The 115,343-nt window shown below is 29.9% G+C and carries 111 protein-coding genes (2 of these 111 only partly in view); 50 read left to right on the top strand and 61 right to left on the bottom strand.

All coding sequences use genetic code 11. The annotated features are described in order from the left end of the window. A protein-coding gene (locus tag ABNT14_RS07135) for an Eco57I restriction-modification methylase domain-containing protein (RefSeq protein ID WP_159459562.1) crosses the window boundary here: on the top strand, positions 1-1,346 show its 3' portion. 370 nt of this gene lie to the left of the window's left edge; the window shows 1,346 of its 1,716 coding nt (coding positions 371-1,716); the start codon falls outside the window, past its left edge; its stop codon occupies positions 1,344-1,346. On the opposite strand, the gene ABNT14_RS07130 is transcribed toward ABNT14_RS07135, so the two are convergent. The 3 genes from ABNT14_RS07130 to ABNT14_RS07120 form a co-directional block, all read right to left on the bottom strand. Continuing rightward, positions 1,330-2,064: a hypothetical protein gene (locus ABNT14_RS07130; RefSeq protein WP_101903689.1), complete on the bottom strand. Its 735-nt coding sequence runs from the start codon at positions 2,062-2,064 to the stop codon at positions 1,330-1,332. The genes ABNT14_RS07135 and ABNT14_RS07130 overlap by 17 nt on opposite strands. Then, positions 2,065-2,280 carry a helix-turn-helix domain-containing protein gene (locus ABNT14_RS07125; RefSeq protein WP_101903688.1) on the bottom strand — a complete coding sequence of 72 codons (216 nt, stop codon included), beginning with the start codon at positions 2,278-2,280 and terminating at the stop codon, positions 2,065-2,067. It abuts the gene before it with no gap. A 314-nt stretch (positions 2,281-2,594) separates the two neighbouring features. Then, entirely contained in the window at positions 2,595-3,725 is a 1,131-nt protein-coding gene (locus ABNT14_RS07120) for a hypothetical protein (RefSeq protein WP_101903687.1), read from the bottom strand. Between the two features lie 248 nt (positions 3,726-3,973). On the opposite strand from ABNT14_RS07120, the gene ABNT14_RS07115 reads away from it, so the two are divergent. Then, positions 3,974-5,272: an AAA family ATPase gene (locus tag ABNT14_RS07115; RefSeq protein WP_101903686.1), complete on the top strand. Its 1,299-nt coding sequence runs from the start codon at positions 3,974-3,976 to the stop codon at positions 5,270-5,272. Continuing rightward, positions 5,262-5,759, top strand: coding sequence for a hypothetical protein (locus ABNT14_RS07110; protein WP_159459561.1), 498 nt, complete (start codon positions 5,262-5,264; stop codon positions 5,757-5,759). Before ABNT14_RS07115 ends, ABNT14_RS07110 begins: the two co-directional genes overlap by 11 nt. Before the next feature lie 926 nt (positions 5,760-6,685). On the opposite strand, the gene ABNT14_RS07105 is transcribed toward ABNT14_RS07110, so the two are convergent. From ABNT14_RS07105 to xerA, 14 genes are all read right to left on the bottom strand, one after another. Further along, positions 6,686-7,537 carry a toll/interleukin-1 receptor domain-containing protein gene (locus ABNT14_RS07105; protein ID WP_101903684.1) on the bottom strand — a complete coding sequence of 284 codons (852 nt, stop codon included), beginning with the start codon at positions 7,535-7,537 and terminating at the stop codon, positions 6,686-6,688. A 910-nt stretch (positions 7,538-8,447) separates the two neighbouring features. Continuing rightward, positions 8,448-8,594, bottom strand: coding sequence for a hypothetical protein (locus ABNT14_RS07100; RefSeq protein WP_348719364.1), 147 nt, complete (start codon positions 8,592-8,594; stop codon positions 8,448-8,450). Positions 8,595-8,823: 229 nt separating this feature from the next. Next, entirely contained in the window at positions 8,824-9,600 is a 777-nt protein-coding gene (locus tag ABNT14_RS07095) for a M48 family metallopeptidase (RefSeq protein ID WP_200809377.1), read from the bottom strand. Between the two features lie 795 nt (positions 9,601-10,395). Beyond that, entirely contained in the window at positions 10,396-10,767 is a 372-nt protein-coding gene (locus ABNT14_RS07090) for a hypothetical protein (protein ID WP_101902723.1), read from the bottom strand. Next, positions 10,757-11,122: a DUF6864 domain-containing function gene (locus ABNT14_RS07085; RefSeq protein WP_101902724.1), complete on the bottom strand. Its 366-nt coding sequence runs from the start codon at positions 11,120-11,122 to the stop codon at positions 10,757-10,759. Before ABNT14_RS07085 ends, ABNT14_RS07090 begins: the two co-directional genes overlap by 11 nt. Before the next feature lie 230 nt (positions 11,123-11,352). Continuing rightward, positions 11,353-11,499, bottom strand: coding sequence for a hypothetical protein (locus tag ABNT14_RS07080; RefSeq protein ID WP_180947639.1), 147 nt, complete (start codon positions 11,497-11,499; stop codon positions 11,353-11,355). Positions 11,500-11,728: 229 nt separating this feature from the next. Beyond that, the gene (locus tag ABNT14_RS07075) at positions 11,729-12,514 is read right to left on the bottom strand and encodes a toll/interleukin-1 receptor domain-containing protein (protein WP_101902806.1); all 786 of its coding nucleotides are present in this window, start codon (positions 12,512-12,514) and stop codon (positions 11,729-11,731) included. Between the two features lie 166 nt (positions 12,515-12,680). Beyond that, entirely contained in the window at positions 12,681-13,199 is a 519-nt protein-coding gene (locus tag ABNT14_RS07070; protein ID WP_101902805.1) for a hypothetical protein, read from the bottom strand. A gap of 164 nt (positions 13,200-13,363) precedes the next feature. Next, positions 13,364-14,488: a leucine-rich repeat domain-containing protein gene (locus ABNT14_RS07065; RefSeq protein WP_101902804.1), complete on the bottom strand. Its 1,125-nt coding sequence runs from the start codon at positions 14,486-14,488 to the stop codon at positions 13,364-13,366. A gap of 2,021 nt (positions 14,489-16,509) precedes the next feature. Beyond that, positions 16,510-17,538: an alpha/beta fold hydrolase gene (locus ABNT14_RS07060; protein WP_101902726.1), complete on the bottom strand. Its 1,029-nt coding sequence runs from the start codon at positions 17,536-17,538 to the stop codon at positions 16,510-16,512. Between the two features lie 892 nt (positions 17,539-18,430). Continuing rightward, positions 18,431-18,865 carry a hypothetical protein gene (locus ABNT14_RS07055; protein ID WP_101902727.1) on the bottom strand — a complete coding sequence of 145 codons (435 nt, stop codon included), beginning with the start codon at positions 18,863-18,865 and terminating at the stop codon, positions 18,431-18,433. Between the two features lie 669 nt (positions 18,866-19,534). Beyond that, the gene (locus ABNT14_RS07050; RefSeq protein ID WP_348719363.1) at positions 19,535-19,681 is read right to left on the bottom strand and encodes a hypothetical protein; all 147 of its coding nucleotides are present in this window, start codon (positions 19,679-19,681) and stop codon (positions 19,535-19,537) included. A gap of 297 nt (positions 19,682-19,978) precedes the next feature. After that, complete coding sequence (locus ABNT14_RS07045) at positions 19,979-20,125, bottom strand: hypothetical protein (protein WP_348719362.1); 147 nt, start codon at positions 20,123-20,125, stop codon at positions 19,979-19,981. A gap of 690 nt (positions 20,126-20,815) precedes the next feature. Next, complete coding sequence (gene xerA / locus ABNT14_RS07040; protein WP_101901320.1) at positions 20,816-21,889, bottom strand: site-specific tyrosine recombinase/integron integrase; 1,074 nt, start codon at positions 21,887-21,889, stop codon at positions 20,816-20,818. A gap of 139 nt (positions 21,890-22,028) precedes the next feature. On the opposite strand from xerA, the gene ABNT14_RS07035 reads away from it, so the two are divergent. From ABNT14_RS07035 to ABNT14_RS06975, 14 genes are all read left to right on the top strand, one after another. Beyond that, entirely contained in the window at positions 22,029-22,394 is a 366-nt protein-coding gene (locus ABNT14_RS07035) for a hypothetical protein (RefSeq protein WP_101901323.1), read from the top strand. Positions 22,395-22,436: 42 nt separating this feature from the next. After that, entirely contained in the window at positions 22,437-23,537 is a 1,101-nt protein-coding gene (locus ABNT14_RS07030; RefSeq protein WP_101901324.1) for an esterase-like activity of phytase family protein, read from the top strand. Positions 23,538-23,557: 20 nt separating this feature from the next. Beyond that, positions 23,558-24,088, top strand: coding sequence for a DUF6913 domain-containing protein (locus ABNT14_RS07025; protein ID WP_101901326.1), 531 nt, complete (start codon positions 23,558-23,560; stop codon positions 24,086-24,088). Continuing rightward, entirely contained in the window at positions 24,088-24,963 is an 876-nt protein-coding gene (gene dapA, locus ABNT14_RS07020) for a 4-hydroxy-tetrahydrodipicolinate synthase (RefSeq protein ID WP_101901328.1), read from the top strand. The genes ABNT14_RS07025 and dapA overlap by 1 nt, the downstream gene beginning before the upstream one ends. A gap of 117 nt (positions 24,964-25,080) precedes the next feature. Beyond that, positions 25,081-25,599: a ferritin gene (locus ABNT14_RS07015; protein WP_101901329.1), complete on the top strand. Its 519-nt coding sequence runs from the start codon at positions 25,081-25,083 to the stop codon at positions 25,597-25,599. 124 nt (positions 25,600-25,723) lie between these two features. Further along, positions 25,724-26,545 (top strand): outer membrane protein assembly factor BamD, encoded by an 822-nt coding sequence (locus tag ABNT14_RS07010; protein ID WP_101901331.1) that lies wholly within the window; start codon positions 25,724-25,726, stop codon positions 26,543-26,545. 3 nt (positions 26,546-26,548) lie between these two features. Then, complete coding sequence (locus ABNT14_RS07005) at positions 26,549-26,869, top strand: DNA-directed RNA polymerase subunit omega (protein WP_101901333.1); 321 nt, start codon at positions 26,549-26,551, stop codon at positions 26,867-26,869. 2 nt (positions 26,870-26,871) lie between these two features. Next, positions 26,872-28,077, top strand: a complete 1,206-nt coding sequence (gene coaBC, locus ABNT14_RS07000; RefSeq protein ID WP_101901335.1) for a bifunctional phosphopantothenoylcysteine decarboxylase/phosphopantothenate--cysteine ligase CoaBC — start codon at positions 26,872-26,874, stop codon at positions 28,075-28,077. Between the two features lie 93 nt (positions 28,078-28,170). Next, on the top strand, positions 28,171-29,061 hold the full coding sequence (locus tag ABNT14_RS06995; RefSeq protein ID WP_101901338.1) for a DUF4835 family protein: 891 nt from the start codon (positions 28,171-28,173) through the stop codon (positions 29,059-29,061). A gap of 44 nt (positions 29,062-29,105) precedes the next feature. Beyond that, entirely contained in the window at positions 29,106-29,561 is a 456-nt protein-coding gene (locus tag ABNT14_RS12380; RefSeq protein WP_101901340.1) for a CPBP family glutamic-type intramembrane protease, read from the top strand. Positions 29,562-29,643: 82 nt separating this feature from the next. Further along, entirely contained in the window at positions 29,644-31,296 is a 1,653-nt protein-coding gene (gene recN, locus ABNT14_RS06990; protein ID WP_101901342.1) for a DNA repair protein RecN, read from the top strand. Between the two features lie 70 nt (positions 31,297-31,366). Further along, positions 31,367-32,179 carry an enoyl-ACP reductase FabI gene (locus tag ABNT14_RS06985; RefSeq protein ID WP_101901344.1) on the top strand — a complete coding sequence of 271 codons (813 nt, stop codon included), beginning with the start codon at positions 31,367-31,369 and terminating at the stop codon, positions 32,177-32,179. A 69-nt stretch (positions 32,180-32,248) separates the two neighbouring features. Beyond that, positions 32,249-33,037, top strand: coding sequence for a DUF3050 domain-containing protein (locus ABNT14_RS06980; RefSeq protein ID WP_101901347.1), 789 nt, complete (start codon positions 32,249-32,251; stop codon positions 33,035-33,037). A gap of 23 nt (positions 33,038-33,060) precedes the next feature. Continuing rightward, positions 33,061-34,020, top strand: a complete 960-nt coding sequence (locus tag ABNT14_RS06975) for a glycosyltransferase (protein ID WP_101901349.1) — start codon at positions 33,061-33,063, stop codon at positions 34,018-34,020. An 87-nt stretch (positions 34,021-34,107) separates the two neighbouring features. Here ABNT14_RS06975 and ABNT14_RS06970 read toward each other — a convergent pair whose 3' ends face one another. The 6 genes from ABNT14_RS06970 to ABNT14_RS06945 all read right to left on the bottom strand — a co-directional run bounded on the left by ABNT14_RS06970 (position 34,108) and on the right by ABNT14_RS06945 (position 37,833). Then, positions 34,108-34,422, bottom strand: coding sequence for a hypothetical protein (locus ABNT14_RS06970; RefSeq protein WP_101901351.1), 315 nt, complete (start codon positions 34,420-34,422; stop codon positions 34,108-34,110). 33 nt (positions 34,423-34,455) lie between these two features. Next, positions 34,456-34,809: an arsenate reductase (glutaredoxin) gene (arsC, locus tag ABNT14_RS06965; protein WP_101901353.1), complete on the bottom strand. Its 354-nt coding sequence runs from the start codon at positions 34,807-34,809 to the stop codon at positions 34,456-34,458. A gap of 16 nt (positions 34,810-34,825) precedes the next feature. Further along, positions 34,826-35,920, bottom strand: a complete 1,095-nt coding sequence (gene prfB, locus ABNT14_RS06960; protein WP_101901354.1) for a peptide chain release factor 2 — start codon at positions 35,918-35,920, stop codon at positions 34,826-34,828. 282 nt (positions 35,921-36,202) lie between these two features. Next, positions 36,203-36,688, bottom strand: a complete 486-nt coding sequence (locus ABNT14_RS06955; protein WP_101901356.1) for a hypothetical protein — start codon at positions 36,686-36,688, stop codon at positions 36,203-36,205. Beyond that, positions 36,685-37,335 carry a hypothetical protein gene (locus ABNT14_RS06950; protein ID WP_101901357.1) on the bottom strand — a complete coding sequence of 217 codons (651 nt, stop codon included), beginning with the start codon at positions 37,333-37,335 and terminating at the stop codon, positions 36,685-36,687. Before ABNT14_RS06950 ends, ABNT14_RS06955 begins: the two co-directional genes overlap by 4 nt. A 3-nt stretch (positions 37,336-37,338) precedes the next feature. Further along, the gene (locus ABNT14_RS06945) at positions 37,339-37,833 is read right to left on the bottom strand and encodes an RNA polymerase sigma factor (RefSeq protein ID WP_101901359.1); all 495 of its coding nucleotides are present in this window, start codon (positions 37,831-37,833) and stop codon (positions 37,339-37,341) included. A 242-nt stretch (positions 37,834-38,075) separates the two neighbouring features. Here ABNT14_RS06945 and ABNT14_RS06940 point away from each other — a divergent pair, with 242 nt between their 5' ends. Together ABNT14_RS06940 and ABNT14_RS06935 are read left to right on the top strand one after the other, a co-directional pair. After that, positions 38,076-39,092: a sensor histidine kinase gene (locus ABNT14_RS06940; protein ID WP_101901361.1), complete on the top strand. Its 1,017-nt coding sequence runs from the start codon at positions 38,076-38,078 to the stop codon at positions 39,090-39,092. Between the two features lie 9 nt (positions 39,093-39,101). Beyond that, positions 39,102-39,857: a LytR/AlgR family response regulator transcription factor gene (locus ABNT14_RS06935; protein WP_101901363.1), complete on the top strand. Its 756-nt coding sequence runs from the start codon at positions 39,102-39,104 to the stop codon at positions 39,855-39,857. Between the two features lie 16 nt (positions 39,858-39,873). Here the strand turns inward: ABNT14_RS06935 and ABNT14_RS06930 are convergent, their stop codons facing one another. The 10 genes from ABNT14_RS06930 to aroB all read right to left on the bottom strand — a co-directional run bounded on the left by ABNT14_RS06930 (position 39,874) and on the right by aroB (position 48,198). Beyond that, on the bottom strand, positions 39,874-40,917 hold the full coding sequence (locus ABNT14_RS06930; RefSeq protein ID WP_101907637.1) for a hypothetical protein: 1,044 nt from the start codon (positions 40,915-40,917) through the stop codon (positions 39,874-39,876). Beyond that, complete coding sequence (locus ABNT14_RS06925; protein ID WP_101901367.1) at positions 40,895-41,284, bottom strand: hypothetical protein; 390 nt, start codon at positions 41,282-41,284, stop codon at positions 40,895-40,897. Before ABNT14_RS06925 ends, ABNT14_RS06930 begins: the two co-directional genes overlap by 23 nt. Positions 41,285-41,287: 3 nt before the next feature. After that, complete coding sequence (locus tag ABNT14_RS06920; protein ID WP_058885259.1) at positions 41,288-41,920, bottom strand: hypothetical protein; 633 nt, start codon at positions 41,918-41,920, stop codon at positions 41,288-41,290. 114 nt (positions 41,921-42,034) lie between these two features. Then, positions 42,035-42,349: a DUF4298 domain-containing protein gene (locus ABNT14_RS06915; protein ID WP_101901369.1), complete on the bottom strand. Its 315-nt coding sequence runs from the start codon at positions 42,347-42,349 to the stop codon at positions 42,035-42,037. A gap of 68 nt (positions 42,350-42,417) precedes the next feature. Then, positions 42,418-43,185: a copper resistance protein NlpE gene (locus ABNT14_RS06910; RefSeq protein ID WP_101901371.1), complete on the bottom strand. Its 768-nt coding sequence runs from the start codon at positions 43,183-43,185 to the stop codon at positions 42,418-42,420. 86 nt (positions 43,186-43,271) lie between these two features. Next, positions 43,272-44,270 (bottom strand): formimidoylglutamase, encoded by a 999-nt coding sequence (locus ABNT14_RS06905; protein WP_101901373.1) that lies wholly within the window; start codon positions 44,268-44,270, stop codon positions 43,272-43,274. Continuing rightward, positions 44,263-45,000, bottom strand: coding sequence for a hypothetical protein (locus ABNT14_RS06900; RefSeq protein WP_101901375.1), 738 nt, complete (start codon positions 44,998-45,000; stop codon positions 44,263-44,265). The genes ABNT14_RS06905 and ABNT14_RS06900 overlap by 8 nt, the downstream gene beginning before the upstream one ends. A gap of 96 nt (positions 45,001-45,096) precedes the next feature. Then, entirely contained in the window at positions 45,097-45,651 is a 555-nt protein-coding gene (locus tag ABNT14_RS06895) for a hypothetical protein (protein ID WP_101901377.1), read from the bottom strand. Positions 45,652-45,758: 107 nt separating this feature from the next. Beyond that, positions 45,759-47,009: an imidazolonepropionase gene (gene hutI, locus ABNT14_RS06890; RefSeq protein WP_101901379.1), complete on the bottom strand. Its 1,251-nt coding sequence runs from the start codon at positions 47,007-47,009 to the stop codon at positions 45,759-45,761. 130 nt (positions 47,010-47,139) lie between these two features. Continuing rightward, positions 47,140-48,198, bottom strand: a complete 1,059-nt coding sequence (gene aroB, locus ABNT14_RS06885) for a 3-dehydroquinate synthase (RefSeq protein WP_101901381.1) — start codon at positions 48,196-48,198, stop codon at positions 47,140-47,142. Positions 48,199-48,300: 102 nt separating this feature from the next. On the opposite strand from aroB, the gene ABNT14_RS06880 reads away from it, so the two are divergent. The 3 genes from ABNT14_RS06880 (at position 48,301) to typA (ending at position 51,612) form a co-directional block, all read left to right on the top strand. Next, positions 48,301-49,464 carry a proline dehydrogenase family protein gene (locus ABNT14_RS06880; RefSeq protein ID WP_101901383.1) on the top strand — a complete coding sequence of 388 codons (1,164 nt, stop codon included), beginning with the start codon at positions 48,301-48,303 and terminating at the stop codon, positions 49,462-49,464. A 3-nt stretch (positions 49,465-49,467) separates the two neighbouring features. Continuing rightward, complete coding sequence (locus ABNT14_RS06875; RefSeq protein WP_101901384.1) at positions 49,468-49,767, top strand: LETM1 domain-containing protein; 300 nt, start codon at positions 49,468-49,470, stop codon at positions 49,765-49,767. 72 nt (positions 49,768-49,839) lie between these two features. Then, positions 49,840-51,612 carry a translational GTPase TypA gene (gene typA / locus ABNT14_RS06870; RefSeq protein ID WP_101901386.1) on the top strand — a complete coding sequence of 591 codons (1,773 nt, stop codon included), beginning with the start codon at positions 49,840-49,842 and terminating at the stop codon, positions 51,610-51,612. A gap of 82 nt (positions 51,613-51,694) precedes the next feature. On the opposite strand, the gene ABNT14_RS06865 is transcribed toward typA, so the two are convergent. Further along, the gene (locus tag ABNT14_RS06865; RefSeq protein ID WP_101901388.1) at positions 51,695-52,906 is read right to left on the bottom strand and encodes an AbiH family protein; all 1,212 of its coding nucleotides are present in this window, start codon (positions 52,904-52,906) and stop codon (positions 51,695-51,697) included. A 282-nt stretch (positions 52,907-53,188) separates the two neighbouring features. Here ABNT14_RS06865 and hisG point away from each other — a divergent pair, with 282 nt between their 5' ends. The 10 genes from hisG to ABNT14_RS06815 all read left to right on the top strand — a co-directional run bounded on the left by hisG (position 53,189) and on the right by ABNT14_RS06815 (position 62,536). Then, the gene (hisG, locus tag ABNT14_RS06860) at positions 53,189-54,046 is read left to right on the top strand and encodes an ATP phosphoribosyltransferase (protein ID WP_214983523.1); all 858 of its coding nucleotides are present in this window, start codon (positions 53,189-53,191) and stop codon (positions 54,044-54,046) included. 23 nt (positions 54,047-54,069) lie between these two features. Then, positions 54,070-55,359 carry a histidinol dehydrogenase gene (gene hisD, locus ABNT14_RS06855; protein WP_101901390.1) on the top strand — a complete coding sequence of 430 codons (1,290 nt, stop codon included), beginning with the start codon at positions 54,070-54,072 and terminating at the stop codon, positions 55,357-55,359. After that, positions 55,352-56,380 (top strand): histidinol-phosphate transaminase, encoded by a 1,029-nt coding sequence (gene hisC / locus ABNT14_RS06850; protein WP_200809360.1) that lies wholly within the window; start codon positions 55,352-55,354, stop codon positions 56,378-56,380. The genes hisD and hisC overlap by 8 nt, the downstream gene beginning before the upstream one ends. 36 nt (positions 56,381-56,416) lie before the next feature. Continuing rightward, positions 56,417-57,550, top strand: a complete 1,134-nt coding sequence (hisB, locus tag ABNT14_RS06845; protein WP_101901394.1) for a bifunctional histidinol-phosphatase/imidazoleglycerol-phosphate dehydratase HisB — start codon at positions 56,417-56,419, stop codon at positions 57,548-57,550. Between the two features lie 14 nt (positions 57,551-57,564). Beyond that, positions 57,565-58,146 (top strand): imidazole glycerol phosphate synthase subunit HisH, encoded by a 582-nt coding sequence (gene hisH, locus ABNT14_RS06840; protein WP_101901396.1) that lies wholly within the window; start codon positions 57,565-57,567, stop codon positions 58,144-58,146. A 24-nt stretch (positions 58,147-58,170) separates the two neighbouring features. Beyond that, positions 58,171-58,884, top strand: a complete 714-nt coding sequence (hisA, locus tag ABNT14_RS06835) for a 1-(5-phosphoribosyl)-5-[(5-phosphoribosylamino)methylideneamino]imidazole-4-carboxamide isomerase (RefSeq protein WP_101901398.1) — start codon at positions 58,171-58,173, stop codon at positions 58,882-58,884. Continuing rightward, positions 58,878-59,630, top strand: coding sequence for an imidazole glycerol phosphate synthase subunit HisF (gene hisF / locus ABNT14_RS06830; RefSeq protein WP_101901400.1), 753 nt, complete (start codon positions 58,878-58,880; stop codon positions 59,628-59,630). The genes hisA and hisF overlap by 7 nt, the downstream gene beginning before the upstream one ends. Continuing rightward, positions 59,627-60,211, top strand: coding sequence for a bifunctional phosphoribosyl-AMP cyclohydrolase/phosphoribosyl-ATP diphosphatase HisIE (hisIE, locus tag ABNT14_RS06825; RefSeq protein ID WP_101901401.1), 585 nt, complete (start codon positions 59,627-59,629; stop codon positions 60,209-60,211). Before hisF ends, hisIE begins: the two co-directional genes overlap by 4 nt. Before the next feature lie 23 nt (positions 60,212-60,234). Beyond that, positions 60,235-61,386: a class I SAM-dependent methyltransferase gene (locus ABNT14_RS06820; protein ID WP_101901403.1), complete on the top strand. Its 1,152-nt coding sequence runs from the start codon at positions 60,235-60,237 to the stop codon at positions 61,384-61,386. Between the two features lie 232 nt (positions 61,387-61,618). Then, the gene (locus tag ABNT14_RS06815; protein WP_101901405.1) at positions 61,619-62,536 is read left to right on the top strand and encodes an EamA family transporter; all 918 of its coding nucleotides are present in this window, start codon (positions 61,619-61,621) and stop codon (positions 62,534-62,536) included. Positions 62,537-62,694: 158 nt separating this feature from the next. Here the strand turns inward: ABNT14_RS06815 and ABNT14_RS06810 are convergent, their stop codons facing one another. Genes ABNT14_RS06810 through ABNT14_RS06770 form a run of 9 tightly spaced genes read right to left on the bottom strand, consistent with a single transcriptional unit; the run spans position 62,695 to position 71,623 of the window. Then, the gene (locus ABNT14_RS06810) at positions 62,695-63,531 is read right to left on the bottom strand and encodes a DUF1853 family protein (protein WP_101901407.1); all 837 of its coding nucleotides are present in this window, start codon (positions 63,529-63,531) and stop codon (positions 62,695-62,697) included. 14 nt (positions 63,532-63,545) lie between these two features. After that, positions 63,546-64,448 (bottom strand): tRNA (adenosine(37)-N6)-dimethylallyltransferase MiaA, encoded by a 903-nt coding sequence (gene miaA / locus ABNT14_RS06805; protein WP_101901409.1) that lies wholly within the window; start codon positions 64,446-64,448, stop codon positions 63,546-63,548. Between the two features lie 15 nt (positions 64,449-64,463). Further along, positions 64,464-65,282 (bottom strand): ion transporter, encoded by an 819-nt coding sequence (locus ABNT14_RS06800; RefSeq protein ID WP_101901411.1) that lies wholly within the window; start codon positions 65,280-65,282, stop codon positions 64,464-64,466. Between the two features lie 25 nt (positions 65,283-65,307). Beyond that, positions 65,308-66,405, bottom strand: a complete 1,098-nt coding sequence (locus ABNT14_RS06795) for an exonuclease domain-containing protein (RefSeq protein WP_101901412.1) — start codon at positions 66,403-66,405, stop codon at positions 65,308-65,310. A gap of 30 nt (positions 66,406-66,435) precedes the next feature. Further along, positions 66,436-67,101, bottom strand: coding sequence for a YggS family pyridoxal phosphate-dependent enzyme (locus ABNT14_RS06790; RefSeq protein WP_101901414.1), 666 nt, complete (start codon positions 67,099-67,101; stop codon positions 66,436-66,438). A 58-nt stretch (positions 67,102-67,159) separates the two neighbouring features. Continuing rightward, the gene (locus tag ABNT14_RS06785; protein WP_101901416.1) at positions 67,160-68,398 is read right to left on the bottom strand and encodes a DUF1015 domain-containing protein; all 1,239 of its coding nucleotides are present in this window, start codon (positions 68,396-68,398) and stop codon (positions 67,160-67,162) included. A 13-nt stretch (positions 68,399-68,411) separates the two neighbouring features. Further along, complete coding sequence (locus ABNT14_RS06780; RefSeq protein ID WP_101901417.1) at positions 68,412-69,368, bottom strand: NAD(P)-dependent oxidoreductase; 957 nt, start codon at positions 69,366-69,368, stop codon at positions 68,412-68,414. Positions 69,369-69,428: 60 nt separating this feature from the next. Further along, positions 69,429-70,505 carry a 3-phosphoserine/phosphohydroxythreonine transaminase gene (serC, locus tag ABNT14_RS06775; RefSeq protein ID WP_101901419.1) on the bottom strand — a complete coding sequence of 359 codons (1,077 nt, stop codon included), beginning with the start codon at positions 70,503-70,505 and terminating at the stop codon, positions 69,429-69,431. Positions 70,506-70,561: 56 nt separating this feature from the next. After that, complete coding sequence (locus ABNT14_RS06770; RefSeq protein ID WP_101901421.1) at positions 70,562-71,623, bottom strand: acyl-CoA reductase; 1,062 nt, start codon at positions 71,621-71,623, stop codon at positions 70,562-70,564. A gap of 71 nt (positions 71,624-71,694) precedes the next feature. On the opposite strand from ABNT14_RS06770, the gene ABNT14_RS06765 reads away from it, so the two are divergent. Next, positions 71,695-72,045 carry a 4Fe-4S binding protein gene (locus tag ABNT14_RS06765; protein ID WP_101901423.1) on the top strand — a complete coding sequence of 117 codons (351 nt, stop codon included), beginning with the start codon at positions 71,695-71,697 and terminating at the stop codon, positions 72,043-72,045. Positions 72,046-72,557: 512 nt separating this feature from the next. On the opposite strand, the gene ABNT14_RS06760 is transcribed toward ABNT14_RS06765, so the two are convergent. After that, a complete protein-coding gene (locus ABNT14_RS06760) occupies positions 72,558-75,413 on the bottom strand; it encodes a TonB-dependent receptor (protein WP_101901425.1) in 2,856 nt (951 codons plus the stop codon). A 384-nt stretch (positions 75,414-75,797) separates the two neighbouring features. Further along, positions 75,798-76,664 (bottom strand): alpha/beta hydrolase, encoded by an 867-nt coding sequence (locus ABNT14_RS06755; RefSeq protein ID WP_101901427.1) that lies wholly within the window; start codon positions 76,662-76,664, stop codon positions 75,798-75,800. A 122-nt stretch (positions 76,665-76,786) separates the two neighbouring features. On the opposite strand from ABNT14_RS06755, the gene ABNT14_RS06750 reads away from it, so the two are divergent. Continuing rightward, entirely contained in the window at positions 76,787-77,596 is an 810-nt protein-coding gene (locus tag ABNT14_RS06750; protein WP_101901429.1) for a M48 family metallopeptidase, read from the top strand. Between the two features lie 66 nt (positions 77,597-77,662). After that, positions 77,663-78,958 (top strand): MFS transporter, encoded by a 1,296-nt coding sequence (locus tag ABNT14_RS06745; protein ID WP_101901431.1) that lies wholly within the window; start codon positions 77,663-77,665, stop codon positions 78,956-78,958. Positions 78,959-78,960: 2 nt separating this feature from the next. Here the strand turns inward: ABNT14_RS06745 and ABNT14_RS06740 are convergent, their stop codons facing one another. From ABNT14_RS06740 to ABNT14_RS06705, 8 genes are all read right to left on the bottom strand, one after another. Further along, a complete protein-coding gene (locus ABNT14_RS06740; RefSeq protein WP_101901432.1) occupies positions 78,961-80,616 on the bottom strand; it encodes an RluA family pseudouridine synthase in 1,656 nt (551 codons plus the stop codon). Between the two features lie 103 nt (positions 80,617-80,719). Beyond that, the gene (locus tag ABNT14_RS06735) at positions 80,720-82,492 is read right to left on the bottom strand and encodes an AMP-dependent synthetase/ligase (RefSeq protein WP_101901434.1); all 1,773 of its coding nucleotides are present in this window, start codon (positions 82,490-82,492) and stop codon (positions 80,720-80,722) included. Positions 82,493-83,023: 531 nt separating this feature from the next. Then, complete coding sequence (gene thrC / locus ABNT14_RS06730) at positions 83,024-84,322, bottom strand: threonine synthase (protein WP_101901436.1); 1,299 nt, start codon at positions 84,320-84,322, stop codon at positions 83,024-83,026. A gap of 68 nt (positions 84,323-84,390) precedes the next feature. Next, positions 84,391-85,323: a homoserine kinase gene (locus ABNT14_RS06725; protein WP_101901438.1), complete on the bottom strand. Its 933-nt coding sequence runs from the start codon at positions 85,321-85,323 to the stop codon at positions 84,391-84,393. A gap of 39 nt (positions 85,324-85,362) precedes the next feature. Then, the gene (gene thrA, locus ABNT14_RS06720) at positions 85,363-87,804 is read right to left on the bottom strand and encodes a bifunctional aspartate kinase/homoserine dehydrogenase I (RefSeq protein ID WP_101901440.1); all 2,442 of its coding nucleotides are present in this window, start codon (positions 87,802-87,804) and stop codon (positions 85,363-85,365) included. Positions 87,805-87,909: 105 nt separating this feature from the next. Beyond that, complete coding sequence (locus ABNT14_RS06715; protein ID WP_159459514.1) at positions 87,910-88,050, bottom strand: hypothetical protein; 141 nt, start codon at positions 88,048-88,050, stop codon at positions 87,910-87,912. 33 nt (positions 88,051-88,083) lie between these two features. Continuing rightward, complete coding sequence (locus tag ABNT14_RS06710; RefSeq protein WP_101901442.1) at positions 88,084-88,464, bottom strand: YchJ family protein; 381 nt, start codon at positions 88,462-88,464, stop codon at positions 88,084-88,086. Between the two features lie 6 nt (positions 88,465-88,470). Continuing rightward, positions 88,471-88,830, bottom strand: a complete 360-nt coding sequence (locus tag ABNT14_RS06705; RefSeq protein WP_101901444.1) for a hypothetical protein — start codon at positions 88,828-88,830, stop codon at positions 88,471-88,473. A gap of 266 nt (positions 88,831-89,096) precedes the next feature. On the opposite strand from ABNT14_RS06705, the gene ABNT14_RS06700 reads away from it, so the two are divergent. The 4 genes from ABNT14_RS06700 to ABNT14_RS06685 all read left to right on the top strand — a co-directional run bounded on the left by ABNT14_RS06700 (position 89,097) and on the right by ABNT14_RS06685 (position 95,136). Then, positions 89,097-91,949: a TonB-dependent receptor gene (locus tag ABNT14_RS06700; RefSeq protein WP_101901446.1), complete on the top strand. Its 2,853-nt coding sequence runs from the start codon at positions 89,097-89,099 to the stop codon at positions 91,947-91,949. A 66-nt stretch (positions 91,950-92,015) separates the two neighbouring features. Next, entirely contained in the window at positions 92,016-93,278 is a 1,263-nt protein-coding gene (locus ABNT14_RS06695; RefSeq protein WP_234984963.1) for a DUF5690 family protein, read from the top strand. Next, positions 93,268-94,425: a TIGR03364 family FAD-dependent oxidoreductase gene (locus ABNT14_RS06690; RefSeq protein ID WP_101901448.1), complete on the top strand. Its 1,158-nt coding sequence runs from the start codon at positions 93,268-93,270 to the stop codon at positions 94,423-94,425. The genes ABNT14_RS06695 and ABNT14_RS06690 overlap by 11 nt, the downstream gene beginning before the upstream one ends. A gap of 18 nt (positions 94,426-94,443) precedes the next feature. Then, positions 94,444-95,136, top strand: a complete 693-nt coding sequence (locus ABNT14_RS06685) for a phosphonatase-like hydrolase (protein ID WP_431607940.1) — start codon at positions 94,444-94,446, stop codon at positions 95,134-95,136. On the opposite strand, the gene ABNT14_RS06680 is transcribed toward ABNT14_RS06685, so the two are convergent. The 7 genes from ABNT14_RS06680 to ABNT14_RS06650 all read right to left on the bottom strand — a co-directional run bounded on the left by ABNT14_RS06680 (position 95,133) and on the right by ABNT14_RS06650 (position 102,331). Further along, on the bottom strand, positions 95,133-95,708 hold the full coding sequence (locus ABNT14_RS06680) for a helix-turn-helix domain-containing protein (RefSeq protein WP_101901450.1): 576 nt from the start codon (positions 95,706-95,708) through the stop codon (positions 95,133-95,135). The genes ABNT14_RS06685 and ABNT14_RS06680 overlap by 4 nt on opposite strands. 81 nt (positions 95,709-95,789) lie before the next feature. Next, positions 95,790-97,019: a sulfate reduction electron transfer complex DsrMKJOP subunit DsrP gene (dsrP, locus tag ABNT14_RS06675; protein ID WP_101901452.1), complete on the bottom strand. Its 1,230-nt coding sequence runs from the start codon at positions 97,017-97,019 to the stop codon at positions 95,790-95,792. A gap of 202 nt (positions 97,020-97,221) precedes the next feature. Continuing rightward, positions 97,222-98,376 carry a 4Fe-4S dicluster domain-containing protein gene (locus ABNT14_RS06670; protein ID WP_101901454.1) on the bottom strand — a complete coding sequence of 385 codons (1,155 nt, stop codon included), beginning with the start codon at positions 98,374-98,376 and terminating at the stop codon, positions 97,222-97,224. A gap of 68 nt (positions 98,377-98,444) precedes the next feature. Continuing rightward, positions 98,445-99,074 carry a cytochrome c3 family protein gene (locus ABNT14_RS06665; protein ID WP_145993545.1) on the bottom strand — a complete coding sequence of 210 codons (630 nt, stop codon included), beginning with the start codon at positions 99,072-99,074 and terminating at the stop codon, positions 98,445-98,447. Between the two features lie 6 nt (positions 99,075-99,080). Beyond that, a complete protein-coding gene (locus tag ABNT14_RS06660) occupies positions 99,081-99,758 on the bottom strand; it encodes a nitrate reductase cytochrome c-type subunit (RefSeq protein WP_234984964.1) in 678 nt (225 codons plus the stop codon). 3 nt (positions 99,759-99,761) lie between these two features. Continuing rightward, positions 99,762-102,086, bottom strand: coding sequence for a molybdopterin-dependent oxidoreductase (locus ABNT14_RS06655; protein WP_101901458.1), 2,325 nt, complete (start codon positions 102,084-102,086; stop codon positions 99,762-99,764). An 8-nt stretch (positions 102,087-102,094) separates the two neighbouring features. Then, positions 102,095-102,331: a hypothetical protein gene (locus ABNT14_RS06650; protein ID WP_101901460.1), complete on the bottom strand. Its 237-nt coding sequence runs from the start codon at positions 102,329-102,331 to the stop codon at positions 102,095-102,097. Between the two features lie 397 nt (positions 102,332-102,728). Between ABNT14_RS06650 and ABNT14_RS06645 the strand changes: the two genes are divergently transcribed. From ABNT14_RS06645 to nadB, 11 genes are all read left to right on the top strand, one after another. Further along, on the top strand, positions 102,729-103,301 hold the full coding sequence (locus tag ABNT14_RS06645) for a fasciclin domain-containing protein (protein WP_101901462.1): 573 nt from the start codon (positions 102,729-102,731) through the stop codon (positions 103,299-103,301). A gap of 32 nt (positions 103,302-103,333) precedes the next feature. Beyond that, the gene (locus ABNT14_RS06640) at positions 103,334-103,822 is read left to right on the top strand and encodes a c-type cytochrome (RefSeq protein ID WP_101901464.1); all 489 of its coding nucleotides are present in this window, start codon (positions 103,334-103,336) and stop codon (positions 103,820-103,822) included. Positions 103,823-103,838: 16 nt separating this feature from the next. After that, complete coding sequence (nosZ, locus tag ABNT14_RS06635) at positions 103,839-105,800, top strand: Sec-dependent nitrous-oxide reductase (RefSeq protein WP_101901466.1); 1,962 nt, start codon at positions 103,839-103,841, stop codon at positions 105,798-105,800. An 83-nt stretch (positions 105,801-105,883) separates the two neighbouring features. Next, positions 105,884-106,498 (top strand): hypothetical protein, encoded by a 615-nt coding sequence (locus tag ABNT14_RS06630; protein WP_101901468.1) that lies wholly within the window; start codon positions 105,884-105,886, stop codon positions 106,496-106,498. Positions 106,499-106,515: 17 nt separating this feature from the next. Continuing rightward, positions 106,516-106,953, top strand: a complete 438-nt coding sequence (locus ABNT14_RS06625) for a nitrous oxide reductase accessory protein NosL (RefSeq protein ID WP_101901470.1) — start codon at positions 106,516-106,518, stop codon at positions 106,951-106,953. An 80-nt stretch (positions 106,954-107,033) separates the two neighbouring features. Then, positions 107,034-108,269, top strand: a complete 1,236-nt coding sequence (locus ABNT14_RS06620; RefSeq protein WP_101901472.1) for a nitrous oxide reductase family maturation protein NosD — start codon at positions 107,034-107,036, stop codon at positions 108,267-108,269. Next, positions 108,266-108,973 (top strand): ABC transporter ATP-binding protein, encoded by a 708-nt coding sequence (locus ABNT14_RS06615; protein WP_101901474.1) that lies wholly within the window; start codon positions 108,266-108,268, stop codon positions 108,971-108,973. The genes ABNT14_RS06620 and ABNT14_RS06615 overlap by 4 nt, the downstream gene beginning before the upstream one ends. Further along, a complete protein-coding gene (locus ABNT14_RS06610) occupies positions 108,966-109,748 on the top strand; it encodes an ABC transporter permease (RefSeq protein WP_101901476.1) in 783 nt (260 codons plus the stop codon). Before ABNT14_RS06615 ends, ABNT14_RS06610 begins: the two co-directional genes overlap by 8 nt. Positions 109,749-109,860: 112 nt before the next feature. Then, on the top strand, positions 109,861-111,657 hold the full coding sequence (locus ABNT14_RS06605; protein ID WP_101901478.1) for a hypothetical protein: 1,797 nt from the start codon (positions 109,861-109,863) through the stop codon (positions 111,655-111,657). A 114-nt stretch (positions 111,658-111,771) separates the two neighbouring features. After that, positions 111,772-112,698, top strand: a complete 927-nt coding sequence (gene nadA, locus ABNT14_RS06600) for a quinolinate synthase NadA (RefSeq protein WP_101901480.1) — start codon at positions 111,772-111,774, stop codon at positions 112,696-112,698. Then, entirely contained in the window at positions 112,699-114,324 is a 1,626-nt protein-coding gene (gene nadB, locus ABNT14_RS06595) for an L-aspartate oxidase (protein WP_101901482.1), read from the top strand. Positions 114,325-114,450: 126 nt separating this feature from the next. Here nadB and ABNT14_RS06590 read toward each other — a convergent pair whose 3' ends face one another. Next, a protein-coding gene (locus ABNT14_RS06590) for a hypothetical protein (protein WP_101901484.1) crosses the window boundary here: on the bottom strand, positions 114,451-115,343 show its 3' portion. Its footprint extends 361 nt past the window's final position; the window shows 893 of its 1,254 coding nt (coding positions 362-1,254); its start codon lies beyond the right edge, outside the window; the stop codon is at positions 114,451-114,453.

Here is a 115,343-nt window from a genome sequence, read left to right as displayed (position 1 = left end):
CTGGCAGTTATAAAAGCTTCGTTTTCGACTTTACTCAACGAATTAAGCCTAAAAAAAGTAATTCGCTTTTTGATTCTCTTTTAGATATTCCTCTTGCAAAGTTTTTAGATAATATGGATTATGTAATTGGAAATCCGCCTTATGTTTCTCTTTATGGCAGAAGAGATAGAAAGAAAGATGAAGCTCAACGTATTTATTACTTGAATAGATATTCTCAATTTCCTGACTCCTTAAAGAACGGTAAGATTAATTATGTAATGTTGTTCATAGAGCAATCTATAGATTTTTTAAAAGAAGGTGGGAAGCTTAGTTTTATAATAGATTTATCTTTTTTCGAGACAGCATATGAACATACAAGAAAATATTTATTAGATAAAACTCGAATTTTGAGTATAGAGTATAATATTAAAGATTTTGAAGTTGCAAGCGGTCAGGTAATACTTGAATTGCAGAAAACAAAAGTTGAAAATAATTTAGTAAAAATAATTGATGCAGAAAACAATGTAAGCATAGAAGTTGAACAAGCATTATGGTATAAGCCGAAAGACCAATTTAAGTTTAGATTTAATACTTGTTCCTTAAGTTCTGCTATTATAGATAAAATAGAATCTAAGGATTGTCCAACGCTTAAGAGCTTGTACCCAAAAAAGAATCTTAGAACTTGTGTAATGCTTTTGAATATGGAAAACCTTTTTGTTTTTGAAGATAAAAAGCTTGATGACGAAGTTAAAGCCTATCCATATTATCAAGGCTCAAAAGGGCTAAAAGGTAAATATCAAAAAATGGAAAACACTAAATATTTCCATTATGATAAAAAATTACAAGACAAAGTTAATGATGAATTAAAGGCTGAATTAATAGCAAAAGGAATTAAAAATAAAAAGCGTCTTGGTTTAGGGGAAACAATTATTTATGATAATCCTAAAATTTATATTCGACAGTCTGCTAAAGAAATTATAGCATCATATGATGAAAATCCAAGTTCAGCAAACAATAGTTTATATGTTTTCTCTCTTAGAGATTCAAAAAAAGAAAGCATTATCTTTTTGAAGTTTTTATGTGGTTTATTAAATTCTGATATTATAACTTTTTACTCACAACAATTAAATATAATTAGATTCTCAAAAGGTAAACAACCACAAATTAAGACCTCAGATTTGTATAAGATACCTGTTCCTACTGACATTTCTTTACAAAAGAGAGTTGCTGATTTAGTAGATAAGATTTACTCCAATGACGGAGAAGATGAAACCATTAAAAATGAAATTAATTTGGTTTTTAATGATTATTTTAATCTTACAAATGATGAATTAAAAGTTATAGAAGAATCTATTTTAGATTATTAATAGCATCTTCTTGAGCTTTATTATTTGCAGACAAATCACTTAACTTTATTTCCATTGTCTTTGTCTTTTTAAATAACCCTGCTTTAAGATTTTCTAACTCTTGGGTTGACTTCTTGAGTTTTCTCTCGTTAGATTCAACTTTTTTAGTTAGTAGCAATTGTAAAAATTCTTCTCTTGTTCGGTATTCAGGTTCAGCCGAGCCATTAACCTGCATTTGATTTGCTGGTGTAATTCTAAATGTTGAGCTTATATCCTTTAAAAAGTATGGTTTTACATATTTACCATCAACTTGAACAAACTCCAATCCATTGCCAGAACCTTGGTAAAAGACATAAATAAAGACAAGATAAAAGTTGTTGTTTAGAATATGTGCAATAATTTTGTCTGGTGTTCCACTATCAGGATTTGTATCGTCATTTTCAACATTTACAGCTTTGAAGTCAATCCAGACATCTTGTTTAAATCCTTGAATAGTGTAGTCCGTTCTTGCGTCCCAAGGGTTTTTAGTTTTTCCTGATGGTGATGCTTCTGAATTTGAAAAATGAGCGTGATTTTGTGTTTTAGCTACAAAATTATCTTCAAAAAATTTACTTATTGCGTCTCCAACTCTTTCTCCTTTTTTTACTGCAATGTCCAGTTTAGGTGTTTCAGTAATTATTTCGTTTACTACAGTTTCTAATTCTGCTATTAAATCTTCTTCGTATTTTTTAATTTCCATTTAGCTAAATAAGTCAGTTATGTTTACATCTAAAGCATTAGCAATCTTTTCTATGTTGACAAGAGTAATATTTTTTTCTGCTCTTTCAATCATACCAATATAAGTTCTATGTAAATCAGCTTTATGTGCTAATTCCTCTTGTGAAAGTTCTTTTTCCTTTCGGATTTCTCGAACTCTTTCTCCAAATTTTATCAGTATTTTTTGTTTTGAATCCATTGCTAACTAAAGTATGCAAAGCTAACTTTAGTAGTCATCTTAAACAACAGACTATAGTTAGCATTCAGGTTCAGCGTTGGGAAATTTTAGCTATTTTGGTTTTTAGAGCGTTGGAATTGTGTGTTGGAAAAAACTGAAAGTGCTAAATATGCGGCTGGTTCAGTATGAAACACAACGGTCTGGTGTATGATTTCGTTGCGTGTTTAAGCATTAAAGTTAGCAAATAAATCACAGATAGAAAGTCTGCGAGGACTTTCGTAAGTAGGCTATAACCAGCAATGAATTATACACGGTGTTGTGCGTTCGGTTTTTTTTCAATAGTCAATTAATTTTTCGTTAATGAATGAATTAAAATCTTTTCTATTAATATCAAAAATGTTTTCAATTGTTGAGATTAATTCTTCATTAGATTTTCCACTGTTTAATAACTGATGAAGTACATTTTTTTTATCAGCTAATGCGCAGAGTAATGCTCCTGCTGAATATCTTATAGAAGAAACTTTACCTATTATTGTGTATTTCTTTTCGTCATCAAACAGATGTTCAAATAAGTCGATTTTGGTAATTGCTAAATAATCTTTTAAAATTCCGATATGTTCTAAATAATCCAATTCCTTTGAACCTCCAAGGTAAGTTGCCAAACCTTCGTTAATAGTTGAGTTAATATTCTTAAAATATTTATGATTATAAAGATGTACTAATTCGTGAGGATAATATTCTGAATTATTACCTGAAAAAATTAATCTGTGACTCGAAAAAGCTTCTCCACCTTTTTGATTATTTAAAAACATTGAATCTTCATAGTCAAACCCTCTTAATTTCATATAATCATAAACAGAGTTACAACTGATGTAAGTGTATTTAATTTTGTTAAAATCAAATTTAGAAATCAATTTGTTTTCAAATTCAATTTGTTTTTTTATTTCGATTTGGTTCAGTTCTTCATCTGATGGATAGATATATTTAATATTCTCAATTGTTTTTGTGTTCCATTGTTTTAGGTTTTCTGTAATCACATTTGCAAATTTGAAACTCCCATCTTTTTCTCTACAAGCATAAAAATTATAAATAGAATTGAGCGAATTGAAACCTTCTGGTGAACCCATTACCGCTATTTTAACTAAATATTTATTTTTTTCTTTTTCTTGAATCGACATAATAGTAGGAATATATGTTGGATAATAATCTGCGATTGCAAACCATAAGTCATCATAGGCATATTTAAATATCAAAGTATCGGATTCTCTCCAATATTGACTGTACTCATTTAACTTACTTGAATTAATACACTTTTCAAATGTTTTTATTATTGTGTCATTTTCTTTATGAAATTCAGAAAAAGTCTGTAATGCGTAATCTACTGCAAATTTTTTTTGTGGTTCAATTTTCTTTTTTTGAGTACAGTTCGTAAGTAATATGATGGTAAATAAGAAAAAATATTTCATTAAATGTCTAAAAGTTAGTTGGTATGGCAAACTGACGCACAACGTGTTTGTATATGCTTTGTAGCGTTTCTAAAGCACTAAAATAGTAAATAAAAACGAAATTAAAGGTAAGCGAGGATTTTCGCAAGTAAGCACTTAAAAGCTATAAAGTATATACGGTGTTGGCAAATGTTTTTTCCTTTTTAAATGAGTTGTATTCCTTTATATAATTCATATCTTTGTTTAAAATTATAATAAGATAGTTAATAATGAAAGAATCAAAAATCAGATTTAATACTAAGGATTTTAGAGCTATTAATTCTGCAGAAATGATTATTAATGGTATAACTGTTGTCGCGGGAGAAAATGGCTGTGGAAAAAGTACTCTTTCTAAACTTTTATATTATTCATATAAAACAATTTCAAATTATGATAATTTAGTAGCTAAAAAACTTTTTTCAGAACTTCAAAACGTTTTTACTTTTTTAAAGATTCTAAAATTTGAATTATTCGACAAAAAATATAAAAATATTGATAAAGAATCTTTGGAAAAAAGATTAAAAGTGATTGAAGATACTTTTTTAGAAAATGAAGTGAATGAAGAATTAAAAGATATGATTATTCTTTTAATTAATGACTTTTCAAATATTATAGATAGAAAAAGTTCTCCTCACTTAGCACATATTGTAAAAGATATTGTAAAAAACAAAGGGGTTAAAGAAAATCCAGATCAAGATTTATTTGATACTATTTCAGTATATGTTGAATCTTTATTTAAAGAATCTTTTGGCTTGATAGAATCTAGAGCTATTTCTCTTTTTAAAAATGAATTAAAAAATGTTTTTCATGATGCTGATTTGCCAAGTGAATTTAGCCTTTATGAATATGGTAATCATTTAGTTTCAATAGATAGAAATAGTATATCTATTCCTTATGCTATTGACAATGTTATTTATATTGATTCCCCAATGATGATTGGAGTTAATTCTGATGAAAATAAATATTGGAAAGACTTAAACAACCTATTATTAACTAATAAATCAGATTCAATTTCAAACTGTTCTAATATAATAAAAAATGAGATTTTAAAAGGAGATGTAGCTTTAGAGGATAATAAAAATTCTTTGAATAAGTTTTCATTTAAAAGAGATGATGGTTCAGTGTTTAATTTACTTGATTGCGCAACAGGAATAAAGTCGTTTAGTATTTTACAGCTATTATTAAAAAATGGTTCTATTTCAGATAAAACTCTTCTAATAATTGATGAGCCAGAATCACATTTACACCCACAATGGATAATAGAGTATGCTAGAATGATAGTGCTTTTGCATAAAGAGGTAGGAGTAAAATTCTTTATAGCAAGTCATAATCCAGATATGGTTAGCGCAATAAGATTAATATCTGAAAAAGAAGATGTTTTAAATAATGTAGATTATTATTTAGCTGTAAAAAGCATGAGTTATACATATGATTATAAATACCTAAATATAGATATAGACCCTATATTTGAATCTTTTAATATTGCTATTGAAAGAATAGGTCAATATGGAGGAGGAGATGAGTTTTAAGCATAATCAATCAAATACTATTAATTGTTCAATAGCCACAACTTACCCTGAATCTATAAAACTTATTGATGATTTATTGGATAATGAAGGAGCCGATCTTTCTGGTTCCCATTTTGATAGATGCGAACTGAATGTTATTGATGGTGATGAACTTGAAAAAAGTGTTGCAAAAGAGCAAATTAGAAACAATAATTGTTCTGTGGATATTATATTTGTTGATTCAAATATGTTATTTCAATTAATAGAATTAAAATTTAATTCAACTTCATGTTCAACTCTCGACAATCAGAATATAAAAGATAAAATTTTAGGGACAAAATCTATATTATCTACAACTGGATTGGGAGTAAACTCAATTTATTATGTAGTATTTAGTGATGGAGCTGTAAATGTTGGAATGAATGCTCTCTATAGAAATTCTCCAATGCTAAGCAGACGAATTTTTAAAGGTGTAACTTTATCTCAATTTTACGATGAGTTTTTTTAATGTTTGCCAACGTTTTGTATATGAAAAGTGCTGTTTTGTGTGCGAGGATTTTCCGCAGGAAAATCAGATGTAGCAAAACGGCACTGACTTTTGTGTTACGACCAAATTAAGCATTTTTTATATACGTTGTTGTAAGTAGTTTGTTTTTTTTCAGTTTGTGATTTATAATTCTAATTTTCTGTAAATTCTGCAATTTCAATTCTGTATTTTCTCAATTCTACAAACGTTATAAATTCAAATTTCACGTAATAATTCGGTCAATTTTATTTTCATATTTAGAGTAAATTCAAGTATTTATAGATTCTAAATTTTATTCATAATATTTTTATAGCGATATTTTTAAATTCTGTATTTACTTAAAAATCAGGTTCTAATTGCGATATTTTTGCGAATTACTTACAACGTTTTGTATATGAAAAGTGCTGTTTTGTGTGCGAGGATTTTCCGCAGGAAAATCAGATGTAGCAAAACGGCACTGACTTTTGTGTTACGACCAAATTAAGCATTTTTTATATACGTTGTTGTAAGTAGTTTGTTTTTTTTCAGTTTGTGATTTATAATTCTAATTTTCTGTAAATTCTGCAATTTCAATTCTGTATTTTCTCAATTCTACAAACGTTATAAATTCAAATTTCACGTAATAATTCGGTCAATTTTATTTTCATATTTAGAGTAAATTCAAGTATTTATAGATTCTAAATTTTATTCATAATATTTTTATAGCGATATTTTTAAATTCTGTATTTACTTAAAAATCAGGTTCTAATTGCGATATTTTTGCGAATTACTTACAACGTGTTTGTGTATGATTTCGTTGCGTGTTTAAGCACTAAAGTTAGCAAATAAATCACAGATAGAAAGTCCGCGAGGACTTTCGTAAGTAAGCTATAACTAGCAATGAATTATACACGTTGTTGTAAGTAGTTTTACTTTATATTTTTTTCTAATCTATTAATAATTCTATCCCGTTTCCTTTCCCAAGTTGTAAATTCCAATTTGTTTTGAATTTCAAATAGTTTTTCTACTTGGTCCTTAAACTGATTTAGAGCCAACGAGTCATTTACTTTAAAGCCTTGTGTTAATGGAATTACTCCTTGAATATCACTAAAATCAAATGGTGGAATTAAAATAGGAATATGAATATTCGTTTTAATCCAAGTAGCTCCCATTTCGCAAAGACAGATAGGGCTTTCATAAAAGTTCTTTGATAACACAAATAGAACTAGCACATTTGTATCTAGTTCTGTCTTAATCCTATCTAAGAAATTTTCACCATAATCGATTCCATAACCTTCAAAAGATGAACAAAAAATTTGTGTACTGTTTAAACCCAATGACTCAAGTATTTCAATTAATTCTTCAACTACATTTGTATCTTGAGATGAGTGACTAATGAATACTTTTTTAATTGATTGATCATTTCCATTACTATCTTCACTTGGTGAATTTTCTTCTGGATCTTGTAATTCTTCGTTAAATTCTTCTATGTAATTCTCAATTGATTTTAGCATTGTAGAGAAGCTACGATTATAAGCATTCTTATGGCTAGAAGAATAGTCATTTCCACCAAACATTAAACCTCTATATTCAAAATTTAAACCTCTAAGTTGTTTAACTTCTACAGATTCATCGCCAAAAATCCTAACTAGAGTTCGTTCGGTAAGATTCTTCCAACTTTTAAAATCTGGATTACCAGAAGATTGAGTAGTAATCCCTGCACCTTTTGATAAAAGTTTATTTAATAAATCAATTTTTCTTTTTGTTGTTAAATTTGACATTCGTGATTTTTATAAATTACTTACAACGACTCGTGTATAAGTAGTAAGGATTTGATTTGTAATAAATTTCATTTAAGCACTTAACCAAATTTGCAATTTTATTGTTATTTTCTTTTAACCATAAAATTTCAACTTTGGTGGATTTCGTAAATAATTACAAAATTTTCAACTTAGCAATTCCCCTTATTACTTATACATACTGTTAGCTTTTCGTTAATTTTTCCTTTTTTACAATTAAAATACTGATATAAAATCTCACATTTTTCAGCGTTTTTATTCGGCGTTTAACTTGTCTAAATTTTCATTCCTAATTGCATAAACAGGCTAAAATTCTGCCGTTTCCACTTCAGAATTATAGACAAATTCTTGCGTAATATTTGTCAGAATATGTTGCTTTACGATTCCGTTTCTGATTGCGTAAATCTGCTAGAAATTCCGCCGTTTTCATTTCATAATTATAGACAAATTCTTGCGTAATATTTTTCAAAATCTGCTGCTTTACGATTCCGTTTCTATTGGATAAACAGGTTAAAATTCCGCCGTTTTTATTTCATAATTACAGACAGATTCTTGCGTAATTATTTGTCAGAATCTGCTGCTTTACGATTCCTTTTCTAATTGCGTAATATTTATCAGAATCCTACTTTGCGAAAACGCTTTATTTTCCCAATTTCACGCATTTTTTTTGTTAATGAAAGCTAACGCCATGTGTATGTGGCGTATTTTTCCGCCAGGAAAATATGCGCTCATACACTTTGTTAACGTGCGTTTTTTTCTTTTTTAATTAAAATACCGTTATAAAATCACATATTTTTCAGCGTTTTTATTCGGCGTTTAACTTGTCTAAATTTTCATATAAACTTACGCTAAAAAATCTAAAATTGGGAATATTCAGAACATTTTTTCATTTTTATTTTCGATTGCGTAAACGAGCTAAAAAGTCCGCCATTTTCATTTCGGAATTATAAGCAAATTCTTGCGTGATATTTTTCAAAATCTGCTGTTTTACAATTCCGTTTTGATTGCGCAAATAAGCTAGGAAATCCGCTGTTTTCATTACAAACAGATTCACGTAATCTTTGTCAGAATTTTACTTTTCGAAAATGTTTAATTACGTTAATATTTCGTGTAATTTGGCTTAATGCAGGTTAACGTTTAGAGTATGGTTAGTTGCGTGTTTAAGCAACTAATTCACTAAATTCACTGAGCTTTGAGGAGATTACCAGAACTTCGTAAATATAGACCAAACTAGCAATTAACTATACTCTTTGTTGTGTCTTCGTTTTTTATTTATTTAGGTATAATTTATTGAACTTTCTTATTTCAATTACCCTTTTTGTCATTCTTGGATGAGTAGAATATATTTTATGTATAAATCCCATAAAATCAGGTATTTCTTTTTCTTGTAATATAAACGCTTCTATATTTGTGTCATTCGCTAAACTTTCACTTCCTAGCGCTAATGCTACAAGTGCATTTTCACTTGCTGATAAATCTTCTGTTAAAGTGAATCCTATTCTGTCTGCTGTAAATTCACATGCTCTACTGTAAGCTGATCCAAGAAAGGGAACGAAATTCGCAGGTTTTATTAGTAGTCCTTTCAAGAAGCTTGTGTGTCCTGCTGCATGATGTCCTAATTCGTGACCTATTATCATTGATAATTCTTTTATCTTACCTCTTTTAAGACTTAAATCAACTAAATCTGACATTAGTATCACATATTTAGCAGATAGAAACTTTACAGCAAAGGCATTTACTAATCCACTTCCATTGTATATAAATACTTCTGGTATATTTGTAAGATTAAGTTTGTTGGATTGTTCTATAATTATATCATAAATTTCAGGAAATTGAGAAGGAGATACCTTAACACTGTCTCCATGTATAACCGCTTTAAAGTATAACCCGCTAATCCATAATCCAAAAGCAATAAAAGCTCCCCATATTAATATTGTACCCATTGAAGCAAATAGTAAAATTAGCCATAAAATAATTCCTAAAATTTTCATGATTAATAAATAGGTTTTTTCTTTTTCGTGTATTAGTGTTTTGATTTTAATCATTTTTTTTATTGGTTTAGTTATTTGTTAAATGAGACACAACGGTTTGTATATGAAAAGTGCTGTTTTGTGTGCGAGGATTTTCCGCAGGAAAATCAGATGTAGCAAAACGGCACTGACTTTTGTTTTAAGACTAAACTAAGCATTTTTTATATACGTTGTTACAAGTAGTTGTTTTTTTTTCAGTTTGTAATTTGTATTTCTGATTTAATTTTCCATTTCTTAATTCAACATTTGAGTAATTTCGACAAGTTTTCAATTCTGTATTTTGCTTAATTCTACAAACGTTATAAATTCAGATTTTACATAATAATTCGGTCAATTTTATTTTCAGATTTTGCGTAAATTTTACAATTTCAATTCTGTATTTTGCTTAATTCTACAAACGTTATAAATTCAGATTTTACATAATAATTCGGTCAATTTTATTTTCAGATTTTGCATAAATTTTGCAATTTCTATTCTGTATTTTTCTCAATTCTACAAGCGTTATAAATTCAGATTTCACGTAATAATTCGGTCAATTTTATTTTCATATTTAGAGTAAATTGAAGTATTTATAGATTCTAAATTTTATTCGTAATATTTTTCTAGCGATATTTTTAAATTTCTGTATTTACTTAGAAATCAGGTTCTAGTTGCGTAATTTTTGCCAATTACTTGTAACGTTTTATATATGGTTTGTTGCATTTTTGAAGCACTAAATTAAGTAAATAAAAACGGAATAGAAAATCCCCTAAGGATTTTCGTAGGTAGGCGAGCACTAGCAATAAATTATATATGGTGTTGTAAGTAGTTTTATTCGGATTTATTTTTTATTTCATTTATCAGAAAATCTATGGATGAACTTTTAGAACATTTAATAGCATTATAACTAGAAATTATTGTCCAAAAAAAAGTTACAATCAAAGAAATTACAAAAATAGCTTTCCATACTTCTTTCTCTAAACCAACAAATGATTTGAAGGTAGAGGTCAATATAACGATGAGTATTGTTATAAACAATGATAAAGGTGTTAACCAAGCTTTTACTTTGTTAAGTTTATTTAAATGTTTTAATAAGATATTTTCAAGTTTATCTTCTGTAATTTCAATTAGGTCAGATTTAGTATTAGTTCTTACCTGATTGACAAATTTATTCTGAGGGTTAAATCCGCTATTATTCGACATAACTGCCCTCCTTTCCTACATAAAACGAATAGTGGATAGTGTTACTCAAATCTTTAATCGTATGTACTCTGTAATTTAGATATAATTTTCGATTATCAAGATATCCTATTTCTAAAAGTTCAGTATTTCCAGAACCAAGCGTTCCATCAATATTGACCAAAGTAAGCCTAATTGATTTTTCTTCTGGGAAATCAAATTCAATTGGTGATTTGTCAATGCTTTTATCAGTTTTAAAGGTAAAAATAATTTTTAAATTAGCATGAGTTTCTGGAAACTGAAATTCAATATCTTCGTTGATAATTCCAATTACAGTACCAGAAAAAATTATTTCATATTCTCCCGATTTTATTTTCATAGTTTTTATTTAATTACTTACAACGCCATGTGTATGTGGCGTATTTTTCCGCCAGGAAAATATGCGCTCATACACTTTGTTAACGTGCGTTTTTTCTTTTTTAATTAAAATACCGTTATAAAATCACATATTTTTCAGCATTTTTATTCGGTGTTTAACTTGTCTAAATTTTCATATAAACTTACGCTAAAAAATCTAACATCGGGAATATTCCGAACATTTTTTCATTTTTATTTTCTATTGCGTAAACGAGCTAAAAAGTCCGCCATTTTCATTTCGGAATTATAGACAAATTCTTGCGTAATATTTTTTAAAATCTGCTGTTTTACGATTCCGTTTCTATTGCGTAAACGAGCTAGAAAGTCCGCTGTTTTCATTACAAACAGATTCACGTAATCTTTGTCAGGATTTTACTTTTCGAAAACGCTTAATTCCGTTAATATTCCGTGTAATTTGGCTTAATGCAGGTTAACGTTTTTGTATATTATTTGTTGCGTATTTCGAGCAACTAATTTAGTTAATAAAAACGGAATAGAAAATCCCTTAAGGATTTTCGTAAGTAGGCTAGCACTAGCAATAAATTATATACGGTGTTAGCACCAGTTTTTATTTTAAATTTATCATAAATTGTGGTTGTCCATTATTCACTCCAAATATAATTTGTGATGGTATTTCATCACAAAATAGAAAATAACTTATAGTTGGAGTAGCTTCATTTCCAGCATACATAGACCACCACTTTTTATCTTTACTTTCTCCTTCTCCACACATATTAAGAATTCCACCTATTGGAATATTTCCTTTTGGACCACAAAGAATACTTGGGTTTAATTTATTTTTTTCGCTTAATGGAACTGCACAAATAAATGGAATCCAAGTTCCTGCTCTTGGTCTTAATTCTATTACATTTCTACCATTTTTAGTTTTTTTAATTTCTAAAGTATATGGTTCTAATGTTGGTCTTTGAATGTTTGGAGCTCTATCTTCTAAAGCTGATTTTATACGTTCAATCCAATCATGATCTTTTAAGCTTACATATAATCTAGTTCTTATTGCTGAAGGAATTAATTCTTTGTCAACTGTAGAAGGGAAAATTCCTATTAGCGGAAATGTTTGTCCTCTAGAATTTAATGCTCTATCAAGTGCGTATGCTACTTCTTCCTTACAAGGTTCACTTCCTAAACTATTTTGAGTTGCAATTATTGCCCAAACATCACATTCAGAAGGATTTGAAATAAACTGATCTATTTGCTCCCAAAGTCTTTGCCCCGTTTTAATATTCCATCTGTCAAGTTTTACATTTATTCCAGTTTTTTCAAGTTCTTGAGCAATGAATTCAATGTCACCATTTTTATTATCTTCCCAAGAATATGTAATCCAAAGTGTTTTCATATATCGATTTTTTTCTAAATTGGTGCTAACGGGTTTGTACAAGATTTAGTTGCGTGTTTAAGCTATAAATTTAGTAAATAATTACTGACCAAGAAAGTCCGTGAGGACTTTCGTAAGTAAGCTCTAACCAAGCAATTAATTTTGTACGGTGTTGTGGTTAGTGTTTTTATTTTTCAGTCCACAGTTTTTCTCTCCAAGAAGATGTTCTTTCCAATAAGTCGTTCAATTCCCATTTATTAGTCAATAAATCTAATCCTTTAAAAATTGGAGAATCTACAATATCGACCTCTTTATCATATCTAAAATCTAAATCGTTTAGGATATTTTGCGTTCCTTTATGAAGTTTTCCATTATCTTCTCTATGCTTAAAATAATTAGCCAATCCAATTATTAATTCAATATCAGTTCTCAAATGCTGATCAATTTGCTCTCCTAATTTATATTTTACAATTTTCTTTTCAGAATTATCAAATCTATCATAAATACTGCTATTGATGTAATTTTGAAGTGCTACAAAAGCTAATCCGTATATTGGTTCTGATTCTTCTAAAAACCAAAGTCCATCGTACCACTCAATTTTTTCAAGTTTATCTCTCAATTGAAGAATAGAATTCTCAATTCCATCAATCAAAATCTGATAACTTTCAATTCTAGAATCGTGTCGTTTCCAATCTGTTTTATTCATTTCTTTTTCGTTTCGGACATTAACCACAACGTTTTTGTATATGGTTTGTTGCGTGTTTCAAGCAACTAATTTAGTAAATAATTACCGACCAAGAAAGTCCGCGAGGAATTTCGTAAGTAGGCAAGAACTAGCAATAAATTATATACGGTGTTGTAAAGAGTTTTTTAGTATAATATCTCACAGTTTTTTAATTTCTTTTTTAATTTAAAAATATCCTTTTTTGATATTTTATTTCCTTTTAAATTAAGATGTATTAAGTGTTTTAATTTATATATTTGTTTAGGTATTTTAGTCAAATAATTATTAGATAAATTAATTTTTTCAATTTTTAGAGGAAAAAATGTAGTCTCAGGAAGGTTTAAAATGAAATTATTAGACACATCTATTTCTTTTAAAGAAGTGAATTCACCTAGATTTTTAGGTAAATAAAATATTTTATTCTTAGGTAAATAGATCACTTCTAAAGTTTTCATAGAAGATAAATATTCTGGTATTTGATTTATTTCGTGATTAGAAAATCTAATTTCTTTTAATTTATCAAAGTATTGTATACATTCTGGTAAGTTATACATTGCTCCTTGCAAAAAATCAGCACCCCATATTCTATTTAATTTTAAGATCTCTATTTCGCTATTATCACAGTCAAAATCTTTATGAGACCAATTGATATTTCTTGTAACCTTAATTAGGTTCGAATTTTTAATTTCTTCTTTCTGAGAAGGAGTAAGTTTAATCTTTTTTAATTCTGGGTTTTTATAAAGGAGGTAATCTAACTTTGCTATAGAGATACTTCTTTTTCTCTTAATATATTTTATAGTCTCTCCATCAGGAGTTGTTGTAAAAGAAAGAGATATAATATCAAGTTCCATATCCATTCCTTCCCAAGATTTAGGATAGTCAAGTACAGTTCTCTCATCAAGCTTTTCGTCATAACTATCTAAGTAGATTGAATATTTTTCAGGTTTAAATTGATGTGTTCCTATCAAATCTACAATTCCAACCCTTTCCAAACTTCCATCTTTTTCCAGGTTATCATCAGGTAAAGTTCCTAAAATTCTATATGTTATCTGAGTTACAATAAAATCAGAATTAGGTTGTAATAAATAATCTAGAACCTTATCATCATCACCAGTAGCTATAAGAGGTTTAATCTCAACAATTTTATCGAAAATTTTCTGTAAATTATTGTTATAGGCTGTATTGTATAAAGCTTCTCTGTATTGTTCTTCAATGGTTTGTCCAAAAGAAAAAGATGTTATAAAAAATAAAAAAAAATATTTAATGTTCATTTGAGTTTTCGTTTTTGTTAATTCTTTACAACGGTTTGTATATGAAAAGTGCTGTTTTGTGTGCGAGGATTTTCCGCAGGAAAATCAGATGTAGCAAAACGGCACTGACTTTTGTATTATGACTAAATTAAGCATTTTTTATATACTTTGTTAGCTTTTCGTTATTTTTTTTACAATTAAAATACCGATATAAAATCACATATTTTCAGCGTTTTTATTCGGCGTTTAACTTGTCTAAATTTTCATTTCTGATTGCATAAACAGGCTAAAGTCTGCCGTTTCCATTTCATAATTACAAACATATTTTTCCGTAATATTTGTCAGAATCCTACAGTTTTTCATTTCCGATTACATAAACAGGCTAAAGTCTGCCGTTTTCATTTCAGAATTACAGACAGATTCTTGCGTAATATTTATCAGGATTCTACTTTTTTAAACCGCTTTATTTTTCCAATTTTGCGTAATTTTTTGTTAATGAAAGCTAACGGTTTATATATGGTTTGTTGCGTTTTTCGAGCAACTAATTTAGTAAATAAAAACGAAATAGAAAATCCCCTAAGGATTTTCGTAGGTAGGCGAGCACTAGCAATAAATTATATATTTTGTTAGCTTTTCGTTTATTTTTCCTTTTTTACAATTAAAATACCGATATAAAACTACATATTTTTCAGCATTTTTATTCGGCGTTTAACTTGTCTAAATTTTCATTTCTGATTGCATAAACAGGCTAAAGTCTGCCGTTTCCATTTCATAATTACAGACAAATTCTTGCGTAATATTTGTCAGAATCCCACAGTTTTTCATTTCCGATTGCATAAACAGGATAAAATTCCACCGTTTCTATTTCATAATTGCGGACAGATTCTTACGTAATATTTTTCAAAATCTTCTGCGTTAAAATTCCATTTCTAATTGCGTAATATTTATCAGGATTCTACTTTAGGAAAACGCTTTATTTTTCCAATTTCACGCATTTTTTTTGTTAATGAAAGCTAACGCCATGTGTATGTGGCGTATTTTTCCGCTAGGAAAATATGCGCTCATACACTTTGTTAACGTGCGTTTTTTTCTTTTTTAATTAAAATACCGTTATAAAATCACATATTTTTCAGCATTTTTATTCGGCGTTTAACTTGTCTAAATTTTCATATAAACTTACGCTAAAAAATCTAAAATCGGCAATATTTCGAACATTTTTTTATTTTCTATTGCGTAAACGAGCTAAAAAGTCCGCCATTTTCATTTCAGAATTATAAGCAAAATCTTACGTAATATTTTTCAAAATCTGCTGTTTTACGATTCCGTTTCTATTGCGTAAACGAGCTAGAAAGTCGGCTATTTTCATTACAAATATATTCACGTAATCTTTGTCAGGATTTTACTTTTCGAAAACGCTTAATTCCGTTAATATTCCGTGTAATTTGGCTTAATGCAGGTTAACGCCATGTGTATGTGGCGTATTTTTCCGCCAGGAAAATATGCGCTCATACACTTTGTTAACGTGCGTTTTTTTCTTTTTTAATTAAAATACCGTTATAAAATCACATATTTTTCAGCGTTTTTATTCGGCGTTTAACTTGTCTAAATTTTCATATAAACTTACGCTAAAAAATCTAACATCGGGAATATTCCGAACATTTTTTCATTTTTATTTTCGATTGCGTAAACGAGCTAAAAAGTCCGCCATTTTCATTTCGGAATTATAAGCAAAATCTTACGTAATATTTTTTAAAATCTGCTGTTTTACGATTCCGTTTCTATTGCGCAAACGAGCTAGAAAGTCCGCTATTTTCATTACAAACAGATTCACGTAATCTTTGTCAGGATTTTACTTTTCGAAAACGCTTAATTCCGTTAATATTCCGTGTAATTTGGCTTAATGCAGGTTAACGGTTGGTATATGAAGCGTTGGGCATTTATAAGCACTTTGTTTCGGTTTATCTCTATCTTTATTTACAAGTACTAACTTTGGTTTAATCGCCTATTGCCCAATGATTTATATACATTGTTGTATAACGTTTTTATTTATTATCCTTTTCAATTTTTTCAGCCATTAAAAGTATTTCTTTATTAATTATTTCAGCATTTTCTTTTTTTGTAATTATAGTACCGTGACTTCCTTCAATAATAAATTGTTTCCCGTTCGTAGATAGTTCTTTTAATTCTTTTTGCATTTCAAACCATAATTGAATTTGTTTGTCGGGATCAATACCTTGATTTCTATATTTTTCTTTCTGAGATTCTCGATATTGTTCAGTAGCGGTAAAAACCAAAACAGGTAATGAATCCAAATCACTTGCTTGACCTGCCCGCTTAAGAATATCATCATTGATACTATTTTCTTTTAGATTCCTACGATAAACTTTACCTGAAGAACTTACTAGATTAAAATTACGGATATGACATTCTTGAGGTAAACCATCATTTCTAGGCTTTGGACTTACAATTTTATTGTATATTCCTCTTAAGCCTAAATCTGAAATTACTGCAATAACTTTCAAAAAGTTAATTTGACTATTTGGAATCAATTCTTTTTGTTCCAATCGTTTCCATTGTTCTGGATGACTCGAATCAAGGAACACCATTCCTATTACTTCATTCGGATACAAATCTCTGAATATTCGAGTGTAGACTCCGCCCATAGAGTGACCCGCTAAAATATAAGGTGGTTTTTCTCCATTTTTTTCAAGTAATTCGTGTAATTGATGGGCATAAAATTCTGGTGTAATACTGTCTTTACTTGGTTCGCTAAACCATTTTCCTTCTCTATCATAGCGTACAACTCTCATATTTTTCTTTAATCCTTCCGCTATCCAATGAAGCATATCTGTATGACCATTTGCACCTGATTCGAGAATAATGGTTGGTAAATTATTTATTTTACCTTCTGCTCTTATATGAAGTTCAGTGCCATTGACATCAACTAATTTACCAGGTGGAACTGGTTTTGAATTAAACAATCGGTAGCCTAAACCCAATAATATAAGTAGTAATAAAATACCACCAATAAATTTCCCAATCCACTTAATAATTTTTAGGATTACTTTCATATTTTTATTTTTTTTAATGTTATACAACGACTCGTGTATAAGTAGTAAGGATTTGATTTGTAATAAATTTCATTTAAGCACTTAACCAAATTTGCAATTTTATTGTTATTTTCTTCAACCATAAAATTTCAACTTTGGTGGATTTCGTAAATAATCACAAAATTTTCAACTTAGCAATTTCCCTTATTACTTATACATACTGTTAACTTTTCGTTTATTTTTCCTTTTTTACAATTAAAATACCGATATAAAATCACATATTTTTCAGCGTTTTTATTCGGCGTTTAACTTGTCTAAATTTTCATATAAACTTACGTGAAAAAAATCTAAAATCGAGAATATTCCGAACAGTTTTTTTCATTTCCATTCCTAATTGCGCAAACAGGCTAAAATTCCGCCGTTTTCATTTCGGAATCACAAACAAATTCATGCGTAATATTTGTCAAAATCTGCTGCTTTACGATTCCGTTTCTATTGGATAAATAGGTTAAAATTCCGCCATTTTCATTTCAGAATTACAGACAAATTCTTGCGTAATATTTGTCAGAATCCCACAGTTTTCCATTTCCGATAACGCAAACGAGCTAGAAATTCCGCCGTTTTAATTTCAGAATTACAGACAGATTATTACATAATATTTGTCAAAATCTACAGCTTTACGATTCCGTTTCTACTTGCGTAATATTTATCAGGATTCTACTTTAAGATAACGCTTTATTTTGCCAATTTCACGTATTTTTTTTAAATGAAAGTTAACGGTTGGTATAACCGTCAGTTACGGGTTAAATTAGCGATTATTTTCGGTTTAGCACTGACCTTAGCAATTTCGATTGGATTCGGACGTAGTCGAATCCGCCGTAATTGCGGTTATACATTGTTGTGCTTAGTTTTTTTAAGGAGCTACATTTAAAGACATCAATGTAATCTTTTTCAATTTAGTTTGATTTTCATCTGCATATTCAAAGTGATACGAAATCTCTCTATCAAACCTATCAAAACCTCCGCTTACTCCAATTATTGAATTTGACATTGGACCTCCTTTTTTATTAGGGTTTCCAAAACGTTTTCTAATTTCAGTTTTACCCATATTAATGTTATAGTCTGCAAATGAGAATTCTCCACTTTCATTTGGGTATATAAAAATTGTATGTATAATTTTATTTTTTGTCAAAATCATTTCAAATGATTCGTCTTCTGCATTTATATAAAACTCCTTCTCAAAACCTTCTTCAAGTTCAAGTTCAAAGTCATTATTTTCTATTTTGTATGATTTGAAGTCAGATTTTATTTTTTCAAAATCTTTTCCGATTAATTTTTCAAATTCCATATTTTGTAATTAAGCACAACGCCATGTGTATGTGGCGTATTTTTCCGCCAGGAAAATATGCGCTCATACACTTTGTTAACGTGCGTTTTTTCTTTTTTAATTAAAATACCGTTATAAAATCACATATTTTTCAGCGTTTTTATTCGGCGTTTAACTTGTCTAAATTTTGATATAAACTTACGTGAAAAAATCTAAAATCGGCAATATTCCGAACATTTTTTTATTTTCTATTGCGTAAACGAGCTAAAAAGTCCGCCATTTTCATTTCGGAATTATAGACAAATTCTTACGTGATATTTGTCAAAATCTACTGTTTTACGATTCCGTTTCGATTGCGTAAACGAGCTAGAAAGTCCGCTATTTTCATTACAAACAGATTCACGTAATCTTTGTCAGGATTTTACTTTTCGAAAACGCTTAATTACGTTAATATTCCGTGTAATTTGGCTTAATGCAGGTTAACGCCATGTGTATGTGGCGTATTTTTCCGCTAGGAAAATATGCGCTCATACACTTTGTTAACGTGCGTTTTTTCTTTTTTAATTAAAATACCGTTATAAAATCACATATTTTTCAGCGTTTTTATTGGGCGTTTAACTTGTCTAAATTTTGATATAAACTTACGTGAAAAAATCTAAAATCGGGAATATTCAGAACATTTATTCATTTTTATTTTCGATTGCGCAAACGAGCTAAAAAGTCCGCCATTTTCATTTCGGAATTATAGACAAATTCTTGCGTGATATTTTTCAAAATCTGCTGTTTTACAATTCCGTTTTGATTGCGCAAATAAGCTAGGAAATCCGCTGTTTTCATTACAAACAGATTCACGTAATCTTTGTCAGAATTTTACTTTTCGAAAATGTTTAATTACGTTAATATTTCGTGTAATTTGGCTTAATGCAGGTTAACGCCATGTGTATGTGGCGTATTTTTCCGCCAGGAAAATATGCGCTCATACACTTTGTTAACGTGCGTTTTTTTCTTTTTTAATTAAAATACCGTTATAAAATCACATATTTTTCAGCGTTTTTATTGGGCGTTTAACTTGTCTAAATTTTGATATAAACTTACGTGAAAAAATCTAAAATCGGCAATATTCCGAACATTTTTTTATTTTCTATTGCGTAAACGAGCTAAAAAGTCCGCCATTTTCATTTCAAAATTATAGACAAATTTTTGCGTAATATTTGTCAAAATCTGCTGTTTTACGATTCCGTTTCTATTGCGCAAACAAGCTAGAAAGTCCGCTGTTTTCATTACAAACAGATTCATGTAATCTTTGTCAGAATTTTACTTTTCGAAAATGTTTAATTACGTTAATATTTCGTGTAATTTGGCTTAATGCAGGTTAACGGTTTTATATATGGTTTGTTGCGTGTTTCAAGTTCTAAATATATTAAATAAAAACGGAATAGAAAATCCCCTAAGGATTTTCGTAAGTAGATAAGTACTAGCAATAAATTATATATGTTGTTGTAATTAGTGATTTTCTAACTAAATTTCTCATTTCTTAATTTTCAATTTTTCCGTTTTATTTCTCTTTCTTTTTTTACGTTTCTACTTAAAACTCCGCCTTAATTAATTCACGCTTTATTTTCAGCGTTAATTTCTGCCTTTTTTTTACGTTTCCGCTTAAAACTCCGCTTTAATTAATTTCAGCTTTAAATTCTTTCTTTTTTCACGTTTCTGCTTCAAACTCCACTTTAATTAATTTCCACAGATTTATTCACGCTTTACTTTTCAGAGTTTAATTCTGTTTTTTTCTCTTTTTTAGGATTTACTTTCTAAAAATAGAGTAGCAGTCATTTTCAATTTTTCCAGCGTAATATTATTCAATATTAATTTCTAGAAAAGATAAATCACTAATTAGGAATTTCAGGCTGAAATTCCGCCATTAATTACAACAACCAAATATACGTACTATTACATATATATATCATATATTTTTTATAAATCTAGGGGATTTTTAATTGATTTAAAATTATGAGAGGCAACATGAGTGTAAATTTCTGTTGTTTTACTAGAGCGATGCCCTAATAAATTTTGGATATAGCGTAAATTAGTACCACCTTCTAAAAGGTGAGTCGCAAAAGAATGTCTTAACATATGCGGTGTTACTCTCTTTAGAATACCAGCTTTTTTTGTAGCTCTTTTAACAATTACAGCGACACTTTCAGGTGAATATTTTTGCCCTTTCTTGCCTTCAAACAAATACGTTTTAGGTTGCCACTCCTTATAATATACCCTTAATTCTCTAAGAACGGTTGTAGAAAGTAAGGAATACCTATCTTTATTTCCCTTAGCATTGTTAACATGTATTAGCATTCTTTTGCTGTCTATATCCGTTATCTTTAAATTAAGAATTTCACTTCTACGCAATCCTGCGGAATATAAAAGGCTAACAATACACCGATGTTTTATATTATTTGTGTGATCTATAATAGCTAAAATTTCTTCTTTCGATATTATTTTAGGAAGCCTATGTTCTTTTCTGGGTCTATCTACACTGTAAAATCGATTAGGCATACCCAACACTGTTTCATAGTAAAATTTAATAGCGTTTATAGATTGATTTACATAACTATTCGATTTATTCTGATGCGCTAATACTTGAAGATACTGCTGTATATCTTTTTCAGATAGATCATTTATTGGTTGTTGATAAAAATGATTTATAAATTTCTCAAACAATGAAATATAGATTTTACAAGTGTTTAAAGAGTATCTTTTAAGCTCTAATTTTAAGAAGTAACTCTCAGGAGCATACTTAAGAGTTTCTTTTTTAACCCTATTTCTAAACCCATTTATATTGGGTAAGCTATTGTCTTTTATAGGTTTTTCTTTGAAAAAAGCGTTGCCATGTATCCAGATAACACCTTTAAATTTTTGAAAAATAGCATTAATGTTTTTCTTAGAATACTTTAAATAAACCATATTAAACTCCGCACTCCATTTAGGCTCAGGAAGTTCTTTTATTAATGCATGAATAACCTTGTTTGGGCTAAATTGTAGCCCAATCATCTTGCAGTTATTGATATGTAAATGCTTTAAGGTAATATGTTCTGAGGTTTTCTTCACGCGATAAAATTCAAAAAAAACACTGAATAAAAAAAATATAAACATATATTTATACGTTTATTAAACGGTTAATTATATACTTATGGAAAAGAGATGTCTTCACTGTAAAAATAAACTAGAAGGAAGAAGCGATAAAAAATACTGTTCTTCTTATTGTCGATCTTCTTATCATTATGAAAATAATAAAGAACAAGAAGATAGTTTGTTTTTTGTAATAGATAAAAAACTCAAAAATAACAGAAAAATATTAAAAGAATTTAACAAAGCAGGATACGCTAGTGTCAGAAAAGAAAAATTGTTAGCAAAAGATTTCGACCCAAATTATTTTACAAATTATTGGAAAAATAGCAAAGGGCAGGTTTATTTATTTTGTTACGAATATGGTTTTTTAGCTCAAAAAGAAAAGTACATACTAGTACATTGGCAAAGCTATATGAAAACCAAGTAAATTTATTGAAAACACTTCTTAATTAAATAGTATTTTTGTTACATGAAAATAAAATTTATTTATATCGCAGTATTTTTAGTTTTATCAGGCTGTAAAACGAAAAAAATAAACTTAAAACAACCAACATTAAAATTTTTAAATGAATTTATAGTCAAAGATTCTTTAAATTTTAATAATACTATTATTGGAGGAATTTCAGGGATTGATTTTAGCAATAATCAATATTATATGGTAGTTGATGATGCTAAAAACCCACGGATTTTAATTGGCGATGTTGTTATTAAAAAAGACAGTATCAAAAATATGATTTTTCAAAAAGTAATTTCATTACAACCCGAAAGTGAGTTTTATCAAAATAATGTGTTAGACTTAGAATCGGTTTTTTTTAGCGATAACAAACTAAATTTAGTCAGCGAAGGAAGCATTCGTAAAGGTAAAAACCCAACGATTTTTACAATTGATACTGCTGGTAATTTTAAAGAAAAAATAAAAATTCCTGATTATTTCAAAGCAAATTCTCAAGCAAAACCAAAACACAATGCCACTTTTGAAAGTTCATCAAAAAGTTTCGATAAAAAAGGTTTTTGGGGCGCAATGGAAGCCCCACTACAAGCCGATGGCGATGAGCCAACATTCCATAAAACACAATCGCCAATACGTATTACGTATTTCGATACTCAAACCAAAACAGCGACCAAACAATTTTCTTATCAGCTAGAAAAAATTGACAAACCAGCAAAAGGAAGCGTTAATTTAAATGGTGTTACTGCTATTTTAGAATACAAAAAAAATCAATTCTTTGTGGTAGAAAGAATTTATCAAAGTGGCTACGGGGCTTATGGAAATACCATCCGAGTTTTTAAAGCAACAGTAAATGAAAACACTACAAATACTTTAGGGATTTCATCTTTAAAAAAAGAAAAATATATCCCTCTAAAAAAAGAATTATTATTCGATTTTAAATCAATTCAGCCTAAATTAACTGATTCAATTATCGATAATATTGAAGGAATTACTTTCGGACCTAAATTATCGAACGGAAACAACTCGCTGATTTTTGTTTCTGATGATAATTTTCAAGTATATGGAAAGCAATTAACACAGTTTTTATTGTTTGAAATTGAAACAGAAAAAGTACATTAATAGTCGTAATTATTTAAAAGATGATAGCCAAACTTAAAAAAAAATCAATTCAGAAATTTTATAATAAAACGATTGTAAAAAAACAAGCCGAAAATCAACAAAAACAAGTTGGAAAACAGCAGTGTAAAATTAAAAAAATTGCGATTTTATTAGATAATGAATCTTTAGAAAAAATCGTAATTGCTAATTTAACAAATCATTTTCCTTTTAAAAAAAACGATATTACCGTGTTAATTTATCGGTCTTTTGATAAAAAACAAGAAGCTTTACCAACATTTTTTACCGATAAAGAAATCGGATTTAAAGCAGGTTTAAAATCAGACAATTTAAAAAATTTCGTTAAAAACGAGTATGATTTGCTTATTAATTATGTAAAAACACCAAATTTATATGTGAATACAATAACTTTGTTATCGCAAGCAAGATTAAAAGTTAGTTTTGCAGGTGTTGATGATAGATTGTATGATATTGTTATATCTGACGAAGGATTAAATGAAACAGTTTTAAATCAAGAAATAAAAAAATATTTAATAATACTAAAAAAAATATAATGCAAAAATTTGTTGGTACAGGAGTGGCTTTGGTAACGCCTTTTAGCGAAGACTTAAGTGTCGATTTTCAGGCGCTTAAAAAATTAGTAAATTACAATATCGATAACGGTACAAATTATTTAGTTATTAACGGAACAACTGCAGAAAGTGCTACTATAACAACACAAGAAAAAGCTGAAATTATAAAAGTAATTGCTACCGAAAATAACGGACGCTTACCTTTAGTTTTAGGACTTGGAGGGAACAATACACAGGTGGTTATTGATGAATTAAAATCTGCCGATTTATCAAATATTGATGGAATATTGTCGGTAGCACCGTATTATTCAAAACCAACACAGGAAGGTTTTTATCAGCATTTTAAAGCCATTGCTTCAGCTACTAAAAAACCAGTTATTTTATACAATGTTCCTGGTAGAACGGCTAAAAATATGGAGCCTGCTACGATTTTACGATTAGCAAACGATTTTGAAAATATTGTAGGAGTCAAAGAAGCTGGAAATAATCAGCAGCAATATTTAGCCTTATTAAAAGATAAACCAAAAGACTTTTTAATTATTTCTGGTGATGATGATTTAGCTTTAGGTGTTGTTTTAGCAGGTGGAGCGGGAGTAATATCAGTAATAGGGCAAGGGTTTCCCAAAAAGTTTTCAAAAATGATTCAGCTAGGATTGGCAGGTAAAAATAAAAAAGCCTATAAAATTCATTATCAATTAATGGATGTTGTAGATTATATTTTTGAAGAAAATAATCCCGCAGGAATTAAGGCGGTATTATTAAAAAAAGGCATCTGCTTAGATGAGGTTCGTTTGCCGTTAGTAAAAGCATCCGAAGAGTTACAAACAAAAATTTCAGATTTTACAGACTGTTTATAAAATAGTGATTTTTAAAAAATAAAATAATAGGCTACAGTTTTTTAAATTGTAGTCTTTTTTGCATCTTTGTATAAATACTTTGTTATTTATAATCAATATAATTAAAATAGAAAAAATATGTTATCAAAAGTAATAGAAAGTGCGTTAAATAAACAAATAAAAATTGAAGCAGAATCTTCACAGGTATATTTATCGATGGCGTGTTGGGCCGAAAATCAAGGTTTTGAGGGGGTGGCGCAATTTATGTACGCACACTCTGACGAAGAGCGCATGCACATGTTAAAATTAGTAAAGTTTGTAAACGAAAGAGGAGGACATGCAAAAGTATCGGAATTAGTAGCACCACCAAGTGAATTTGGCTCGTTTAAAGAAATGTTTCAAACCTTGTTTGACCATGAAGTAATGGTTTCGGCATCAATTAATGATTTGGTACATATTACTTTACAAGAAAGAGATTATGCAACTCATAACTTTTTACAATGGTATGTCTCTGAACAAATAGAAGAAGAAGCATTGGCAAGAAATATTTTAGATAAAATTAATTTAATTGGCGATGATAAAGGAGGTTTATATTTATTTGATAATGATGTAAAGCAAATAGTAGCGCAAGGTGCAGCAGCTGCTAATCCAGTATAATAAGATTAACAAACATTTATATATTCAAAACCTTTTTTATAGCATTTTTATAGTTTATTGCAATACTCTATTAGAGAAATAAAAATCGTTTTAATAATCCATAATTAATCACTAATTTTGCCAAATGCAAAAAATTAAAAATTTAGCGTGTTTAGTTGTAATACTATTGGTTTTGTCTTCATGCGGAGAGTATAACAATGTGTTAAACAAAGGAAGTATTCAGGAACAATACAAAATGGCTGTAAAAATGTACGAAGTGCAAAAATACAGCAAAGCATTGCGTTTATTTGAAAAAGTAACCCCTTCGTATAGAGGTAAACCTCAAATGGAACGTATTCAGTATATGGTTTCTCAGTCTAATTTTAATGAAAAAAATTATAGTTTAGCGGGCTATTATTTTAATCGATTCACTAAAAATTATCCGAAAAGTTCAAAAAAAGAAGAAGCAGCTTTTTTATCAGCATTAAGTTACTATAAAGCAGCACCCAGTTTTAGTTTAGATCCTACAGATACAAACAAAGCATTAGCTTCTTTTCAGGCATTTATTGATGCTTATCCTAATTCTAATAAATTAGATGAAGCAAATAAATATTATACAGATTTACGTAGTAGGTTAGAGAAAAAAGCATTTGAAATAGCAAAAACATATTATAATACAGCAGGGTATGATTCTAGAAATTATCGTGCAGCAATTACTGCTTTTGATAATTTATTATCAGATTATTTAGGTACAAAATATAAAGAAGAAGCATTATATTTTAGACTAAAAGCAGCACACGATTTTGCCATGAAAAGTACACAGCGTAGAAAAGCAGTTAGAATAAAAGCCGCTATAAACGCATACGATAAATTAAATAGAAATTTTCCTGAATCTAAATTTATAAAAGATTCAAATGCAATGTTAGCCGCATTAAATAAAGAACAAGAACAATTAGTTAAAAGTTAAAAGATGGATTATAAAGAAACGAAAGCACCCTTAAGTACTATTACTTATAATAAAGAAGCTATCGAAGCTCCAACAGAGAATATCTATGAAGCTATTTCAGTTATAGCAAAAAGAGCTAATCAAATTAATGCTGATTTAAAGAAAGAATTAGTTGATAAATTAGATGAATTTGCTACTTATAATGACAGTTTAGAAGAAGTATTTGAAAATAAAGAACAAATTGAAGTTTCTAAATTTTACGAACGTTTGCCTAAACCTCACGCTATTGCAGTAGATGAGTGGTTAAATGGTGATGTATATTTTAGAACTCCAGACGCTGAATAATTATGTCTGTATTAAATGGTAAAAAAGTATTAGTAGGTATTACCGCAGGTATTGCCGCATACAAAACAGCCAATTTAGTTCGATTATTTATAAAATCAGGCGCAGAAGTTATCGTAGTGATGACTCCTGCGTCTAAAGATTTTATAACCCCGCTTACACTTTCTACACTTTCTAAAAACCCTGTTTATTCAACTTTTTATGATAAAGAAGATGAAAATGAGGTATGGAATAATCACGTTGATTTAGGACTTTGGGCAGATTTAATGATTATTGCTCCAGCAACTGCAAATACCTTGTCGAAAATGACAAATGGTACTTGCGATAACTTGTTGTTAGCGATTTATTTATCAGCAAAATGTCCGATATATTTTGCGCCAGCCATGGATTTGGATATGTATATTCATCCATCGACTAAAAATAGTTTAGATGCGTTACAAGGTTTTGGTAATATTTTAATTCCTGCTACCTCTGGTGAGCTAGCAAGCGGATTAGTTGGCGAAGGTCGTATGGCAGAACCTAAAGATATCGTTTCTTTTATTGAAAAAGATATTGCTTCTAAATTACCACTAAAAGGGAAAAAACTACTGATTACCGCAGGACCAACATACGAAGCAATTGACCCTGTTCGTTTTATAGGAAATCATTCTTCAGGTAAAATGGGCTTTGAAATAGCTAAAACAGCCGCTAATTTAGGCGCTGAGGTTTATTTAATTTCAGGACCATCACACCAAAGAGTAAATCATTCTTTTATTCATAGAATTGATGTGAAATCAGCCCAAGAAATGTACGATGCCTGTCATCAGTATTTTGCGGAGGTTGATGTGGCTATTTTATCTGCCGCCGTGGCTGATTATAAACCAAAAAATGTAGCTACTCAAAAAATAAAGAAAAAAGATTCCGCTTTAGTAATTGAATTAGCACCTACCAAAGATATTTTAAAATCGTTAGGAGAAATTAAAACAAACCAGTTATTAGTTGGTTTTGCTTTAGAAACCAATAACGAAGTTGAAAATGCAAAAGCTAAAATTATCAAAAAGAATTTAGATTTTATAGTGTTAAATTCTTTACAAGATAAAGGCGCAGGTTTTGCTACAGACACCAATAAAATAACGATTATTGATGCTGATTTTAAGCAAACCGTGTTTGATTTGAAATCAAAAAAAGCAGTGTCAGCAGATATAATGAGCGAAGTTCTTAAAAGAATTTAATAAAATTGTTACAACGCGTATTTTTTTAAAATAATTTTTATTACTTTGAATGCTAAACCATATTCAAACGAACAATAATTAAAACGATAATAGATGCGTAAGTTTTTCTTTTTAATTTTTATTTTATCATCGATTTTTAGCTTGCAATCGCAAGAGTTAAATGCTTTGGTAACTATAAATACCGATAAAATTCAAAGTAGTAATAAGCAAGTTTATCAAACACTTCAAAAATCAGTAACGGCGTTTATTAACGAAACCCAATGGACTACTAAAACTTTTAAGCAACAAGAGCGTATTAATTGTGCATTTACCATTATTATCAGCGAACAAAATTCGAATAATTTTACTGCAAGCCTTCAGGTTCAAGCTACACGACCTGTGTATAATTCAAGTTATGCAACGCCTATTTTAAATATTAACGACACGAGTTTTAATTTTAAATATAGTGAGTTTGCACCCTTAATTTTTAACCCAAACACCTACGATTCTAACTTGGTATCGACCATTGCATTTTATGTTTATACTATTTTAGGAATTGATGCCGATACTTTTGCTTTAAAAGGAGGTACGGATTATTTGAAAACAGCAGAAAATATAATGTTACAAGCACAGTCTAGTGGAGAAAGTGCTTGGCAAAATAAAATAGGAAAACAAAACAGGTTTGCGTTGATTGATGGTTTTTTATCCTCAAAATTTAGCCCTTTACGCAGTATTTATTATGAGTATCACAGAAATGGTTTTGATAATTTTGCAGACAATAAAGAATTAGCAAAACAAACGATTCAAAAAAATGTAATTTCTTTAGAAAAATTACATAATATTTCTATTGGAAATTATATGATTCGTGTTTTTTTAGATGCAAAGGCAGATGAAATTTCAAATGTTTTTTCGGATGGAAAACCTGCTGAAAATACACAGAAAATGCTTAGTGTTTTAAATAAAATAGCGCCTACTTATAAAGATAAATGGAAAACTATTAAATAAGGTTTGTAATCTTTATTAGTTAGCAAACATTGAATCCAACTATTATGAATAGATTTTTTAAAGACCTAACAATTCCTAAATCTATTTTAATGACCTTTATTTTATATGGAATTCTATTATTTCTGATTTTTATTAATGTTAAATTATTGAACTTTGATTTTAATACAACATCTTTTATAAGCCAACTTCTAATCCTAGTAATAATAATTATATTATTTAACAATTACTTTTTTCAACTTAAAGACTTAGAGTGTAGTTTTTTGAAAATAATCCAATTTACGATGTTAGGCGTTACAATTGGAACAATTTATTATATATATCAATTTATTTTGAGTAATAAAATATCTCAACAATATGAGATAACGATTAGTTTATTAATTGAAAGTATTTTCCTTGGAGTTATTTATGAAGAATTATTTTTCAGAGGAATTATTCTAAAAGGACTTTTGAAGAAACATAGACCATACGTTGCTATTATTACTTCATCTCTTCCGATGTAAAAAGACTAGGAATATATCTGTTCTTTTTTAAGTAATTTAATTCATTAAAAACTCGTACTTTTATTTTTTTAAAGAATCGATTTTGCTTAGACATTTATCCATACATAATTACGCGTTAATCAATCAATTATCGATTGATTTTACAAAAGGTTTATCAATAATAACTGGGGAAACAGGGGCAGGAAAATCCATATTACTAGGCGCTTTAGGTTTGGTAATGGGAAACCGTGCCGATTTATCTTCCTTAAAAAACACCGATAAAAAATGTATTATTGAAGCCAAATTTGCTGTTGAAGGCTATTCTTTACAACATCTATTTGATGAATTTGATCTTGATTATGAGCCCGAAACTATTATCCGTAGAGAAATTTTACCTTCTGGAAAATCAAGGGCTTTTGTAAACGATACGCCTGTAAATTTATCAATTTTAACAGCGTTAAAAATAAAATTACTCGACATTCACTCGCAACATCAAACGGCTGAATTGTCGGATACTAGCTTTCAATTTTCGATTATTGATGCCTTGGCAAAAAATAAAACCAAGGTTACATCCTACAAAACAGGGATGAAAAAATACACTTCTTTAGTTAAAGAATTAAAAATTTTAAAAGAAGAAACTCTAAAATCAAAAGAACAATATGCTTATAATTCACACTTATTCAATGAATTTGAACAAGCGGAATTAGTTATAGGCGAGCAAGAAATTTTAGAAGAAAAATTACATACCTTAAATAATGTAGAGGAAATAAAATTGCATTTATCGGAAGCCTTAGCTGTTTCATCGAATGAAGAAATTGGCGTGCAAAATTTATTGTATTCCTTAGAAAATAGCTTGCAAAAAATAAGTGAATACGCTAAAAATTACCAAGAAATTACGAATAGAGTTACGAGTTTAAAATTAGAATTTGACGATGTTGTTGCCGAATTAGAAAATGCGAACGAAGAGGTTGCTTTTAACCCAAATGAAGTTGAAGAATTAAACGACCGTTTGCAATTAATTTACAATCTTCAAAAGAAACATTCTGTGAATTCTATTGCTGAATTGTTGGTTATTTTTGAATCATTATCAGAAAAAGTAGCGCAGGTAGATGATGCGGACGCTTTGATTGCCGCTAAAAATTTAGAAATAACAGCAGTAACAAATAAATTAGATGAATTTGCTGTTTTAATTACAGCATCTAGAAATAAGGCGATTCCTAAATTACAGAAAGAATTAGAATATTTATTAACGGAATTAGGAATGCCAAATGCACGTTTTTCAATGGAATTAATTCCGTCGGATAGCTATTTTTATAATGGAAAAGATGTATTGTCGTTTCTGTTTTCAGCAAATAAAGGTGGGAATTTTGGCGAGCTTAAAAAAGTGGCTTCTGGTGGAGAATTATCACGAATTATGTTATCGGTAAAGAAAATTTTATCAGAAAATATACAGCTTCCAACCATTATTTTTGATGAAATAGATACAGGAGTTTCAGGGGAAGTTTCTAATAAAATTGCCAAAATAATGCAGGATATGGGTACAGGAATGCAGGTAATTACCATTACGCATTTACCTCAAATTGCGGCAAAAGGAGTACAGCATTACAAGGTGTATAAAGGCGAAGAGAATGGCGTAACAACCTCTAATTTAAAATTACTTTCCGAACAAGAACGCATTATTGAAATTGCAGAAATGTTAAGCGGAAAAGAGGTATCTGAAAGTGCGTTAATTCATGCAAAAGAATTGTTGAATTAAAATAAATTCAGCATGACGGTAATTAGAGTTTTCAATAAAATAGAGAAGTTAAAAAATAGAAAAGTATAAAATGTACAATTTATTAAAAGGAAAAAAAGGAATTATTTTTGGGGCTTTAGATGAAAATTCTATCGCCTGGAAAGTTGCCGAACGTGCCTGTGAAGAAGGCGCTGAATTTGTATTAACCAATGCACCTGCGGCAATGCGTTTAGGAAATATTGATGAATTGGCTAAAAAAACAGGGGCTGTAATTATTCCTGCCGATGCAACGTCAATGGACGATTTAACGGCTTTAGTTGAAAAATCAATGGAAATTTTAGGCGGTAAAATTGATTTCGTTTTACATTCAATCGGGATGTCGGTAAATGTGCGTAAAAAGCGTCATTATACCGATCCTAATTATGATTTTACAGCAAAAGGAGCCGATGTTTCTGCGGTTTCTTTTCATAAGGTTTTAAATGTTTTGTATCATAAAAAAGCGATGAATGAGTGGGGGAGTATCGTAGCGCTTAGTTATATGGCAGCACAACGAGTTTTTCCTGATTATAACGATATGGCTGATAATAAAGCCTATTTAGAATCGATTGCTCGTAGTTTTGGCTACTTTTTTGGGAAAGATCATAAAGTGCGTGTAAATACGATTTCGCAATCGCCAACGCCAACTAGAGCAGGAAAAGGGGTAAAAGGTTTCGATGGATTTATTTCATATTCCGATAAAATGTCGCCACTAGGAAATGCGACTGCTTTAGAATGTGCCGATTACACCATTTCGTTGTTTTCAGATTTAACAAAAAAAGTAACCTTACAAAATTTATTTCACGACGGCGGATTTTCAAATATGGGCGTTAGCACGGCGGTAATGGATAAATTTACAGAAGCATAACTTTAACAAGCATACAAAATATATTAAAATGCAAATCGTTAGATTTGCATTTTTTATTTATACATTATTATGAACAATAATTTACAGCTAGCCCAAATAGAAGCAAACTTAGCTCCTTTAAGAAAACAGTTAAAAGAACACGGGTTATATGATTCTTTAAAAAATATTACAGATGTTAAAACTTTTATGGAATCGCATGTCTTTGCTGTTTGGGATTTTATGTCGTTATTAAAAGCCTTACAACAAAAATTAACCTGTACCACTTTGCCTTGGCTTCCTGTGGCAAACCATAATACAGCGCGGTTTATCAACGAAATAGTTTTAGGTGAAGAAACCGATGTAAATGAATTAGGAGTTTCTAAAAGTCATTTTGAAATGTATATTGATGCCATGAATCAGGCAGGGGCAAATACCGCTCAAATCACTAATTTTATTGATGCTATTCTAGGGGGAACAACAATAGAAGAAGCCTTAAATAAGGTAGTTATTTTACCAGAAGTAAAAGATTTTGTATTGTTTTCTTTTGAAGTTATTGCTACCGAAAAACCACATATTATTGCCGCTAGTTTTACCTTTGGTAGAGAGGATGTAATACCTGATATGTTTTTAGAAATTGTTAAAAATACCGAAGAAAAAGAAAGTACAACATACAGTAAATTAACCTATTATTTAAACAGACATATTGAGTTAGATGGCGATGAGCACGGTCCTTTATCATTACAAATGATAGAAGAATTATGTGGTAACGATGCTCAAAAATGGGAAGAAGTATTGCTATATGCTAAAAAATCATTAGAAAAACGTATTAATCTGTGGAGTGGGATTACAAAACAAATTAATCCAGATTTTTTAGCTTAAAAGTCTGTAAAATTTAAAAAAGGATGTTAAAATTTTCAATAATAGTTCCTGTTTATAATCGTCCGAAAGAAATTGAGGAATTACTAGAAAGCCTTACAAAGCAAGATTTTCAAGAGAATTTAAAAGATGCTTTCGAAGTTATTATTATTGAAGATGGCTCTGAAAAATCATCCGAAGAAATTGTAAAGAGCTACAAAAACCGCTTGAATATCCGTTATTTTTATAAGGAAAATAGCGGAGCAGGAGCAAGCCGAAATTTTGGGATGCAACGTGCTAGTGGTACTTATTTTATCATTTTAGATAGCGATGTAATTTTGCCAACACAATATTTATCCGAAGTAAAAAAAGGCTTAAAACAACAATATACCGATGCTTTTGGAGGTGCCGATGCTGCTCATAGTAGTTTTACCGATTTACAAAAAGCTATTAATTATTCGATGACATCGGTTTTAACAACGGGTGGAATTAGAGGTAAGAAAAAAGGAATTGGAAAGTTTCAGCCACGGAGTTTTAATTTAGGAATATCAAAAAAAGCCTTTATAAAAACTGCTGGATTTTCGAGAATGAAGGCTGGTGAAGATATTGATTTAACCTTTCGTTTGTGGGAAAATGATTTTGAAACTCAACTGATTGAAAAAGCATTTGTGTATCATAAACGCCGAAGTACAATTAAGCAATTTTTTAAACAAACGTTTGCCTTTGGAACTGCCCGCCCCATTTTGAATGCAAAATATCCTGAATCAGCGAAATTAACCTATTGGTTTCCTAGTGTATTTATAATCGGTTTTTTGGTGAGTTTATTGTTGTTATCCTTCGGATATTGGCAATTTTTTATATTATACCTGTGTTATTTTACGGCAATTTTTATAGATGCTTACAGGCAAAATAAGAGTGTTAATATTGCTGCTAAAAGTAAATTAACAACCTTGGTGCAATTTACAGGTTATGGATTAGGGTTTTTAAAATCAATCTTTAAAATATAAATTTTCAGTAAAATATAAGACCTCACAGGTTTTTAAAAGCTGTGAGGCCTGTTTGTTTATTTGTGATAAAATTGAATAAGTTTGAGGCTAAAAATCGCTTTCTTCAATAATATATTCCATTAAAGAGTTGTAATACTCTTCAATATAAACGACATCTTTAAAGTTTTTATCGCTATTAAAATAATAACTTTTATCGTCTTTTGTAGTAACAAACCAGAAGTTTTTGCCTTCGTATTCAACGCCTTTATTGAATGAAACTTCTACGGCAATTTTTTCTATTGCAATTTTTTTTGCTGAGGTAATTTTTGCTTCGGTAAATTCAATATATGAATTGTTATTTTGAGAATTTGATGTTAGTATTGTTGCGAATACTAAAAAGGTAAATAATACTATTTTTTTCATTATTAGGAGGTGGTTTATTTATCTGTTTTTTTGTTAAATAATATTTAAAATATTTTCTACCGGACGACCAATAACAGCCTTATTTGCGTTAATAACAATCGGGCGCTCAATAAGTTTAGGATAATCAAGCATTGCTTTTATAATTTGAGAGTCAGACAATTCGTTGTTTTTAAATTGTTCTTTAAATTCATCTTTCCATATTTTTTCATTCTTACGAACCAAATCGATAGGAGCGATGTTTAAAAGGCTAATAATTTGGGTTAATTGTTTTTCAGAAGGGATATTTTCTAAATATTTTACAACTTCGAATTCTTTCTCTGAATTTTCTAAAATTTCAAGCCCTTGTCGAGATTTTGAGCAACGTGGATTGTGGTATATTTGTATCATTTTAATAGCTTTTTTATTAATTCTCTTTTTGTCCGTTTAGCATTAAATACGATTTTAAAAATGGATTGATATTTCCGTCCATAACCGCCGAAACATTACCTGTTTCATGTCCTGTACGTACATCTTTTATTAATTTATAAGGGTGCATTACATAATTTCGAATTTGACTTCCCCATTCGGTTTTTAATTTTCCTGCCTCAATGTTTTCTCTAGTAGCACGTCTTTTTTGCAGTTCAATTTCATACAATTGCGACTTTAACATTTTTAAAGCTGTCGCCCTATTATCGTGCTGCGAACGAGAATTTGAACACTGAATTTGAATACCACTTGGCTTGTGTGTTAATTGCACTTTTGTTTCTACCTTATTTACATTTTGCCCACCAGCACCGCTAGATCGTGCGGTAACAATTTCAATATCGGCAGGGTTTATATCAATTTCAATGCTATCATCTGCCACAGGGTACACATATACCGAGCCAAAAGTGGTGTGACGTTTTGCGTTGCTATCAAAAGGAGAAATACGTACCAAACGATGCACGCCATTTTCGCCTTTTAACCATCCGAAGGCATAATCGCCCTCAAATTCCATAGTAACCGTTTTTATTCCCGCGGTATCACCTGCCTGATAATTGAGTGTTTTCATGTTAAAACCTTGCTTTTCGGCCCACATAGTGTACATTCTTAGTAGCATTTCTACCCAATCGCAACTTTCAGTACCGCCAGCACCTGCAGTAATTTGAATAGTGGCGCTTAAATTATCACCTTCATCAGAAAGCATGTTTTTAAACTCAATATCTTCTAAAAAAGCAATTGTTTTGTCAAACTGTGCTATCACTTCTTCTTGGTCAACAGCACCTTCTTTATAAAAATCGTACAATACGGCAAGGTCTTCATTAAGCGAAATAACGGTATGATAATCAAGTACCCACTTCTTTTTAACACGCAATGTTTTTAGCAGTATTTCCGCTTGCTTCGGATGATTCCAAAAGTCAGGATCTACTGTTTTTTCTTCTTCATTACTTATTTCAATCAGTTTCTTTTCAATCTCTAAATACCCTTTTAACTTGCCTATTCGTTCTGTAATATTTTTAAGCTGTTCTTGTGTAACCATTTTGCAAAAATACATTTTAAAATGATAGATAAAAATGTAAACATATTTAAAACTGTAGTTTTAGAAACTAAGGTAATTTTTTGGAGCTATTTCCCGCTTTCCGCACTCGCTCTTTTTTGAAAAAAATCAAAAAAGGAGCTCAAACAATTGCTTCAATCGGGGCTAGGGCATTCGTTAAACAAGAAAAATCGAGAATCTTACAGGTTTCAAAAGTGAAAACAGTAAACTTCTCGATTCTTGCGAATAGCAATATAAATAGGTTGTAAAAAAATGTTTGAGTGTTTAGAAAAAGACTCTTATAAAAGGAGAAATTGCATTAGCGTAAATGCTTTTGTCTTTTTTGTATAATACATCATATTGAACGCCGAAAGTTACTTTTCCTCGTATATAGGCAGCTCCTAAATTTAAAGAAGGGTAGCTGTAATTATCTTTAATGCTATTTGTAGTTTTATTAATATAAGATTGTAACAATTCAGTAGAAAATTCGATGCTAGGTATTGGTCTGAACATAGAAACAAGCCCCGCAGAATAAATATTAGCACTAGTATCTTTACTTTTATTATATAAATACCCAGCAGTAGCTCCGAATGAAAATTCGTCAGTAAAATCATAAATAGCACTTGGTGAAATAGATAAGCTTGTTGTATTTGCGCCTAGGCTAAAACCAAAAGTACCACCAAAACGAACATTGTTAAAAAAATTATCTTCTTGCGAAAAGCTATTTATTGAAAATAAACAAAGCGAAAAAATAAGTATTAATTTATTCATAATATTTTTTTTTCATCAAACTTAGTCAATTCTTTGTAATTTTTAAGTAATTTTTTTAATAAAATACCATAAAGTAATTGATAAAATAACCAGAATAATCCTAAAAATAATGATAGGAATAGTATTTGAGTAATCAGCATGCTTGTAAACAGGCTTGATTCATCTATAATTGCATTGTTTGTTTCTAGTATTTTTTTTAAGTGATTTAAGTCGCTAAAAATAAAAACATTAACAATAATAGCCAAAATAATAAAAGTTAATAGGTTGTAGTAAACATAGAATTTAACTGTTTTTCGAACTTTAAATATTTTTTGAAGCAGTTCTTTTGTGCCATCGGTTACAGAAATAGCGGTGTAATTTTTATAAAAAATATATAAAAAACCAATAATTACAATATAATGAATATAATAAGAAATTTCAATAAATGAGGTTAAATTAAAAGAGTCGTAAATTTTGAGATACTTACTTTTAGCGGTAAATAAGTTTAACAATATCCAAAATAAAAATTCTAATATTCCAATAATAAAAATCCATTTTACAATAGACGATGATTTTGCATGTGCCATTTTATAAATAGCCGCCTTAGAAACTTGATTTGTTTGTTCAGGCTGATTATTCCATGCTGTTTTATATTTATCTAAATCCATAGGTTATGGGTTTAATACTTTTTTTAATTTATCTTTTGCTCTATTCATTTTAACCCGAGCGTTTACTTGGCTAATCCCTAAGGTTACAGCAATTTCTTTGTAGGGTTTATCTTCTAGGTACAAAAATATAAGCGCTTTATCAATATCATTTAATGTGCGAATAGCTTTGTATAATTCTTTTAATTGTAATTCTTGCGTATCGTCATAGTCCTCTGCTTTTATTTTAAAAGTGTAGTCGGTAATATCGTGTGTTTTTACAGTTCTTGTCGATTTTCGGTATAAAGAAATTGCGGTATTTAAAGCAACTCTATACATCCAAGTACTAAATTTAGCATCACCTCTAAACTTGCTGTAGTTTTTCCAAAGTTGAATGGTTATTTCTTGAAACAAATCATTGTGTGCATCCTGATTTGTAGTATAAAGCCTACAAATTTTATGCACAATATTTTGATTTGCTTCAAAATCAGATAAAAAGTTATTTTCTAGTTCCTTTTCCACTAAGTTTTTACAGTTGTTAAATTATAAGTAGCTCAAAAATACAATTTGTTACAATTCATCCTACTAAAAATACAATTCAGTTATTTTTAATATTGTAAAAGTTATTTAAAAAGCATCTTTGTAAGGTATTAACACTTAAAAAAATAATTTATGAAATTTATAATAGCAGTATTTATAACCGTATTATTTTTTATCGCTCAAATAATAATAACCAAATAATTTAAATAATAATAGTACAAAATATGAAAAAAGGCATACTTCTTTGTTTAAAAATCACCTTAATTTCGGGGGTGTTTTTTATATTGATAAACAAGCAATTTAGATTAAAACACATCGGTTTAACGTTTTTTATTTCAGCAATTTATTCTTTTGGATTAGGCTTAGGAAACATTTTTTTAAATCATTATTTGAATACTAAATGGTCTTGGATTACACAAACAAATAAACGTGTTTGGGCGGGTATTATAGCAACTATTTTATATATAATTCCTGTAATATTGGCAATTCACTACTTTTTGTTTATTATTTTATATGATAAAAATCCGCAGTACTTTTTTTCTACAAAAATGATTTGGGTACATTTATTTTGGATAATCTTTTCTTTAGGAATCTCCGCATTTTTACACGCTAGAGGTTTTATGAAAAACTGGAAAGCATCGGTAAAAAAAGAAACAAAACAGCATGAAATTGTAGCGAAAACAGAATCAGCAAAATTTGAAAGTTTAAAAAGCCAATTAGACCCTCATTTTTTGTTCAACAGTTTAAATGTGTTGGTTTCTTTAATCGGTGAAAATCCGAAGAAAGCCGAGAAATTTACTACAAAATTATCAAAAATATATCGCTATGTTTTAGAACAGCGAAATAAAGAGTTAATTCCGTTAGAAGAAGAATTGAAATTCGCAAAAAATTATATGGAACTCTTACAAATGCGCTTTGAAGATGCCGTAGAATTTAATATTCCTAGTTCGGTAAGTAATTCCGAATTAAAAATAGTACCATTATCATTGCAATTATTATTAGAAAACGCGGTAAAACACAACGTAGTTTCATCAATAAAACCCTTAGAAATACATATTTTTGAACAAGCTGATTTTCTAGAGGTTCAAAACACGTTACAGCCTAAAGAAAATATAGGTAAAAGCACAAAAATTGGTTTGAAAAATATTATAGATAGATATGCTTTAATTACCGAAAAATCTGTAGAAATTAAAAGTAATAATAAAACATTTACCGTGAGTTTACCGTTGTTAATAAAATAGAATAAAAATATGAATGTTATTATTATAGAAGATGAAAAACCAGCTGCCAGACGTTTAAAAAGAATGCTTTCTGAGTTAAATATTGAAGCGCAAACGATGCTACATTCGGTAGAAGAGTCAATTAATTGGTTTCAAAACAATAAACACCCTGATTTAATTTTTTTAGATATTCAATTATCTGACGGATTATCATTTGAAATTTTTGAAGAAATTGAAGTGAAATCAGCCATTATTTTTACAACTGCTTATGATGAATACGCATTAAAAGCATTCAAATTAAATTCGATAGATTATCTATTAAAACCTCTTGACCAAGACGAGTTAAAGGTTGCTTTTGATAAATTTAAAGAGCATCAACCTAAAAAATCGGATATAAAAATCAATATTGATGCTATTCGAAAGTTGTTAGTAAACCCTGTTGATAGAAAGTTTAAAAAGCGATTTACAATTAAAGTAGGGCAACATATAAAAATAATACCTATTGATCAAATTGTTTGTTTATGTTCCGAAAATAAAGCAACGTATATTCATACCAATGCAAATCGAAATTACTTAATAGATAATTCGTTAGAATATTGGCAAAAACAGCTAAATCCTGAATGTTTTTTTAGAGTAAATAGAACTTTTATAGTTCATATAAATGCCATAAAAGATATTATAACTTATACAAATTCTCGCTTAAAATTAATTTTACATTTTTATGATGAAACAGAAATAATAGTAAGCAGAGAACGTGTAAAAACTTTTAAAAATTGGATTGATTAATTTTGAGTGTAAATAATCAGTTGTTTTTTATTTGATTAAATATTTTTTTAGAAAAAGTTAATGCTGAAAAATTAGTTTTATTAACTAGTACTTCTTTTAGTGATTGTTCTTTTTCTTTTTTCTCTAGATAAAAAGGGTCTTTATGGAAATCATAAATAAATTCTTTGGCAATATATTTATAAGTATTCCATTCTTCTTTAATTTTTGAAGAATGATTTTCAAGAGACCAAACTTGAAAGCTGTTACTTTTAAAAAAATGAAAAACACTTGTTTCTAAATCTTCATGACTACGCTCTAAACCATGAATTAATCTCATTGATACTGTTTGCCATTTCAACGAAAAATTTAACCACCACATATAATCGTATAAAGAAATTATTTTAAAAGGTGATTCTTTTATTACAGGTGCTATAAAATCTATAATTTGATTTGTAAATTTATCTGTACCTAATTTTCTGGAGATAATAAATTCTAAAATATCTTCATAAGGAGTAAAAGCATCACCTGTTAGAATAGGGTATTTAAGTTTATCGCTACCAAAAAGTTGGTCGCCATGTTCGCCTGTTACAATAGTTTCTGTTGGTTGAATATGATTAAAAATAGTTGTTTTAATCATTTCATAATTAAGTTTATTATCAATAATATCGTTAAAAAAAGTAGGATATTCTATAATCGATTCTTTTGATAATAAAATAGATAATCGGTTAATTTTATCAATAGATTTTAATTCATTTATTAACGATATTAATGCTACGGTAGAATCAATTCCACCAGACCATAATACTTTAATTCTTCCATCAGTCGCATTAATTATTTCACGAGCTCTTTCACTACATATTTCTGAAAATGTTTTTGATATATTTGATGTTTGAGGTATTTTATCTAAAATGGTAAAATCAATTCCAGAATCTAAATTTTTTGTACGGTCAATTAAAGTAGCACCAAAAAATAGACAACTCTGCAAGTAAATAGGATTTGCTTTTTTCTTAATTTCTTTACTATTGAATAATTGTTTTTTAGATAAATAGTAAATACTATTAAGATTTGACAAAGGCATCATGACGTATTTTTTTGCAAGTATTTAAATATATTTTTAGCTTATCTTCTAATAATGATTTTTCAAAATCTTTAAAAGAGTGTGTATAAAGTCCTGAGAAATTTAATTTTTCACCTTTTGTAGTAATTTGAAGCAGTAAAAATTTCTTTTTAAAAAACCAAAATCCATTTATAGCTTCTATAATCCATATATTTTTCTTACGGCTTACTTTATAAGTTACATTATATTTTATCTGTTTTTTAGAGTAAGTACCCGATTCATAATTAACTATTTTTTCTCTAATCAGGAAATCTCTTTTTTTAGTTTTACACATTTCATTAAAATCTTTAAGAAATGCATTAATAATTCTATCAATATTTTCGTTGCTCATTTTTTAAATCATAATAGTACCATTAAACATAGGGTGGTTTTTTTCTATTGCTCCAACAGAAGAAAAAATATGTAAAGGAATTGCAATTAAAGGTTTTTCTGTGTCTGTTTCAAAATGATGTGGGCACATTGGTTCAAGAACACAAACAGAACCAGGTTTTAACTCCGTAATTATATTTTTATTTTCAATACCGACAATACTTTTTCCATATCCTTCAATAATTAAAACAACTCTAACAGTTGAATGAATATGATGCTCTTGCTCTTTACTAAAAGCTGGCATTTTTAAGTATTGTAATGTAGGATCTCCTAGTCTTATCGGAGGAAATAATTGTTTTGTAGAACAGCCATTTACGTATGGTAAAGTAGTAACTCCTTCCATTGATATAGATGCTTCAGGAGGCATATAACCACGTATTATAGTTGCTAAATGAATAGATTTAATTTTGCAAGGACCTTTTTTAACTTTAGCAAATTTTAAATCATCATCAAAATAATATATGCAGTCTCCAAGTTCTACATCAATAGTATGATTTCCTATAAAAGATTGAAAAAAGTAAAGTTGATTAGAATCACTTTTAAATACTGTAGGCGATTTAGTTTCATAGTAATAAGCTCCAAATGTTTCGTTTGTCATTGGTTTGTTTTAGTCAAATTATATAGGATAATAGAGGTATTTCCTTTCAATTTTTCACCAAATTTAAGAAATATAAAACGACATTACTAAGAGCTTGTTTAATTTTTTGCAGAATTAAAGCGTTTTGGTAATTGTTTTAAGAATTTTTATTTTTTCAGTATGCAAACTTTGTGACAAATTCCAAATTGCATCCTCACTAGCTGAATAAAAAGAGTTTGGTTCAGTATTATTTTTAGATGATTTAGTAAGTAAATCTCTATTTTTCATCCATTTTTCAGAAAAGTAAAACTCTTCTAATATTTTTGTTTTTTGTATCAATTTTTTAAGCTTTTTATGGTGTTTTTTAATTTGGATAAATTCTTTTTCTACCTCAAAAAGTAAGGAATCCATTTCTTTGAATTCCTCTTTTATAGCATCATTATTATTCATAAGTGATTCAAAATAATGTTTAACTTTAAAGCTCAAAATATTTTGAGCTTTGTTTACTTAAAAAAATATTATTTACAATAGTTTTCAGGAGTAATAGCTGTTACCGATTTAATAGCTATCGTTTCTAAAATACTTTCATATTGTTCAGCAAAACCTTCTGTAGCTTTCCCTAGGTTTTTTACATTAAGTTCAGCTATTACAGGAGTGTAAGGTGTGTTTTTTTTGTCGATTTGATTTTGGTAAAGTGCTCTTAATTTATTACTTGGGTCAACAATCCAATAAGAGTTTTCAGTACCACAAGGTCTAAAAGAAGCAACTTCATGCCCGAAAGTAAGAAACCCCTTTATTACTTTATTTGAAAAATCAACAGGGGTATTTAATGCTTTTTTTAACGTGTACATTTCCGCAAATTCAGAAATCGTTTCTTGTCCATCTTTATCTAATAAAGTCAATCTATTTTCTCCGATGCTGTATATTATCGTTTCTTTTACTGAAGATTTTTCTGGTTTTAAGATAATTTTTCCGCCATCTTCAGTAAAAGAAAAAGTTCCTTTGCTATTAAAATAACCATTTTCAGTTCCTAAATACAAGTCTGATTTTTCAAACGTTTTATCATTATTCAATTTTACTGTGGTCAAAATACCGGGGCAACTAGCACAAGGAAAAAAACTATGATATGTTCCATTCCAATCTAAAGAAATTTCAGAACTATGACTATCAACCATTTTTACAGCTTCTTTTTTTATGATGTTTTCTTGATTATTTTTATGGTCGTTATTTTTGCATCCAAATAAAGAAATTGCAATTGATACAGCTAAAATGTGTATTTTTTTCATAATTAATATGCGGTTAAATTTTTTTACTAAGGTTGTTGTTTTTCGAAGGCAATTATCGTGCCGTAAATTACTTTTAAAATCAGTCTTTAATCCTGTTTTTGTGCTTTTATAAAATCAGTAATTAAATAACTAATAAATTTCCCAACTTGATTTACCGCTGAAGGATCTTGTATAACCGAAGGTGCTCCTTCGCAAATATGGATATAACTAGCATTGGTATTTTTAGCAAAATAATACACAAATTTACGTGTTTGTTGAGGTGAAAATCCGCTAGGGGTCATAGCACTGCTAGGAAAATTTTGAATACAGTCTAAATCTATTTCAATACCAAAAGGCTTATTTTGAATAAAATTTTCGGCACGTAATAGTTCATTTTCAAAAGGAATCGATTTATAAACTTCTAATTCCTCGTAGGTATTATAGTCAATATTAATATTGCTATGAATGTAGTCAAAAATATATTGAGGTGTGTAATTTTCATGCAAACCAAACATAAAATATTTTTCGACATATTTATGCTCAATAGCATAAGAAAACCCGTTACCGCTATGACGTTCTTCCAATTGTCGCAAGTCGGTATGTGCATCTAAATTGATCACATTAATCGGCTGTTTTTTAGCTTCGGATAATCCTTTTAAATTCCCGTAAGAATTGTTATGTCCGCCACCAATTACAATCGGAATTTTATTAGCTTTAACGATTTTTTTAACAAGTTCAGATACTTCTTTATCAATAGCTTTAACGAGTAAATTACCTTTTTTTCTATCAGAAGCATTAAAATTTGAAGCTTCGGATAAAAAATCTAAATAACCTAAAACAAGAATATCTTTTCCGCTAATAAACTGATTTTCTTGAATGTTTAAAAATGATTTTAAAGCAGGAGTAAAAGCCGTGTGAGCGCCACCGTTTCCGTAGTTCATTTTTACACCAATATCTTCAGGAACGCCAATAATTACAAATTTAGCCGTACAATTTTCAAGTTCATTTAAAGAAGAAATAGTTTGTGTAAGTTGCCCAATTTTTGTTTCACCTTCTCGTGGATTTACAAAAGTATCAGTATCATTTTTAGTGAATATTTTAAGCATTATTTTTTAATTTTTTTGTTAATAAGCTTTCATCAAAAAGATATTGTTTTTCATCAATTTCAAAAATCTCAAATTTCTTTTTTTTATTATTCGGTTTGATAAACTCTAATTCCATTTTATCATAAATAACTTCACCTTTTTTATTTGGAACAATAAATGATAAATAATAAAAAGATGTTTTTCCTATTTCAAGAACATTATTAAAAGTCAAAAATTCATTAGGAGGTATTTTCATTGTGAAATTTTCGAATTTTGTTTCAGCTTTATTTGGTAGTTTTAAGTTGTGTTCATTCACCCATATAATTTCTCCTTTTATAGTTTCGTTTCCATAAGTCATATATACATTTACATCTTTGAAATTCAAGCTTTTTCTATAGCAACTCAATGATAGTTTTAATAAGTATTGCTCTCCTGTTATAGTTTTAAACCCATTATTATTTGTTTTATAATTATAAAAACCTTCAGGACTGTATGTTTTACTTATTATTTTTCCAAAGACTTTACTTTCTTTTATTTTATCAAAAATTATGAAAATTATTGATAAGATAGCTATTAATGTTGAAATCCAAAGAAAAAAATTAGACCCTTTATCAGTTATGTTGATTATTTTAATTGGATCAACAATTTTGATATTATCAATTATTTCCTGAGTGTTTGATGTTTTTGTAGAATTAATATTTTTAATTGTATCTAAAATAATTATTGTATCAATATTTTTTATTTGTATCATTTTTGGAATTATTTACAACGTTTTGTGTCAGTTTCACTTTTTGTATTGCGCCTGCGGCAAAAAGTGAAATTTACACTTTGTTACAAACTTTTTATTTTAATTCTCTTGTAAGTTTTTCAATTTAGCTTGATCCCAATCCGTAATAAGAATTTTAAGAAAATCATCTGGTGTTAATTCTGATTCAGTAAATCCTAAATCTTTTCTCATACTTATATATAAATTAGCCAAAGTGATTAAAGGGCTCATTTTATCATTCTTGTACTCTTTTTGACTTTTATAAATTTGAAAGTTTCTTATAGTTTCTTCAGAACCAAAGAAAAATATATTCAATCCTAATTTATTAACCTTATTCTTAAATATTTTACTATCAGCTTTAATCTTATGAGTAAGTACATCTACTAAAACTTCTGAAAACTCTATAAAAACCTCTGTTTTTTTTAACTGAATTTCAGCTTGACTAATTTTGAGTATCTCTAATTTTTTTGATAGATTGAACTTTACATTTTCAATTTTCTTTGTAATACTTTCAATATCTTGTTTTGTTGCTAAATTCTCTCCTTTCTTTTTTAAAAATGCTGATATAAATATTCCTAATCCAGAGCCTATCAAACTTGACAAAAAGCATATTAAATAAATTTCAATTTCTTTCATGTTTTTTTAATTGTTTGTAACAAAAATACATAGTTACTATTAATTATATCCATAGATTTAGTTAAGAATAATTGTGTATTCATTACACATTTTTAGTATTTATCAATCTAAATCATTTCCCCATTAATAAAAACCGCATCAATTAATACCGAACCAAAATTATAAGGAATTGCTCCGTAACTTAAAATTTCTTTTGTGATGATAAAATTAGCCTTTTTTCCTTTGGTAATACTTCCAACTTCTTCGGATAAATCCATAGCGTAAGCACCGTTAATAGTTGCGGCATTAATCGCCTCTTCAGGAGTTATTTTCATTTTAATACAAGCAGTTGCAACTACAAAATTCATGTTTCCCGAAGGCGTAGAACCAGGGTTAAAATCGGTTGCCAAAGCTAAAGGCAATCCTGCTTCAATAATTTTACGAGCAGGTGTATAAGGAATACTTAAAAAATACGAGCAAGACGGAAGTGCAACAGGCATGGTATTGGTATCTTTTAAGGCTTCAATATCATCAGAATTCATAATTTCTAAATGATCTACCGATAAAGCATCATATTTTACACTTACTTGAACACCGCCAATAGTTGTAAACTGATTTACGTGTACTTTTGCTCTTAAACCGTGTTTTTTACCCGCTTCTAAAATTCGGTCGGTATCTTTTACTGAAAAATAACCAGTTTCACAGAAAGCATCAATAAAATCAGCTAAATTTTCTTCGGATATTTTAGGTAACATTTCATTGATAATTAAATCAATATAACCGTCTTTATTATTTGTATATTCCTTAGGAAAAGCGTGTGCACCTAAAAAAGTTGCTTTAATAGGAAGTTTATAATTTTCACGTAATTTTTTAATAACACGTAGCATTTTTAATTCGGCATCGACGGTTAAACCATAGCCCGATTTAATTTCAACAGCGCCCGTACCAAGTTGCATAATTTCCTCTAAACGAACCGCCGATTGGGCATATAAATCATCTTCAGAAGTTTGTTGTAATTTTTTTGCTGAATTTAAAATTCCACCGCCGTTATTTGCAATTTCTTCATAAGTTAAGCCATTAATTCTATCTACAAATTCTTGTTCTCGATTTCCTGCATAGACAATATGTGTGTGAGAATCGCACCAAGTAGGCAGTATCATTTTACCCGTACAATCAATTTTTTTATCAAAATTAATTGTTTTTAAATCGGCTAATTTTAAGTTTGTCATTTCGCCAAAATCAATGATTTTATCATTTTTAATTAATAAAAAAGCATTTTTAATTGTTGGTAAAATAGCCATATCTGCTCCTGAAACTTTTTGAACATCGGCATCTCTAACTTGAATTAATTCTTTAATATTTATGAATAATGTTGTCATGTAATTGTTTATTTTTGATAAATGAGCCGTAAAATGTGCTCATTTTTAAAATTTACTAGAAAAAAAAAGGGCTTTTAACCCCCTTTTTCTATAAATACACCTAAATATAATGAGAATAATTAGGTGTTTTTTATGAATTATAATACTGTAAACTTTCGGTAATTAATTGATTTGTAACGGTACAATTAATTTTAAAATCACCAAAATCGTTTAAAAGGACAAAGTTAATTTCTCCATCAATATTTTTCTTGTCGTGTTTCATTAATTCTAAAATAGGTGCACAATCGTCTTCTAAAATAGCTGTTTTCCCGTAAATAGTAAGAATTGTTTTTTTAACATCCGCTACTTTATCCGAAGGAAAACCTAAAACTTTAGCAGAAATATAGGCTTCGCAAACCATACCGATGGCAATTGCTTCGCCATGTGTTAAAGTATTTTTATGTGTGTTTTCTAAAAAATAAGATTCAATTCCGTGTCCAATTGTATGTCCCCAATTTAAGGCTTTACGAACGCTGTGTTCTTTTGGGTCTTCTAGAACAACTTCGTTTTTAATTTCAATAGAACGATGAATTAAATCAATAATATTTAATTTCGGATTGCTTTTAATTTCATTGTATAAATGAATATCATGTGTCATTCCGTATTTAATAATTTCGGCAGTTCCTGACCTAATTTCTCTAGGCGAAAGTGTTTGTAAATATTCAGGGTCTAAAAGCACCATTTGAGGATTGGCAAACAAACCAATTTGATTTTTTAAAACACCTAAATCAACACCTGTTTTTCCGCCAACCGAAGCATCTACCATGCTTAATAAAGTGGTAGGAATATTTACAAAATCAATACCTCGTTTAAATGTTGAGGCAACAAAACCGCCTAAATCGGTAATAACGCCCCCCCCCAAAGTAATTAAAACACTTTTTCTGTCGGCACCTAATTCGGTCATAGCACTCCAAACACCAGTACAGGTTTCTAGGTTTTTATGAATTTCACCAGCATCAATTTGAATGACTTCAATTTTTTTATCAGTTTCTAGTAATTCGATAAAACGAGGATAACAATGCGTAATCGTATTATCATCTACTAATATAAAAATAGTAGAGTACTGTTTTTTATGAATTAAATTGGCTAAGGATTTGTATCCTTTTTCGTTAAAATCAATAGGGTAAGTTACTGCTTGAATAGAAGTCATTTTGGTTTAAAAATTTAAAGCAAAAATAAATAGAAAAAATTAAAATATATCATAGAGTAGATTTATATTTGTCTTTGAAACAAAATAACAGTACTTCCTATAATGACACTTTTTAACAACACCGCAACTGCTTTTAAATTAAAGTCTGACTCAGAGTTAGAACGCGCATATTTTTTATTTAAAATGATACAAAATCAGCCAATGGTTCGTATTGGTACTGCAGTCACTAATTTTGCCTTAAAGGCACATTTACCTGTTGAAGGCTTAATTCGTTCAACTGTTTTTGACCACTTTTGTGGTGGAGTAACAGAAGATGATTGCTTGCCTAACATAGAAAAAATGCACGAACAAGGAAATGTACACAGTATTTTAGATTATTCTGTTGAAGGAAAAGAAGATGAAGCGCAGTTTGACAACGCTTTAAAAATGACCTTAAAAACGATTGATTTTGCTGAAGAAAAAAAATCAATTCCGTATGCTGTTTTTAAACCAACAGGATTCGGGCGTTTTGCTTTATATCAAAAGTTAACAGAAAACCAAGTGCATACTGCTAAAGAAAAAGCCGAATGGGAAACTGTTGTTGCTCGTTTTCATACAGTTTGTAAAGCTGCAGTAAAAAAAGACGTTCCTTTATTAATTGATGCAGAAGAAAGTTGGATGCAAGATGCCGCCGATGATTTAATTGAAGAATTAATGGAAACGTATAATAAAGACAAGGCAATTGTTTTTAATACACTACAAATGTATCGCCATGATCGTATGGATTATTTACGTGGTTTACATCAAAGAGCCCATCAAAAAGGGTATCATATAGGTATGAAAGTTGTACGTGGTGCTTATATGGAAAAAGAACGTGAAAGAGCTGAGGAAAAAGGCTATGAATCGCCAATATGTAAAGATAAAGAAGCTACAGATGAAAATTATAACGAAGCTGTTCGTTTTATGATGGAGCACAAAAATATGGCTATTTTTGCAGGAACTCATAATGAAGAGAGTTCTTATTTATTGATGAATTTGGCAAAAGAATATAGTATAAATGCAACGGATAAGCGCATGTGGTTTGGTCAGTTGTATGGGATGAGCGATCATATTAGTTTTAACTTAGCTAAAGAAGGTTATAATGTAGCAAAATATGTTCCTTTTGGTCCTGTACGTGATGTAATGCCTTATTTAATACGTAGAGCCGAAGAAAATACTTCGGTAGCAGGGCAAACATCAAGAGAGCTTAATTTGATAAAAATAGAAAGAAAAAGACGTAAACTGTAAAAAATGAATACAGTTGAAGAAATAAAGCAAGGTATAAAGGTTAATAAAAAACGTTTAGTTAAAGAACTAAAGGAAAGTAAAGAATTAGTTTTTTTAATTAAAAAGTCTCTTACAGCTAAATTATCTAAAACTGAAAAACATAAGGTAAAAGAACAAATGCTAGATATTTGTAAAGCAGTACCCACTTTTACAGTATTTATGTTGCCTGGTGGTGCTTTATTACTTCCGTTATTAATTAAATTAATTCCTGATATATTACCTAGTGCTTTTAGAGAAGATGAGGAAGATTTAGACAAAGAATAATAATTCATCTACTATTTACAGTATATTTATATATAAAACACTAGTTTTGCAACTTTAATAAAAAGACCAAGAATGCAACCAATTAGAAATATCGCTATTATAGCCCACGTTGACCACGGTAAGACAACCTTAGTTGATAAAATTATAGATCAAGCAAAAGTATTAGACGAACGTAAAGAACGTACCGACTTATTGTTAGATAATAACGACTTAGAGCGTGAAAGAGGAATTACAATTCTTTCTAAAAACGTATCTGTAAACTATAAGAACACAAAAATCAATGTAATTGATACCCCTGGTCACGCCGATTTCGGAGGTGAAGTAGAGCGTGTATTAAAAATGGCTGATGGTGTTTTATTATTAGTGGATGCATTTGAAGGACCGATGCCACAAACTCGTTTTGTATTAGGAAAAGCCTTAGAATTAGGATTAACTCCTATTGTAGTTGTAAATAAAGTTGATAAAGAAAACTGTACTCCTGACATCGTTCATGAAAAAGTTTTTGACTTAATGTTCGCCTTAGAAGCTACTGAAGAGCAATTAGATTTTACAACTATCTACGGTTCGGCAAAGAACAACTGGATGAGTACTGATTGGAAAAATGAAACTGATAATATTGTACCTTTATTAGATGCAGTAATCGATTCTATTCCTCCAACAAAATATAATGAAGGAACGCCACAAATGCAAATTACTTCTTTAGATTTTTCTTCTTTTACAGGAAGAATTGCTATTGGACGTGTTTTTAGAGGTGATTTAGAAGCAGGTAAAGATTACATGTTGTGTAAAGCCGATGGTTCTACTAAAAAGGTAAGAATTAAAGAATTACATGTATTCGAGGGAATGGGTAAAGTTCAAGTTGATAAAGTTCCTTGTGGTGATATTTGTGCAATTACAGGTATTGACGGATTTGAAATTGGTGATACAATTGCTGATTTAGAAAATCCTGAAGCATTACCAAGAACTGAAATTGACCAACCTACCATGAGTATGTTATTTACAATTAACAACTCACCATTTTTTGGTAAAGAAGGTAAATTTGTAACATCTCGTCACTTAAGAGATCGTTTATTTAAAGAATTAGAAAAAAACTTAGCTTTAAAAGTTGAAACTACCGATTCTGAAGATAAATTTAATGTGTACGGTCGTGGAGTATTACACTTATCTGTATTAATTGAAACAATGCGTCGTGAAGGTTATGAATTACAAGTGGGAAGACCTCAGGTAATTATAAAAGAAATTGATGGTAAAAAGCATGAACCAATGGAAACATTGTCTATTGATGTACCAGAAGATGTTGCTTCTAAAGCTGTAAACTTAGTTTCTTTACGTAAAGGAGACTTAATGATTATGGAGCCTAAAGGAGATTTACAACACTTAGAATTTACGATTCCTTCAAGAGGATTAATAGGTTTAAGAAATAGAATTTTAACTGCAACAGCAGGTCAGGCAATTATCAACCACCGATTTAGTGAATATGGTCCTTATAAAGGAGACTTTACTGAAGAAGTAAAAGGAGCAATTGTTTCTGCGGCAACTGGTAAAGCCACTGCTTATGCATTAAATCGTTTACAAGATAGAGGTAAGTTTTTTATTGATGTAAATCAAGAAATTTATGTTGGACAGGTAATTGGTGAAAACAGTAAATCTGACGAAATGGCTGTAAACTTAATTAAAGGAAAGCAATTAACAAATATGCGTAAATCTGGTACAGATGATGCTATGAAAATTGCTCCAAAAATTGATTTCTCTTTAGAAGAATGTATGGAATACATTAAAGCTGATGAGTATTTAGAAGTTACTCCAGAAAATTTACGTATGCGTAAAATTAACTTTAAAGCATAATTTTAAGAAATTATATTTTAAAATTTTCATATAAAAAAACCACCTTTTTTAGGTGGTTTTTGTTGTTTTATATGATTTATTTTTAATAAACCTCAGGGTCAATTAATGTTGATTTTTCTATAAATAATTCTTTCTCTCTTTCACGAATCTTAGTATAATCATAATTAGCCATTACAGGAAAATTAATAGACCATTCAAAAGGAATAACTTTTTTTCTTAAAGAAGCTTCTGAATCAAATATTCTAGCAAGATTTGCGTATAATTCAAATAAATTGTCTGCTTTTAGTTGTTCTTTTTCTGGTAAATTTAATTCTTTATATCTTTCATCTGTATCAAAATCAGAACGTTTTAATAATTCAATATTTTCACAAGAATCATCATCTAAAATGGTTTTTAAAATAGTTTTATCTGTTCCTCCTAATGAATGACCGATTACTAAAACATCATATTTATCGAAAGTAGCTAATTGATTAAGAACTTTTCTGTAATTTTTGCTTTTTAAATAATCAAAAGTTTTAAAATATTTTAAAAAGCTATTATTTTTACTAGCTTTCATTTTTTGATACATTTCATCTGTATCATCTCCGTAACCAAAAATAATATCTTCGGATAAACTATTGTGAATATGTATGTTTTTATTTAAATTGAGATTTACTGAATGACGATAACAATTAATTGTGTTCGTATAATTAAAATTAATGAAAGAGACATTTTCTCTATCGATAAAATGACTTTCAAAAGAATTATTTACAGAACCATTATGTGTTGGCTCTATTTTATCGTTTAAATATTTTTTTAAGGCTTCTTTTATTTCTTGTAAATTATTATTAAGTATTTTTAATTCGTCATTATGATTTTCTTTTGGTGAATTATAAATATCTTTTAATTCTTCGTAATATGCTTGTTCTATATCAAACCAGTTTTCAAAGGAATTTGAATATAATTTACCAAGTAATTTATTAGAAATTAAAAGCTTAACATATTCATTATTAGAATTTAAAAAAGGAGAAACTTTATCTGTTTTATTTTGTTGAATAAAGTATGAAACATCATTTAAAAATTTGTCGTCTGTTGATTCAGTTGATAAATCACTGAATGTCATTATATTTTGATTAAGGTAAATAAGAAGTTCTTTATTTAAAAACTGTTTGTTATTTTCGAAATCAAATATTTTGGTCAATATAATCTCATTTAAATAATAATTGGCAAAATGATTATAACTTGTTTTTAATCCGTGGGCTAAATCAAAGCCATTACCGATAATTACAATTAAATTTTTACTCTTTTCTTTCATAAGTTTTTCAAGTAAATATAATTAACAATTACTAATATTTTGTTTAATTTTAATTTTTACTTGTGAGATAAAAAAAAAAGACAAATATTTGTAGTATCAAAATAAGAACATGAATTTTAATCAATTACATCATCATCATCATATTTGCACTCAAGCGAACTGAAGATGTATTGACTAAAAACAAAACATATTTTAAACCCGTTTGAGTAAATCAAACGGTTTTTTTATTTCTATAAAAGAAATTTTCTACACGTTATTTACTCAAACTAATTAATAATCAAAATGAGTAAATTAAGAATTGCAATTCAGAAATCAGGAAGACTAAATGAAGATTCGTTAAATCTTTTAAAAAATTGTGGAATTTCTATTGATAATGGGAAAGACCAATTAAAAGCATCGGCAAGTAACTTTCCTTTAGAAGTTTTTTATCTTCGAAATGGCGATATTCCGCAGTATTTAAAAGATGGCGTTATTGATATTGCTATTATCGGCGAAAATTTATTAATCGAAAAAGGAGGCGATATAGAGTTTATTGAAAAATTAGGTTTTTCTAAATGTAAAGTTTCGTTAGCAATTCCAAAATCAGAAGAATATACAGGATTGTCTTATTTTCAAGATAAAAGAATTGCAACATCGTATCCGAATACAGTTAAAAATTTTCTGAAATCAAAAAATATTACTTCTCAATTACATATTATTAATGGTTCTGTTGAAATTGCTCCAAATATCGGCTTGGCTGACGGTATTTGCGATATTGTATCAAGCGGATCTACTTTATTTAAAAATAACCTAAAAGAGGTTGAGGTTATCTTAAAATCGGAAGCTGTTTTAGCTGTTTCTCCAAAATTAGAAGCATCACAGCAAGAAATTTTAGATAAACTTCAATTTAGAGTTCAATCGGTTTTAAAAGGAAGACGCTCAAAATATATTTTATTAAACGCTCCTAATGATAAACTAGAAAAAATCATCAATATTTTACCAGGAATGAGAAGCCCAACGGTATTGCCTTTATCAGAAAAAGGCTGGAGTTCTGTACACTCAGTTTTAGATAAAGATGAATTTTGGGATGTTATAGATGAGCTTAAAAAGAATGGAGCTGAAGGTATTTTAGTATGTCCTATTGAAAAAATGGTTGTTTAATCAGTGTTTTAAGAAGAAATAACATGAAAATTATAAAATATCCAGCAGTAAAAGATTGGAAACAGCTTTGTAAAAGAGCAACTTTAAATCAAAATAATTTACAAGAAACGGTTCAAAATGTTTTAAATGATGTCAAAATCAATAAAAATAAAGCATTAACAAAATATGCCGAATTATTTGATAAAGTTTCTTTAACTTCTTTTGAAGTTACTGATAAAGAAATTGAAGAAGCTGAAAAATTAGTTAGTTCGGAGTTAAAAGAAGCAATTCAATTAGCAAAAAGTAACATTGAAGTTTTTCATAATTCTCAAAAAGAGGAAGAGAAAAAAGTAGTTACTACTGCAGGTGTTACTTGTTGGCGTAAAAGTGTTGCTATCGAAAAAGTTGGTTTGTATATTCCAGGAGGATCTGCACCTTTATTTTCAACTATTTTAATGTTAGCAACTCCTGCAAAAATAGCAGGTTGTAAAGAAATAGTATTGTGTACACCTCCTAATAAAGAAGGAAAAGTACACCCTGCAATTTTATATACGGCGGCATTAGTTGGCGTTACCAAAATTTTTAAAGTTGGTGGAGCTCAGGCTATTGCGGCAATGGCGTACGGTACAGAAACTATTCCTAGTGTGTATAAAATATTAGGTCCAGGAAATCAGTATGTAACAAAAGCAAAAGAATTAGTTCAGCAAGAAGGACTTTCTATTGATATGCCAGCAGGACCAAGTGAAGTTTTGGTTATTGCTGATGAAACATCAAACGCTGGATTTGTAGCTGCTGATTTATTATCACAAGCCGAACACGGAGCAGATAGTCAAGCAGTTTTAGTAACAACTTCATTAGAGGTTTCAGAAAATGTACTTGCCGAAGTAGCGAAGCAAGTGAAAGAATTACCTAGAAGAGAAACCGCCGAAAAAGCATTAGAAAACAGTTTTGTAGTTGTTTTAAATTCTTCGGATGAAATGATTGATTTTAGTAATGTATATGCACCAGAACATTTAATTATTGCGTCTGAAAATGCATCAATATATATTGATAAAATTAGTAATGCAGGTTCGGTGTTTTTAGGGAATTATAGCTGTGAAAGTACAGGTGATTACGCAAGTGGAACAAATCACACGTTACCAACAAACGGATATGCTAAAAATTATAGCGGTGTTTCTTTAGATAGTTTTATCAAAAAAATTACTTTTCAAGAAGTAACAAAGCAAGGAATAGCAACTATTGGAAAAGCAATAGAATTAATGGCAGAAGCCGAAGGTTTACAAGCTCACAAAAATGCTGTTACCTTAAGATTAAAAGATATTGAAAATGTTTAATTTAGATAAAATAGTTCGCCCAAATATTCAAAAATTAAAGGCATATTCATCAGCAAGAGATGAATTTAAAGGTGAAGCAGAAGTATATTTAGATGCGAATGAAAACCCTTTTGGAACATTAAACAGATATCCAGACCCAAAGCAAACAAAAATCAAAGAACGATTATCAGTAATTAAAAAAGTTGCTGAAAATCAAATTTTTGTCGGAAACGGAAGTGATGAAGTAATTGATTTAGCATTCAGAATTTTCTGTGAACCATCAAAAGATAAAGCGTTAACTTTTTCGCCTACTTATGGAATGTACGATGTTTCGGCAAGTATCAACGATATTGAATTAATTAAGCAACCTTTGGTAAATGATTTTCAAATAAGTTTAAATCAGTTACAACCATATTTAGATATGGAGGAAGTGAAAATTATATTTATTTGTTCGCCAAACAATCCTACAGGAAATTGTTTTGAAGACGAAACTATTGAATATATATTGGAGAATTTTAACGGAGTAGTAATTATTGATGAAGCTTATATTGATTTTAGTTCAAGAGCTTCTTATAGTACTAAATTAGAAAAATATCCAAATTTAATTGTAAGTCAAACCTTTAGTAAAGCTTGGGGATTGGCAGGTGTAAGAGTAGGTGTAGCATACGCAAATTCTGAGGTTGTCGATTTATATAACAAGGTGAAACCTCCTTACAATGTAAGTACTTTAAATCAAGAAGCAGTAATAGCTTCTTTAGATAATTTAGCTCAATTTGAGGAAAATAAAAATATCATTATCAATGAAAAAGAAAAATTGATTAATGATTTAAATAACCTTGAATTAGTAAAAAAAATATATCCTACAGAAGCTAATTTTATATTAATCGAAGTGAAAAATGCAAATTTAATTTACACTAAATTAGTAGCCGAAAAAATAATTACAAGAAACAGAAATACATTAGTAAATAACTGTTTACGAATTACGGTAGGAAGTACAGACGAAAATAAAAGATTAATTACAGCATTAAAATCACTAACATAAAAAATAACTTATAGTTATTGATTTAAAAATAATAAGATGAAAAAAGTATTATTTATAGATAGAGATGGAACTTTAATTAAAGAACCAGCAGACGAACAAACAGATTCATTCGAAAAATTAGAGTTTTATCCGAAGGTCTTTCAAGGATTAAGTAAAATAGCTAAAGAATTAGATTTCGAATTAGTTTTAGTTACAAATCAAGATGGATTAGGAACAGCAGTATATCCTGAAAATACTTTTTGGCCAGTACATAACTTTGTGATGCGAACTTTAAAAGAAGAAGGAATTGTTTTTTCAGAAGAAATTATTGATAGAACTTTTGCTAAAGATAATCAGCCAACAAGAAAACCGAATACAGGTTTGCTAACTAAGTTTTTTTCCGAAGAATATGATTTAGCAAATTCTTTCGTAATTGGTGACCGTTTAACAGATGTTGAACTCGCTAAAAATTTAGGAGCAAAAGGGATTTATATAAATGATGAAACTTTTTTAGGTACTGATGAAATTACCGTTAAAAGAAGTGAATTAGATGATTTTATCGCCTTAGAAAGTAGCGATTGGAATGCTATTTATGAGTTTTTAAAGTTAGAAGAAAGAACGGCTGAAATTGTTAGAAATACCAATGAAACGAAAATTGACATCAAATTAAATCTTGATGGAACTGGTAAAAGTAACATTAGTACAGGAATTGATTTTTTTGACCACATGCTAGACCAAATTGCACGTCATGGGCAAATGGATTTAGATATTCAAGTAAAAGGAGATTTGGAAGTTGATGAACATCACACAATTGAAGATACTGCAATTGCGTTAGGTGAAGTTTTTAATACTGCTTTAGGTAACAAATTAGGAATAGAACGTTACGGATTTTGTTTGCCAATGGATGATTGTTTAGCACAAGTAGCTATTGATTTTGGAGGTAGAAATTGGTTAGTTTGGGAAGCAGATTTTAAAAGAGAAATGATTGGTAAAATGCCAACAGAAATGTTTTTTCACTTTTTTAAATCGTTTACTGACGGTGCAAAATGTAATTTAAATATAAAAGCTGAAGGTGATAATGAACATCATAAAATAGAAGCTATTTTTAAAACATTTGCCAAAGCAATAAAAGTAGCTGTAAAAAGAGACAGTAGTAAAATGATTTTACCATCAACAAAAGGAATGCTATAATTCATAATTAAAATATGATTGCAATTATAAAATACAATGCGGGTAATATACGTTCGGTTCAAAATGCGATTACTCGTTTAGGGTATGATAGTATTATAACTGATAATCCTTCGGAAATTTTAAAGGCTGATAAAGTAATTTTTCCAGGTGTTGGTGAAGCTAGTTCGGCAATGGCATATTTAAAAGAACGTAAATTAGATGAGCTTTTAGTATCTTTAAAACAACCTGTTTTAGGAATTTGCTTGGGTTTACAATTAATGGGAATGTCATCTGAAGAAGGAAATACAAAATGTTTAGGTATTTTTAATACAGTTACAAAAAAGTTTCCGCCTTTAGAAAAAGTTCCGCACATAGGATGGAATAGTTTTTCAGAAATAAAATCATCAAAAATAATAGAAAATTTAGCTATTACTGATGATGTGTATTATGTACACGGTTTTTATGCTGAGGTTTGTGAAAACACCATAGCAACCTGTAATTACATACAACCATTTAGTTCAATAATGCAAAAAGATAATTTTTATGCAATGCAATTTCACCCAGAAAAATCAGCAAGTGTGGGTGAAAAATTATTGAAAAATTTTTTAGAATTATAAGGCTTCAAAATAAAAATAAGAAAGATGAGAATTATACCAGCCATAGATATTATTGAAGGAAAATGCGTTCGCTTAACAAAAGGAGATTACGCAACCAAAAAAGTATATAACGAAAACCCTATTGAAGTAGCAAAGGAGTTTGAAGATAATGGAATAGAATATTTACATTTAGTTGATTTAGACGGAGCAAAATCACAACACATTGTAAATTATAAAATTTTAGAACAAATAGCTTCTAAAACTAATTTAAAAATAGATTTTGGAGGTGGTTTAAAATCTGATGAAGATTTACGTATTGCTTTTGATAACGGAGCAAATCAAATTACAGGAGGTAGTATTGCTGTTAAAAATCGGGAGGTTTTTACAGGATGGATAAACAAATATGGAGGTGATAAAATTATTTTAGGTGCCGATTGTATCAACAGAAAAATAGCAACTCACGGATGGTTAGAAACATCAGAAGTTGATGTTGTTGACTTTATAAAACAATACGAACAAATAGGTGTGAGAAATACTATTTGTACCGATGTTGCTAAAGATGGAATGTTACAAGGAGCATCAGTTGATTTGTATAAAGAAATTTTAAGTAAAAGCGATGTGAATTTAATTGCTAGTGGAGGTGTTGCTAGTATTGACGATTTAATTCAGTTGAAAGAAATAGGTTGTGAAGGTACTATTTTAGGAAAAGCAATTTATGAAGGGTATGTAACTTTAAAAGAATTACAGAAGTTATGTTAAAAAAAAGAATAATACCTTGTTTAGATATTAAAAACGGAAGAACTGTAAAAGGTGTTAATTTTGTCGATATTAAAGACGCTGGTGACCCAATAGAATTAGCAAAACAATATGTAAAAGATGGTGCTGATGAATTAGTTTTTTTAGATATTACAGCGACTTTAGAAAACAGAAAAACATTAGTTGATTTAGTTGAGCAAATAGCACAAGAAATAAACATACCATTTACAGTTGGAGGTGGAATTAGTACTGTTGAAGATGCATCAAAGTTAATTCAAGCAGGAGCAGATAAGGTGAGTATTAATTCATCAGCAGTAAAAAATCCGCAGTTAATTACAGATTTAAAAAACAGATTTGGAAGTCAGTTTGTAGTAGTTGCTATTGATACTAAATATGTAAATGATAGATGGAAAGTATTTACTAAAGGAGGTACTAACGAAACGGAATTAGAGACAGTTGCTTGGGCTAAAGAAGTAGAAAAATTAGGAGCTGGTGAAATTTTATTAACATCAATGAATAGTGATGGAACTAAAGCAGGTTTTTCAATTGATATAACTAACTCGGTAAGTAGTGCTATTAATATTCCTGTTATAGCATCAGGAGGAGCAGGTAAAGAAGTACATTTTAAAGACGTATTTACTAAAACAGAAGCAAGTGCAGGTTTAGCAGCCAGTATTTTTCATTTTGCAGAAATTCCTGTACCACAACTTAAACAATATTTAAAAGAACAAAATATACCAGTACGATGAATATAGATTTTACAAAAGGAGACGGGCTTGTTCCTGTTATAATTCAGAATAATACCACATTACAAGTATTAATGTTAGGGTATATGAATGAAGAAGCGTTCTTAAAAACAAAAGAAACTAATAAAGTAACTTTTTTTAGTAGAAGTAAAAATAGGTTGTGGACAAAAGGAGAGGAGTCTGGTAATTTTTTATCAGTTAAAGATATTCAAATCGATTGTGATAACGATACTATTTTAATAAAAGCAATCCCCGCAGGAGCAACTTGCCATAAAGGAACAACTTCTTGTTTTGCAGATGAAACTCCAAAAGGTTTTTTATATGAATTAGAACGCATTATTTCTGATAGAATTGATACTAATCACCCAACATCATATACCAATAAATTATTTAAAAGAGGAATTAATAAAGTTGCTCAAAAAGTTGGTGAAGAGGCTGTAGAATTAGTTATTGAAGCCAAAGATAATGATGCCAATTTATTTAAAAATGAAGCTGCCGATTTATTTTATCATATTGTAATTCTTTTAAAAGCAAAAGGTTTTACAATAACTGATATTGAGGCTATTTTAAGAGATAGAAATTAAATGATTTATAGTATTTTTGCAAAATGAATGAATTTCAACAACTAAGAGATACCTTAAACGAAAGCGTTTTAAATAATAATTTTGTAAAATTAACTTTAAGCAAACCTATCAAAAAAAGTGATGGATTACCAAACGTATATGTTCGATTGGTAAAGATAAAAGGCGCAGAAATGTTCCAATTTACCTATCATTATAATACCAATGATAAAGTTCAGAACTATACAATTTCTGAAGCTATTACCGAAATAGAAATTCTATTAATGGATAACTTTAGAGCGGCAACCTTGTTTACCCTAACTAAAGATTTATTGATATTTATCTCTAAAAGAAAATTAGTTTCTTACCGAGAAAATATGGCGAGTTTTAAAAATAAATTACCTGAAACCCACGACAAACCAAAAGAGCGTTTAGCCGAAGCAGGGAGTTATTTACATCATTTAGGAATTACCGATAAACAAGGAAAGGTTATTCATAAAATGGCTGACAAATACCGTCAAATTAATAAATATTTAGAGATTATTGAAGGTTTATTAAAATCTACACGATTACCAAAACACATTAATATTGTTGATATGGGTTCTGGTAAAGGCTATTTAACTTTTGCTTTGTACGATTATTTGGTAAATCAAAAAAAATACAGTGCAACCGTTACAGGAATTGAATTGCGTAAAGAATTAGTCGATTATTGTAATGATGTTGCCGAAAAATCAGCCTTTACAAAATTATCATTTGTAGCACAGCCAATTCAAGAATACGACAACAATAAAATTGATATTTTAATCGCTTTACACGCCTGCGATACCGCTACTGATGATGCTATTTACAAAGGATTATCAGCAAAAGCAGAACTAATTATTTGTGCGCCTTGTTGCCATAAACAAATCCGTCAGCAAGTAAAAGGAAAAGAGCAAGAAAGCCCGTTATTAAAATACGGAATTTTTAAAGAACGTCAGTTTGAAATGGTTACCGATACCATTCGTGCGTTAATTTTAGAAAAAAGTAATTATAATACCAAAGTTTTTGAATTTATAAGCAACGAACATACCCGTAAAAATGTAATGTTAGTAGCTAGTAAATCAATCAAAAAGAATGATACTACTAAAATTGATGCTAAAATAGCAGGTTTAAAAGATGCCTATGCTATTGAAAGTCATTACTTAGAAACACTTGTGTAAAGTATTTATTTTTGATGTTTTATAGATAAAAAAACCACCATTATTGGTGGTTTTTTTAGGTTTTAAATAAGGTTGTATTTTTAAAATCAGCACAAATTCTTAGCCCCGATTGTAGCAATTGTTTGAGCTCTTTTTTTGATTTTTCTTCAAAAAAAAGCGAGTGCGGAAAGCGGGAAATAGCTCCTAAAAAATCAAAAAATATTATAGTACATTTACGTTTTAAAACACCAGCATGAAAAATTCAAAACTCTTAATTATAGCCGCCTTTTTTTCAATATATATAATTTGGGGTTCTACCTATTTATTTAATAAAATTGCCGTTACCGAAATACCACCATTATTTTTAGCGTCGATACGTTTTTCAATTGCGGGCGTTTTAATTATGATTTTGGCTAAAATCATGAAATTACCCTTAAAAATTAGTAGAAATCAGCTTGTAAATTCAGGAATTGCAGGGTTTTTATTTTTGGTGTATGGAAACGGTGTTTTCGTATGGGCATTAAAATATGTCGATAGCGGTTTTGCAGCTTTATTAGCCTCGACACAGCCGTTATTTGTGCTATTTTTACTGCGTTTAATAGACGGAAAAAGATTGCAAAAAAAATCGATAATAGGTGTTTTACTAGGTTTAATAGGAATGTATTTATTGGTCAGTCAGCAAGAAATAACCACATCGGAAGGCAGTGTTTTAGGAATTTTTATGATTTTAACCTGCGTACTTAGTTGGAGTTACGGAAGCGTATTTGTGTCAAAAGCCGATTTACCAAAAAAACATTTAGTAAGCACGGGATATCAGATGTTATTAGCAGGTTTTATGTTAGCAATAGCAAGTTTGGTTTTTAAAGAAACTTGGATTTCGCCATTAAATTGGTCGTCAAAAACCCAAGGAGCTATGTTTTTTCTAATCATTTTTGGCGGAATTGTAGCTTTTACGGCATTCAATTATTTGTTAAAATCGGTTTCTCCCGAAAAAGTAGCAACATCGGCGTATGTAAACCCGATAATCGCCTTATTTTTAGGGTGGAGCTTGTTAAATGAACAACTAACAAGCCAATCAATTGTAGCATCTGCGGTTTTATTATTGGGCGTTTATTTTATAAATTCAAGAAAAAAAGTAGTAAAAGTATTGCCTAAAAAAGGAAGTTTTTAAGTGTTGTTTGTAATTTATTTGTTTATTATTTGAAGCAATTTCCCGCTTTCCGCACTCGCTTTTTTTTGAAGAAAAATCAAAAAAAGAGCTCAAACAAAGCTTCAATCGGGGCTAGGCTTTTTTACACAAAACATTATTTTTGCTATTAAAAGAACAAGTTACCACCAAATAACAAAAAACTTCAACAATTCACCATTTGATTTTTTCAACCAACAAAGTGGCGATTTTTTGTCTGTTAAAACGGGTGTTATTTTTGTAATAAAATTATTAAAAGTATGCCAATCAATATTTGTGTGAGGTTGTGTTAACCAATTGTGTTTTGTTGGAATATAAAATTTATAATCTTTAAACTGATTTAATTCAAGTAAAGTAACATAAAAACCAATAATACAATTGTTATTTATCAAAGGAAATTCTTTTCCATAATCTTTTAAAGGAACAAATAATTGTGCTTTAAAATAAAGTTGTTGTTCCAGATTTTTAGCCTCTAAATTTAGTGTTTTTAAGTAATTTTTACATTGTTTAGAATAGAGCAGTGGCAGTTGTTTTTCTTTGAGTTTGGTTAATTTTTGAATTAAAGAATCTTTTTTATTAGGACCAATCCAGCGTTCTAATTCATTTTTTTCTTCAAGGTTTTTTTCATAATTTATAGAATTATCATACAAATAAAACTTATAAATAATCTCTACATGAATTGGTTTTTTATCTTTTAAAAGCAAACAATCTAATTCGCCAAGGGTAATTTTTTCTTGTTGAATTTGAATGTTTTCGGCAATAATTTGAAGGCGTTTATCTTGTTGAAATTCAAAAGAAACAAAACGTTCTACTAATTTTCCTAAGCGTGGTATTTTTGTAATTTCCACTAAAAAAGAAGCTGTTTTTGTAGGCTTTATTTCAAATTGCTGTAAATTAAAAACACCTTTTCCATTCCATAGAAAAGGTGTTTTTAAAAAGCCTTCATATTGTAATTGTAAGTCTTTTAATTGTTGATGCATCTGTTAAAAATAGTTTATATTTTATCTTCTAAACAAGTAATAATTTTTTGAATATCATCTTGAAAATCGAACCAATTAATTTGGGTATCTCTACGAAACCAAGTTCCTTGTCGTTTTGCAAAACGGCGGGTATTTTTCTTAATTTCTTCAATGGCAAATTCTTTGGTAAAATCCCCTTGAAAATATTCAAATAATTCGCGATATCCAACAGTTTTTAATGCAGTTAAATTTTTATGAGGTTGCATTTTTTTAGCCTCCTCAAGCAAACCGTTTTCTAACATAATATCGACACGTTTATTAATTCGGTCGTACATAATTTGCCTATCGGCAGTTAAACCGATTTTGATAACTTTAAAATTACGAGGCGCTTTGGGTTTGTTTTTAAAAGAACTGTATGTTTTGCCCGAACCAATACAAACCTCTAAAGCACGCATTACCCGATGCGGATTATCAATAGTAATGGTATTATAGGTTTCAATATCGAGTTCTTTGAGTTGTTCTTGAAGTTTTTCAATGCCATTTTCTTCAAGCTCTTTGGTTAGTTTTTCTCTGATACTAGCATTGACTTCAGGAAAATAATCTAAGCCTTTTAAAACGGCATCGACATACAAACCGCTACCGCCAACCATAATTTGTACAGGGTTTTCAGTAAATAATTCGTCTAATTTAGTGAGTGCATCTTTTTCAAATTGTCCGACAGAATAGTTGTCAAAAATACTTCTGTTTTGAATAAAATGATGTGGTGCAGCTTCCAATTCTTCCGAAGAAGGAACCGCAGTTCCGATGCTCATTTCTTTAAAAAACTGACGAGAATCACAAGAAACAATACTGCAATTAAAATGCTGTGCAAGTTTTATACTTAATGCTGTTTTTCCGATTGCCGTAGCACCAACAATGGTAATTAGGGTGTTTTTCATTTTAATTGTGTAAATTTAATCGTGTAGTTTATTTCCGCAGTGATTACAAAAAAGTGCATCATCATCATGCCCTTCATATGAACAGTTTGGGCACGATTGTGTGTTTAAATCAAGCTCGTTTACTTTTACCATTTCAGAACTTACAATCCCTGTGGGAACGGCAATAATTCCGTATCCTAAAATCATAATAATACTCGCTACAAACTGCCCAAAAGGTGTGTGCGGAGCAATATCGCCATAACCAACGGTCGTTAGTGTTACAATTGCCCAATAAACGCTTCTTGGAATACTTGTAAAGCCGTTTTCTCCGCCTTCAATTAAGTACATAATAGTTCCTAAAATAACGCATAAAATCAATACAAAAAACAAAAAAACCGTAATTTTTGTTCTGCTAGCTTTTAAGGCTTTCATAAAATTATTAGATTCTCCAATAAAACGAGCGAGTTTTAAAATTCTAAAAACACGTAGTAATCTCAAGGCTCTTAAAGCTACTAAACTGTGTGTTCCTGTAAAGAAAATTGCCAAATATTTTGGTAGAGTTGACAGTAAATCAATAATTCCATAGAAACTAAAAATATATTTCGATGGTTTTTTTATCGATATAATTCGAGCAATATATTCAATTGAAAATAACCCTGTAATAATCCATTCAGAAATATTTAAAAGCGTTCCGTGTTTTGCATTAATACTTTCGACGCTTTCGAGCATTACTAGTAAAATACTAGCAAGTATTGCGATTAATAAAACGATATCAAATAATTTTCCACCTGAAGTATCGGCTTCATAGATTATTTCATGTAATTTTTCTTTCCAGTTTTTGCTATTTTTCTTCAAGTGAATTTATTTTTTACCTAATTTTTTAATTTTCAGTATCGTTTACTAAACGTACAATTTTGGAAACTTTATTTTTTAATAAATAATTTTTGATAATTGTTTTTGCAATTTGATTATTTTCAATAGGTGTTATCATCGATTTTAAAACCGATAAATTATTTTCTTGAAAGGCTAAATTAGTATAGGTATATCCTAAAACGATATTATTTTCAATTAAAACAACAGCATGCTCTTCAGGGTTTCTTCCTTTATCAAAAATTAAAAAAGTATCATGATTAAAGTTTTTATTAGAAATTTTTGGCTTACGAATAACATTATACTTAGGTTTTAATTTAAGTAGTTCTAAATGATATTTTAAGCGGGTAAATAGTAAATTTCCTGTTTCTTGATAGGTAATTTCGTGTATTCTTTTTATTATTTTTAACCCTTTAGGACTATCTTTTAAAAGAAGTTTGTTTACTTCATTCTTTATATTTTTACCTCTACCTATAAAAATAATAACACCTTGTTCACTATGCACATAAAAAAGCCCTTCTTTTTCGGGTAATTTATCTAAAATTTTTAAATAACGTTGTTTTATATGTCTGTTATCGGCATATTTTATAGATTGCTGAATAATACTTTTATCAATATCTTTTTCTAATAGAAGTTTAAATAACTGAACAGTTGCCAAGGCATCGCCGTTTGCTCGGTGTCTGTCGCTCATCGGAATACCGATAAACTTACATAATTTACCTAAACTATGTGAGGGAGCTTCTGAAATTAGTTTTTTACTTAGTGCTACGGTACAAAGAGTATTTCTTTGATAGTCATAGCCTAGTCGGTCAAATTCTGTGCGTAAAATTCGATAATCAAAACTCGCATTATGTGCTATAATAATACAGTCTTCTGTAATTTCAAGAATGCGTTTTGCTACCTCATAAAATTTAGGAGCATTACGAAGCATATTGCTGTTAATACCTGTTAATTTAACAACAAATTCTTGAATTTCTCGTTCAGGGTTTATTAAACTGATAAATTGATCAACAACTTGATGCCCATCAAATTTATGAATGGCAATTTCTGTAATTCCTTCTTCGTTAAATTTTCCTCCTGTGGTTTCAATATCTAAAATTGCGTACAAATCTTTTTTTTTAAACTGATAAGTGTAAAACTAAACAATATAATTTCGAACGCCAAAAATAGCGCTACCAATTCGTACCATAGTACTTCCGTTTTTTATAGCTAGCTGATAATCACCACTCATTCCCATTGATAATATTGTTGGTTTAAGAGTTGTTTTTTGTTTGTTTTTGAAAAAATTAGCTAAACAAGTAAATTCATCTTCTAATTGTTTTTGATTATCGGTAAAAGTAGCCATTCCCATAAAGCCTACAATCTTTATATTTTGCAGTTCTAAAAGTTCTTCGGATGAAATAATAGTATCAATATCTAAAAATGACAAGCCAAATTTTGTTTCTTCTTTGGCAATACGAGCTTGTAATAAACAATTAATTACACGGTGGTGTTTTTTAGCTTGTTTATTAATTTCTTTTAAGGTTTTAAAGCTATCAACTCCATGAATTAAATTTACAAAATGCGCCATATATTTAACTTTATTGCTTTGTAAATGCCCTATCATATGCCATTCAATGTCTTTTGGCAAGGCATCAAATTTTGTAACCATTTCCTGAATTTTATTTTCACCAAATACTCGTTGCCCAGCATTGTAAGCCTCTTGAATATCGGCAATAGGTTTGGTTTTCGAAACAGCAACTAAAGTTACATTCGCTGGAATTGTTTTTTTTATTTCGATAAGATTTTCTTTAATTCCTGTCATTTTATTATTTTTCAAGTTCAAGATGTTTTTTGCTATTGTTTTGATATTTTTTAATGCGCTAAAACTCGTAAATAGTTAAAGCACTTCTTAACTTAGGCTCTATATAGGTTGTTTTTGGAGGCATTAACATATCGGCATCTACAATTTGCTTAAGCTCATTAATAGAGGTTGGTAGCATTCCGAAGGAAACTTTAAATTTACCGCTATCAACTTTTGTTTTTAATTCTAAACCGTCCGATTTATCTTGAGAATATAAAATTTTAGAGGCATTTCGAATATCATCGATGCCTAAAATAGGTTTTAAAACAGTAGTATATAAAACTTGCGCATCTAATTTACTTAAAGCATCTGTAAATTTATATCTTGACAAGCGTAAGTTTAAGGCATAAAATTCGCCATTTAAATACATGCTAAATTGATGCTTTTCTTTGGGTTTGTATAATTCTTGTCCCCTGTTTTCTATTCTAAAAAAAGTATCTAATTCAATTAAAAATTCTTCAGGAGTTAGGCCGTTTAAATCGGTAATAAATCGATTAAATTCATAAATACTCAATTGACTTTCAGGCAACAAATAACTCATAAAAAAGTTGTATTTTTCATTTCCTGTATGATTCGGGTTTTCTTTTGCTAAGTTTTTAGCCAATAAACAAGCAGAGGTAGACCGATGATGCCCATCGGCAATATACAAGGTATCGATTGCTTGAAAAGCAGTGGTTATTTGTGTAATATCCTCTTTATTATTAACCAGCCATAACAAATGATGCTCTTTATCGGTGGTTGAAAATTCATATTCAGGTCTAGTTGCTTTATATTTTTTAATAATAGCGGTAATGACACTATTATCAGGATAAGTAAGCAATACAGGTTCGGTATTAAAACCCGTATTTTTTAAATAATTTTCAAATAATAACTCTCTTTCCTGAAGCGTTCCTTCGTGTTTTTTAATGACATTATTATGATAATCATCCACAGAAGTTGCTGCAATAATACCACAAAAAGATGCCGTTGCGGTTGTTTTTTGATAAATATAAAACCCCGCAACCTTATCTTTGGTAAAAATACCATCATCTTTAAATTCTAAATACCGATTGTGTACCAATTTAAAGCGTTGTTCGCCTATAATATCTTGTTTATGATATTTATAACCAGGGTTTAAAACATGTAAAAATGTATAAGGATTAAACGCTAATTTAGCATTTAACATTTCTGGGCTATAAATTTCATACGATTTTGATGAAACTAACCCCACCTTGTCTCTAGTAGCTCTAACAGCTTTAAACGGTTTTACAATTGCCATTAATAATTTAAATTTATACGTGTAATGAATTAATAATTTTATTTGCCAATTCCGTTCCTATTTTATGTTGTGATTCTACGGTAAAAGAAGCAATATTAGGGCTTAAAGATAGCTCAGGATTCATTAATAATTGAATTTCTGGTGTAGGCTGATTTTCAAAAGTATCTAAACCAGCATACTGTACTTTTCCGCTTTCAATGGCATTTACAAGGGCAATTTCATCTACCAAACCACTTTGGGAAACGTTGATAAAACCAACACCTTTTTTCATTTTTTCAAACTCTTTAACACCAATAATATGATTTTCTTCGGATGCTAAATGTACCGTAATAAAATCAGCTTCTTTTAGTAAGTCATCAGCTGAGGTAAAATCGATTTCAATATCAATAGCTTGTCCGTTGTAAAATTCAACAGGAATTGTAATTGAATCACCAAATTCAACATCGTAGGCAATAACTTTCATCCCTAAACCTAAGGCAAGTTTTGCTACCTGTTGTCCTTCGATACTCATTCCTATAATCCCTAGAGTTTTTCCACGAACTTCAGTTCCTGCTGAAAATTGTTTCTTTAAAGCATTAAAACTCGTATCACCTTCTAAAGGCATTTCTCTATTGGCTTGGTGTAAAAAACGAGCCATTGTTAATAAATGAGCAAAAACCAATTCGGCAACAGCATTGGCACTTGCATCTGAAACATTAATAATTTGCACACCACATTCTTGGGCGTAAATAACATCAATATTATCGTTGGTTGTGCTTGCGTTTGCAATTAGTTTTAAGGTAGGGCAATTATCGATCAGTTCGGCATGAATTTCTGTGCTGTTTTTGATAACAACAACATTAATTTGCTCTTCATTGATAAAGTTGTCTAGCTGTTCTTGCGCAACTTTGGTTGTTATTACTTCAAATCCTGCATTTTCTAGGGTAGCTGTTCCACCGTCTAAGATTCCGTCGTTTACTAATATTTTCATTTAAAGTATGTTTCTTTTAATTGGTAATTTCAATTGATAAATTAAAGGGTAATTTTATAATTAACTTGTTCTTTCGAGTTCTTGCATCACATCGACCAAAGCCTGAACACTGTATAAAGGCAAGGCATTGTACATACTAGCACGATATCCGCCAATACTTCTATGACCATCTAAACCATTAATATTTGCTTGTCTCCAAAGTGTATCAAATTTATTTTTTAAAGCTTCGGATGCGATACCCGATGTAATAGTAAAGGTCGCATTCATATGGCTACGATCTTCTTTTATAGCACTTCCTGTAAATAATTGGTTTCTATCGATTTCAGCATATAAAAGTGCCGATTTTTGTTCGTTTACTTTTTCAATAAACGGAATTCCACCTAATTTTTTTAACCATTCTAGGGTTAGCATTGAGGTGTAAACCGCAAAAACAGGCGGTGTATTAAACATGCTATCTTTATCGATAAACGTTTGATAATTTAACATTGAAGGAATAATACGTTCCACTTTTCCTAAAATATCGTTTTTTACGATAACAAGCGTTGTTCCCGCCGGACCCATGTTTTTTTGTGCGCCTGCATAAATTAAATCAAATTTTGAAAAATCTAATTCACGCGAAAAAATATCGGAACTCATATCACATATTAAAGGAACTTCCGTTTCTGGGAAACTTTTCATTTGCGTTCCATAAATAGTATTATTGCTCGTGCAATGAAAATAATCGGCATCGGTAGGAATGCTATAATTTTTAGGAATGTAATTAAAGTTTTTATCTTCGGATGAAGCAACGGTAACAATTTCGCCGAATAATTTTGCTTCTTTTATGGCTTTTGAACTCCAAGTTCCAGTATTTAAGTACGCCGCTTTTTTGTTTAATAAATTATACGCGGTCATTAAAAACTGATTGCTTGCACCACCTTGTAAAAACAATGCCGTATAACCTTTGTTTTCTAAACCTAGTAATTCTAAGGCTAAACTACGCGCATTTTCAATCACATTTACAAAAGAGGTACTTCTGTGAGAAATTTCAACTAACGATAAGTCATCATTATTAAAATTAATAATTGCTTCGGATGCTTTTTGTAAAACTTCTTCAGGTAAAATACAAGGACCTGCGCTAAAGTTATGTTTTTTCATGGCTGATATTGTTTTTATGAGCAAACAAAGGTGCAAAATTTATAGGAAGTTAAACTTTAAATTTTTGATAAAAAAGCTAAGGTATTTACGCCATCGGCATAATCGGATAATGTAGGATGCTGAGTTTGTCCAAAAGCAATTTCATTTTCCATAAAATTACGGGCAACAATACACTGTATTTTTTCTTTTTCGATTTCAAGTTTTGTTTTCAGCTCGGTAATAGTATCGTAATATTCATAAAAAATAGTAGCAATAGGCGAGGTGTAGCTTGGGTCTTCTTTAATCATTAAAAAGCCGTTTTCTAAAATATCAAACTCGCTCATTAAATACACCGTTTTATTATAATCGTAATTATTGGCGTATTTGGCGTTGTTAATAATATCTTGTTTGTTGTACATTCCTTTAAAAAAGGATTCGAAATCATAGTTTTTAGGGACAAATAATTTTGAAACCGAACGACAACCTAATCCAAAATAATGAAAAATATCATTGCTTAAATTTTCAAAATCTTCAGCAGTTTCGTTTCCTGTTAAAACGGCTACAGAATTTCTACTTTTTCTAATGATACTCGGCTTATTTTTAAAATAATATTCAAAATAACGGGCTGTATTATTGCTTCCTGTAGCAATAACGGCATCAAAATCAGTTAGTTTTTCTTGGGTAAAAGTAATTTTTCCTTTTAGTTGAGGTGCAACATATTCTAAATATTTTGCTAAAAAAGGCATTAAATGTTTATCGTTTGACGATTGTTTTACCAAAACCGAATGCCCCGAAATTAATACTGATAAAAAATCATGAAAACCAACCAACGGAATATTTCCCGCCATAATAATCGCTACATTTTTAGGCGTATTTTTACCTAAATTTTCGTTAGCAATCCATTGCTGAATATTTTCTTCGGATAAAGCTTCTGCCCAACTTTTTATGGCAAATAATAAATTTTGACGGGTAAACCATTTATTATTTTCTTCGGCTATTTTTAATTGATGTTTAAAACCATCAAAAAATAAGTCGTTATGGGGAATGTTTTCTTTCTTTTGAATATCCTCATGAGAAAACTGTTCTAAAAAGACTCCTAATTTAATAAAAGCATCGATTCTGTTTTGGATTGTATCCATTTATATTGTTTCTAAATTAATTTGGAACTATTTTTGCAACTGCAAAGTTACAAAACTGAAATAGATTAATTATGGCTATTATTATAACAGATGAGTGTATAAATTGTGGAGCCTGTGAACCAGAGTGTCCGAATACGGCAATTTATGAAGGCGCTGATGATTGGAAATATGCAGATGGTACTGATTTAAAAGGGGATTTAGTATTGCCTAGCGGACAAAAAGCCAATGCAGATACCGATCAAGAGCCTATTTCTGATGAAATATATTTTATCGTAGCAGATAAATGTACAGAGTGTAAAGGTTTTCATGAAGAGCCACAATGTGCGGCAGTTTGCCCAGTAGATTGTTGTGTTCCTGATGACGATAACGTAGAAACAGATGAAGAGTTGTTAGCAAAACAGCGTTTTATGCATAACGAATAAGATATTTTATTAGTAAAATAAAAAAATCCTGAGTTTTTACTTAGGATTTTTTTGTGCCTAAAAAATAGCTTATAATTTTAGTTTTATTTTTGGAGCTTGCTTAAATTTTATTAAAAAAGTTTTATCAGAAAAACAGAAAATCGCATTTGTCAACGGGGTTTTATTTAAGGTTCGCATCCTGATTAGCTGTAGTTCACCTGTTGATGCGATGCTAAAATAAATTTAGCATGACCATAATTTGGTTTTCAAAACCTGTAAGGTCTGATTTTTAATTACATAAGTATCTTTCTTGTACAATTCTTAAAAAAATAGTACTAATGCCTAGCCCCGATTACAGCAATTGTTTGAGCTCTTTTTTGTTTTTTTTCTTCAAAAAAATAAAAAAAGCGAGTGCGGAAAGCGGGAAATTGCTTCTAATAAAAAAAAATAAAAGTAAAAAAGCCGAAATCAGTACGATTTCGGCTTTCTATCAAAAAAATAAACGATTAATGAGAGTTAATAGTTTGCGTTATTTAAAATTGATAATTCACAGATAAATTAAACATCGTTCCTAATTGACTAAAATGATAACCATCATAAGTCATTTGTGAATAACGTTGGTTAAAGGTAATTAAGTTTGATGGCGAGTTGCTAACAGCTGCACCATTTAAAATTGCTTGCCCTGTTGGGGTTGCTTCTGTAAATTTCCATTCTGGTAAAACGTTTAAAATATTATTTACGTTTAAAGCAATGGTAATTCGGTCGGTTGCGCTAAAATTGATACCTAAATCGGTTACTACTTTTGGAATAAACTCGGTTCTTAAATCTGAACTTCCGTCAGAAACTGCTCCAGCAGGAATATCGGAAGCATTGGTAAATAATCCTTCTAAATCTTGCAGTCCTTGTTGTGCAAATTTTGTTTTACCAAAATAAGTGTTGTTTAATGATATTCCGAATTTACCAATATCGTAGGTAGTTCCTAAAATCCATTTTGTTTGCGGTCTTGAGGTAAAAAATAAAGCTTCTTGTGTATCATTTACTACCGATTGATTTGAATCTGCAACAAATTTCGGGTTTTTAACTGCGCCAACTCGCTTGTTTTCAATAGTGTAATTACCCGATAAGTTAAAGCCTAATTTACCATCGGCAACTTCAATATTTTTGTAACCAATAACCACATCTAAACCAGAAGTTTTAGTGTCAATAGCGTTTAAAAAGAAACTAACGTCTGACAATCCGCTAAAAGTAGGGGTATTTGGTGGTTTTACTTCGGTACTTAAAATTACTCTGTCGTCAACTTTAATATTGTAATAGTCTAGTGTGAAAGAGAAATTTCTAAAAGGTTTAGCTCCAATACCAACAGTTATATTAGTAGATTCTTCGGCGGTTAAATCAGGCAATCCTAATAATCCTTTTTGCGATGATACGTTATTTACCAAACCACCAACTTGTATTCCTTGTCCTGGTACAAAGCTATATTGTGCTTTTTGTGTATAAATTTGATGTAATGTTGGTGCTCTAAATCCTGTAGAAACCGAACCTCTTACGGTATATTTATCATCAGAAAATTTATAACGAGAACTTAACTTCCATACAAAAGTACTTCCAAAATCAGAGTAGTTTTCAACTCTTGCAGTTCCGCTAAGTAAAAAATCGTCATTAACGTCATAATCTAAACTTGCGTATCCTCCTAAATTATAACGGCTAAATTTACCTGAATTTTCAAGGCTGTTTCCTGCAAATGAATCGGCACCACCACCATCATAAGAACCTAATTCACCAGCGATTACTTCAAACTCTTCTGACCTAAATTCCGTACCAAAAGCAACACTTACTTTATCGGAAAGTATTCTTGAAACATCAATATTTCCTACATTATGAGAAAAAGCAGTTCCTCCCGGATCAAAAGATTTTTTACTATTTGCTCTGTATAATTCTGAACCTTCGGTTATTTCGCCAGTATCAACAATACCATTTTTATTTGCGTCAATCCAAGTAGAAGCAGAGTGGACAATATTTCTGTTATGAGATTCACTAACTCTATAAGTTTGTGAATTCCCTCCCGTGGTAAAGCTTACGTCAATATTCCAATCATTTTTCTTGGTTTTAAAACCAATTGTAGCATTATAGTCACTTAAATCTCCTTCAAAAGTTGGGGTATAACCGTCGTATCCACCCGCATTTGTCGGATGACTTCCAGGATAAAAATCAGCCAAATAAGGATAGCCTGTTTTTTTATCTAACGTTCTCCAATAAGGTGTTCTGTGGTTTGCAAACGAATTTACTTTTTTAAACACGTATGCTGCATTGGCATAAATATCGGTAGTTTCACTAAGTGTATATCCTGCGTTAATTGAAAATTTAGAAGCCGCTAACTGTGGTGATCCATTAATATTGTCAGCATCAGGATGTCTTTTTAAATAGTTTTGAACATCGGTAAGTGTAATTGGATTTTGAGCATCGGGGTCGTAAAAATCGGCAAATTCACCCGCTGCATCAACAGTACCAGGTCTGTTCGATAATGCTGTTTTAGAAATATCAGCCGTATAGTTTACAAAACCTTTATCATCACCAATTGTAGTTCCATTATTTATGCTTACCCCCAACATTTTACCATCACCTTGCCCTGTAATTCCTGACCTTAATGTTGCTGAACCATTTTTGGCATCATCTTTTAAAATAATATTAATAACCCCCGCAATAGCATCAGAACCATACTGAGCCGAAGCGCCATCTCTAAGAACCTGCACTGTTTTAATGGCATCGGTAGGGATTCCTGAAATATCAGAACCTGTTTCACCACGTCCTGGCGAAGTTTGGGTATATAATAAAGAACTTAAATTTTTACGTTTACCGTTAATTAAAATTAAAGTTCTACTAGGTCCCATATTTCTAATTTCATACGGATCTAATAAAGAAGTTGCATCATTAACAGGTGTTTGAACCGTGTTAAAAGATGGAATTTTATATTGTAAAGCTTTATCAAAAGTAGCCTGCCCGGTAGATTGTAAATCTTTAGCAGACACCACATCAATAGGCAAAGCACTTGTGGTATTACTTCGTGATGGAGTTCGCGAACCTGTAATAACAACTTCGTCTAACTCTAAACCTTCTTTTAAAATAATTTTAATATTCTTTTTACCTTTTAAGGCAATTTCTTGGGTTTCAAACCCCGAAAAACTAACAACTAAAATAGCATTATTTTGAACGGTTAGGTTAAAAGCCCCGTTAAAATCAGAATTAGCACCGTTGGCTGTTCCTTTTTCGATAATATTTGCACCAGGCAACGGTTGATTGGCGCTATCGACAATAGTTCCTGAAATTTTTGACTGCGCCCAAATAAGACTACTACACAGCATAGCGAAAAATAAAAGTGTAATTTTTTTCATAAAAAGGTGTTTAATTAATAATTATTTTAGTTGAAAATTACAATTAGTAATGTAATTTTAGTTTTTGGTTATATTATTAATAAGTGTACTGTTAAAATATTATACTCGTTATTTTAACATTTTTTTTAGAAAATTTTAAAAATTAATTGTTTTGCTGTTTTTAATTGTTTACTTATTTGAAGCAATTTCCCGCTTTCCGCACTCGCTCTTTTTTGAAAAAAATCAAAAAAGGAGCTCAAACAATTGCTACAATCGGGGCTAGGGTTTTGTATAATTATTGATTATGTATTACTATTATTTTAAAGAAAGTATTTTTCAAAATAGCTAAACATCCTGCTGATTTTATTTCTGTATCGCATCCATATTTACGCTGTTTTTTTACCATTAATCACATATAAATTTAACAATATCAGCAGTTACTTTTTTATTGCGTAGTATTTTGGTATGTCCTAATCCTTGGGTCATTAAAAGTGTTCCTTTTTGTAAGTTTTTACGAATATTTACAGCACAATTAACCGAGACATCACCATCGGCAGTATCATGCACAACCAATGTTGGAATGGTAATTTTTTTAGCCACTATGCTAGCGGAATGCTGTTCAATATCTACTTGCCATTTTTCATCAAAAAACTGTTTCATTTTAATGGCAACACGGGGTTTTACGTTTAAGTTTTTTGAAAAATTAAGCAATACCTCCGAAATATAATCAGGTGCACCAATGCTTACTAATTTATTAATATTAAAACCATCAGCAACACTATTATACAAGCACATACCGCCAAAAGAATGCCCGACAGCGGCTTCAAAAGGACCAAATTGCTTTTCAATTTGAGTAATGGTAGCTATAAATTCGGGCATTGCTGTGGTTTTTCCTGAGGAATTTCCATGCGCCGGACCATCAAAAGATATAACCATATAACCTTGTTCTAATAATTTATCAGCCATCATAAATAATTGCGTACTTCTACCAGCCCAACCGTGTACCAATAATACTTTTTTATGAGAATATCCGTAGGATAAAACTTCAATATTTTTACCAATACTTTCTACAAAAATTGTTTTCTTTTGGGAGCTAGCCAACATTACTTTTTCTCGTTTTGGAATTGGAAATTTTACAGGAGTACTAAAAAGAAGTGCCGCAAATTTAGCTGTTAAATGTGTTGAAAAAAACTGTGTAAATTTAGCTGAAAAAATAATAGGTTTAGGAATTGTTAAGCTAGGGGGGAGTAAATTTGTATTTATTAAATTCATGACATTTTTTAATATAATAATATAATTTGTAAAGATAAACAAACAAATTGTTTCCTACTTTTGTGACATTATTATTTATACTGTGTCATATATAATGACCAAAACAACTAAAAACAAAAAAAATGAAAAAAATTATAGCTTTAGGAATTGTTGCCCTATTTTTAGTACAATGTAGTACGGTGCCAATTACAGGAAGAAAACGACTTAATTTCGTAAGTGATGCGCAAGTATTACCTGCAAGTTTTGCACAATATAAAGGTTTTTTACAAGAAAATAAATTATCTACAAATGTTACAAAATCAAACCAAATAAAAAGAGTTGGTAAAAAGATTTCAGCAGCAGTAGATCGTTTTATGAGAGCCAACGGAATGACATCCGAAGCAAATTCATATCGATGGGAGTTTAATTTAGTAGAAGATAAAACATTAAATGCTTGGTGTATGCCAGGAGGTAAAGTAGTTTTTTATACGGGTATTTTACCAGTTTGTGCTAACGAAGATGGTGTTGCTGCTGTTATGGGACATGAGGTAGCCCATGCTTTTGCTAAACATGGGCAAGAGCGTATGTCAACGGGTAAAATACAACAATTAGGTGGTGCAGCAGTAGCTTTAGGAACAGCAAATAGTAAAAATGCACAACTTTTTAATATGGCGTATGGTTTAGGAAGTCAAACTCTTGTAATGTTGCCATTTAGTAGAGGTCATGAAACAGAAGCCGATAAATTAGGATTGGTTTTTATGTTAATGGCAGGCTATAATGGTAGCGAAGCAGCTGAGGTTTGGGTACGAATGAGTCAAATATCAAAAGGAAAAGCACCTGCTGAATTTATGAGTACACACCCTTCAAACCAAACACGTATTCGAACACTTAGAGCTTTTTTACCAGAAGCAAAAAAATTAGCAGCAAAATATAATGTTCCAGTAAGAAAATAGCAGCATAAATTATTTATATTGCCAACCGTTCATTTTTATGAGCGGTTTTTTTTATTTTAAGAAGATATGTATAAAAGAGGAGATAAGAAGTTAATTAACGCCTGGGCGTTTTACGATTGGGCAAACTCGGTATATTCATTAGTAATAAGCACGGCAGTTTTTCCGTTATATTACAGTGCGGTAACCAAAGGAAAAACCGTTTGTTTTTTAGGAATGGATTGGGAACATCCCGATAGTTTATATAGCTATGCCTTGTCGTTTTCTTTTTTAGTGGTGGCATTTATTTCACCTATTTTATCAGGAATTGCCGATTATACCGGAAGTAAGAAAAAATTCATGAAGTTTTTCTGTTGGATGGGTGGTTTATCAGTAATTGCCTTGTATTTTTTTAAAGGTGTTTCTACTGTTTGGATTGGTATTTTATTCACCATTTTAGCAAGTATTGGTTTTTGGGCTAGTTGGGTATTTTATAATGCCTATTTACCTGAAGTAGCTTTGCCTGAACAACAAGATAAAGCGAGTGCAAAAGGTTTTATGTACGGATATGTAGGTTCGGTAATATTATTGATTATCAATTTAATAATGATTCAAAATCCTGATTTATTTGGCATTACAACAGGTATGGCTTCTCGGATTTCTTTTGTAATGGTGGGGCTTTGGTGGATTGGTTTTGCACAAATTACCTTTAAAAAACTACCAGACGATATTTACAATAAACAACCCGATAACGATTACATCTGGAAAGGCTACAGAGAATTAAAAATTGTATATAAAGAACTGTTAAACTACCCGACATTAAAGCGTTTTTTAATCTCTTTTTTCTTTTTAAGCATTGGGGTGCAAACCATTATTTTAATGGCGGCTATTTTTGGTTCATCAGAATTAAACTTACCCACTTTTAATATGATTTTAACGATATTATTAGTGCAAATAATTGCTATTTTTGGTGCTTATATTTTTTCAAGGGTATCAGGCAAATTTGGTAATATCACCGCTTTAAAAATAACTATCATTATTTGGATGCTTGTCTGTTTATTTGCCTTTTCATTAGATAAAACACAAGAAAACGTTGGTATATATTTTTATGGACTAGGAGGCTTATTAGGTTTGGTTCAAGGTGCAATACAAACATTAACACGATCTACATACTCAAAGTTATTACCAGATACACAAGATCACGCTACTTATTTTAGTTTTTATGACGTTACCGAAAAAATAGCTATTGTTTTAGGAACATCAGTTTACGGAACATTATATGCTATTACAGATTCTATGCAATGGTCTGTCTTGTGTTTAGCTGTTTTCTTTTTAGCCTCATTATTGGTGTTAAACACCATGAAAAAAACAAAATATGTCGCTTAAATTTAAAATGGAACAGCAGATGAAAAATATAGTTCTTGTTTTGTAATAGGATGCTTAAAACTAATTTTTTCAGCATGTAAATGTAATCTATTAGCGGTAACACCATATAAAACATCGCCAATAATTGGTGAATTTAAGCCTAAATGATGCGCTGCATGAACACGTAATTGATGCGTTCGCCCAGTAATTGGATAAAAATAAACCCTTGTTTTGTTATTTTTAATTTCGATGATTTCCCATTTTGTAAGCGTATTTTTGCCGTGTACATGGCAAACTAATTGTTTAGGTCTGTCCTCTAAATTAACTCTTAAAGGCAGGGTTATCTCATTGTTTATTTTCTGGTTTTTTTTAGAAGAAACAGCTTTTAAAATACCATCTAAAACCGCTACGTAACGCTTTTTAATTGTTTTGTTGATAAACTGATCTTGTAAGTTTTTGTAAATTTCAAGGTTCTTTGCAATTAATAAAATTCCAGAAGTTGCCATGTCTAACCGATGTACGACTAGCGCATTTAGGTGTTTTTTTTCAATGCGATGTGCTACCGAATCTTGATTTTTTTTCCCTGGAACAGATAACAATCCTGAAGGCTTATTAACAACTAATAAATAGGCATCTTCAAAAATAATTTCTAATTCTTTTTCTTCTGAAATTTTTTCTTCCAAAGGATTATTATAAACCGATATACCTTGTAACATATGTTTTAAAATCGGTTTGCACTTTCCGGTACATGCCGTATAATAATTTTTATGTTTTCGAACGGATGTCGCTAACGGATTTCCCCACCAAAACTCCGCCATACAAATAGGCGTAAAGTGGTTTAAAAATGCATATTGTAATAATTTTGGTGCGCAACAATCGCCTGCTCCTGCGGGAATATTTTGTGGTGAGTTTTCAAAAATAGTAATTAAATTTTGTGTTTTATTATTCGCATTTAAAAACTGATATTGCTTAAATATTTCTTGCTGTCCTGATGATGAAAGTTCTTTTCGTTGTTGTTTTAATTGTTCAATCTGTTCTTGAAAATTGCTGTATTTTTTTTTAAAAGGACGAATTTTATCCTGTAAATAAACATCATATTCTCGAAGATAAAATTCTTCATTAATATTGAGTTGATTGTTTTGTTTTCCTTCTATCTTTCTTAAAAGTCTTCTTTGTTTAAGTATTTTTTGCTCTTCTTGAAGTAATTTTTCAGTTGATTTTAGTAAAATAAAATAGTCTTTTTTTGTTTTTAAATAGGCGCTACTATTTTCTAAATTGATAATTTTCTGATTAATCTGATTGTTTATTTTTTCAGTTTTCAAGAAAACACCATCTTCTTTTAAAACATCATAAACAGGCGGAACAAAATGCTTGTGCTGTGTACTTTGTGCTATTTTTCCTGAAAAAGCCGTTAAATACCCGAGTTTACCTTGCTTATTTTTAACCACTAAAACCCCAAACATTTTTCCTAAAGCAGTAGTATTTTGCTTGTTTTTGTGGAGGGCTATGTTTTTCAATCCGAAGTTATGCGTAAAATCTGTTTGAGTTTTTAAATATTCTTGTAATTCTTCCGAAGCAATTTTAGCCAAAGGATGTGGCGTGTAATTATGCGGATAATCAAATTTTTCAGGAACTGTAATTTGACTAATATCCGAAGTGAAAGCAATAAGTTTAGGCATTTTTAAAATAAATAAGAATAATAAAAGTAGTTTAAAAGAAAAAAGTGTTGTTTTCACAACACTTTTAAATATTTTTAGCAGTATAATCTTCAGAAAAATGAAGTTAACTTCTATAAATTTTATCGTATAAATCTTTATACATTTCTTTAATAATTTTACGTTTCATTTTCATGGTAGGAGTAAGGTGCCCACCTTCAATCGACCATTCTTCAGGAGTTAGTTCAAACTTTTTAATAGTTTCCCATTTCCCGAAATTAGCATTACAAATAATAACCTCTTCTTCAATACGATCAATTACTTTTTGGTTTTTAACCAATTCTTGATTTGTTTCTAATTTAATCCCATGTCTTGAAGCCCATTCTTTAACAAAATCAAAATTAGGTTGAATAAAAGCAGCTGCCATTTTTTCTCCCTCGCCAATTACCATTACTTGCTCTATAAAACGTGATTGTTTTAATTCGCCTTCTAATAATGGCGGCACAATATATTTACCACCAGAAGTTTTAAACATTTCTTTGGTACGTCCTGTAATTTTCAAAAATCCATCGGCATCCAACTCCCCTTTATCACCAGTATAAAAATAGCCATCTTTTATAACTTCCGCTGTTTTTTCAGGGTCTTTATAGTAGCCTAACATTACATTAGGACCTTTTACTAAAATTTCGCCAGTGCTTGCGAATTTTAATTCAATGCCGTCTAACATTTTACCAACAGTTCCTACTTTAAAACCACCATTTCTAACATCGTTAACACTAAGAACAGGTGAGGTTTCGGTAAGTCCATAACCTTCCATTACAGGCATTCCTGCGGCAGTAAAAACTCTTGTTAATCGTGATTGTAAAGCAGCTGAGCCAGAAACCATTAATTTAAGTTCACCCCCTAAAGCTTCTTGCCATTTCGAAAAAATTAATTTACGAGCAATGCTTAATTTTTTTTCATACCACCATCCATTAGCACCATACGGCTCATATTGAAGCCCTAATTCAATTGCCCAGAAAAACAATCGTTTTTTTATTCCTGTTAAATCTGCTCCTTTGGCATAAATTTTATCGTAAATTTTTTCATACAAACGAGGAACAGCTGTCATTACATGCGGTTTAATTTCTTTTGCATTATCGCTTAGTTTATCAATAGATTCGGCAAAATAGATTGAAACACCACAGTATTGATATAAATATAAAATCATGCGTTCAAAAACATGGCAAACTGGTAAAAAACTCAACCCACGTTCTTCACCATATAATAATGGCACTCTTTTTTCACTAGCTAATACATCAGAAACAATATTTCCGTGTGAAAGCATAACGCCTTTAGGTCTTCCAGTAGTTCCTGATGTGTAAATTAAGGTTGCTAAATCGTCTGATTTAACGGCACTTTTTCTAGCTTCAACTTCCGATTGATTACTTTTGTCTTCCCCGAGTTTTAAAATATCTTTCCAATTTTTTTCATTGGTAATATCATCAAAAGTAAAAACACCTTTCAGCTTTGTATTTCCTTTAATTTGATTTAGTTTATCTAAAATAGATTGATCAGAAACAATACAATAAATAGCTTCAGAATGATTTAAAACATACTCATAATCTTCTTTTGAAATAGTCGGATAAATAGGTACGTTTTGCGCACCAGTTTGTAAAATACCGATATCACAAATGTTCCATTCCGTACGATTAGTGGTTGAAATTACGGCAATTTTATCATTAGGCTGTATGCCTAAACGGAGTAAACCTCTACTAATAGTGTTGGCTTTATCAATATATTCTTGAGTAGATATAGATTCCCATTTACCATTATATTTAGTGGTAAAAGCTTTTTCTAGATTATACGTTTCTTGCAGGTGATATGGAAAGTCAAAAAGACGGGTTATTTCAATCGACATAAAGTTGTTGTTTTTTGCGTATTGCAAATTAGGTAAATTCCATCGATTGTACAAGTTTCACTTTGATGTCTGTAAATCAGTTTTTTACGATTATTTAAACTAAGGTAATAGTCTTTTTAAGCGACATTTTTTAGTATTATATGCAACATAAAGGGCTAGGTTTTTTGAATTTCATAAAAATTAATAAAAATAATTTGAAGCAATTTCCCGCTTTTCGCACTCGCTCTTTTTTGAAAAAAATCAAAAAAGGAGCTCAAACAGATGCTTCAATCGGGGCTAGGCATTTGTACTAATTTTTGAAATTAACGAATAAAAGTTCATCTGTGCTATCTGAGTATCTTGCTCGTAACGATATTAGGTAGTATCACAAGGTAATTAGACCTCACAGATTTTTAAAACCTGTAAGGTCTGTGTTTAACTAATTTATATATTTTAAAGAGGCTCTAAAATATTATGAGTTTGTTTAAAATTTAAATAAGTTTTTCAATTTGAGTAATTTTTTACTTCAAAAAAATTATATCGAGAACTTTTTTAGGAATTTAAAAAGTTTTTCAAATCGTTATAATTAGTTGTTTTAATCGCTTTTTTCTCTTTATTCATAACCGATTTAATTTGTTCAGGAATCGCGATTTTTACACTTAAAGTATTTTCAACAACATCTAAAAATTTAACAGGATGTGCCGTTTCTAAAAATACACAAAATGCTTCTGAATTATTTTTTTGATATTCTTTTGCTCCTAAATATCCAACAGCTCCGTGTGGGTCGGCAATATAACCGCTATTTTTATGGATTAATTTCATTGCCTCACGAGTTTGTTCATCAGAAAAAGAATACGAAGAAAAAGTGTTTTTTAAAGCTTCTATATCATTTTGAAAAATTTCTTGAATACGGATAAAATTACTAGGATTTCCAACATCCATGGCATTTGAAATCGTGGTTTTTGATGGCTTTGGTGTGTAAATTCCATCTTTTAAATAATTAGGAACGGTATCATTTATATTGGTTGAAGCAACAAAATGTTTAATTGGTAAGCCTAATTTTTGTGCCATCATTCCTGCACAGATATTTCCAAAATTACCGCTAGGAACAGAAAAAACAAGGTTTTCTAAAGTATCTTTTTGAGTTTTTTTAACTTGTTTATAAGCTAAGAAAAAGTAAAACATTTGTGGTAACCAACGTGCTACATTTATCGAATTTGCAGAAGTTAAAGTTCGGCTAATTTCAGTATCTAAAAAAGCCGTTTTTACCATTTCTTGACAATCATCAAAAACGCCATTAACCTCTAAAGCAGTGATGTTTTTCCCTAAAGTGGTCAATTGTTTTTCTTGTACATCGCTCACTTTTCCGCTAGGATATAAAATAACAACATCCACGCCTTTTACCCCTAAAAATCCATCGGCAACCGCACCGCCAGTATCTCCAGAAGTGGCAACTAAAACGGTTAATTCCTCATTGTTATTTCTATTGAAATAACCTAAACAACGTGCCATAAAACGAGCACCAACATCTTTAAAAGCCATGGTAGGACCATGAAAAAGTTCTAAAGTTGCTACATTTTCATCCACAGAAACAACAGGGAAATCAAAGCAAAGTGTTTCTTTGATAATTTGCTGTAAAACATCCGAAGGAATTTCATCGCCAACAAATTGTTTAATCACTTCAAAAGCAATTTCATGATTTGAATAATTTTCGATATTTTCAATAAAATCTTTTGAAAGTGGCGTAATATTTTCAGGAAAATATAAACCTCTGTCAGGAGCTAGTCCATTAACAACGGCTTCTTGAAAACTAACATTAGGCGATTTTTTATTAAGACTATAATAGTTCATTTTTATTTTTTTTATTTTTTATGAAAAGCATTATTAATAAAGTTAAAATATTTTTTGTGCTATTATTTTTATTTAGTTTCTAAAATTTTTATTCCTTCGGTATTTATTTTTGATGAAAATAAGGTGAAATCAATATTTTTATCGGCGTAGGCATTTTGTATTGCTTCTTTAACTTTTTTAGCTGTTTTTTTACCTTTGCATAAGGCAAAAATAGTAGGGCCTGAACCTGAAATTCCTGCACCTAAAGCACCCGCTTTTATGGCTTCATTTTTAACTAAATCGAAATGAGGAATTAAGTGTTTTCTAGCAGGTTCAACAATTACATCAGTTAATGAGTTGCTGATTAATTGATAATCATTAGAGTATAAACCACTTACTAATCCACCAACATTAGCCCATTGAGTAATGGCATTTTTTAACGATACGTTATCAGGTAAAACTTCACGAGCGTCTTTAGTTTTTACTTCAATTTGTGGATGTATGGCAACTAATTGTAATTCGCTTGGTACAGGTAATTTAATTATATCTAAAGGTTCATAACTTCGGATAAGTACAAAACCACCATAAACTGCTGCCGAAACATTATCAGCAATTGGAGTACCGCAAGCAGTTTCTTCACCTATCATTGAAAATTTTGTTAATTCTAATGTAGAAAAAGGTTTGTTAAGTAGTTCATTCACTCCAAAAGCTGCACCTGCTGAACTTGCTGCACTACTACCTAATCCACTTCCTGGAGAAAAACCTTTGTGCATTGTTATTTCAATACCAAAATCAACAGGATGTTTTTCTAGCATTGCCAAAGTAACAACTCCAGCAGCATTTTTAGTAGCATCAAAACTTAAACCATCAGCACCTGTAATTTCTGTAATTTTAACTCCTTTTTCTGTTGTTTTTGTAAACGTCATTTCATCACCCATTGTATCTACGGCTAATCCCATAGAGTCAAATCCGCAAGAAACATTAGCAACTGTTGCAGGAGCAAATATTTTTATATAATTCATCTTTTTTCTTTTTTATCCGAAGTGAATATTTTTAATATTTTAACTATTTCCGATGCGAATTACATCCGCAAAAATTCCTGAAGCAGTAACATCTGCACCAGCTCCAGCACCTTTTATTAATAAAGGATTTACAGGATATCTGTCTGTAAAAAATAACACAATATTATCACTTCCTTCTAAATTGTAAAAAGGATGGTCAGCAGGAATGTGTTGTAAACCTACTTTAGCTTTACCATTAGCAAATTCGGCAACATATTTTAAACGACAGTTTTTATCGTTAGCTTCTTTAAATATATTTTGAAAATGAGCCTCAAATTCTGTTAAACTAGCGTAAAAATCATCATTATTGGTTGTGTTTAAGCTTTTTTCAGGTAAGAAAGCATTATTATCAATATCAGATAATTCTAATTCATAACCACTTTCACGAGCTAATATTAATATTTTTCTGGCAACATCAACACCGCTTAAATCAATTTTAGGGTCTGGTTCTGTATATCCTTCTTTTTGAGCTTGAGCAACAACATCATGAAAAGTAGTATTTTCATTAAAGTTATTAAAAACAAAATTTAAACTCCCCGATAAAACTGCTTGTATTTTTTGAACTCTATCACCAGAAGCAATTAAGTTTTTAAGTGTATCAATAACTGGTAAACCAGCACCTACGTTTGTTTCAAATAAGAAAGGAGCGTTGTATTTTCTTGATACAGCTTTTAATGTTTTATAGTTTTCTAAGCTAGATGCACAGGCTATTTTATTACAAGTAACTACAGCAATACTATTGCGTAAGTATTGTTCGTATGTTTCAGATACTTTCTGATTAGCCGTATTATCTACAAAAACAGCGTTACGTAGATTGTAATTTTTTGTTTTATTGAAAAAATCATCTAAAGTAGCAGGTTCTCCGTTACTTAATGCATCTTTCCAATTATTTAAATCGATACCATTGGTATCAAAAGTCATTTTTTTAGAATTTGCAAGTCCAACAACACGAATACTCATTTTTAAATGTTCTTTTAAGTAGTCTTTTTGTTGATTTATTTGCGCTAAAAATCGCTCACCAACATTACCAACACCTGTAACAAATAAATTAAGTTGTTTTACTTTTTCTTCAAAAAATTGTTCGTGCAAGGTGTTTAATCCTTTTTTAGCATCTTTACTATCTATCACTGCTGATATATTTTTTTGAGAAGCACCTTGTGCAATAGCTCTAATATTTACATTGTTTTTTCCTAAGGCGCTAAACATTTGCCCACTTAAACCTTGATGATTTTTCATGTTATCACCAACTAAAGCTAAAATAGCTAAACCTTGTTCTACAATTACAGGTTTTATTTTTTGACGCTCTATTTCAGTTTCAAAAGCATCATTAATAGCTTTTTCGGCTTTTTTAGCATCTTCATCATAAATTCCAACACAAATAGAGTGCTCTGAAGAAGCTTGTGTAATTAATACTACACTAACATCTTTATTAGAAAGTGTTTCAAATAAACGTTTAGAAATACCAGATACACCAACCATTCCAGTACCTTCTAAAGTTAATAAAGTAATATCTTCTATATGTGTTATTCCTTTTACTAAATTAGTGCTTTTTACATTTTTAGCAATTAAAGTACCCACATTTGATGGTTCAAAAGTGTTCTTTATTACAATAGGAATTTCTTTTTCTAATACTGGTTGAATAGTAGGAGGATAAATAACTTTTGCTCCAAAATGTGAAAGTTCCATTGCTTCTTGATATGAAATTTCAGGAATAGGAAAAGCTTGTTTTACAACACTCGGATTTGCAGTAAACATTCCACTAACATCTGTCCAGATTTGTAATTCGTTTGCTTGTAAAGCAGCTGCATAAATAGCGGCAGTATAATCAGAACCTCCTCTACCTAATGTTGTTGGTAGTCCGTTTTCTGTTTTGGCTATAAAACCTGGTAAAACTGTTACTTGATATTTATTTTGATTAAAATAATCTTGACAGTTTTTATTGGTAACAGCAAAATTTACTTGTGCTTTATCAAAAACATTAGAAGTAATAATAAGTTCTCTACTATCTTTATAATTAGCATTTAAAGTGTTTTTAGTAACTTCAGAAATTATATAAGATGATAAACGTTCACCAAAACCACTAATTGTAGCCATTGTTTTTGGTGTAACTTCACTTAGTAAAAAACAACCTTCTAATAAAGTTTGTAATTGATTAAATAAGGTATTTACATGCTCCTGAACTTCAGATTGTGCATCTTTTTTAACTAAATCTGAAATTACTTCTGCATGATGTTGTGCTACTTCTTTAAAAAGAATGGTATAATTTACATCATTATTAGCTGCTTTATTTGCAGATGCTATTAATTTATTAGTTGTTTTGCCAAAAGCAGAAACAACAACAGCTATTTTTTCTTTAGCTGAAGCATTTGCTACTATTTTAACTACTTTACTTATTGTTTCACTATTAGCTACGGATGAACCTCCGAATTTTAAAACTTTCATCTTAAAAGGTATAAAAATTATTATAAAAATATAGGTTGTTATTTATCTGTTTTTCAATTTTGAAAAAATAAATAGGTACGAAAGTGATATGTATATAATTAACCCCTAAAGGGTAATAATGATAATAGAAATAATAATTGTAGAAATAATTAAGCCAACAGAATTTATCGTAGGAGCTACGATAGGTAAAGAAATGATATTTGTTCTGTTGTTTAACACTGTATCAAATGTAAACTTTTTTTTCAATAATCAGTGTTTTTTATTTAAAAAAAATCAATTTCATTTTAAATATACCCAATTATTATCTTCTTTACAGAAAGAAGAATTCTCTTTTATGCTATTTATTTTATCATTTTCTTTGAAAAATGCTTCAAACATTACATTTCCTGTAATTTCAGAAGCTGTACCTTTATTTGTATTGATAATTTCTAACTTTATCCATTCAACAGATTTTGTCCAAAGTAAAATTTCTTTATTTTCTTCTTTCGAAGGACGAGTGCTTGAATGATGGCTTTTATGTAAATAATCAATATTAGCTAACACAAAGGCACTGTAACGAGAGCGCATTAATTGTTCGGCTGTTATAACATTTTGAATGTTTTTATGTGCTATTTCACAACAATCAGCATAGTTTTTAGTAGGATTACAAGGGCATTTCATGTTTTATTAATTTAAGAGATTATTATTTGTATCAATTCTAAAACAACGTTCTTTTCCTAAAAATAGCGGGTTTCCATGTTTTTCAGACCAAAATCCATCTAAAATATCTTTAGAAATACATCTGTAAACCACAACTCCCTTATAAGTATTATTATCTTCTCCTTTATAATTAAAATTGATAACTAATATATTATCATTAAAAAAACCTGAACCAATTTGTTCTTGTTCATTATTGATTAACCATTTGGCAATTATTCGATTATTAATATCAAGTTTTAAAGAAAGTACTCCTTTATAAGAATGTTCTTCTGAATCTTGATTATTACCAATTATAGTATACTTACCAACTAAGTCTTGTATTATCATTATTGTATTATAAAGTGTAAAGTTACTATAGTTTATGTAACATACAAAAGTACGAACTAATTATATTATTTATTTAACAGGTGTAATTTTATATAAAAAAAGCTAATGTTATAATTGTTAATTTAAAGAATATAATGACTTAATTAACAATTCTATAACATTAAAATATCTTTTTGTAAAAGTTTTCTTAATATTTAAAAGTTTACAAATAGTAAAAATATAACGTGATTTGTATTAGATAATTTAACTATTGTAAAACTAAACAAATGAATAAATTTAAACTTTTATTAAGTACACTAGTAGTTCTTTTTATAAGTAATGCTATTTTTTCACAAGAAGCTAACGTTTCAGGAATTGTAACTGATGGTAATTTTCCGTTACCTGGAGCAAGTGTTTCGGTAGCAGAAACTACAAAAGGAGTTTATACAGATTTTGATGGAAATTTTGTGATAAATAAAATGAAAAATGGTACCATAAAATTAGAAATTTCTTATATCGGTTTTCAAACAAAAATAGTAGATGTTTCTATTGTTGGTAGTGCTAGTAAAAATATAGGTGTAGTAGCATTATTGCCTTCTGAAAATGCACTAGAAGAAGTTGTAATTAATGGAGGAGCAAGAAGAAATAGTGAAGCAAAAGCTTTGAGTATTCAAAAAAAATCAATGAGTATTATGAGTGTAATTGCTTCTGATGGTATTGGTAAATTACCAGACCGTAATGCAGCGGAAACTGTGCAACGTATTCAAGGATTATCTATTGAAAGAGACCAAGGTGAAGGACGTTTTGTATCGGTAAGAGGATTGCCTCCGTTTTGGACATCAACAACTATTAACGGAAATAGACTTCCAACAGCCGAAGAAGAAACGACTTCACGTGCAACAGCTTTTGATTTTTTTCCATCGGAATTAATTTCATACGTACAAGCTGCAAAAGCATACACACCTGATATGGAATCAGATGGTATTGGTGGCGGTGTAAATTTCATCACACAAACAGCTCCAACTAAAAAACTTTTAAATGTAAATATTGGTGGAGGTTTTAACGAAAAATCGGGTGAACCAATTTATAATGCTTCTTTAACTATTGGTAACAAAAGTAAAGACGGGAAATTCGGGTATATGGTTAATGGTTCTTATTGGAATAGAAGTTGGGGTACTGATAATTTTGAAGCACGTAGAAAAGGAGACGAAGGTGTTTTTAGAATGGAGTTAAGAGATTATAATGGAGTAAGAATTACCATGGGATTAAATGCAGCGATGGAATATAATTTTACACCTGCTCATAAAATGTACTTTAGAGGAGTTTATGGAACTTTATCTGATACCGAAGAACATTATAAGCATAGAATTCGTTTTGATAAATTCGATTCAGGAACAAGTACTACAAGAGTAGAATTACAAAATATACATAACGAATTAATTACAGAGCTTTTTGGAAAAGAAATAGGAGGAAGACATCTTGTTGAAAATGGAAAATTTGATTGGAGTATTGCTTCTTATGCTAATGAATTTAAATACGGAAATACGCCAACAGCACAAGATAAAAGTTATTTTGTTGTAAAGTTTAAACAAGATGGTGTTGATATCAATGCTGATTATTTAGATAACAGACCAAAAGATGCTGGTGGTGCTGGTGATGATAGAGCTTATTGGAAAGCAGATGGTGGAAAATTAGATTATAATAATACAGATGCTTTATTTGGATTTTTTAGCGATTCTAAATTTAAAATGGATGCAACTAAAATGAAGTTTTCAGATTTAGAATTATACAAAATATCAATAAAAGAAAGAGATAATATAGCAGCCTCATTAAATTATGAACATACGATTAACGATAACTTCAAAATTAAAGTAGGTACTAAATATAGAGATAAAGATCGTAGAGCAACTTTTGAAGATTTATACTACGGATGGAATGGTGCAGGAGAAACTCCAATGTTATCAGATTCTTCTCAGTATATTATTGAGCAACCAGGTCGTGCAGATTATTTAAATGAAATGGGTTCTAATATTCAATCAACTTTTGGACCTGTTTTATCTACCGAAGGAATGAATAATTTTTGGGCATCAAATAAAAATAACTTAAAAGTTTTAGAAGATGATTCTTCTGCTTTACAATATAATAGTGGATTAGGAAGAAATTTTGATGTAGATGAAACTCATTTATCATTTTATGGTATGGGAACTTTAAAAGCTTCTGAAAAGTGGACTATTTTAGGAGGATTAAGAGCTACAAAAACTGAAACAAAAGTATCAGGGTATGTTGTTGAAAATGATGCTTTGAAAAAATCAATAAAGACTAAAAAATATTGGGCGGTATTACCAATGTTACACGTTAAATATTCTCCTAAAAGAGATTTAAATATCCGTTTTGCAGCAACAAGAAGTTTTTCAAGACCTAATTTTGGTGATATTTCTCCATCAGGAACTTTTATTTCTTTTGATAATGAATTTAAAGGAGGTAATCCTGATTTAAATCCAACATTTTCATGGAATTTTGATTTATTAGGAGAATATTACTTTCAAAATGTAGGTGTTGTAAATGCAGGTGTTTTTTATAAATCGATTACAGATATTATTTATAATGATACTTATCAAGGAACTTATAACGGAAAAGAAGGTGTTGAATTTACGACCCCTGTAAACGGTGGAGGAGCATCATGGATTGGTGGTTTAGAATTAGGAATTAACAGACGTTTTGATTTCTTACCAGGATTTTTAAAATACTTTGGAACACAATTAAACGCTACGTTTATGGATTCTGAAATGACAAAAGCAAGTGGAAGAAAAGTAGGAATGGCTTATCAAGCAGGTAGTTTATTTAATGCACAGTTATTTTTTGAAAAAGGTGGATTTAATACTCGAGTAGCTTTTAATCATAAAGGTAAATACGCTATTGCTTACGGAGAAAGAGATATTGATGATGTGTATTACGGAAAATATAATACGTTAGATTTTTCAGCATCTTATCAAATAGGAAAAAAATGGACAATATATACCGATTTCAATAATATTTTAAATAATCCCCTTATATATCATTACGGTAAAAGCCAAGACCGCCCGAAACAAGTAGAATACTACGGTGTTAAAGGAAACATTGGTGTTAAATTCACTTTATAGTGGTTTTTAAATACAGTCATAAAGCCCTCAACAATTGAGGGCTAATGATGTTAAAAAAAAGAACTCATGCGTTTACGTTTTTTATTACAAGCTTCTATTGCTGCATTCGGTACTTATTTTTGTATGTATGCTTTTAGGAAACCTTTTACAGTAGCAACATTTGAAAACTTAGCTTTTTGGGGTGTTGATTATAAAATTTTATTAATTGTAGCTCAAGTGGTTGGTTATACATTATCGAAATTTGTTGGTATAAAAGTAATTTCAGAAATGAAATCATACAAAAGAATGCTTTATTTAGTTGGTTTTATTTTTTCAGCAGAATTAGCGTTGTTGGGTTTTGCTGTTATTCCAGCACCTTATAATATTCTCTTTTTATTTTTAAACGGATTACCATTAGGAATGATTTGGGGAATTGTATTTTCTTATCTAGAAGGACGAAAATCAACCGAATTATTAGGAGTAATTTTATCGTCTAGTTTTATAGTTTCTTCAGGAGCTGTTAAAACAATAGGTAAAATGGTATTAGATAAATTTCAGTTTGATGAATATTGGATGCCATTTATTACAGGGTTATTTTTTATACTTCCATTGCTGTTTTTTGCGTGGTTATTAGAAAAATTACCACCACCAACAACAGAAGATAAACTATTAAGAGCCGTAAGAAAGCCATTAAATAAACAAGAAAGAAAGCAGTTATTTAAAAAATACGCATTGCCTTTAACTTTTATCGTTTTCTTCTTTATGTTATTAACATCAATTAGAGATTTTAGAGACAATTTTGCCAGAGAAATATGGGATTCGTTAGGTTATACAGATGCTTCTATTTATAGTATTTCAGAAATCCCAATAGCAATTATTGTATTGGTTGTTTTAGGAATGATAGGTAGTATCACTAAAAATTATAAAGCCTTTATGTATTATCATTATGTGTTGATTATTGGGTGTATTTCAATTTTGGTATCAACATATTTATATCAACAACAAGTTATTACACCATTATTTTGGATGGTGGTTTCAGGAATAGGACTGTACAGTTGTTACGTGCCTTTTAACGGAATTTTCTTTGATAGAATGATTGCAACTTTTAAAATTAACGGAAACGTAGGTTTCTTAATTTACATTGCCGATGCCTTCGGATATTTAGGAAGCATTCTGATTCTTCTTTATAAGAATTTTGGAAAAGGAGATATTTCTTGGCTTTCATTTTTTACACAAGCACTATATTTTTTAGCATTTATAGGATTAGCCATAACAATTTATAGTTTTCAGTTTTTTAAGAATAAGTACAAAAAACCAGTACAATTAAAAGAATTAGCATATGAACAATAAGTATGATTTAATCGTTGTTGGAGGTGGAGTTTTAGGAACTTTTCACGCTTATCACGCAGCAAAAAAAGGATTATCAGTAGCAATTTTAGAAAGAGATACTAAGCCACAAGGAGCAACGGTTCGTAATTTCGGACAAGTAGTACCTTCGGGAATGAATCAAAAATGGCAAAATTATGGAAGAGAAAGTTTAGCTATTTATAAAGATATTCAAAGTCAGTTTGATGTTACAATTCGTCAAAATGGTACGGTTTATTTAGCTTCTAATGATGAAGAGGTTCAGTTAATTGAAGAATTACATCAAATTAATAAAAACAATAATTATACTTCAAATCTATTAACAAAGGCACAATGTTTAGATAAATATGCAGGATTACGTGCAGATTATTGTAAGGCAGGCTTGTTTTTTCCTGAAGAAGTAACAGTAGAGCCAAAAACGATGATTCATCGCTTGCATTCTTTTTTATCCGCAGAAAAAAATATTGATATTTATTATAATACTACTGTAATTAATACAGAAGAAATAAATAATGAAGTGATGGTAACATCTTCAATCTATGCGGTATTTAAAGCATCAAAAGTTATTATTTGTAATGGGGTAGATTTTAAAACGTTGTATCCATCAATTTATAATAACAGTGATTTGGTAGTTTCTAAATTACAAATGATGCAAACTAAGCCTCAAAAAAATTACACTTTAGATGGTTCTATTTTAACAGGTTCTACAATCCGAAGGTATGAGGCTTTTGAAGAATGTGTGTCTTGGAATCAAATTAAAGCAAAAGAAGATCCTGATAGTTTTCAGAAAAAATATGGTGTTCATATTTTATTTAAACAAGCTACGGATGGTTCGATAATTTTAGGAGATTCTCACGAATATGCAACTGCAAAAAATAGCGATGATTTAGGTTTTGACTTAAATGAGGATATTGACAATTTTATGATTGCAGAAGCTAAAAAAATAATAGACTTACCAACTTATGATATTCAATATAAATGGGCGGGTTTTTATAGTCAATGTAAAGAAAAAGATATTTTTGAATATGGAGTAAGTGATAATGTGCATGTTGTAACAGGTATCGGTGGAAAAGGAATGACAGGAAGTGCTGGGTTTTCAAAAGAAAATATCAATAAAATATTTAATAATTAATACATAATAATGATGATGATGAGCGAAACAAAGAGAAAAATAGAAATGGTTGTTTTTGATATGGCAGGAACAACAGTCGATGAGCAAAATGTAGTATATAAAACATTACATAAAGCAATACAAAATTTTAATGTTGAGGTTTCTTTAGAAACTGTTTTAGAATATGGAGCAGGTAAAGAAAAACATAAAGCAATTAAAGATGTTTTAATACATTTAAATTCTGATAAATTAAAAGATTCTCAAACTATTTTTGATAATTTTAAAAAATTATTAGCAGTGGCGTATGGCGTTTTAGAAGTAAAACCGATAAAAGGAGTTGAAAAGGTGTTGTTAAATTTACGATCGGAAGGAATTAAAGTTGTTTTAAACACAGGATATGATAGAAAAACAGCGACTTTATTATTAGATAAATTACAGTGGGATGAAAAAATACATTATGATGCGTTAATTACAGCAAGTGATGTTGTAAACGGTCGTCCACACCCAGATATGATATTTCAAGCTATGGAATTATTCGGAATTACTGATGCTTCAAAAGTGTTAAAAGCAGGTGATTCTGCTATTGATATTGAAGAAGGAAAAAATGCAGGTTGTGGAATTACAGTAGGTGTTTTATCGGGTGCACAAACAAAAGTACAATTAGAAAAAGAAAAACCAACGTATGTTTTAGAATCATTGGTAAATTTAAAAGATACTTTTAAAGTAATTTAATTAGCATCAATAAAAAAATACAGCACAAGCATTGTACAATCTTGTGCTGTATGATTAAAAGGTAGATGAGGTATTTTTCCGTTAAAATATAACGAATCACCTTTATTTACAATAATTTCATCTTCACCAATATAATATGTACAACTTCCGCTAATAATATATTTAAACTCCCAAGCATCAGTAACTACTTTCTCTCTTTTAGAGTTTGGGTTTATATTTAAAATAACAGCTTCAAAACCTATGGCAGATAAACTTTTACTAAAAATATAATTATAAGTAAAACCTTTAGCTTCAACTTCTTTTTCAATTAATTGTTGTTGTTCTTTTCTAATATGAATATAATTACTTGCTTGTGAATTTTCAATATCTTTAAAAAAAGCACTTGCATCAATTTTTAAGGCACTTATTAATTCTAATAAAACAGGTAATGATGGAATGGTTCTTCCGTTTTCTATTCTAGAAATTAAACCATTTGATACACCTGCATTTGAAGCAACTTCACTAATGGTTAATTTTTGTTCTTTTCGAATGATTTTGATACGTTTACCAATACCTATTAAAAAATTACTCATGCTTTTTTATTTGCTAAAATAACGTTTTTTGTTATTTTATAAAATCTATTTTTTTAGAAATAAAAAATGCTCTTATAAAAATTAGTCATTTGACTTTTTTTTGTATCTCATTTTACCAATTTCAATTTGAATAGCTGTTCTTGCTAAAACGGTAAAAATAAGTGCTCCCATTGCCCAAATACCTAAGGTAACACCAATTTCAATTCCAGTAGGTGTGTATTCTGCTATTTTACCGTAAGGACCTGGGATAAATCCAGGAACAATTAAACCAAAACCTTTTTCAATCCAAATGGCAATAAATAAAATACTACAAGCAAAAAACAGTACTTTAAAATTATTACGGAGTTTATGAAAAGTTAATAAAACGGTTGCTAAAACATTTAATGTAATAGCTGTCCAAATCCATGGTAATAAAGCTGTTTTTCCATCTAATCCGAAGAATAAATAATACGCACTTTCACTATGGTGTGTTGGTGCATAAAATTCTTTAAATAATTCAGAAACTAACATAATTAAGTTAATTTGAGCAGCAACAGTAACTACTAAAGCTAATTTTTTAATAGTTTTATCTTCAATTTTAAACTCGGTATAAGTTCTAATAATAGCTAATACTAAAATAATTAATGCAGGACCAGCAGCAAAAGCAGAGGCTAAAAATCGAGGTCCTAATAATGCGGTATTCCAAAAGGGTTTTGCTTGTAATCCTTGATATAAAAATGCGGTTACTAAGTGAATACCAACTGCCCAAAAAACAGAAAGTATTGCTCCAGGTAAATACACACTTTTCTTAGATTCTTTTCCTTGATAATGTCTGAATAAAATATAAAAAGGAATGCTAATATTTATAAATAAATAACCATTTAAAGCGATAACATCCCAAGTAAGCATTGAATTAGGGAAGTTAAAAACACCAATAATCGGCATCATATGCCATAAAACGGCAGGACCTCCCATATCGGCAACCACAAAAGCTAAACACATTATTAAGGCGGCAACGGCTAAGCCTTCTCCTATAAGTACGGCTTGTTTAAAATCGACATCTTTTAAAACATAGGTAGGCATTACTAGCATAACAGCAGCCGCAGCAACACCCACTAAAAAGGTAAAATTAGAAATATATAATCCCCAACTTACACGGTCTGTCATACCGGTAACACTCAATCCGTGTTCTATTTGAATCGAATAACAATACATTCCAATCAACATTATTAAGGTTAAAAAAGCCATCCATAAATGATACTTTTTAGAGCCATGAGTAATAATGTCGAGACTGTCTTTAATTAAACTTGTAAAAACTTTAAGTTTTCTCATTTTATTTTTTATTATAATGCTTATTATATCTATTATTTAGGGCGTTCCCCAAAAGGGTCGGGCTTTCCGTTAAATCTTTTTAAAATTTAATTTCTACTATATTAAGTACTTATTTTAATAAGTTTTGTTATATTAAAATAGTGTGCTTATTTATTAAAAAATTTTAAAAAGGATACCACTGCAATCCCTAACGCAAAAGAAGTTAATCCATAAAATACCAAAACTTAGGTTCTGTACCTAAATCTTCTTTTAATCGGAATACTTTCTTGTTTTCTAAAACCCAGCGAATAGTGCTTTCAGGGTCTAGTAAATTTCCAAAAATACGTGCGCCAGTAGGACAGGCCTCAACACAAGCAGGATTTTTACCAGCTCTAGAACGTTGCACACAGAAAGTACATTTTTCCATTACACCTTTTTTACGCATTCGATTTCCTAAATAATGCTGATTTTTATTCACTTCTTCTTCAGGAACTTCGGGTTTACTCCAATTAAAACGACGACCATCGTAAGGGCAAGCAGCCATACAGTATCTACAACCGACACACCAATCGTAATCAACAACAACAATTCCGTCTTCTTCTCGCCAAGTAGCTTGAACAGGGCAAACTTCTACACAAGGTGGATTATCACAATGAAAACATTGTGTTCCCATATAAAAATGTCCTTCCGCAGGCACTTCATGATAATAATTATCATCAGCTTCATGGAAATTAAAACCTTTTCCGTCTTTCATTTCATGAATACGGATATATTCCATTTGCGAATTTCTATCCTGATTATTTTCTTCAACACAAGCGCTTACACAATCCATATATCCCTGACATTTAGAAATATTGAAAGCATAACCAAATAATACATCTTCTTCGGCATTTTTTGATGACATACTCACGTTTTTACCTGTACGTAATTGATAAGAACGTACTAATCTATCAACAGTGGCACTTTTTTCTTTGTCATCCATCAATTTATAGTTTCCTTTAAATTGCTCTTCCCAGTCTATTTGTGCTTTTTCTTTTGATGCATCACTAGAAACAACACTTGTACAAGATGAAACTGCTCCAGCACCAATTAATAAACTAGCTGTTAGTTTTTTAAAGGCACTTCTCCGATCCATTTTTACATCAAAAACTTGCTCAAAACCATCTTTATGTCTTTCTTCACCAATAGAAGCATCTACAGCAGCTCTAAAAAACTCGTCGTTGCTTATTTTTTTTTCGGATACCTTTTTATTTTCTTCTTTTGAAGAATGAGAATTACATCCATCAGAAGTACTACTACAACCACATCCGCCACTTGAAGCCTTTTGTTTAGTTGTGTTGTTTAAATTCAACCTAAAATATTTACCAATTCCACTCATATATTCTTTTCTATAAAATCGTTAATATCAAAATCAAAAAAACTAATTGATATTAATGAAATGTTAGGTTATTTACGTTCTTTTTCTATTTGTGTATTAAATCTTGCAGGCCATTTTGTTTCAAAACCAGGCGAATGTGGATTATGACAATTTACACAAGTTTTTGATGCTCTTGGAGGCGCCCAGCTATCAATTCGTTTACCATGTGCGCCACCTGTCCAATCTTTGTATTGTTTTTGATGACATTGGCTACATAATTTATAACTGTTATTAAAATCAATAGCATGTCCTGTTATACTTTTAAGATTGTCCATATTGTTTCCATTATGGCAAGTTGTACAGCTCATTGTATTGGCATCTGCATGATTTAATTTAATATTCCAATGTGCTTTTTTTAGGTCTTTTTCTTGCATTTTATCCAAAGGTTTACTGTGGCATTCTGTACAAGCGTATGACTTTATAGCATTTTTTCTATCAGGAATAGAAAAGGTTATTCCATTTTCTGTTATTTCTACTAATTTTAAATTTGCAGTATATTTTTCTGATGAAATAGTTATCCCTTTATAGTGTTTACTTTTTGCTTCAATTTTATCGTTAACGCTATGATATTCATCTTCTTTATGTTTACAAGAAGTACTTATCAATAAAAAAACGATTCCTAAAAACCAAAGTTGTTTTATATAATTTTTGTGTATCATTATGTTTTATTTTCTGATAAAATCGTTAATTCTAGTAAGTTCTTTATTGTTTGGAACATGACATTGTCTGCAATTAACACGTTCAGGGTGTGAAACTCTAATCTCTTTAGGTGCACTAGGTCCTGCATGACATGCTAAACAATTTTCACGTAATTGTATTTGATGAGGTATTGCAGGCGGACTTGTTATTAAAGCATTATTATTTCCAACTTTAGGAGCATGTACTTTTGCGAAATTTCCATTTTTAAACAGTGTTTTTGATTTTTGAGCAACATGACACTGTTTACAATTTACCAATTCAGGATGTGGTGTAACAGGTGTATAAGCATTGAATTTATTTACAAATCCGCCATTTTCATGACATTTTAAACAAGTGTTATCACCTATGTTATTTTCATCCGTAGGATGTGGAATACTTGGTGGTGCTCCATGATAGGCTCTATTATTATAATATGATTTTAAATTTCTTTGATGTTTTTCATCAACAGGTATTTTAGAATAATCTAAAGCATGTTCTGACCGTTTAAAAACACCTGCTTCCGAAGGAATTATTTGAACTGATTTGCTTTCTTTGATAGGGATGTATGCTTTTTCTTGTCCTTGGTAATAACTATAATTCCAAATAACAATAAAAGCAATAAACAACATTACAAATAGCGATATGATACCTAATCGTTTTCTCATAATTTATGCTTTTTCTATTTTAACAGCACATTTTTTATAATCTGGTTCTTTAGAAATAGGGCAGAAGGCATCTAAAGTAACATCATTAATTAGCATGTTTTCATCAAAAAATGGTACAAAAACTTGTCCTTTTGTAGGTAATCCTCTTTCATTGATAGATGCAGGTAAAATACAAGAGCCTCTTTTTGAACTTACTTTAATTTTTTCACCATTTCTGATGCCGTATTTTTTAGCATCTTCAGGATGTAATTCAATGTAAGCGTGTGGCATTGCTTTGTGTAAAACAGGTATTCTTCGAGTCATAGAACCTGTGTGCCAATGTTCGATAACTCTACCTGTATTTAGCCAAAATGGATATGTTTCATCAGGCATTTCAGGAGCAGGTTCAAAAGGACGTTGCCATATAACTGCTTTTCCGTCAGGTTTTCCGTAGAAGTGAAAATCTTCTCCATTTTTACAAGCAGGGTCATATTTTGAATTGAATCTCCATTGTGTAGATTTTCCATCAACATAAGGCCAAATAGCCCCAGATTGTTTTTTTAAAACCTCTAAAGGTGCCATTCCGTGTTTTGCACCTTCATGAAATTTACGGTATTCATTATAAATTTCTTCGGCATGATTTTCTTTACTATAAGGAAATAAATCTCCGAATCCCATTCGTTTGGCTACTTCGATAAACATCCAAGCATCAGGCGTTGCATCACCAGGAGCTTCCACCATTTTGTTCCAATGTTGGGTTCTTCTTTCTGAATTACCATATAATCCGTCTTTTTCGATATGCCAAGCAGCTGGTAAAATAACATCAGCAACATCCGAAGTAGGTGTAGGGAATACATCAGAAACCACTACAAAACAAGATTCTTTTTCCATTGCAGGACGATAACGACTCGTTTTTGGTAATGATACTAACGGATTTACAGCTTGTGTCCAAATAAATTTAATATCGCCTCTGTCAACAGCTCTAAACATTTCTGTTGCGTGATATGTTGGTTTTGATGGAATTCTTTCAACAGGAACTTTCCAAATTTTAGCTGCTTTTGCTCTGTGTTTAGGATTCATTACAACTCCTTTTGGAAGTTTATGTGTAAATGTTCCTACTTCACGAGCAGTTCCACAAGCAGAAGGCTGACCTGTTAAAGAAAAAGGACTATTTCCTGGTTGTGAAATTTTACCAGTTAGTAAGTGAATGTTATAAATAATATTATTCATCCATGTACCTCTAGTATGTTGGTTAACTCCCATACACCAAAGTGACATTACTTTTTTATTTGGATTACCGTAAATAGCAGCTAGATACTTAATGTTTTTTACAGATACTTTGGTTAGTTTAGATACTTTTTCAGGTGTATAATCTTCTAAAAATGCTTTGTATTCTTCAAAATTTATTTTAGTAGGTTTGTCTTTAAATTTATATTTATCTTCTAAACCATATCCCATATTAGTAAGACCTTTACTAAAGCTACAGTGCTTTTCAACAAATGATTTATTTACCCAACCATTATTAATTATTTCGTAACAAATAGCATTACCAATAGCTAAATCTGTTTGAGGTTCAAAGAGAATCGATTTATTAGCAGCCATACTAGAGCGTGTTGTTCTGGTTGCTAGGTCAATAATTTTAGCACCTCTTTTATTTTTTTGAGACAACATTCTAGAAAATAAAACAGGATGCATTTCTGCCATGTTATTCCCCCAGGTAATATAGTAATCAGCATGATCTAAATCATCATAACATCCCATTGGTTCATCAGCTCCAAATGATGTTAAAAATCCAGCTACAGCACTAGCCATACATAAACGAGCGTTACAATCTAGATTATTTGTACCAATAGCACCTTTCATAAATTTAGAAGCTATATATCCTTCAGGAATAGTTGATTGACCAGATGTGTACATTGCTACCGAATCTTTACCATGTTTTTCAATGGTTTCTTTCATTTTATTGGCAACAATATCTAAGGCATCGCTTATAGGAGTCTTTACATATTTTCCATTTTTTTTGACCAAAGCATGTGTTAATCTATCATTAGATTGAATACACATTGTTTGATGATATCCTTTTACACAAAGTAATCCTTTATTTACTGTTGAGTTTGGATCTCCTTTTACAGCAATAGCTTTTCCATTTTCAACACCTACTAAAATACCACAACCTACACCGCAAAAACGACAAGGTCCTTTTTTCCAATCTAAATCTCCTTCAGGTATTCCAGCGAGTTGTTCATTTGCAAAAATAATTCCAGGAAACATTGTTGCTGCAGCTGCCATTGCTGCTGTGGCTGCCATTTTTTTTATAAAACTTCGTCTACTTGTTAAAGAGGCGCTCATAATGTTATTTATTTTATAGGTGTATTAAATCCAGAAACTAAGGCTAGTAATTTTAAGCTTTGTAAACTTTCTATAGATTCTTTTAATTTTTTATCATTAATGTCATTATCAGTATCTGTAATAACAATTAATATATTTTTATTTTCTGCCGTAATTATTTCACATTCATTAATGGTTTCTAGTTCTTTTTTTAGGTTTTCTTTTTCTCCTTCATAAGGATGTGCTAAATAACTTTTAATAGGCATAAAAATACTTGTTAAATTTTCTGCAAAGTAGAAACTCCTTGTTGAAATTTATATGATAATTATCAGTATTTCAGTAGATTGTGTTTGAGTATATTGAGTTTTATCAAGAAAAAATACTTTTTAAACTCTTATTTGTTAGTGCTTTACAAGTAATTTTGTAGCTGATTTAAGAGCCTGTAGTTGTTAAGAAAATAAGCAAAAGAAAAATAGTATGTATTTGTTCTAAATAGTGGTATCTAAACAATCAAATTAATATTATTTTTAATAACTGCATGTTATGTAGTTATTTAGATATTGTATAAAGGATAAAAAAGTCCTGTATGATATTTGTCATGTTTTTTCATGAGGTGATATTTTAATTTTGTGTAAAATTATAATTGTATAAAAACTATATTAAATGAAAATAAAATCGATAATTCTAGTATTATTTATATGTTCTATAATCATTTCATGTAAAGAAAAAAAAGAGATAGTAATTAAAGACACTCACAAAGATATTGTAACAAAAGTAAAAGGACAATCTGATGTTATTGATGAAGATTCTGCTCCAAACGCCTTGCAAGTAGCCTCTTCTTTAGATGATTTTAAAACATTAGTTGTTGCCATTAAAACAGCAGGATTAGAAAATTCATTAGTAAATGCAGGACCTTTAACTGTTTTTGCTCCTGTAAATACAGCTTTTGATAAATTACCTGAAGGAACAATAGCCTCGTTATTGAAGTCAGAAAACAAACCAAAATTAGCGTTCATTTTAAAAAATCATGTTGCACCCGCTAATTATACGATTAAAACATTAGATAAAAATGTGCGTAAAAATAGAAAATTATATATGGCATCAGGGAAGTATTTAGAGGTTACTAAAAAAAATGATGAATTATATGTGGGAGGAACTAAAATATTAAAATCGGTAAAAGTTAGTAATGGGTGGATACATGTTATTGGAGATGTATTAGTGCCAAGTGATAAATAAGAATAAATAGAAGTAACAAAAATCAGTTAAAAATGAACTTACAAAAAATATTATTAGTCGCATTAGTAACATTGTTTATTAGTTGTGGAGGAGAGGTGAGAAAAGATGCTAAACCTGTTGTTAAACAGGAAGTTAAAAAAGTACCTATTAAAGCAAAAAAGAAACAAGATGTAGGGATTGTCGATTTAAAAAATAAAGGTATCGGGCCAGTTAAATCGGTAACGTTAGCTGCCACAATCGATCAGGAAATGGCAGCAAAAGGAGCTAAGTTATTTAAAAATAAATGTTCGGCTTGTCATAGAACTAATAGGAAATTTATTGGGCCAAATCCAACAGGAATATTAAATAGACGTTCTCCAGAATGGGTGATGAATATGATTATGAATCCAGGAGAGATGGTTAAAAAAGACCCAATTGCTAAAGCGTTGTTAATGAAATTTAATGGTTCTCCAATGGCAAATCAAAATTTAACAGAAGCCGAAACAAGAGAAATTTTAGAGTTCTTTAGAACTTTAAAATAAATATAAAAATATCAAAATGAATATAAATATAAAAATTGTAACATTATTATTAGCAACTAGTTCTTTATTTGTAAGTTGTGGTAATAGAGGTAACAATAGTAATAAAAGTGCTTTGAATAGTAGCAAAGCTGAAAAAGTATATGTAGCTCCAGGAGAACATGATTCTCATTACGCTTTTATATCAGGAGGTTATAGTGGAAATTTAACGGTTTACGGTTTGCCTTCAGGACGAATGTTTAAAGAAATCCCTGTTTTTTCACAGTTTCCAACAACAGGTTACGGATATTCAGAAGAAACAAAACCAATGTTAAATACTTCTTTTGGGCAAATTCCTTGGGATGATTCTCATCATCCAGATATTTCTCAGACTAATGGAGAGTTAGATGGTCGTTGGATATTTATAAATGGTAACAATACGCCACGTATTGCTAGAATTAGCCTTACAACTTTTGAAACAGAAGAAATTATTGAAGTACCTAATAGTGCAGGAAATCATAGTTCTTCTTTTATCACTGAAAACACAGAATATGTAGTTGCAGGAACTCGTTTTTCTGTACCTGTGCCTCAAGCAGATGTTTCAATTGATAAATACAAAGGAAACTTTAAAGGTGCGTTATCTTTTATTAGTGTTGATAAAGAAACAGGTAGAATGGGTATCAAATTTCAGGTTTTAATGCCTGGTTTTAACTACGATTTATCGCATCCTGGTAGAGGGGAGTCTCACGGATGGTTTTTCTTTACAACCTATAATACTGAAGAAGCAAACTCATTGTTAGAGGTAAACGCATCACAAAATGATAAAGATTTTATTGCAGCTATCAACTGGAAAAAAATTGAAGAATATGTAAATAATGGTGGTGGTACAAAAATACCAGCAAATTATGCACATAATGTATATGACGAACATACACATACTGCTACTTCAACAATGAAAAAAGAAGTGTTAACGGTAAATCCGATGGATGTTCCTGGAGCTATTTACTTCTTACCAACACCAAAATCTCCTCATGGTTGTGATGTTGATCCTTCAGGTGAATATATTATTGGTAATGGTAAATTATCTGCTGATTTAACCGTGCATTCATTTTCTAAAATGTTAGCAGCTATTGAAAGTAAAAGTTTTGATGGCGATGCTTACGGAATCCCAATTTTAAATTATGAAGCTATCTTAGCTGGTTCTGTAAAATCAGGAGGATTAGGACCTTTACATACCGAATTTGATGGTTTAGGAAATGCTTATACAACCTTCTTTATTTCTTCAGAAGTTGTAAAATGGAAAATAGGAACCTGGGAAGTAATTGACAGAAAACCAACGTATTATTCCGTAGGGCATTTAACGATTCCGGGAGGGAATTCAAGAAAACCTTTCGGTAAATATATGTTTGCTATGAATAAAATAACAAAAGACCGTTACTTACCAACAGGTCCTGAATTAGAGCATTCGGCACAATTATATGATATTACAGGCGATAAAATGGAACTATTATTAGATTTTCCAACACACGGAGAACCTCATTACGCTGCGGCAATTCCTGCAAGTATTATTAAAAATAATTCTAAAAAATTCTATCGATTAGATGAAAATAAGCATCCGTATGCAATTTTATCACCCGCAGATGCAAAAGTAACACGAAAAGGAAATGAAGTTCATATTTCTATGTCTATGATTCGCTCACACTTTACGCCAGATAATATTGAAGGAATAAAAGTAGGCGATAAAGTATATTTTCATGTTACAAATCATGAACAAGATTTTGATGTACCTCATGGATTTGCAATGATTGGGGCTAATAATTCAGAGTTATTAATAATGCCAGGACAAACAAAAACCTTAATATGGGAGCCTAAAAAAGTAGGGGTTTGGCCTTTTTATTGTACTGATTTTTGTTCAGCATTGCATCAAGAAATGCAAGGTTATATTAGAGTGTCTCCTAAAAAATCAGCCATAAAATTATCCTGGTCTTTAGATGGAGAGTAATAGTTGATTTTTAGTTTATTGACTGCTTGACCTAATAGATTGATATTTAATTTGGTCAAGCAGTTTTTTTAAAACATATACAGATGAAAAAAGCAGGTATTATTATGAGTATCGGTGCTTTATTATTATTGAGCTTATTTAAATTTCCATTATGGAATATCATGCTCGGAGCGCCTCAATATCCAGATCCTTTAGGAATGAATATTTATATAGAAGGTATTAAAGGGGTTTCTGAATTTGATTTGACAAATATTGATGGATTGAATCATTATATAGGTATGAAAGTGATTCCAAAACCATCAGACATGTGGGAGTTCTCAGTTTTTCCAAAAGTCATTGCAGGAATGTCAATAGTGGGTATTTTAATCGGTTTATTTGGATATTTTGATAAAATTTCCTATAAATGGTTTTTAGGATGGTTTTCGGTAATGGCTTTTTTAGGACTTTTAGGGATGTATGATTTTAATCAATGGTTGATAGAGTATGGAAGTGATTTAGACCCGCATGCTATCATAAAAGTAGTAAATTCCGATGGTACACCGATGAGCTATAAACCGCCATTATTGGGGTATCAAAAATTATTGAATTTTGATGTAACTTCTTTACCACATACAGGAGGATATTTAATGTTTTTAGGAATGTTACTTACTGTTATTGCTTTTTTTGTAGGAAAAAAAGAAACTGAAAAAAATCAGTAAAAAAATAAATAAAATAGATGAAAAAACTAAGTGTAATTTTATTATTAATGCCTCTTTTTTTAGCGTGTTCTATAACTCCTTCAAAAATTGAATACGGAAAAGATGCTTGCCATTTTTGTAAAATGACAATTGTTGAAAAAACTCATGCTTCAGAAATAGTAACCAAAAAAGGGAAACCTTTTAAATATGACGCTATTGAGTGTTTATTAAACGATTTATCGAATCGTGATATTGCTAAAATTGAATTATTTTTAGTTACAGATTATTTAAATCCAACGGTTTTAATTGATGCAAAAAAAGCAACTTTTTTAATAAACGCTATGATTAAAAGTCCGATGGGTGCTAATTTATCGGCATTTTCAATAAAAAAACCGGCTGAAAAATTAGTAAAAGTTTCTGCGGATGAAATATTTAATTGGGAAGGGATTCAAAAAAAATTCCGTGCTAAAATATAAAATAGCCTATTTTTAATGATATAAGTTGCCTTTAAAATTAATTTTAAAGGCAACTTTTTAAAATAATATTTTAAAACAAAATGCTGAAAAAAACAGTTCAATTTTACATTATATTACTTTTTACTCTTAAAGCATATTCACAAAACATCGAAGTTTGTGCTTCTTGCAAAGTGAAAACCTTAACAGAAGCTGTCGTAAAAGCAAAACCTTATAGTAAAATAATTATACAAAAAGGAAGGTATTTAGAAAATAATATTTTAATAAATAAACCGCTAGAAATTATCGGTAAAAATAACCCGATTATTGATGGGCAATATAAAGAATATGTGCTTATTATTAAATCGGATAGTGTTACTGTTTCAGGATTAAACATTAAAAATCCAGGGAGAAGTTATACCAAAGATTACGCCGCCGTTTATATATCAACAAGTAATTATGTTACCTTTAAAAACAACACTTTAGAAAGTGTTTTTTTTGGCTTTTTAATTGAAAAATCTCGCTACGGAAAAATCATTAACAACCATGTTTCAAGCCAAGCTGTTGATCAGTCTGCTTCAGGAAATGGAATTCATTTATGGAACTGCTCGAACATGCTTATTGAAAAAAATGAAGCTCATAATTTGCGTGATGGTATTTATCTCGAATTTGTAAAACATAGCAAAGTGATTAACAATAAAAGTCATGATAATATGCGTTACGGGCTACACTTTATGTTTTCAAATAAAAATGAATATCATAATAATACCTTTACAAATAATGGAGCAGGAGTTGCAGTTATGTTTTCTAAATATATTAAAATGACAGGAAATACGTTTTCAAAAAACTGGGGGACAGCTTCTTATGGTTTGTTGCTGAAGGAAATTTATGATGCCGATATTGAAAACAATACCTTCAAGGAGAACACCATTGGAATAAACGTAGAGGGTTCTACTAGGATTAATTATCTTAAAAATAATTTTATAAGCAACGGTTGGTCGGTTAAAATTGCAGGGGCTTGTTACACGAATATTTTTAAAGATAATAATTTTTTAAACAATTCTTTCGATATTTCTTACAACAGTAAAATTAACGATAATAAATTTGATAATAATTATTGGAGTTCTTATACAGGCTATGATTTAGATAAAAATGGCATTGGAGACGTGCCATATCGCCCTGTAAAATTATTCTCTTATATTGTTAATAAAACACCTGAAACTATTATTTTAATGAGAAGTTTATTTGTTGATATTATTAATTTTTCAGAAAAAGTATCGCCAGTATTTACACCAAATAAATTGGTTGATAGTAATCCATTAATGAAGCCTTTTAAATGATTGAAATAAAAAATTTATATAAAAAATTTGGTAAAGTAGCCGTTTTAAAAGGCTTAGATTTAAGTATTAAATCTGGCGGTATTTTTGCGGTATTAGGACCTAACGGCTCAGGAAAAACTACTTTGATAAAAAGCATTTTAGGAATGGTAATTCCTAACGAAGGAGTAATTGAAATTGAAGGAGAAAATGCCTTAAAAAAACATGAATATCGAAATAATATCAATTATTTGCCACAAATTGCTAATTTTCCAAGTAATTTAACAGTGAATGAATTGCTTAAAATGGTTAAAAATTTACGACCTAAACTTGCAAAAGACCAAGATTTTATTGATTTATTTAGTTTAGCACCTTTTTTGGACAAAAAATTAGGGAATTTATCAGGAGGAACAAAACAGAAAGTAAATATTATTTTGACTTTTATGTTTGACAGCGATTTAATTATTTTAGACGAGCCAACCACAGGTTTAGATCCAATTTCTTTATTGAATTTAAAGAAGATAATTTTAGCGGAAAAACAAAAAGGTAAAACCATTTTAATAACCTCTCATATTATGAGTTTTGTGGAAGAAATGGCAGATGAAATAGTGTTTTTGTTAGACGGTAAAATTTATTTTAAAGGTACATTGTTAGCTATAAAAGAACAGACAAAACAAACAGATTTAGAACACGCAATTGCAGCGATTTTAATTAAAGAAAATGTTTAAAATATTAAAATACAGTTTTTTCGATTTAATGCGTAGCAGTTGGAGTTACGTATATTTTTTATTTTATTTAGCCCTTGGTTTTGTATTATTATTTTTAAATAATGATGTGTCAAAAGCGGTAATTACCTTAATGAATGTTATCGTGGTGCTTACGCCATTAATCGGAACAATTTTTGGAGTGATGTATTTTTATAATTCCCGAGAATTTACCGAATTACTGCTCGCACAGCCTTTAAAAAGGTCAACTATTTTTATGGGACAATATTTAGGAGTAGCAATTTCGTTATCATTAAGTTTAGTAATTGGCTTAGGAATTCCTTTTTTAGCCTACGGATTACTTCAATCTAATGATATTTTTAACTTTGGTTCGCTTATTGTTGTGGGGGCTTTTTTAACTTTTATTTTTGTGGCTTTAGCTTTTAATATTGCCTTGTCAAATGAAAATAAAATTAAAGGATTTGGCTACGCTATTTTGGTATGGTTATTTTTAGCGGTTATTTATGATGGTTTATTTTTAATTTCATTAGTACTAATGCAAGAATATCCGTTAGATAAATTTTCGTTGTTTGCTACGATGTTTAATCCTATAGATTTATCGCGAATTTTAATCTTATTAAAACTAGATATTTCAGCTTTGTTAGGCTATACAGGCGCAGTTTTTCAAAAATTTTTTGGTACAAGTTTTGGAATGATTATATCAACAATTGTTTTGTTTTTATGGACTTTTATACCTGTTTTTAGAATTATATCAAAAGCAAAAAAGAAAGATTTTTAGCTGTGTTTTGGATTTAAAAGATTCATTATTAAAAATATATAATATGATATTTGTCATGTAATAAGACAATCGGTACGAGTAGATTGCGTTTTTAAATTATAATTTATAAACTATGTTAAAAACACATTCATTTCATATTCCTGTTATGGGAATAGGATTTACCATAGATTCTCCATTAAAAGTTTCACGATTTGGAATCGATTCTGTTATTTCATTAGTCGACGATATTTTATTAGAAAAGATACGAAAAATGTATTCGTTGAAATTTAAAATTCCATACGATGAAATAACCGAAAAAATGGACGATTTTAGAGCTGAAAGAGTTACTTCTTACTTGAATTTAATCAAATCACTTTCAGAAGAAAAATTTGAAGAATTTAAGCAGAACATAACCCAAACAAAGCAAGATATTGTTGATTTTTTTGAAGATATTCCAGATTCATCATCATTAAAACAAGAATTTGTAAAGGTAACGAGCAGTAATTTTGATGTAAAAAAAGTTGCTGATTGGTTAAAAGAAAATTTATCAATGGGTCAGATTGATGTAAATATTATGACTAAAGTTGATAAAGATAATTATACTAAAACCGATAAATTAGCTATTGAATATAACGATGCACATGCCGCTTTAAGAGGTTTTGCAAATAGCGATGTTAATTCGTCAGTAGTATTTTCGGCAGGTATGAATCCTAGGTTATATGCTTATTTAGAGAATTTTAAAGGCTTTTATCCTGATAAAAATGGGCATATCAACAAGAAAATTATTTTAAAAGTAAGTGATTACCGTTCGGCATTAATCCAAGGGAAATTTTTAGCGAAAAAAGGAATTTGGGTATCGGAATATCGCATAGAATCTGGCTTAAATTGTGGGGGACATGCTTTCGCAACTGATGGGTATTTATTAGGACCTGTTTTAGAGGAATTTAAATTGAAAAGAGCAGAATTACAAGAGTCAATTCAAAGTTTACTTTTTTCTGCTTTAGATAAAAAAGAATATGTAGTTCCAGAAACCGATTTAACTTTTAAAATATCGGCACAAGGAGGCGTTGGTACTGCTGATGAACATCAATTTTTACTAGATCATTATCAAGTAGATTCTGTGGGGTGGGGAACGCCTTTTTTATTAGTTCCTGAAGCTACAACGGTCGATGAAAAAACATTAAATAAATTAATTAAAGCCAAAGAAAAGGATGTTTATTTGAGTGATATTTCACCATTAGGTGTGCCATTTTATAATTTAAAAGGAAATACAAAAGACTTAGAAAAGCAATCTTTTATTGATAAAGGACGACCTGGAAGTTCTTGCCCGAAAAAATTTATCGCTTTAAATAAAGAGTTTAATGAAAAAGGAGTTTGTACGGCTTCAAGGCAATTTCAGCATTTAAAAATAAAAGAATTAACGGCTCAAAACTTACCAAAAGAAGCTTACTATAAAGAATATTCTAAAATAATAGCCAAAAGCTGTACCTGTGTTGGCTTAGGAACTTCGGCTTTATTGGCGTACGGTTTAGATACCAAAACAGAAGGTGATGGTGTGTCGGTTTGTCCTAGCCCTAATATTGCTTATTTTTCTAAAAAGATGAGTTTAAAGGAAATTACAAAAACAATTTACGGACAATCGGCAAGTGTTACAAGCTTAGAAAGACCTAATTTATTTATCAAAGAATTGAATATTTATATTGATTATTTAAAAAATAAATTAGAAGAAACTACTGCAGAAGCTTCTCCGAAGGAAATTAAATATTTAAAAACTTTTGTTAAGAATTTAAAAGAAGGTTTGTTGTATTATAAAGACTTATTTAATAACGAATATCAAAGTGCTATGTTACATTGTCCAACTGTTTTAGCCGACTTAAAATTAAGTAACCAAAACATCAATAAAATAGCATTAGCTATTGAAATATTATAAAAATACTTAGAGCCTGTTTTAAAGAAATTTTAAACAGGCTCTAAATTAATTTAATGATTTATATCATGTTTTAACTTTTTGTAAAATGATAATTTTGCCCTTTAATAACAGATTATGACATTAAAGGAAAAAATTACAGCGCTTAAAAACAAAAAGAATGCCATTATATTAGCACATTATTATCAAGATACTGCTATTCAGGATGTTGCGGATTATGTAGGAGATAGCTTAGGTTTATCACAAAAAGCAGCAGAAACAACCGCAGATATAATTGTGTTCGCAGGTGTTCATTTTATGGCGGAAACTGCAAAAATTTTAAATCCAACGAAAAAAGTTGTTTTACCCGATTTAAATGCTGGATGTTCGTTAGCAGAATCTTGCCCTGCCGATTCCTTTGAGAAATTCGTTAAAAAACACCCGAATCATACCGTTATTACTTACGTAAATTGTAGTGCTGAGGTAAAGGCGCTTACCGATATTGTTTGTACCTCGTCTAATGCCTTGAAAATAGTAGAATCTATACCCGCTGAAACGCCAATTATTTTTGCTCCTGATAGAAATTTAGGAAATTATATTATGCAAGAAACAGGTAGAGAGATGCTACTTTGGGACGGAAGCTGTGTAGTTCATGAAGCTTTTTCTTTAGATAAATTAGCGGAGTTATGTCAAAAATATCCAGACTATAAAATTATTGCACACCCAGAATCGGAAGAGCATATTTTAAAAACAGCTACTTACGTTGGGTCTACTGCAGGAATGATAAATTATGTAAAAGAACATCCAACAGGGAAATTTATCGTAGCAACTGAAGTTGGTATTTTACATAAAATGAAGCAAGAAGTTCCAACGGCTGAATTAATTCCCGCTCCTGTAAAGGAAGATACGACTTGTGCTTGTAGCGAATGTGCTTATATGAAGGTAAATACTATGCAAAAATTATACAATTGTTTAGTAACAGAAAGCCCTACAATAGAAGTTAATAAAACAATCCGTGAGCGTGCTTTAATTCCTATTCAACGAATGCTTGATATATCAAAATAAATGATTCAAACAAATTATTTAGTCATAGGTTCAGGGGTTGCAGGATTAACTTTTGCGGTAAAAATGGCAGAGAAATTTGCTGATAAAACCATTACCATAATTACAAAAGGAAACGAAGATGAATCGAATACAAAATATGCCCAAGGAGGCGTGGCAGTTGTTTTAGATAAAGATGAAGATTCTTTTCAAAAACATATTGCCGATACTTTAATTGCCGGTGCAGGGCTTTGCGATAAAAAAGTCGTTGAAATGGTGGTTAAACAAGGTCCTAAACGGTTTAAAGAATTAGTGCTTTGGGGGGCTAATTTTGATACTGATAGTACAGGCGCTTTTGATTTAGCAAAAGAAGGTGGACATTCAGAATATCGGGTTGTTCATCACAAAGATATTACAGGATATGAGGTAGAAAGAGCTTTGTTAAAACGTGTGCATCAGTTAAAAAATGTAACAGTATTACCACATTATTTTGCGATAGATTTAATTACAAACCATCAGTTAAAAATAGCAAAACCTTCCGCTAAGTCATCAAAAAATACCACAGAAAAAGTTATAGAATCATCAACGGATTTAACTTGTTTTGGGGCCTATGTATTGAATGAAAAAACTTCCGAAATTTTTACCATAAAAGCCGATAATACGTTGTTGGCTTCGGGTGGTGTAGGAAGTGTTTATGGGCATACCACTAATCCTGTAATTGCTACAGGCGATGGTATTGCGATGGCATATCGTGCAAAAGCTACTATTTTAGATATGGAGTTTGTACAATTTCATCCTACAGTTTTATATCAAAAAGAACAAAGTTCTTCTTTTTTAATTTCAGAAGCTGTAAGAGGTTTTGGAGCTTATTTACGTGATAAAAAAGGAAATCGTTTTATGCTTACTTATGATAAACGAGCAGAATTAGCTTCTCGTGATATTGTATCGCAGTGTATTTATAAAGAGTTGAAAAAATCAGGAGATACACATGTTTATTTAGATTGCACACATTTAGATATCGAAAATTTTAAAAATCATTTCCCTACTATTTATCAAAAATGTAAATCGTTATATATTGACATTGCTAAAGATTGGATTCCTGTAGTTCCTGCATCGCATTATATGTGTGGTGGGGTTGTTGTTGATAAAAATGGGAAAACAGCTATTAAAAACTTGTTTTCTTGTGGAGAAACATCAAGAACTGGTTTACATGGTGCTAATAGATTAGCCTCTAATTCATTATTAGAAGCCTTGGTGTATGCTGATAATATTTATAAATATTTAGCTGAAAATAATCTAGAAGATGATAAATCGAATCAAGAAAATACTATTCCTCAATGGAAATCTAAAAAAATAGTGTTTTCAGATAATGAGGCTTTAATTAAAGAATATGTAGAAGAATTACAGCAATTAATGCGTAATAATGCGGGAATTGTTAGAAGTAATGAAGGTTTAGAAAATGCTAAAATTAAATTAGCATCTTTATATAATAAAGTTGAAACATTATATAAAAATTCAAAAATAAGTGTTCCACTTTGTGAATTAAGGAATATGGTTAATGTTGCACATTTAATTATTAGTCAATCGGCAGCACAATCAGAAAATAAAGGCGGTCATTATAATATTGATTATATTTTAGAACCTGTTTAAAAACCAAATTTAGGTTGACGGATGAGATTTTCTGTTTTCTTGTTATAAAACTTTTTTTGATAAAACTTAAACAGGCGCTAAGTTAAATATTAGACCTCACAGCTTTTAAAAACCTGTGAGGTCTGTTTATTTTTGAGAGAATATTTTAACAGCTTGTTTCTTTTTAAATTGTTGGCTGAAAATTATTGCTATTGCAACTAAAAAAAGTAGGCTAACTGCGACTAAATATTCAGAGTAATAATTTATTAAATCAAGATTTAACCAAACAATAATTCCTTTGTAAAAAATTACAATTTCGGTTAATAAAAAGCCTATTATGTAAAAGAGTAGGCTTTTTTTTGATAGCCGTATCAATTGAAATTGCTGTAAAAAAACAAGCAATGAAATACTTACAATTCCTAAAAAATTAAAATGTAAATAGCCGATTATAAAATCGATATTTGAAAAAATAATAGCTGAAAAATAAGGAAATGTTCCTGTAAATTGAAAAATTAATTTTAGCATAAAAAGTAGGTAAACAATCTTTAATCCTTTAAAAATAATTCCTGAAAAAATGTTTTTTATCTTTTGAGAATCAGCAAGTAAATGTTTGCTTAAAATATAAAAAGCAATTCCTTGTAATAAAGCACCAAAACTAGCAATTAAATAGAGTGTAAAACTTGGTTTGTTCCATAACAAGGAAATTGTGAAGGTTAGTACAACGCCTATGTTTAGCATCCAAAAAAAGCGTTTAAATATCTTTTTAGGAAGAATAATATTATGTTGTTCTAAAAGATAAAAAAACACGCCGAAAAGTGCTAAAATAAACCAGCCGTTGTATTGAAAATGAAGGTAAAAATAAATGGCATTTCGGTATAAACTTGAGCTACTTCCTGCTGTTTTTATAATAATTCCTAAAGCCCAAGGTCCTAAGCTTGAAATAATCATAAACCATAAGGCTATGCGAATACATTTGTATGAATTTGTTTGTTTTTGTAAGGTTGAACTGTGTTTAAAAAAGAGATATCCGAAGAAATAAG

The organism is Tenacibaculum dicentrarchi (assembly GCF_964036635.1).
Taxonomy (GTDB): Bacteria; Bacteroidota; Bacteroidia; order Flavobacteriales; family Flavobacteriaceae; genus Polaribacter; species Polaribacter dicentrarchi.
The sequence above is the reverse complement of the archived record's forward strand: the minus strand, read 5'-3'. Positions and strand labels throughout refer to the sequence as shown.

What these genes read in the sequence shown, in the direction of transcription:
- ABNT14_RS07130 (WP_101903689.1), bottom strand. Translation starts at nt 2,064, where the DNA reads ATGGAAATTAAAAAATACGAAGAAGATTTAATAGCAGAATTAGAAACT.
- ABNT14_RS07125 (WP_101903688.1), bottom strand. Translation starts at nt 2,280, where the DNA reads ATGGATTCAAAACAAAAAATACTGATAAAATTTGGAGAAAGAGTTCGA.
- ABNT14_RS07120 (WP_101903687.1), bottom strand. Translation starts at nt 3,725, where the DNA reads ATGAAATATTTTTTCTTATTTACCATCATATTACTTACGAACTGTACT.
- ABNT14_RS07115 (WP_101903686.1), top strand. Translation starts at nt 3,974, where the DNA reads ATGAAAGAATCAAAAATCAGATTTAATACTAAGGATTTTAGAGCTATT.
- ABNT14_RS07110 (WP_159459561.1), top strand. Translation starts at nt 5,262, where the DNA reads ATGAGTTTTAAGCATAATCAATCAAATACTATTAATTGTTCAATAGCC.
- ABNT14_RS07105 (WP_101903684.1), bottom strand. Translation starts at nt 7,537, where the DNA reads ATGTCAAATTTAACAACAAAAAGAAAAATTGATTTATTAAATAAACTT.
- ABNT14_RS07100 (WP_348719364.1), bottom strand. Translation starts at nt 8,594, where the DNA reads ATGAAAACAGCGGATTTCCTAGCTTATTTGCGCAATCAAAACGGAATT.
- ABNT14_RS07095 (WP_200809377.1), bottom strand. Translation starts at nt 9,600, where the DNA reads ATGATTAAAATCAAAACACTAATACACGAAAAAGAAAAAACCTATTTA.
- ABNT14_RS07090 (WP_101902723.1), bottom strand. Translation starts at nt 10,767, where the DNA reads ATGTCGAATAATAGCGGATTTAACCCTCAGAATAAATTTGTCAATCAG.
- ABNT14_RS07085 (WP_101902724.1), bottom strand. Translation starts at nt 11,122, where the DNA reads ATGAAAATAAAATCGGGAGAATATGAAATAATTTTTTCTGGTACTGTA.
- ABNT14_RS07080 (WP_180947639.1), bottom strand. Translation starts at nt 11,499, where the DNA reads ATGAAAACAGCGGACTTTCTAGCTCGTTTACGCAATAGAAACGGAATC.
- ABNT14_RS07075 (WP_101902806.1), bottom strand. Translation starts at nt 12,514, where the DNA reads ATGAAAACACTTTGGATTACATATTCTTGGGAAGATAATAAAAATGGT.
- ABNT14_RS07070 (WP_101902805.1), bottom strand. Translation starts at nt 13,199, where the DNA reads ATGAATAAAACAGATTGGAAACGACACGATTCTAGAATTGAAAGTTAT.
- ABNT14_RS07065 (WP_101902804.1), bottom strand. Translation starts at nt 14,488, where the DNA reads ATGAACATTAAATATTTTTTTTTATTTTTTATAACATCTTTTTCTTTT.
- ABNT14_RS07060 (WP_101902726.1), bottom strand. Translation starts at nt 17,538, where the DNA reads ATGAAAGTAATCCTAAAAATTATTAAGTGGATTGGGAAATTTATTGGT.
- ABNT14_RS07055 (WP_101902727.1), bottom strand. Translation starts at nt 18,865, where the DNA reads ATGGAATTTGAAAAATTAATCGGAAAAGATTTTGAAAAAATAAAATCT.
- ABNT14_RS07050 (WP_348719363.1), bottom strand. Translation starts at nt 19,681, where the DNA reads ATGAAAACAGCGGATTTCCTAGCTTATTTGCGCAATCAAAACGGAATT.
- ABNT14_RS07045 (WP_348719362.1), bottom strand. Translation starts at nt 20,125, where the DNA reads ATGAAAACAGCGGACTTTCTAGCTTGTTTGCGCAATAGAAACGGAATC.
- xerA (WP_101901320.1), bottom strand. Translation starts at nt 21,889, where the DNA reads ATGATTGGGCTACAATTTAGCCCAAACAAGGTTATTCATGCATTAATA.
- ABNT14_RS07035 (WP_101901323.1), top strand. Translation starts at nt 22,029, where the DNA reads ATGGAAAAGAGATGTCTTCACTGTAAAAATAAACTAGAAGGAAGAAGC.
- ABNT14_RS07030 (WP_101901324.1), top strand. Translation starts at nt 22,437, where the DNA reads ATGAAAATAAAATTTATTTATATCGCAGTATTTTTAGTTTTATCAGGC.
- ABNT14_RS07025 (WP_101901326.1), top strand. Translation starts at nt 23,558, where the DNA reads ATGATAGCCAAACTTAAAAAAAAATCAATTCAGAAATTTTATAATAAA.
- dapA (WP_101901328.1), top strand. Translation starts at nt 24,088, where the DNA reads ATGCAAAAATTTGTTGGTACAGGAGTGGCTTTGGTAACGCCTTTTAGC.
- ABNT14_RS07015 (WP_101901329.1), top strand. Translation starts at nt 25,081, where the DNA reads ATGTTATCAAAAGTAATAGAAAGTGCGTTAAATAAACAAATAAAAATT.
- ABNT14_RS07010 (WP_101901331.1), top strand. Translation starts at nt 25,724, where the DNA reads ATGCAAAAAATTAAAAATTTAGCGTGTTTAGTTGTAATACTATTGGTT.
- ABNT14_RS07005 (WP_101901333.1), top strand. Translation starts at nt 26,549, where the DNA reads ATGGATTATAAAGAAACGAAAGCACCCTTAAGTACTATTACTTATAAT.
- coaBC (WP_101901335.1), top strand. Translation starts at nt 26,872, where the DNA reads ATGTCTGTATTAAATGGTAAAAAAGTATTAGTAGGTATTACCGCAGGT.
- ABNT14_RS06995 (WP_101901338.1), top strand. Translation starts at nt 28,171, where the DNA reads ATGCGTAAGTTTTTCTTTTTAATTTTTATTTTATCATCGATTTTTAGC.
- ABNT14_RS12380 (WP_101901340.1), top strand. Translation starts at nt 29,106, where the DNA reads ATGAATAGATTTTTTAAAGACCTAACAATTCCTAAATCTATTTTAATG.
- ABNT14_RS06985 (WP_101901344.1), top strand. Translation starts at nt 31,367, where the DNA reads ATGTACAATTTATTAAAAGGAAAAAAAGGAATTATTTTTGGGGCTTTA.
- ABNT14_RS06980 (WP_101901347.1), top strand. Translation starts at nt 32,249, where the DNA reads ATGAACAATAATTTACAGCTAGCCCAAATAGAAGCAAACTTAGCTCCT.
- ABNT14_RS06975 (WP_101901349.1), top strand. Translation starts at nt 33,061, where the DNA reads ATGTTAAAATTTTCAATAATAGTTCCTGTTTATAATCGTCCGAAAGAA.
- ABNT14_RS06970 (WP_101901351.1), bottom strand. Translation starts at nt 34,422, where the DNA reads ATGAAAAAAATAGTATTATTTACCTTTTTAGTATTCGCAACAATACTA.
- arsC (WP_101901353.1), bottom strand. Translation starts at nt 34,809, where the DNA reads ATGATACAAATATACCACAATCCACGTTGCTCAAAATCTCGACAAGGG.
- prfB (WP_101901354.1), bottom strand. Translation starts at nt 35,920, where the DNA reads ATGGTTACACAAGAACAGCTTAAAAATATTACAGAACGAATAGGCAAG.
- ABNT14_RS06955 (WP_101901356.1), bottom strand. Translation starts at nt 36,688, where the DNA reads ATGAATAAATTAATACTTATTTTTTCGCTTTGTTTATTTTCAATAAAT.
- ABNT14_RS06950 (WP_101901357.1), bottom strand. Translation starts at nt 37,335, where the DNA reads ATGGATTTAGATAAATATAAAACAGCATGGAATAATCAGCCTGAACAA.
- ABNT14_RS06940 (WP_101901361.1), top strand. Translation starts at nt 38,076, where the DNA reads ATGAAAAAAGGCATACTTCTTTGTTTAAAAATCACCTTAATTTCGGGG.
- ABNT14_RS06935 (WP_101901363.1), top strand. Translation starts at nt 39,102, where the DNA reads ATGAATGTTATTATTATAGAAGATGAAAAACCAGCTGCCAGACGTTTA.
- ABNT14_RS06930 (WP_101907637.1), bottom strand. Translation starts at nt 40,917, where the DNA reads ATGATGCCTTTGTCAAATCTTAATAGTATTTACTATTTATCTAAAAAA.
- ABNT14_RS06925 (WP_101901367.1), bottom strand. Translation starts at nt 41,284, where the DNA reads ATGAGCAACGAAAATATTGATAGAATTATTAATGCATTTCTTAAAGAT.
- ABNT14_RS06920 (WP_058885259.1), bottom strand. Translation starts at nt 41,920, where the DNA reads ATGACAAACGAAACATTTGGAGCTTATTACTATGAAACTAAATCGCCT.
- ABNT14_RS06915 (WP_101901369.1), bottom strand. Translation starts at nt 42,349, where the DNA reads ATGAATAATAATGATGCTATAAAAGAGGAATTCAAAGAAATGGATTCC.
- ABNT14_RS06910 (WP_101901371.1), bottom strand. Translation starts at nt 43,185, where the DNA reads ATGAAAAAAATACACATTTTAGCTGTATCAATTGCAATTTCTTTATTT.
- ABNT14_RS06905 (WP_101901373.1), bottom strand. Translation starts at nt 44,270, where the DNA reads ATGCTTAAAATATTCACTAAAAATGATACTGATACTTTTGTAAATCCA.
- ABNT14_RS06900 (WP_101901375.1), bottom strand. Translation starts at nt 45,000, where the DNA reads ATGATACAAATAAAAAATATTGATACAATAATTATTTTAGATACAATT.
- ABNT14_RS06895 (WP_101901377.1), bottom strand. Translation starts at nt 45,651, where the DNA reads ATGAAAGAAATTGAAATTTATTTAATATGCTTTTTGTCAAGTTTGATA.
- hutI (WP_101901379.1), bottom strand. Translation starts at nt 47,009, where the DNA reads ATGACAACATTATTCATAAATATTAAAGAATTAATTCAAGTTAGAGAT.
- aroB (WP_101901381.1), bottom strand. Translation starts at nt 48,198, where the DNA reads ATGACTTCTATTCAAGCAGTAACTTACCCTATTGATTTTAACGAAAAA.
- ABNT14_RS06880 (WP_101901383.1), top strand. Translation starts at nt 48,301, where the DNA reads ATGACACTTTTTAACAACACCGCAACTGCTTTTAAATTAAAGTCTGAC.
- ABNT14_RS06875 (WP_101901384.1), top strand. Translation starts at nt 49,468, where the DNA reads ATGAATACAGTTGAAGAAATAAAGCAAGGTATAAAGGTTAATAAAAAA.
- typA (WP_101901386.1), top strand. Translation starts at nt 49,840, where the DNA reads ATGCAACCAATTAGAAATATCGCTATTATAGCCCACGTTGACCACGGT.
- ABNT14_RS06865 (WP_101901388.1), bottom strand. Translation starts at nt 52,906, where the DNA reads ATGAAAGAAAAGAGTAAAAATTTAATTGTAATTATCGGTAATGGCTTT.
- hisG (WP_214983523.1), top strand. Translation starts at nt 53,189, where the DNA reads ATGAGTAAATTAAGAATTGCAATTCAGAAATCAGGAAGACTAAATGAA.
- hisD (WP_101901390.1), top strand. Translation starts at nt 54,070, where the DNA reads ATGAAAATTATAAAATATCCAGCAGTAAAAGATTGGAAACAGCTTTGT.
- hisC (WP_200809360.1), top strand. Translation starts at nt 55,352, where the DNA reads ATGTTTAATTTAGATAAAATAGTTCGCCCAAATATTCAAAAATTAAAG.
- hisB (WP_101901394.1), top strand. Translation starts at nt 56,417, where the DNA reads ATGAAAAAAGTATTATTTATAGATAGAGATGGAACTTTAATTAAAGAA.
- hisH (WP_101901396.1), top strand. Translation starts at nt 57,565, where the DNA reads ATGATTGCAATTATAAAATACAATGCGGGTAATATACGTTCGGTTCAA.
- hisA (WP_101901398.1), top strand. Translation starts at nt 58,171, where the DNA reads ATGAGAATTATACCAGCCATAGATATTATTGAAGGAAAATGCGTTCGC.
- hisF (WP_101901400.1), top strand. Translation starts at nt 58,878, where the DNA reads ATGTTAAAAAAAAGAATAATACCTTGTTTAGATATTAAAAACGGAAGA.
- hisIE (WP_101901401.1), top strand. Translation starts at nt 59,627, where the DNA reads ATGAATATAGATTTTACAAAAGGAGACGGGCTTGTTCCTGTTATAATT.
- ABNT14_RS06820 (WP_101901403.1), top strand. Translation starts at nt 60,235, where the DNA reads ATGAATGAATTTCAACAACTAAGAGATACCTTAAACGAAAGCGTTTTA.
- ABNT14_RS06815 (WP_101901405.1), top strand. Translation starts at nt 61,619, where the DNA reads ATGAAAAATTCAAAACTCTTAATTATAGCCGCCTTTTTTTCAATATAT.
- ABNT14_RS06810 (WP_101901407.1), bottom strand. Translation starts at nt 63,531, where the DNA reads ATGCATCAACAATTAAAAGACTTACAATTACAATATGAAGGCTTTTTA.
- miaA (WP_101901409.1), bottom strand. Translation starts at nt 64,448, where the DNA reads ATGAAAAACACCCTAATTACCATTGTTGGTGCTACGGCAATCGGAAAA.
- ABNT14_RS06790 (WP_101901414.1), bottom strand. Translation starts at nt 67,101, where the DNA reads ATGACAGGAATTAAAGAAAATCTTATCGAAATAAAAAAAACAATTCCA.
- ABNT14_RS06785 (WP_101901416.1), bottom strand. Translation starts at nt 68,398, where the DNA reads ATGGCAATTGTAAAACCGTTTAAAGCTGTTAGAGCTACTAGAGACAAG.
- ABNT14_RS06780 (WP_101901417.1), bottom strand. Translation starts at nt 69,368, where the DNA reads ATGAAAATATTAGTAAACGACGGAATCTTAGACGGTGGAACAGCTACC.
- serC (WP_101901419.1), bottom strand. Translation starts at nt 70,505, where the DNA reads ATGAAAAAACATAACTTTAGCGCAGGTCCTTGTATTTTACCTGAAGAA.
- ABNT14_RS06770 (WP_101901421.1), bottom strand. Translation starts at nt 71,623, where the DNA reads ATGGATACAATCCAAAACAGAATCGATGCTTTTATTAAATTAGGAGTC.
- ABNT14_RS06765 (WP_101901423.1), top strand. Translation starts at nt 71,695, where the DNA reads ATGGCTATTATTATAACAGATGAGTGTATAAATTGTGGAGCCTGTGAA.
- ABNT14_RS06760 (WP_101901425.1), bottom strand. Translation starts at nt 75,413, where the DNA reads ATGAAAAAAATTACACTTTTATTTTTCGCTATGCTGTGTAGTAGTCTT.
- ABNT14_RS06755 (WP_101901427.1), bottom strand. Translation starts at nt 76,664, where the DNA reads ATGAATTTAATAAATACAAATTTACTCCCCCCTAGCTTAACAATTCCT.
- ABNT14_RS06750 (WP_101901429.1), top strand. Translation starts at nt 76,787, where the DNA reads ATGAAAAAAATTATAGCTTTAGGAATTGTTGCCCTATTTTTAGTACAA.
- ABNT14_RS06745 (WP_101901431.1), top strand. Translation starts at nt 77,663, where the DNA reads ATGTATAAAAGAGGAGATAAGAAGTTAATTAACGCCTGGGCGTTTTAC.
- ABNT14_RS06740 (WP_101901432.1), bottom strand. Translation starts at nt 80,616, where the DNA reads ATGCCTAAACTTATTGCTTTCACTTCGGATATTAGTCAAATTACAGTT.
- ABNT14_RS06735 (WP_101901434.1), bottom strand. Translation starts at nt 82,492, where the DNA reads ATGTCGATTGAAATAACCCGTCTTTTTGACTTTCCATATCACCTGCAA.
- thrC (WP_101901436.1), bottom strand. Translation starts at nt 84,322, where the DNA reads ATGAACTATTATAGTCTTAATAAAAAATCGCCTAATGTTAGTTTTCAA.
- ABNT14_RS06725 (WP_101901438.1), bottom strand. Translation starts at nt 85,323, where the DNA reads ATGAATTATATAAAAATATTTGCTCCTGCAACAGTTGCTAATGTTTCT.
- thrA (WP_101901440.1), bottom strand. Translation starts at nt 87,804, where the DNA reads ATGAAAGTTTTAAAATTCGGAGGTTCATCCGTAGCTAATAGTGAAACA.
- ABNT14_RS06710 (WP_101901442.1), bottom strand. Translation starts at nt 88,464, where the DNA reads ATGAAATGCCCTTGTAATCCTACTAAAAACTATGCTGATTGTTGTGAA.
- ABNT14_RS06705 (WP_101901444.1), bottom strand. Translation starts at nt 88,830, where the DNA reads ATGATAATACAAGACTTAGTTGGTAAGTATACTATAATTGGTAATAAT.
- ABNT14_RS06700 (WP_101901446.1), top strand. Translation starts at nt 89,097, where the DNA reads ATGAATAAATTTAAACTTTTATTAAGTACACTAGTAGTTCTTTTTATA.
- ABNT14_RS06695 (WP_234984963.1), top strand. Translation starts at nt 92,016, where the DNA reads ATGCGTTTACGTTTTTTATTACAAGCTTCTATTGCTGCATTCGGTACT.
- ABNT14_RS06690 (WP_101901448.1), top strand. Translation starts at nt 93,268, where the DNA reads ATGAACAATAAGTATGATTTAATCGTTGTTGGAGGTGGAGTTTTAGGA.
- ABNT14_RS06685 (WP_431607940.1), top strand. Translation starts at nt 94,444, where the DNA reads ATGAGCGAAACAAAGAGAAAAATAGAAATGGTTGTTTTTGATATGGCA.
- ABNT14_RS06680 (WP_101901450.1), bottom strand. Translation starts at nt 95,708, where the DNA reads ATGAGTAATTTTTTAATAGGTATTGGTAAACGTATCAAAATCATTCGA.
- dsrP (WP_101901452.1), bottom strand. Translation starts at nt 97,019, where the DNA reads ATGAGAAAACTTAAAGTTTTTACAAGTTTAATTAAAGACAGTCTCGAC.
- ABNT14_RS06670 (WP_101901454.1), bottom strand. Translation starts at nt 98,376, where the DNA reads ATGAGTGGAATTGGTAAATATTTTAGGTTGAATTTAAACAACACAACT.
- ABNT14_RS06665 (WP_145993545.1), bottom strand. Translation starts at nt 99,074, where the DNA reads ATGATACACAAAAATTATATAAAACAACTTTGGTTTTTAGGAATCGTT.
- ABNT14_RS06660 (WP_234984964.1), bottom strand. Translation starts at nt 99,758, where the DNA reads ATGAGAAAACGATTAGGTATCATATCGCTATTTGTAATGTTGTTTATT.
- ABNT14_RS06655 (WP_101901458.1), bottom strand. Translation starts at nt 102,086, where the DNA reads ATGAGCGCCTCTTTAACAAGTAGACGAAGTTTTATAAAAAAAATGGCA.
- ABNT14_RS06650 (WP_101901460.1), bottom strand. Translation starts at nt 102,331, where the DNA reads ATGCCTATTAAAAGTTATTTAGCACATCCTTATGAAGGAGAAAAAGAA.
- ABNT14_RS06645 (WP_101901462.1), top strand. Translation starts at nt 102,729, where the DNA reads ATGAAAATAAAATCGATAATTCTAGTATTATTTATATGTTCTATAATC.
- ABNT14_RS06640 (WP_101901464.1), top strand. Translation starts at nt 103,334, where the DNA reads ATGAACTTACAAAAAATATTATTAGTCGCATTAGTAACATTGTTTATT.
- nosZ (WP_101901466.1), top strand. Translation starts at nt 103,839, where the DNA reads ATGAATATAAATATAAAAATTGTAACATTATTATTAGCAACTAGTTCT.
- ABNT14_RS06630 (WP_101901468.1), top strand. Translation starts at nt 105,884, where the DNA reads ATGAAAAAAGCAGGTATTATTATGAGTATCGGTGCTTTATTATTATTG.
- ABNT14_RS06625 (WP_101901470.1), top strand. Translation starts at nt 106,516, where the DNA reads ATGAAAAAACTAAGTGTAATTTTATTATTAATGCCTCTTTTTTTAGCG.
- ABNT14_RS06620 (WP_101901472.1), top strand. Translation starts at nt 107,034, where the DNA reads ATGCTGAAAAAAACAGTTCAATTTTACATTATATTACTTTTTACTCTT.
- ABNT14_RS06615 (WP_101901474.1), top strand. Translation starts at nt 108,266, where the DNA reads ATGATTGAAATAAAAAATTTATATAAAAAATTTGGTAAAGTAGCCGTT.
- ABNT14_RS06610 (WP_101901476.1), top strand. Translation starts at nt 108,966, where the DNA reads ATGTTTAAAATATTAAAATACAGTTTTTTCGATTTAATGCGTAGCAGT.
- ABNT14_RS06605 (WP_101901478.1), top strand. Translation starts at nt 109,861, where the DNA reads ATGTTAAAAACACATTCATTTCATATTCCTGTTATGGGAATAGGATTT.
- nadA (WP_101901480.1), top strand. Translation starts at nt 111,772, where the DNA reads ATGACATTAAAGGAAAAAATTACAGCGCTTAAAAACAAAAAGAATGCC.
- nadB (WP_101901482.1), top strand. Translation starts at nt 112,699, where the DNA reads ATGATTCAAACAAATTATTTAGTCATAGGTTCAGGGGTTGCAGGATTA.